The sequence below is a fragment of the Lactococcus sp. LG606 genome (assembly GCF_017309645.1).
GTDB classification, from domain to species: domain Bacteria; phylum Bacillota; class Bacilli; order Lactobacillales; family Streptococcaceae; genus Lactococcus; species Lactococcus petauri.
On record NZ_CP071301.1, the window covers coordinates 57,672 to 173,014 of the forward strand.

Consider the following 115,343-nt stretch of genomic DNA (forward strand, 5'->3'; position numbering starts at 1 on the left):
TGCCAGCATTTCTGAAATCTTTTCTGACGAAGAGCTTTACCAAGCTATGTCTGTAGCCAGTGAAAAAGCAGGAGTACCTGATGCTAGCGATCGACTATATCAACTTGTGAAAGAAATTAAAAAATAATGAGTGAAGAAAACCTTACGCCTTGGCAAAAGAAACATCTTGAATATCAGCGCCGCAAAGCAGCTGAAAATCAAGAGAAGTCTGAAGAACCCAAAAAACGGAAGTTTTTTAAGAAAAAAGAAGATGTTGAAGCAGATTCTCCTGAAGTTCAGGAAGAAATCGAGCAACAAGAATCTTTTGTAGAAGCAGAAGAGTCTGAGCAAGGATACTCAGATGATTTTGTTGAGGATTTTGAAGAACAAGAACCGGAACATTCTTTTTTTGAAGGAAGTTTCGAAGTGTTCAAAAAGATGTGGCCCGTCTTATTCTTGGCAATCTTATTGTTTTTAACTTCGATTTACGCGGTGTCCCCGATAAGCAAAATTGGGACGTTTACGGTTTCAGGTAATAAAAATGAGTCTTTTGAATCTATCGTACAGGCTTCACGTTTGAAGCCAACGGATAGGATTTATGGTGTGCTCAGAAATAAAAGAGCTATTGAAAACAGTATTGTTCAACAATTTCCACGTGTTAAATCTGTCAACTTACACGTAAGTTTTCCCAATAATATCGAGGCTAAAGTCACGGAGTTCGAAAAAGTTGCTTATGTAGAACAAAAGGGTAAAACTTACCAAGTGTTAGAAAGTGGTCATATCCTCAAGGATCAAGAAATAGCTAAGGATAAACTTTCGAAACTTCCGGTACTAAAAAACTTTTCCGATGAAGAAGTCGAAAAGTTTATTACAGCCTATATGAAATTGAAGCCTGAAATACGTGGTTTGATTACGACGGTTACGAAAACACCGACTAAAGCAACTAAAGACTTTATCGCTTTGGATATGTCAGATGGTAATCAAGTACGTGTTTCTCTCAGTCAAATTACCGAGAAGGTTCCTTACTATCCAAGTATTGCGAAGCAACTTCAAGCGCCACAAGTGATTGATATGGAAGCAGGAATTTATGCAAAGCCAAAAGAAGATTATCTGGCTGATCTAAAAAATCCTGAAGGAAATAAGAAGAACTCAGGAAATACAACTGAAATTACCGCAACCCAATAATAAAACTGAAAGGATAAACCCTTTCAGTTTTATTATTTTATCTTGCAGAAAAGAAAAACGTTTGTTTCTTTTAAAGAGACAAACGTTTTTGGCTTTACGCATTCAATACTTTAGATAAGAAGTCTTGTAGGCGTGGATGCTGAGGGTTTTCAAAGAGGTCTTCTGGTTTACCATCTTCAAGGATAACACCAGCATCTGTAAACATGACACGGTTAGCAACTTTACGTGCAAAGCCCATCTCGTGTGTTACGATAAGCATTGTCATGCCATCGTCTGCGATACGACGCATCAGATCAAGAACATCGCCAACCATCTCAGGGTCAAGTGCTGAAGTTGGCTCATCAAAGAGCATAACATCAGGGTCCATAGCCAAGGCACGGGCAATGGCTACACGTTGTTTTTGACCACCTGAAAGCATCTCAGGCATTGTATCTTTTTTCTCTTCTAGACCAACAGCTTCAAGCAAGCGCAGAGCTTTTTCTTTTGCTTCAGTTTTTGTAAGCTTTTTAAGCTCAACGGGCGCATACATAATATTTTCTAAAACGGTCATGTTAGGAAAAAGGTTGAAGTGTTGGAAAACCATTCCGACATGTTGGCGAACCAAGTTAATATCAGTGTTTTTATCTGTAAGGTTGTACCCATTGATAATAACATCGCCACTTGTTGCGTCTTCTAAACCATTTAGTGTACGAAGGAATGTTGATTTACCAGAACCTGAAGGACCAATAATACAAACAACATCTCCTTTGTTAAATTTTGCAGAGATTCCTTTGAGAACCTCGTTTTTACCATATGTTTTGTGAAGATCAGTAACTTCGATTTGTACAGACATATCTTTAATCTCCTTATTTCATTTTTTGTTCGATGCGACGTCCTGCCCACATTAAGAGAAGCAGCACAACCATGTAAATCAAACCAATCAAACCGTAGACACGGAAAGCTTGGAAGTTACGTGCAACGATAATTTGACCTGCTTGCAAGAGTTCAACCAATCCGATAACAGATACCAAGGTTGTATCTTTCAGCGTAATAATAAATTGGTTAATCAAGCTAGGAATGGTAATCTTAACAGCTTGTGGCAAGATTACTTTTCGCATTGTTTTCACATAAGGAATACCAAGAGAGCGGCTGGCCTCCATTTGGCCAGTTGGAACAGCAGCAATACCGCCTCGAACGATTTCAGCAATGTAGGCTGATTCGTTAAGAGTTAAGGCAATAACACCGGCTGTAAACTCATTCAAAGGACTTTGATGACCTGTGAGGAGTTGCAACATATTTGGGATACCATAGAAAATGAAAATTGTTAATACCAAAAGAGGAATTGAACGGTTAAGATCGACATAAATACGTGAAATTGTACGGAGAGCTGGTGATGGACTTGCGGAGAAAAGGCCGAAGATTACACCGACAATCATTGCTAAAACAAAGGAAACTAAAGCCAATTGGATAGTGATCCAGAGACCTTTACCTAACTGTTTCCAGTTGTTTTTCAAGATACCAAGCATTGTGCTTTCTGTCTCTGATTCCGTTGAGGATTCAGTTTTTGAAGCTAAATATTTATCAATAATTTCTTGATATTGACCGCTGGCACGTAGTGAAGAAAGGCCATTGTTGAACATTTCGATAAGCTCAGGATTAGTTCCTTTTTTCACTGCGAACCCGTATTGACCAGTTGGGATACCTTCAAAAGGTGTTTTAAATTCTTGTCCTTGTTTAATGGCATATTTTACTACAGGCTCATCGTCCATAAAGGCTTGAATTGAACCATTGTTCAATGAAGAATACATTGAAGTAGCATCAGTAAATGTTTTTAAAGTATAGCCGTATTTGCTTTCGTTTTTCGTTAAATAGTCATAAGAAGCTGTCCCGTTTTTGGCACCAACTTGTTTTCCTTTTAGATCTTCCCATTTCTTGATGTCTTCATTTGACTTAGAAACAGCAAGTGTCAAATTCGAATCATAATAGGCATCACCAAAGTCAAAGACTTTTTTACGTGCATCAGTGATTGACATACCCGCCATCATAGCATCAGCATGTCCTGCTTGAACTGCATCTACTGCAGGTTGGAAACCAACGTGGTTCCATTTGATTTTGAAGCCTTGTTGCTTAGCAATAGCATTAAGCAAGTCTACATCAATACCTGTGAATTTTTTATCTGTGTTTTGGAATTCAAATGGGGCGAAGCTATTATCTGAGGCAATAGTGTAAACATCTTTTTTAGGAGTTGCTTTCTTACCACCAGTATATTTTTGAACGATTTTGTCATACTCGCCATTGGCTTTCATTTGAGTCAAAGCTTTGTTGAAACCATCGATGAGTTTAGAGTTCTCACCTTTCATTACAGCAAAACCGTAACCCCCAGGAAGTGAGAAGGAAGGAAGATTGATTGCCAAGTCTTGCCCTTGATTAATGGCATAAGAGATGACAGGAGCTTCATCCATCGCACCTACGATGTTTCCTGCAGCCAGTGAGGCAAACATGTGAACACCGTCAGAGTAAGTTTTGATTGTATAGCCGTATTTATCTTGGTTTTTTTGCAACCAGTCATATGAAGCTGTTCCTTTTTTAGCACCAACAGCTTTGCCTTTAAGTTCATCATAGCTCTTAAGTGTAGAAGACTTTGTTGTAGCTAAAGTAATGGCTGAAGTATAATAAGGATCTGAAACATCAAAAACTTGTTTACGTTCATCTGTGATCGTCATCCCAGCGATGACCGCATCAGCTTTTCCAGCCTTTAAATTTTGAAGAGCGGCATCAAATCCAGGAAAAGACATCTCAAGCTTCCAGTCATTGATTTTAGCGACTTCCTTCATGATATCGACATCGATACCTACCCAATTTTTATCTGAATCTTGGAATTCAAAAGGGGCATAAGCATTATCACTCGCGATACGTACGGTTTCCTGAGCGCTAACATTATGAGCAGTTGCAAAGGACATTCCAGTAATCGTGGCGAATATTAAAGATAATGTAAGGAATAATTTCTTCATTTCATTATTTCTCCTAAGTTTCATTAATTATATAAACAATTATATACTTGTCAGTATACCATAAAACAAGGCTGAAAAAAATAAATTGTGTCATAAAATGTGACATGGAAAACAGTCCGAATAAATAAAAATAATAATTTTGTCTAAAAAAATAGACGAATGAGAATTTGATAAAGGCAAGCTTTTAGTGTAAAATAAAAAATGCAGTAACAGCATAACAAAAGGAAAATATAAAAATATGTTTACAACACTTTCGATGTTTGGCTTCTTCAATGACTGGATTTCTGGTTTTTTGAATGCACCAGGCGCACACGTTTGGGTCTATGTTCTTTTAGGAGCTATCATCTTTATTGAAACAGGGCTGGTTATTTTTCCGTTCTTACCGGGGGATTCAATTCTCTTTTTTGTAGGATCGATGGCCGCCATGTATCCAGATAAATTATCAATGCCTCTTCTGATTTTGATTATGGGGAGTTTAGCTTTTCTGGCCAATCTTCTGAATTATGAAATTGGGCGTAAATTTGGAGATGTAATTCCAAAACATAAAACACTATCTAAATTTTTAAAGCCAGAATACATTGAAGAAGCAGAGCAGTTCTTTGCTAAATGGGGTTCGTGGGCTATCTTCCTCGGGCGCTTTATGCCAATCATTCGTACGGTTGTTCCTTTTACAGCAGGAACAAGCCGCATGCCGCATAAAAAATTCGTGCTTTATAATTTTTTAGGTGGTTTTGCTTGGGTTATCGTCGCTTTAGGGGCAGGTTTCCTCTTTGGACAAGTACCTTTCATCAAGAAAAACTTTGAACTCGTCATGCTAGCAATCGTTGCTGTATCCTTACTTCCAGCAGTGATTGGCGTTGCCAAACGGTATTTCGCAGGGCGCAAAGCCGCTTAAAATAAGTTATAATAGTATTAGGAAACTAATACTATTTTTTTTATGTCAAAAACAAAGGGAATACAGGTGAACGATGGAAATAAATGGATACACTCGGATGGCTGCTGTGTTAGCACATCCCATTAAGCACAGTCTTTCTCCTTTTATTCATAATCGCGCTTTTGAGCTGACCAATGAAAATGCTGTCTATTTGGCTTGGGATTTGGAAGATGAAAAAATTCTCGAACAGACAATTAACAATGTCAGAACATTGGACATGTATGGTTTGAATATTTCGATGCCTTACAAGCAAAAAGCGGTGGAATTTATTGATGAATTATCCGAAGAAGCACAGTTGATTGGAGCAGTCAACACGATTGTCAATCAGAAGGGGAAATTAATAGGTTACAATACGGATGGTCAAGGTTTCTTCAGGGCGTTAAAGTTTAAACCGCGTCATAAAAAAATAACGCTAATTGGTGGTGGTGGTGCTGCGATTTCCATAATTGTTCAGGCTGCTTTGCTTGAAATGCACGAAATCACGGTTTTTGCTAGACATTCAGCCTCCTATGCACGTTTAGAACAGCGTTTGGAAAAATTGTCACATCAGACAAAAATTACCATAAAACTTTACGACCTAGCTGATCATTCACGATTGCAAAAAGAAATTATGACATCAGACTTACTCGTTAATGCAACACCAGTAGGGATGTCTGGCGAAGCAATGCCGCTCTCTACTTCAATTCTTTTGCCCCCAGGAATTCTGGTGGTAGACACGATTTACAAGGTCCGTGAAACACCAATGATGAAATGGGCGAAAAACCAAAGTAGAACAACGATGAATGGAGTTGGTATGCTCATTCATCAAGCTGCCGCTTCTTTTGAATTATGGACAGGAAAAAAAATGCCTGTTGAGCAGATTAGACAGGAATTGGAGGAAAAAGATGAGGTTAAATGTTAATCTTCCAGAGCACCCTTATGATATCATTATTAAGAAGGGAAGCTTGTCACAAGTGGGACTATGGGTTGCACAACTCTGGCAACAACAAAAAGTTGTACTTGTCACCGATGACAATGTTGAACCTCTCTATGGAAGAGAGGCAGTTTCCCAGTTAAGAACTGAAGGATTTGAAGTTTTTACTTTTACTTTTCCAGCAGGTGAAGCAAGTAAAAACTTGTCTACTGTAGAGAAACTATGGGAATTTTGTGCCTTACATGGTTTGACACGCTCCGATGGAGTGATTGCTTTAGGTGGAGGCGTTGTTGGGGATTTAGCAGCTTTTGCCGCCAGTACATATATGAGGGGCATTCACTTTCTCCAAATACCAACAAGTTTAACGGCTCAGGTCGACAGTTCCATCGGTGGAAAAACAGGAATCAATAGTGATTATGCTAAAAATATGATTGGAACTTTTGCTCAGCCAGATGGTGTTCTGATTGATCCTAAGGTATTGAAAACCTTAGAGAAACGTGATTTTCGTGAGGGGATTGGTGAAATCGTCAAGTGTGCCTTGATTGCCGATAAACAACTCTGGGTCCGCTTAAATGAGATACAGGATGCCGATGAACTTTTGCAAGAAGCAGAGTATTTTATTCGGGCAGCCTGCGATGTGAAACGGAAACTTGTTGTGGAAGATGAGTTTGATCAGGGAACGCGACTTTATTTGAACTTTGGACACACAATTGGTCATGCTGTCGAAGCTTTTGCTGGCTATGGGCAGGTCATGCATGGTGAGGCTGTAGCTATTGGAATGATTCAAATAAGTAAAGTGGCGGAAAGTAAGGGGCTGATGCCTAAAGGACTAACTGCTCAAATTAAAGTGGTACTCCAAAAGTTTCAACTTCCTCAAACTTATGAACCATGGGATGAGTCAGCTTTGTTTGAAATCCTAACCCATGATAAAAAAGCGCGAGGCAAGATGATTAAGGCCGTACTTGTTCCCGAAATTGGACAGGCCAAAATTCATGAGATAAGCCTTCAAGAAATGAAGGAATATTTGAAATGAGATACTGGGCATTTCTTCGTGGAATAAATGTGGGTGGTAGCAAACTCAAAATGACAGACTTAAAAAAAGAGTTTGACGCAGCTGGTTTTACAGATGTTTCACTGTTTTAGCTACAGGGAATAGCATTTTTAGCAGCGAAACCTTGCCTGATCTATCTTTTTTACCTGTGCATAGTTTTATAAAAACCGAACAAGAAATAAGAAAGCTTGTTAAAAATAAACCGTTTCTCAAATTGCTCAAAGCGAGTTTAATGCTCTGAAAACAAGTAGGGAAGAAGGGCTTGTCCAAGTGATACCAAGGGGCACAATCTTAACAACAGCTTTTGGTAAAGTCTTAGGTAAAACAGTCTATAAAGACCTTTTTACAAGTCGCAATATCAATACAATGGAGAGAATAATTAAAAAATTATAATGTTTGTCTATCTTGGAATAGCACTTTTTGCGGGTTTTTTACTAGCAAACCAAAACCCGATTAATGCCGATCTTCGCAAAAATGTTAATTCGCCTTTTTGGGCATCAACAATTTCTCAAATTATTGGGGTTGTTTTCTTAGGTACAATCTCATTACTTTTGACCGGTGATTTGTTCCCCTCTACTGAATTTGTCCAATCTCATCCCGCTTGGATATGGATTGGTGGATTACTCGGTCCAGTATATGTTACATCGAATGTCTTTCTTTTTCCACGACTAGGTGCTGTGCAGACTGTTATCTTGCCTATTTTGGGACAAATTTTAACTGGAGTTGTTATTGACAGCTTTGGTTGGTTTTACGCGGTCCAAATTCCGATGAGTCCTATTCGTATATTGGGGATTATTGTTACTATACTTGGACTTTTCATTGCCGTTGTTTTACCTAGCTTACGTGAAAAAGCAGGACAAGTTGAAGCCGAGCCCAATTTGATGCTTTGGCGCCTTTGGGCGATAATATCAGGTTCATTCACTGCGGTTCAACAGGCTATTAATGGACATTTGGGCACCTTATTGCATCGGCCGTTTCAAGCTTCATTTATGTCTTTCTTCATTGGACTGATTGCCATTGTCTGTGTGACTTTAGTGATTGAACGTCGCTTAATTACAAAAGTTGAATTAGGTAAGATAAAAAAATGGAATATATTGGGAGGTATCTGGGGAGCCTTCTTTGTTCTTGGCGCCGTTTTAGCAGTGCCAAAAATAGGGGCTGGCTTAAATATAATGATGGCATTACTTGGACAAATCATTGGTTCAATGTTGGTGCAACAGTTTGGTTGGTGGCGTTCAGATCGCTATCCGATACGTCTTATCCAAGTTGCAGGTGTTGCAGTAATGTTGGTAGGGATTATTTGTATAAAATTTTTGTGAGGAAATATGTTTAGAAAAGAATCATTTGAAGTCTTTGATATAGAAGGATTGGAAATACGTATGCAGGGAGTGCGTGCTGAAATTCAACCGATTTTTATGGAAATAGGAGAGCAGCTAAAAGAAAGAATAAAGCAGTCGTTCCCTGAACAGGAGTTTTACCTGCATATTGCACAGCATCGTCGGCGGACAAGCAATGCACCTGAAAACACGTGGTCTGCTATTGGCACACAAAAACGTGGTTATAAAATGGAGCCGCATTTCCAATTAGGGATTTGGCAAGATTACGTGTTCATCTACCTTTCAATTATTGATCAGCCTAAAGGACAAGCAGATTACGCTCAGAAGTTGAGTTCGGATCTCTCATTACCCAAGGATTTTGTTCTATCTAAAGATCATACCAAGTCTGATTTTTATGGAAGTAGCCATCTTGAAGAATTTGTTACCCGATTAAAAAATGTAAAAAAATCAGAGTTAGAGATGGGTAGAGTTTGGAAAGCTGAGCGTTTTGATGGTCAACAAGATGATATGATATTACAGGAAATGCTCGAAACTATCGATGATTTACTACCAATTTACCAAAAAATAATGGAGGATTAAGATGCGCTTTTTTACAGCAGGTGAATCACATGGGCCACGTTTGACAGCAATCATTGAAGGTTTGCCAGCAGGACTCCCCCTTCAAGCTTCTGACATCAATGTTGAATTGAAACGCCGTCAAGGAGGATACGGACGAGGTGGTCGCATGAAGATAGAATCTGATCAGGTCGAAATCACCAGTGGTTTGCGTCATGGTAAAACTTTGGGAAGTCCACTTACTCTTAATGTAACCAATCGTGACTTCTCACATTGGACGGAAATTATGGCTGCGGAAGAAGTTGATGATGCCGTCAAGAGACAACGTAAATTGACAAAACCTCGACCAGGACATGCTGACTTGGTAGGGGGGATGAAGTATGAATTTGAGGATTTGCGAAATACACTTGAGCGCTCCTCTGCTCGTGAAACAACGATGAGAGTAGCTGTAGGAGCAGTTGCCAAGGCTTTGCTCAAACAGCTTGATATGGAGCTGGCTTATCATGTGGTTAATTTTGGAGGCAAAGATGTTGTTGCTCAACTTCCAGAACTCACTGTCAGGGAAATCAAAGCCAAAGCTGGTACAAATGATTTGTCTATTGTGGATATTTCACGAGCTGAGGAAATTCGTTCATATATTGATAAAATAAAGAAAGCTGGAGATACGATAGGCGGAATTGTAGAGGTACGTGCTACAAATGTTCCGGCTGGTTTAGGATCTTACGTACATTTTGATCGTAAATTAGATGCAAAAATCGCAGCAGCTGTCGTTTCTATCAATGCCTTTAAGGGTGTGGAATTTGGTCTTGGTTTTGAGGCCGGGCGACTTCAAGGAAGTCAAGTTATGGATGAAATCCTTTGGGAAAAGCAAACAGGCTACAGCCGAAAAAGTAATAATCTTGGCGGTTTTGAAGGTGGCATGACTAATGGTGAGGACCTTATTATTCGCGGTGTCATGAAACCGATACCGACCCTATATAAGCCTCTCATGTCTGTCAATACTGAAACGCATGAACCTTATAAAGCGAGCGTTGAACGTTCTGATCCAACCGCTCTTCCAGCGGCTGGAGTAGTAATGGAAAATGTTGTTGCTACAGTCCTAGCCCAAGAAATCTGTGATAAGTTTTCAAGCGATAGTTTTAGAGAGCTACAAGAGGCTTTTCAAAACTATAAGGAACGCTTAAAAAACTTCTGATGAAATAAAAACTAGTCTCAAAAATAAGGCTAGTTTTTTTATTACAAAAGTGTAAGTTTGCAGAAAATATAATTTGTTAGAATAAAAGTGTAGGGTTAAGAAAAACAAAACCTAGTAGGAAAGAGGCAACAATATGAAAAAAGTATTATTTGGCTTACTTGCTCTAGCAGTAGTGATTGGTGGTCTAGGATATGGCTGGTACAAATCAAGCTACGGGGGTACAGAACGTTACGTAAAAATTACACAAGATGGTTCGGAAAAAGTTGGAAAAAGCGATTCAGGCGAACGCATGGTGTCTTATGAGTACAAGCTACCTTCTTATGATAAAAATGGCGAAGGAAAAGATATTTCCTTTACAGCTACACACAATTTACGTAAAGATGCTTATCTTAAAGTGACAGATAATAAAGCAAAAGGTGTAACAAACTGGGAAGAAGTTCAAAAAAATGACTTGCCAAGTAAAGCAAAAGATAAATTAAATTAATCAGTTAAAGGTGACAAGGGAGAAAAAATGCTATTAGAAGTTAAACATATCAAAAAAGTTTTCAAAACACGCTTTTCAAAAGAAGAAACAACGGCTCTTGCTGACATTGATTTTTCTGTCGAAGAAGGTGAATACATTGCTATTATGGGTGAGTCAGGTTCAGGTAAAACAACACTCTTGAATATCTTATCAACTTTGGAAAAACCCACAGCTGGTCAAGTTTTACTTTCAGGACGTGATATTACAGCCATTAAAGACAAGGATATCTCAGCATTCCGCCGTGAACATCTCGGTTTTGTCTTCCAAGATTTCAACCTCTTGGATACTTTATCAGTAAGGGATAATATTTATCTTCCCATGGTACTTTCTAAAGCACCAGTAAAGAAAATGAAAGCACGTCTGGAAAACTTAGCACCTAAGTTGAATATCGACACACTTTTAGAAAAGCAACCTTTTGAATTATCAGGGGGGCAAAAGCAACGTGTGGCTGTTGCGCGTGCTCTGATTTCTCAACCGGATCTTGTTTTGGCAGATGAGCCAACAGCAGCTTTGGACTATAAAAACTCAGAGAGTCTGCTTGAACTTTTCGAAAATATCAATGATGCTGGTCAAACAATCATCATGGTTACTCACTCAAGCTTAGCTGCAAGTCACGCAAAACGTGTCCTCTTCATTAAAGACGGAATGCTCTATCATCAACTTTATCGTGGCGATAAGTCATCAACAGAGTTTGCAAAAGAAATTACCTTGTCAATGACTTCATTCTTGGGAGCTTCAGCTGACTCAAGCGAAACGGAGGTAGCCGATAATGCTTAGTTTTAAACTGGCAGCACAAAATCTGAAAAAAGGGTTGAAATCATTTGCGCCTTTCATCGTAGCGAGTGTAACAATGTTTATCTTGCTTTTTGTTACTGCTGCAATTGCACAATCTCCATCCCTTGAAAAAATGAAGGGTGGCGCATCAGTTGGGCAAATGATGTCCTTTGCGATGTGGATTTTGGCTATCTTTGGTGGGATTATTCTCATTTATAGTTATCGTTTCCTACAGTTGCAACGCTCACGTGAATTTGGGCTTTATGACATTCTCGGACTAGGGAAAAAGAAAATCGCCCTTGTTTCTTTCTTTGAACTCGTAATGAGTTATATTGCGACTGTCATCATCGGTACAATTGTTGGGATTGCTTTTTCTAAGTTTCTTTTCCTGATTTTTATCAATATGATTGGTGAAAGTAACTTTAACTTAGCGATTACACCAGCTTCTATTCTAACAGTCGCAGCAATATTCTTGCTCTTCTTTGCTTTGCTTCTTATTATTGGAACATTTATCATTTGGAAATCTTCAAGTCTCGATTTGTTAAGAGAAGCATCTAAAGGTGAAAAAGAGCCTAAGTCAAACATTTTCATGGCCTTGATTGGTATTGTTTTACTGATAGTTGGCTATGGTTTAGCACTAAATGTTGATAATCCCGTTAAAGCACTCTCAACTTTCTTCCTTGCAGTTCTAGCAGTTATTTTGGGAACTTACTTTTTCTATATCAGTTTTACCGTTTGGTATTTGAAATGGCGTAAAAAACGTAATTCTTACTATAAACCGCAAAACTTTATTACGATCAGCTCAATGCTTTACCGAATGAAAGCAAATGCGGTTGGCTTGGCCAATATTACCATTCTCTTGTCAATGACGTTAGTGACTATGGTAGTTACAATCGGTATTTTCTTAGGCTCAACCCAAACTGTTGAACGTGCCTTTCCAAAAGAAGGACAATACACTGTTTATTCGCAAGAAAAAACAGGTGATCAGCTGGCCAAGACCTTACAAGAAAAAGCAGATCAAGCTGGTGTAGAAGTATCAAACATATCAACAGCTTTAAGTGCAGACTACTTAATGGGTAACGGTCAAAAAGAAGGAGAAAAAACACTAAACATTACTCCGACAGGGGACCAAAAAACAGCCATTCAATTTTCAATGACAACTTTACAAACGTTGAAAAATTTAGATGAAAATGTTCCTGATATTTCTGGTAACCAAATTAATATCCTGGATTACTTTGGTGCTTATCCAAAAATTAAGGAGTTTAATTGGTTTGGCACAAAATATGAAGTGAAAGACATCATGGCCACTCAGGATTTGACCAAGTATCCTATCATGATGAATATAACTACGCCAATACTTCTTATCTTCCCAAATGATGCAGCATTACATCAAGCTCTTGAGGTTTATAATAAAGTGAACAGCAATGGTGAGCAGGCCTATCAAGTAAGTCCATCTGTGACAGTTAACTTTGAGATTGCAGAAAAAGATCAAGAAAGCTTAACAAATGCGTTAGGTAATAATGATGGAGATCATATGCTCAGCTTCCGTTCAGCTGAGATGAAAGAAGTTAGAACTGGAATCGGTGCCTTTGTCTTTATCGGTTTGGTTCTTGGCATTAGCTTCATTTTAGGTGCTGCTTTGATTATCTATTACAAACAGTTGTCAGAAGGTGTGCAAGACAAGCGATCATTCAAGATTCTACAAGAAGTAGGTTTATCAAAAGAGCAAGTGTCTAAGACCATCAAGTCACAAGTGAGCATGATTTTCTTATTGCCAATCGCAATGACGATTGTACATTTCAGCTTTGCTTACATTATGATTAGTAAACTTATTGGTATCTTTGGAATCATGGATAGCCAGTTAATTCTTTGGATTAGCTTAGGAACTATTGCTGCTTTAGCCTTTATTTATTGGTTAATCTATAAAGGAACAAGCCTTGTGTATTACAATATTGTGGAGAAAAAATAAATGGAAAAAATACCCTATTACTTACTGGTCCTTGGTGGCTCACTTACTGTTCTTACTTTCTGTGCCTGGTATGTTTGGGGCATCATTCAATTTGTTCAAAGAAAGATTAAGAACTGCAAGGATATCAAACTTTTACAGTCTTTAACGCTTAGTTTGCATATCCTTTCACTTCTCATTATTGTTGGTTTAGGCTATTATGGCTTTACAACATTTTTCTAAAAATCAGATGGAATCATCTGATTTTTTTATATGTTATAATAGGAGAAAGAAAAAATTGATAGTGAAAAAAGAACAAGTGATAACAGATCCGCAAGTTCGGGAGGAAAAAATGCCCAAAATTTTTATTGTTGAAGACGATAAAACGATTGTTAAAATGTTGACTAATGCCTTGAAAAGTGACTTTCAGGTCTATTCTGTTTTAAATTTTCGGGCAGTTAAGCAGGAAATATTGGAAGCAGATCCGGACTTAGTCTTAATGGATATTGGTTTACCCTTTTATAATGGTTTTTACTGGACAACAGAATTACGCAAAGTCTCACAAATTCCGATTATTTTTATCTCGTCGATGAGTGATGATATGAACCAAGTCACAGCCATGAATCAAGGAGCTGATGATTTTGTTACAAAACCTTTCTCCTTGGATATCTTGCAGGCCAAAATAAAGGCATTGCTTCGTCGTTCTTACAACTTTTCTGGCCCTGAGAAATTAGAATTTTCCGGCTTTATTTTATCAGACAATATGGTAAAATCAGGGGAAAGTCAGATTGATCTCACACCTTCCGAAAACAAGATCTTGAGTGTTCTTTTTAGAGCTAACGGAACTGTTGTAAGCAAAGAAGCTATTCTTCAAGAACTGTGGCAAACAGATGAATTTATCGACAGTAATACTTTAAATGTAAAAATGACACGTTTACGTAAAAAACTAGCTGAAATTGGATTTGCACATTTGGTAACGAAACGAGGTGTAGGCTATGCCTTGGAGTAAAATAAAGCGGTTTTTGCAGACAAAAATTGCACAAATCGGCGTGTTTCTGGTGATGCTCTTTATCTTTGTGAGCAACTTTTTACTCTGGCATCTTCCGATTGAATCCCTTATCAATGCAACTATTCTTGCTTTGATTGTATTTGTGATTTACTTGGTTTCCTCATATTTTCGATGGGCGAATAGAGAAGCACTCTTATGTGACTTGAAACATGAGCTTTTGGATTTGGAAGAAAACCTGCGTGCAAAAGAAAAACACATTAAAGAAACAGAAGATATTATCAAAGTTTGGTCCCATCAAATGAAAATCCCTTTGGCCGCAATCGATTTAATGGCACAAACAGAAATTAATCCAATCGAATTAAAAAACCAAACTTTCGCTTTGGATAATTACTTAAAAATGTTATTGGAATACCAACGTATAGCCAATATTTCAACAGATTTTCATTTTGAGAAATTTTCTGTCGCTGCCCTTTTGCGAGAACTGCTCAAAAAATACAGCAGTTTTTTCATCCAGAAAAATTTATCCGTCACTATTTCAGGTGACTGGGAAATTACTACAGATCGCAAATGGTTCAGCTTGGCAATAGAGCAGTTACTCAATAATGCTATAAAATATACAAATGAAGGCAGTTTAACAATTAGTATCGAAGAAAATAAAATTATTTTAAGTGATACAGGAATAGGGATTTTACCCGAAGATTTGCCACGCATATTTGAGCATGGTTTCACAGGCTATAACGGTCGCAGCTATTATAAAGCATCGGGTTTAGGCTTGTACTTAACAAAACTCATTTTGGATCGACTTGACTTTTGTATTAAGATAAGCTCAGAGCTAGGCGAAGGAACAACCGTTGAGGTGAAAAAAAATGAACAATAAACAAGTAATACTTGCACAACATCAAAATTTTGAAACAGAACGTTTAATTTTTAGAAAAGTAGAACTTGCGGACAAAGAAGACCTTTTTGAATATGCAAGTGATCCAGAAGTTGTACGTTATGTTTCATTTCCCGCACATAAAGATTTAGCTATGACCGAAGAAAGTATTGTGGAGTATTTTATACCACATCGCTTATTTTGCTGGGCAATTGTGGATAAGCAGAGCGAAAAAATGATTGGAACCATTGATTTAAGGCTCGACGGAGATCAAGCTGTATTTGGTTGGGTGCTTAATCGTAACTTTTGGGGGAGAGGGCTAATGCCAGAGGCTGCCGCTTCCCTTAGAGATTTGGCTTTTAACCAGCTTGATGTAAAAATTATTGTAGCAGAACATGATGCAGAAAATCCAAAGTCAGGACGTGTAATGGAAAAGATTGGCATGCGAAAAACGGGTCAAGTCTATACATATATGGCAAAAGAGGGACGTTCTGTCCTGTGTGACTATTGGATCTTGACGAAAGAAGAATATTTAAAAACAAAAAACTAAAAAACCACTTGCGCGTAGTGGTTTTTTTGATATAAGGTCAAGAAAAACAATACAATATTACAGCTCTTGACTTGTGCTATAATAGAAGATAAATCGTAGAGAAGAAAGTTTGAAACGCAATGAAACTCGAAATAAAGGCAAAATCACTCACAGGCAAACTTACTGTTCCTGGGGATAAATCAATTTCTCACCGCTCCATAATGTTTGGGGCGATTTCACATGGTCAAACAAGGGTAAAGCGTATTTTGCGAGCTGAAGATGTCACAGCTACAATGCAAGCTTTCCAAGACTTGGGTGTCAAAATTGAAGATAAAGAGGGGATAATCTATATTCAAGGACAGGGCTTTGAGGGCTTACAGCCAGCGGATAAGCCCTTGGATATGGGAAATTCAGGAACATCGATGCGATTAATGTCAGGGATTCTCGCTGGTTTAGACTTTGAAACAAAATTAATTGGTGATGCTTCACTCTCGCGTCGCCCAATGGATCGTATTGCTCACCCATTAAAATTAATGGGAGCAAAAATCTCTGGTCAAGGAGAAGCTTGTCTGCCACCTTTAGAAATTCAAGGGAGACAACTGCAGTCTATTAACTATCAACTGCCTGTAGCCTCTGCACAAGTAAAATCAGCTTTGATTTTTGCCGCACTACAAACAAAGAGTAATCAAATATCAGAAATTGTGGAAAAAGCGGTAACACGAAATCATACCGAAGAAATGCTTCAACAGTTTGGTGGAGAACTTACAGTATCGGGAAAGCGTATCCGAATAAGAGGTGGACAAAAGTTAGAAGGTCAAGAAATTACAGTGCCTGGAGATATTTCCTCAGCAGCTTTTTGGATTGTTGCTGCTTTAATTATTCCAGGAAGCAATATTGAACTGCAAAATGTTGGTATCAATGCCACACGAACAGGAATAATTGATGTTGTTACTGCTATGGGAGGAAAAGTTGAAATCACCAACCAAACTGCGATAGCCGCTACACTCAAAATTCGTTATAGCACATTGACTGCAACCCAGATATCGGGCGATTTGATTCCAAGGTTGATTGATGAGCTGCCGATTATTGCTCTTTTAGCTACACAAGCTGAGGGTGAAACGGTTATTGCAGATGCGGAAGAGCTTCGTGTCAAAGAAACGGATCGTATCTCAGTTGTATCGGAAATCTTAAAAGCGATGGGAGCTGATGTTACACCCACAGCGGATGGGATGAAGATTAGAGGGAAGACAAACCTTCATGCGCCTCATAAAGACATCAATACGCACGGTGATCATCGTATCGGTATGATGACAGCAATTGCGGCGCTTCTTGTACAAGAAGGAGAAGTTGTTTTAGAAGGAAGTCAAGCCATTAAAACAAGTTATCCAACTTTCTTTGACGATCTGAAAGGTTTACTTGGGACAAGCAAGGAGGAACGAGAATGGCAGTAGTGTTGATTGGGTTTATGGGCGCGGGGAAATCAACGATTGCAAGGGCTCTAAATAAGGAAAACTTTATTGACCTTGATCAAGCCATTGAACAAGAGATTGGAATGCCCATTATGCAATTTTTTCAGGAATATGGCGAAGCTAAATTTCGACAAATTGAAAGAGAAACACTTGAGGCAGCGGTGCTCTCAGGATTTAATGTTGCCACAGGTGGCGGCATTGTTCAACTTGTAGAAAATCGGGACTGTCTGAAAAAGCTGAAAAATGTCGTTTATCTCAAGGCAGATTTTGAAACGCTCTATGAACGTATTCTTACTGATCAAAAGAATAAAAGACCGTTGGCTACACAACCCGTACAAGACGTAGAACAATTGTTTATGCAGCGTGAAAAATTCTACGAAGAAGTAGCGGATATTATTATTGAAACCAAGGACAAAAAACCAGAAGAAATAATTAAAGAAATTCAGGAATTAAAATGAAAATCTATTTTGTAAGACACGGTAAAACGCAATGGAACCTCGAAAAAAGGCTCCAAGGTCAAAAAGGGGACTCGCCTCTTTTGCCGGAATCCTATAAGGCGATAGCCCGAGTAAATGAAAGACTGGGACAAATTGTCCAATTTGATAAAGTGATTTCTAGCCCGCAGCCACGTGCTGTGACAACCGCAAAATTGTTAACTGCTTTGCCAGTAAATACAGATATTCGCCTTTCCGAATGGAATTTTGGTCAGCTGGAAGGCCAGTTGGTCGCAAATGCACTCTTGAAGTATCCAGATGAAATGTTTGCTTCTCGGAATGAATTGCAAAATTTTGATGGGCGCCATTTTGGAGCGGAAACAGTAGCTAATGTTTTAGCACGTTTTGATAGTTTAGCAAATGACCTCAAAAAGCAAGAGGCTGAAAATATATTATTGGTCGGTCATGGTGCTTCAGGGACAGCGGGAATGCGACATTTAGCGGGCTTTCCGCTACAAGAGTTACGTACAGCTGGTGGCTTAGCCAATAATAGTGTAACTGTTTTAGAAACGAAAGGTCAACGTTTTGAGCTGTTGCACTGGAATAAAGTGTTATGACAGAAAAAATATATTTTACCGGAACAATTGAAGCGATTTTCTTTAGTAATCCTAGTAATTTTTATAAAGTACTTTTAGTAGAAGTGGATGATACCAATAGCGATTATGAAGATTACGAAATTGTTGTAACCGGAACAATTGGGGAGTTGATCGAAGGGGACAGTTATACCTTCTATGGTAAACTTACGACACATCCAAAATATGGGGAGCAGCTTCAAGTTGAAACTTATGAAAAAGCTGTACCGACCAGTGCTGCAGGACTAATTAAATACTTTTCTTCTGATAAATTTCCTGGGATTGGTAAAAAGACGGCAGAAAGAATCGTGGCTCTTTTTCCTGATGATACAGTTGACAGTATCTTAAGTAAGCCGGAAGAATTAGACGATATCCTTCCTTTAGTAAAGAAAAATTCCTTTATTAAAAGACTTCGTGACAATCATGGTGTGGAAAAGATTTTATCAAAGCTTGCAGAATATGGTATCCCCAGTAAGCTCCAATTTCAAATTCATGAGCTTTACAAAGATCAAACCTTGGATATTATCGCCAAGAATCCTTACCAGTTGGTTGAAGATATCAAAGGAATTGGCTTTAAAACAGCGGACCAAATTGCTCAAGAATTGGGAATTGCAGCAGATAGTAGTGACCGCTTTAGAGCGGGATTGATGCATGTGGTTAAAACACACCCTTTAATTACGGGCGATACTTATATTGAAGCGCGTGATCTTTTGCAACAAACGATCCAAGTTTTGGAAGAAGCACGCCAGATAGAAGTTAGCCCAGAGACTGTGGCTGAAGAAATCAACCATCTGCTTGAAGACGGTAAAATGCAACAAGAAGAAACTAAAATATTTGAAAATTCCCTTTATTTTGCTGAGCAAGGCATTAGTGAATACCTCAAAAAACTTATTGGACGTAGTACTCAGACCTTCTCAGATGAAAAAATCTTGAAAAATATTGAGCAAGTGGAAACTAAGCTCGGTATTCGCTACGATAAACTGCAGAAAGAAGCCATTTTTCAAGCTTTAAATAGTCAGTTCTTCATTTTAACCGGTGGACCAGGAACAGGTAAAACAACGATTATCAATGGTTTTATCGAAACTTATGCACAGCTTCATGACATTGATTTAGATCCTGGGCATTATCATGATGATGTTTTCCCTATTCTCCTGGCAGCACCAACAGGAAGAGCGAGTCGCCGAATGAATGAACTTACTGGCTTACCAGCAGCAACGCTTCATCGCCATTTAGGTTTAAACACTGATGAAGCAATGGGTATGGAAAGTAATGATCTTGCGGGTTCACTTTTAATTGTAGATGAATTTTCAATGGTAGATACCTGGTTAGCAAATAAACTTTTACAAGCCATTCCTCCTTCCATGAAAGTACTCTTTGTAGGCGATGCAGATCAGCTGCCGTCAGTTGGTCCTGGGCAAGTCTTTGCAGACTTGCTGAAGCTTCCAGAGATTCCTTCAGTTCGCTTGGATAAAATCTTCCGTCAAGGAGCTGAATCGACGATTATTGACCTTGCTCATGAGATTAAGGAAGGCCGTTTGCCACAAGATTTTACTAGCCGTCATCCCGATCGTTCTTATTTTGAAGCTGGAACAGGACAAGTTGCTCATCTTGTGAAACAAGTGGCGACTGCGTGGAAAAAAAGAGGAAATAATCCTTTTGAATTGCAGATTTTAGCACCGATGTATAAAGGTGTAGCTGGTATAAACACCTTAAATGGTTTGTTGCAAGAATTGTTTAACCCTCTTGATGAGCGACAAGAGTTTAATTATCAGGATATTCATTTTCGAGAGGATGATAAAGTTCTCCATTTAGTCAATGATGCAGAAAACAATGTTTTTAATGGAGATTTAGGGAGGATTGTTGAGCTTATTCCAGCAAAACATACAGAAAGCAAGCAAGACGAAATCGTGATGGATTTTGATGGTCAGGAAGTGAGCTATCCTCGCGCAGAGTGGTATAAAATTACCTTAGCTTACGCAATGTCTATTCATAAGTCGCAAGGGAGTGAGTTTTCAACAGTTGTTGTTCCAATGGTTTCGTCCTATTCAAGGATGCTGGAACGTAATCTCTTGTATACAGCAATTACGCGAGCCAAACAAAGTCTAATTCTTATTGGAGAACAAAAAGCCTTTGCCCAAGCTGTTCAAAAAGAAAGTGCCAATCGAAAAACTTTCTTAAAGGAGCGATTTACTGGCAAAGCAGAGCCTGTAGAAGAAATAAAGCAAACTTTGGATGATGACAAGAGTGAAACAACTGTGAAAGTTAGTCAATCTCAAACAGAGGAAATTTCGCTTTTTCCTGAAGAAAATTTTACTTCTGCATCATATTCGACTGAACCTTTTTTAACAGCGGATTTGGTTAATTCTGGTGATTTTGATCCATTGATTGGGCTTACGGAAGCTGATTTTGCAATTTTTAAATAAAAAAAGACGGTTTAAAACCAGTCTTTTTTTATTTGTATTTTTGGCCTCAAAAAGTTAAATCATCAAAATCAGTGAGTTCATCTTGGAGCTTTTGTGTTAGTACTGTATAAGCTACAGCATATTTTTTAGGGTAAGCATCGCTGACGGATAGTTCATTTGCTTTTTCTAAAGCAGAGAACAAACCTTCAGTCATATTGACATTATTTAGTATGCACAAGGCCAAATCATGCACGCGTTGTTCTTTTGAAAGACTCATAATATTAAGCCCCTTTCCATAAAGTTGAGTAAAAAATTACGAACGATAAGCTTATCAATATTATAACATGGTAGCGGTTAAGAAAAGTTAAAATTGCTCTGATTTTTAAGGATTTAATAGCTTTCCCTTGTGATATTGAAGTCATTAATTTTTGAACAAGGAAAAAAATAGTACAAAGTGGTACATTCATCATTTTTTTTACTTCTGAAAATTTTAGAAAGTATAAATATGAAGTAGAATTTATACCTTCTTTTAGTCTACAATGATAAAATAACATTATAAATTTTATATAGTACGCTTTATAATTTCACATTTCTGCCAACTTGGGGTTAAAAAGCTGTTAGAACTCTTGTACATCTAAAAAACTAAAAAAAGAAGCATCTAACCATTGGTTAGATGTTTCTCATGAACTATTGTTATGCTAATAGTTCAAATTGGAAGGTGACGTTTAAAGTATTTGCGCGTTTTCCATTTGAAACGTGCAGTTTCTACGCCTTCAGTCATTGCGACATAATCGTCTGCTAAGGTAACAACCCAGCTTTCTTTATAACGTGGCGGTGCTATTGTAGCTCCCCACATATGTTTGACGATGCAGTCGTACTCAAGATCAGAAAGGGTAGTAATTTTTGCTGCATTACGGGCAGCGATACGAGGATGAACATAGGCATGACTTTTGTTAAATTTAGTGTCGCGCCAATCGTAGTAGAAAAGGTCATGTAAGAGACCTGCACGGGCAGCAGATTTTGCATTCCAGCCCATCTTTTTACAAACTAAATAGCTCACGTAACTTACCTTGATTGAATGAATCAAACGTGTTGAAGTATAGTGATGTGTGATTTCATCAAGCTGTTTCAGTTCCGGCATTTCAAGAAAGTGACCAACATAACTCATAAACTCGGCATCTGTCAACCATGGATTTTCATCTAATTTCATATTCATATTATAGCACCATTCTCTAAAATGTAAATAGCGATATGCAATTTGACACAAGAAAAAAGAAAAATATTTCAATTTTCTTTTGACAAACAGTTGCTAAAAAGCTAAAAATCCTGTATAATTTATAGGTATTACAAAAATTTGGAGGAAATAATGGCTAATATCAAATCTGCAATCAAACGCGCTGAATTGAACGTTGTTGCTAACGAACGCAACTCACAACAAAAATCTGCAATGCGTACTGCAATCAAAAAATTTGAAACTGCACCAAGCGAAGACACATTCAAAGCTGCAAGCTCTGCAATCGACAAAGCTGCATCAAAAGGTCTTATCCACGCTAACAAAGCTTCACGTGACAAATCACGTTTGGCAGCTAAATTGGGCTAATTCTTAATTGCAAAAAAATATTCCTGTCTGCTGATAGGATTTTTTTTTACTCTAAAAATGGGAGAACTTTGGATGAAGCTGACGATAGAAATAAAACATGTAAGATAAATGTTATAATAATGTTATTAACAACGTTGAATTTATAGGTGGCATGGGCAGGGAGTCGCCAGCGACAAAGAAAGGAGAGGAAAGTAGAAAAAAGAAATAATTTTCTGCTTATTTCCGATACCAAACAATGACAGATTCTATAAAAGTAGATTTTAAAAAGACTGAAAAAGAGTTTTATTTTCCTAAAAAAATTGAAGTAATTACTGTACCTGAGATGTCTTATTTGACTGTTTCTGGTCAAGGTGCACCAGCTGGTACAGCTTTCCAAGAAGCGATTGCTTCACTTTATCCTATAGCATATGCTATTTCAATGTCCTACAAAAGAGAAGATGTGGTGATTCCACAGTTTTACCGTTTTGTTGTGCCGCCCTTGGAGGGTTTGTGGACAAGCCGGACGGCTCCAAAGGCTAATGAGCCTCTACGTAAAGAAGAACTGATTTGGAAAGTTATGATTCGGATGCCAGAATTTGTAACTGAAGAAATTGTTGAGTGGGCGAAAAAAGACACAGCTTCAAAGAAAAAACAAGATTTTTCTCAAGTAAAATATGAAAAGATTACAGACGGACTTTGTATTCAAGCCATGCATAAGGGGAGTTTTGACGATGAAGCTGAAACTTTTACTTTGATGGAGGAATTTGCCGCTGCAGAGGGCTATGAACTTATCCACAAAGAATTCCATCATCGTGAGATTTATCTTAGCGATTTCCGGAAAACTGCCCCAGAAAAGTTAAAAACCGTATTGCGCCAATATGCACAAATTAAAACGAAGGAGAAGGAAGGACAATGAAAAAAACGGATTGGAGTGAACCTTTAAGAGAACGATTGCCTCAGGAATACTTTTCAACCCTTGTTGATTTTATCAATGACGTTTATTCACAAGGTAATGTTTACCCGCCTGAGGATAAGATATTTCGAGCGATTGAATTGACTGCTTTAGCTGATGTCAAAGTTGTACTAGTTGGACAGGATCCTTATCCACAGCCGGGTAAAGCTCAGGGACTAAGTTTTTCCTATCCAGCTTCCTTCGTGGTGAATCGACCAGACTCTATTGTCAATATTCGGAAAGAACTTAAAAGCGAGGGCTTTGATAAAGAGGATTCAGATTTAACACATTGGGCTGAGCAAGGGGTTTTATTGCTCAATGCTGTACTTACCGTCCCTGAGATGAAGTCTAATGCTCATAAAGGAAAAATTTGGGAACCTTTGACAGATGAGATAATAAAAATTGCTTCGGATGATGATCGTCCAAAAGTCTTTCTCTTATGGGGTGGTGATGCACGTAAGAAAGCGAAGCTGATTGATTCTTCTAAGCATTTAATACTTGAATCTGCACATCCTTCACCTCTTTCTGCTTCTCGTGGCTTCTTTGGCTCACAGCCATTTTCGAAAGCTAATACCTTTTTAGAAAAAACAGGACAAAAAGGGATAGATTGGTCAAAATAAGAAAATTATGAAGAAAGAACGCCAAACTAGGACTCAAGTCTGATGACAGCCTTGTAAATTTTTGGTAAAATAGTCTTAAAGGTATATTAGAAAAGGAGATACTATGGAAAATCCATTTATAAATAATAATAGAAGTCAAGTATCGCTGAATCAATTTTTTGCTCGCATTTATGGGATTGTCGGAATTGGAGTTGCTGTTTCAGCACTCACATCTTTTTTAACAATAAATATTTTCTGGGATGCAGCTCAGAACTTGGTGAATCGTGCCGGTTTTGCAATGCTTATCATTTGGTTCTTACCACTGATTCTCATCTTCCCAATGCAAAATGCAGCCATGAAAAATAAACCCACGGCTTTGCCTATGTTTATTGGTTTCTCAGTCTTGATGGGCTTCATGATGAGCTTCACAATTGCAGCTTATACAGCTTCTGATGTCACTTTAGCCTTTGTATCAACTGCTGGAATGTTCTTTGGTCTTTCAGTCTATGGACGTACAACTAAACGTGATTTGTCAGGTATGGGGCGTGCCATGATGGGTATGCTGATTGGTTTAATCATCGCAGGGGTTATTAACATCTTCTTAAGAAGTCCAATGGTTGTCTTTGTATCTTCAATCATCAGTGTCCTCGTTTTCAGTGGGCTGATTGCTTGGGACAATCAAAAGATTGAGCATGTTTACCGCCAAAATAACGGTAATGTAAGTAACGGCTGGGCGATTAGCATGGCGTTATCACTCTATCTTGACTTTATCAACCTTTTCCTCTCACTCTTGAGAATCTTTGGATTTATGGGAAACAGTCGTGATTAATAAAAAACTTCATCAATTGATGAAGTTTTTTTATTTTTTGGGGGTTAGATAAGCAACTACTTCAAAAAGAGTTCTTCTAATTTATGGGCAACCCCGTCCTCATCATTTGTCCACGGAAGAATTTCAGTGGCATGTGGTGTGAGGCGAGTGGAGGCATTTTTCATAGCATAGGCTTCCTCAGCAAATTTAAACATTTCGATGTCGTTATGCTCGTCACCAAATGCTATAAGGTTTTCTTTTGGAATTTCGAGAACACGGAGAAGATGCTTGAGACCAGAAGCTTTGCTGACACCTTTGGGGACAATTTCTAAAACGCCATTAGGACCGCCCCAGCCACTTACACTGATTTTTCCGTTATAATGATCTTGGATTTGCTTGGCCAGACGAAATTTATCTTTTACTCGTGTAGAAAGGAGTACTGCATGCGGATTGTCATCGAGACGATCTGCGCGCAAACGATTGTAGGGATGGAACTGTTCGACACCAAAAAGTTTAGGGGTTACGTTCCTGAAGTTATTAAGGAAAAATTTACGGCGATATTCAACCGCAAAAAATTCTAAATCAAAGTTTTGTTGATGGCGTAAAAAGTCAAAGACGAATGAACGATCAATATAATGACCTTTGGTGTACTCCCAATTACGATTGTCTGGCTTGGAAATCAAAGCACCATTGAAGTTGATCATCGGACTTTTAAGTTCGAGTTCGCGATAAATATCAACAGCCATACGGAAAGGACGACCCGTGGAGATGCAGATGATGTGGCCTTGCTCCTCAATACGTTTAAAAATATATTTTGTATAGCGACTGATTGTACGCCCGTCGCTATGAAGCGTTGTGCCGTCAAGATCAATGGCAATCAATTTTCTATCTTTGTTTTCCATACTTAATCCTTTAAAATATTTCTTATTTTTTATTATACCAGAAAAGCAGTAAAGCTGCTTTTGGTCTAGGTTACTTTTTAAAAAATAAGATGTGGAGTGTTCATTATTAAGTAATCTACAAGACACTATGAAAAATAAAATTTATGTTTTTGACAACAATTATTAAAATGGACGAACTTTTATAAATATTTATAAGTCTTTAGTTCGGTATTTACGAACATATACGGACTTATTTTTTTAAATGACTCGAAATTCCTTGTTTCAAACTTAAAATTTATTTATACTGAACATGTATCATTTTATGACGTGTGTCACGAAAAACGAATGTGGCATGCAACTTTTTATTAAAAGGAGAATTTATTCGTGAACAAGTTCTTTAAACTTGAAGAAAACGGCACTACTGTGGGCCGTGAAATTATGGCAGGTATTACTACCTTCTTTGCTATGAGCTACATTTTGTTTGTCAATCCTGATGTTTTAGGATCAACAGGGATGCCCGTTCAGGCAGTTTTCTTAGCTACTATCTTAGCTTCAATTGTGGGTTCGGTAGCTATTGGTTTAATAGCCAATGTTCCTTATGCCCTTGCACCAGGTATGGGAATTAACGCCTTCTTTGCTTATACTGTTGTTCTTTCATTAGGCTACACTTGGCAAGAAGCTTTAGCAATGGTCTTCATTTGTGGTATTGTCAATATTATTATTACATTTACTTCAATTCGTAAAGCAATTGTTTTAGGAATTCCTGAGAGCTTACAACACGCTATTGGTGGTGGTATCGGTATTTTCATCGCTTATATCGGTATTAAAAACGCTGGTATTCTTGAATTTATTGCATCACCAGGTACTTATACGGATAACCACGGCACTATCACTGCAGATTCAACAATTGTACCTGGCTTAGTTAAATTTGACGATCCTGGCGTTCTTGTTGCTTTAGTTGGTATTTTAGTAACAATGTTCTTTGTTCTCCGTAAATGGAAAGCAGGGATTCTCTTGTCAATCGCAGTAACGACTGTACTTGCACTTTTAACAGGTGTTACAAAAGTTGATATGTCTACACTTTTTGCAGACAACAATCTCGGGACAGCAATCAACGAGATGGGAACAACTTTTGGTGCTGCTTTCGGTCCTAAAGGTTTTGGTAGTTTATTTTCTGATTCATCTCGAATTATTGAAGTTTTGATGACAATTTTGGCCTTCTCGTTAACCTCAATCTTTGATCCGATTGGTACGTTCATTGGTACAGGTCGTAGCACAGGAATCTTTACAGATCAAGATTTTGTGGATATGGCAAATAGCAAAGGTTTCTCATCTAAAATGGACAAAGCACTCTTTGCTGACATGATTGCTACACCAATCGGTGCGATTTTCGGAACTTCAAATACAACTGTTTATGTAGAATCAGCAGCTGGTATTGGAGCAGGCGGACGTACAGGCTTGACTTCGATTGTCGTTGCTGTGATGTTTGCGATCTCAAGTCTTTTCTTACCATTACTTGCCATTGTTCCAACGCAAGCAACGGCTCCAATTTTGATTATTGTAGGTATGATGATGTTGTCATCATTCAAGGAAATCAACTGGTCTGAATTGAGTGAAGCTATTCCAGCCTTCTTTGCTTCAGTATTTATGGGTCTTGGCTACTCCATCTCATATGGTATTGCTGCTGGCTTTATCACTTATATCTTCTCAAAACTCTTTACAGGTAAGATTAAAGAAGTAAAACCAATTATTTGGGTTGTCGCAATTGCATTTGCCTTAAATTTTGCAGTACTTGCTATTCTCTAAAAATAACTCTATAATTTGTACACTATCATGAGAGAAATCCGCTTTTATCAGCGGATTTTTATGTTAAAATAAAGACATGGAGACACCACTTATTATTGCATTTTCGGTGATTAGTTTTTTAGCTTTAATCCCGACCGTCATTTTTTACACAAAGTCGCATCGTTTGAAGGATATGAGAACTTTACGTTTAGGACGACTTACTATTGGTTTTTTAGCCAGTCTTTTTGTACTGTTTAACGGTATTATGGGGATTCTTTTTTCGGCTAATTATAATTTACATTCCAATATCATTTTAGCCATAATTATTATTGAGCTTGCCCTCTTTTTGATTCCTACTTTTATGATTAGTTTTGTCGTACCTGTGGGGATTGTGGTTTTAACGATTAAAATGTGGCGGCGTGAATCACATAGTTTAGCGAATTTGATTTTGCCGGCCATTATGTTTGTCTTTTTTCTAGTCGATTGGCTCTATATTCGAGTTTCTACTTTATCTGAAGGTTGGCTTTGGCTACAGCTCTTGAGCTACGTTTATCCTGTGTTGGCCTTTTATCTTGTCTGGCAATTCACGGTTTTCTTTTTTGCTAGCTGGACATATGGACGTCGTTTCCGTAAAAAGTCTTCAAAATATCACGTGGTTCTAGGCTCTGGACTGATTAATGGCCAGTTTGTTAGCCCCCTTTTAGCTAACCGTATCCGTGCAGGAATAAAGGCTGCAAATGATAAAACTATAATGGTTTTCTCTGGGGGACAAGGTAGTGATGAACAACTTGCGGAAGCACTAGCGATGCAAAAATACGCTGTCGAAGAACTGGGCTTTCCCAAAGAACGAACCTTGGTTGAAGATCAATCAAAAACAACTTTTGAAAATTTAAAATTTTCATCTCAGTTGATTGAAAAAATTGAACAGAAAGCCGATGAAGAATTTCTCTTTTTCTCTTCGGACTATCACGTTTTCCGAGCGGCTCTCTTTGCTGCTCAACAAGGATTAAATGCGCAAGGAGGGATTGGAGGAAAAACACCTTTGTACTTCCGTCTTCCAGCATTTATTCGTGAGTTTATCGCAGTGATGAACAGTCAAAGACGTAAACATATTTTTTGGGTTGGCTTAATCACAGGTGTATTCATAGCATTTGCTCTTTTTATTCTTTTTATGGATCACTTTGTACTTAACCGTTAAGATATAAAGACTCGGATTTTCCGAGTTTTTTTGTTTGCCTTGTGACTTTTAGAGCTATTCTTCGTACTATTTGATATGTTAATAGCTTTGGATAAAGACGGAAAAACAATTAATCTCCTTGACAATTCTTCAATTAGTGGCCCTTTTTATTGCCCAGCCTGTAAGTCGCCCCTTCGTTTAAAAAAAGGGAAGATAAAAATTCCTCACTTTGCTCACATATCCGTAAAAAATTGTGACTCTTGGAGCGAAAATGAATCTGCACAACACTTGGGCTTAAAACTCAGTTTGTATCAATGGTTTAAGAAAAAAGAGAAAGTTGAGTTGGAAAAGTATGTGCCAGAAATGAAGCAAACGGCTGATTTGTTAGTAAATGATAAACTTGCTATTGAAATACAGTGTTCGCCGCTTTCTTTGCAACGTTTAGAAGAGAGAACGGTAAGTTACAAAGAAAAAGGATATTATGTCCTTTGGCTTCAAGGAAGGGACTTATGGCTTAAGAATAACCTATCATCTTTGCAGAAAAATTTGCTCTATTATTCAGCAGTGAGAGGTTTTTATTTTTGGGAATTAGACTGGAACAGAAAAAAACTACGGTTGAAATCATTGGTTTATCAAGATTTGAAAGGACGACCGATTTATCTTACTGAAGAGTTTGACTTCTTTCAAGAGAATCTCTTAGAGCTCTTACGCCAACCCTTTCGAGAAGGAGAAGATCTTAGTTTAGATGCTCCAAAACAGGAAGAGTTACAGTTGTTTGTTCAGAAACAACTGTATTATCAAGTGCCAAAATGGCTTAAAATGCAAGAAAAATATTATGAACAAGGAAAAAATTTGCTAGACCTCAATTGGAATAAGAGCTACTGGAGTCCTCCAGGCTTAAACTTATTGACCTTTGACTTTTCCGATGATACGCCAGAAAGCTTTTTTCAAGTAGATACTCCCTTGGAAAAATATTATCACAGCTTCTATGAAAGTTTTCAGTTACAAGAACACGAAAAACTGCATACACCAAGCTTCTATGCTATAATTAAAGATAAAAATAAAGTGAAAAACGGAGAATGGAATGGCAAAAAAACGTGATGAAATAGCTGAAAACTTAACTTGGGATTTGTCAACTGTGTTTGAAAACGATGCCGCCTGGGAACTAGAACTTAAAAGAGTTTCGGAAAGATTAGGGACGGTAAAGCACTACGAAGGACATCTTCTAGATAGCGCTCAAAGCTTATTAGAAATCACGGAAATTGAGCTGGAAATCTCGCGTGCTGTGGAGAAGGTTTATGTCTATGCCTCAATGAAACATGACCAAGATACGCAAGTGAGTCGTTACCAAGAATACGAAGCCAAAGCCACAAATTTATATGCCAAGCTTGGAGAAACCTTTGCTTTTTACGAGCCGGAATTCTTAGCTTTAACGCCAGAACGTTATGCAAGCTTTAGAAGAGAAGAACCCAAACTGGAGCAATATTCTCATATGTTTGACCGCCTTTTTGCTAAAAAGGAGCATATCTTAAGTCCAAAAGAGGAAAAACTCTTAGCCAGTGCTAGTGAGATTTTTGGTGCAGCCGCCGAAACTTTCGAAATTTTTGACAATGCTGATATTGAGCTTCCGATGATTAAAGATGAAAAAGGGCAGGAAGTACAGCTGACACATGGTAATTATATCTCGCTCATGGAAAGTAAGGAACGTCAGGTGCGAAAGGCAGCTTATCAAGCCCTTTATAGCAACTATGAACAGTATCAGCACACTTATGCGAAAACGCTACAAACAAATGTAAAAGTCCATAATTTTAAGGCGAAGATGCGTGGCTACCATTCAGCCCGTCAAGCAGCTTTATCAAGTAATTTTATTCCGGAAGAAGTTTACGATAAGCTTTTGGAGTCGGTTAATAAATATTTGCCTCTTTTACATCGTTATATTAAATTGCGTGAGCAAATTTTAGGGTTAGAGAACGATTTAAAGATGTATGATGTCTATACACCCTTATCGGACTTGGATTATAAGTTTAACTACTCCGAGGCAGTGGAGAAAGCAGAAGAAGTTCTTCAAATTTTTGGACCTGAATATGCGAACCATGTTAAAAAAGCCTTTGAAGAGCGGTGGATTGATGTAGCTGAAAATAGCGGTAAACGTTCGGGTGCTTATTCAGGGGGATGCTATGATACAAATGCTTTCATGCTGTTAAACTGGCAAGAAACTTTGGATGATTTGTTCACCTTAGTACATGAAATGGGCCACAGTATGCATTCCACATTTACACGAGAAAATCAACCTTATGTTTATGGGGACTATCCAATCTTTCTTGCAGAAATTGCTTCAACAACCAATGAGAATATCTTGACTGAAAGTTTACTTGCGGAGTCGACAGATGAAAAAGTGCGATTTGCTATTTTAAACCACTGGCTTGATGGTTTCCGTGGCACTGTTTTCCGTCAAAGCCAATTTGCTGAATTTGAACATGAGATTCATAAAGCTGATCAAGAAGGAAAAGTTCTGACTAGCGAATTCATGAACCAGCTTTATGCGGGGCTGAATGAAAAATACTACGGTTTAGCTGCTCAGGAAAATCCTGAAATTCAATATGAGTGGGCTCGCATTCCGCACTTCTATTATAATTTTTATGTCTTCCAATACGCAACAGGATTTGCCGCAGCAACTTATCTTGCTGAGGCTATCGTTAATGGTGGCCCAGACGCGCGTGAAAAATACCTCACTTATCTCAAAGTAGGATCAAGTGATTATCCGCTGGCTGTGATTGCTCAAGCAGGTGTGGATATGGAAGAAACAACATATTTAGAATCAGCATTTGCTGTTTTTGAAAAACGTTTAATTGAGCTAGAAAAATTAGTCGAAAAAGGAGCCCATTTATAATGGTTTTAACATACAAGAGAACAAGTAATCCGATGATGAATCGTCCCGTAGTCAAGGAGGAAATTGTTGACTTCATGCGCGAGCGTCAAACGCAAATTACTGGTCCACTAAAGAATGTTGAGACCTTTGCTCATGAGAACAATATCCCGATTATACCTCATGAAACAGTAGTGTATTTCCAAATACTTTTGGATTTAATGAAGCCCCAAAGAGTTTTGGAGATAGGAACTGCTATTGGTTTTTCTGCACTTATGATGGCAGAAGCAGCACCAGATGCTGAAATAATTACTATCGATCGTAACCCAGAAATGATTGCCTTGGCTAAGGAAAATCTAGCTACCTATGATTCAAGAAAACAGATCACTCTCTTAGAAGGTGATGCTGCCGATCTTTTGGCAGATTTGCAAGGGGAATTTGATTTTATCTTCATGGATTCAGCGAAATCAAAATATGTAGAATTTCTGCCTCGTGCCATGGAGTTGCTTTCGGAAAATGGTGTGATTATCATGGATGATATTTTCCAAGGCGGAGAAATACTTATTCCAATTATGGAAATTAAACGGACGCAGCGTGCACTTGAACGTGGGCTTCGTCGTCTCTTTGATGAAGTTTTAGACAACCCTAAATACCGCGCAAGTATGGTTCCTTTAGGAGATGGAATATTAATGATTAAGAAAGTTTGACATTGTAAATCAGTTTAGGTTTATTTAATGTTTTGTGTTATAATATTGTTACAAGAAACAAATGTATCAAGGGAATATACCCAACAAGGAGAAAACTTTGAAATTTAAAAAATTGAACATCTTACTCGCAACAGCTGTTGCGGCTTTAGGACTTGTCACACTTTCAGCTTGTGGAAATAATAACTCTACTGGAGCTAATATTATCACAATGAAGGGTGACACAATCAATGTAGAAGATTTCTACAGTGAAGCTAAAACTTTTCCAAATTTGCCTGCCACATCTCTTTTACAAAATTTGACAATGTCAAAAATGTTTGAAAAAGATTTTGGCGATAAGGTTTCAGATAAAGATGTTCAAGCGAAGTTTGACGATACTAAAAAACAAATGGGCGAACAGTTTGCTGCAGCTTTGCAACAACAAGGATTTACTGAAAAAAGTTATAAATCTTACGTTCGTCTTCAACTCTTGCAAGAATATGCCATTGAGAAAAAAATCTCAGATACACAATTTACAGATGCTAACTTGAAGGCAGCTTGGGCAGATTTCCATCCAGAAGTTGAAGCGATTGTTGTTCCAGAAACAACTAAAGATGCAGCAACTAAGGCAGTAAAATCTGCGAAATCAGATGCAGCTAAGTTTGAGAAAGACAATGCAAGCAACAAGCAAAAATTTGATTCAACAAGTACTACAATTCCAAAAGAAGTTCAAACTGCAGCCTTCAAATTGAAAAATGGTGAAGTTTCTGATGTTATCGAATCAGCAAATGCCTCAACTGGTGCAACAAGCTACTATGTTGTGAAAATGATTAAAACTTCAGATAAAGGTTCAGACATGAACAAGTATAAAGATAAACTTAAAGATGTAATCAAGGCAGAAAAAATGGCAGATACAACTTATGTTGCTGGTGTGATTGGTGAATACCTTAAAGCACATAATGTCACTGTGAAAGAAGAAGCCTTCTCAACAATCTTCTCACAATTTACATCAAGTTCATCATCTAAATAAATGAATGAAATGACTTTACAGAGAGTCGACATGTGGTGAAAGTCGATAAGTCAACGTGCTGAAAACCTCAAGGTTTTCAAATAGCAGGGAAACTGCTTTACCAAGCAAAAAGAGACGATGGATTCATCGTGAATGAGGGTGGTACCGCGTGAGTGACGCCCCTCGTTTACGATGAATTTTTTGTTTTTATATTGTGTTTTTATTCACAAATCGAAAGTAAATGAAAATTATTTTATTAGGAGAATAGCTATGAAAAAAATGACTTCAACAGAAGTACGTCAAATGTTCCTTGATTTCTTCAAATCAAAAGGGCATTCTATCGAACCTTCACAATCTTTAGTACCAGTGAACGACCCAACTTTACTCTGGATCAACTCTGGTGTTGCGACATTGAAACAATATTTTGACGGTTCAGTTGTGCCAGAAAATCCACGTATTACAAATGCGCAAAAATCGATTCGTACAAATGATATCGAGAACGTAGGTAAAACAGCGCGTCACCATACAATGTTTGAAATGCTTGGAAATTTCTCAATTGGTGATTATTTCCGTGAAGAAGCTCTAGCTTATGCGTGGGAGATGCTTACAAGTAGTGAATATTTTGATTTTCCAGCAGAAAAACTTTACATTACTTACTACCCTGATGATAAAGATACATTTAACCGTTGGGTGGAGCTCGGTGTTGATGCAAGTCATTTAGTTCCAATCGAAGACAACTTCTGGGAAATTGGTGCAGGACCTTCAGGACCAGATACAGAAATTTTCTTCGATCGTGGTGAAGCTTACGATCCTGAAAACATTGGCTTGAAACTCTTGGCTGAAGATATCGAGAACGACCGTTACATCGAAATCTACAATATCGTTTTGTCACAATTTAATGCTGATCCAGCTATTCCACGTAGCGAATATAAAGAGTTGCCACAGAAAAATATTGATACGGGAATGGGACTTGAACGTATGGTTTGTATCATCCAAGGTGGTAAAACAAACTTTGATACGGATCTTTTCCTCCCTATCATTCGTGAAATTGAACGTATTTCTGGTAAAACTTACAATCCAGATGGCGACAACATGAGTTTTAAAGTTATTGCGGATCATATCCGTGCACTTAGCTTTGCTATCGGTGACGGTGCTTTGCCAGGAAATGAAGGACGTGGCTATGTTCTTCGCCGTCTCCTTCGTCGTGCTGTTATGCACGGTAAAAAATTAGGTATTGAAGGTAAATTCTTGGCTCAATTTGTTCCCGTTGTAGGTAAAATTATGGAGTCATACTACCCAGAAGTCCTTGAAAAACAAGATTTTATCATGCAAATTATTGACCGTGAAGAAGAAGCTTTTGGCCGTACAATTGATGGTGGAAGCAAACTCTTAGATGAATTGCTTGCCAAACTTAAAGAAGAAGGCAAGACAATGCTTGAAGGACAAGATATCTTCCGTCTTTATGATACTTATGGTTTCCCAGTAGAGTTGACTGAAGAATTAGCTGAAGATGCAGGCTTCAAGATTGACCATGAAGGTTTCAAAGCAGCGATGAAAGAACAACAAGATCGTGCACGTGCTGCTGTCATTAAAGGTGGTTCAATGGGCGCACAAAACGAAACTCTTCAATCCATCAAAGAAGAATCTGAATTCCTTTATGATGTTGAAAAATATGATGGCAAACTTCTTGTGGCAGTTAAAGATGATGAAAAAGTGGATACCGTCAGCGGTGAAGCGCAACTTATTTTCGATAAAACACCATTCTACGCAGAAATGGGTGGACAAGTTTCTGACCACGGTGTAATCAAAAATGCTGCAGGCAAAGTTGTTGCAGAAGTTAAGGATGTTCAACATGCACCAAATGGTCAAAACCTTCATATGGTTGACATTCTCTCTACTCTTGTAGTTGGTGAAACATACACACTTGAAATTGATGCGGAACGCCGTCATGGTATCGTTAAAAACCACACAGCGACTCACTTGCTCCATGCCGCGTTGCACAACATTGTAGGTGAGCATGCACTTCAAGCAGGATCACTTAACGAGGTAGAATTCCTTCGCTTTGACTTTACACACTTTGCTCCTGTAAGCAAGGAAGAGCTGGCTGATATTGAACGTCAAGTTAACGAAGTAATTTGGCAATCATTGGCTGTTGAAACGGTAGAAACTGATATTGATACAGCTAAAGAAATGGGTGCAATGGCTCTCTTTGGCGAAAAATATGGTAAAAATGTCCGTGTCGTTAAAATTGGTGATTACTCTGTCGAACTTTGTGGTGGTACACATACAGCAACAACAAGTGAAATTGGTCTCTTCAAGATTATCAAAGAAGAAGGTATCGGATCAGGCGTTCGCCGTATTGTTGCCGTAACAGGCCAAAAAGCTTATGAAGCATTTAAAGATGCTGAAAATACGCTCAATGAAGTCGCAGCAGTTGTGAAAGCACCACAAGCTGCTCAAGTTGTGTCGAAAGTAACAGCTATGCAAGAAGAGCTTAAAGCGGCTCAAAAAGAAAATGATGCATTAGCAGGTAAATTAGCTGCAAGTCAATCTGATGAAGTCTTTAAAAATGTTCTTAAAGCAGCAGGTACAAGTTATATTGCTAGTGAAGTTGCAGTACCAGATGTAAATGGTCTACGTAATCTTGCAGACATCTGGAAACAAAAAGAGTTGTCCGATGTTCTTGTCCTTGTTGCGAAGATTGGTGAAAAAGTGAGCCTGTTAGTGGCAAGTAAAACAGCTGATGTTAAAGCTGGAAACTTGATTAAAGAGCTTGCACCTTACATTGACGGCCGTGGAGGTGGTAAACCAGATATGGCCATGGCCGGTGGATCGAAAGCCGCTGGAATTCCAGAACTTATCGAAAATGTAGGTTCAAAACTTTCTTAATAATAAAATAAAAAAACTTTTAGTAGCTGATTAAGTCTAACTGGAAGTTTTTTTATATAGAGGTACATCTCAATATTACTATTTCGAAGAAATAAAAAAATGTAATGTGAAAAAGTGATCTGTATAGGAACTTTTTGATAAATTTAGTTTCCATTTTTCATTATCATCATGTTCTATTACATGAATGAGATGTTTTAAACATCCCGTCTAAATGCCTGATTATAAGGAGAAACGAGCTGTATTTATAGTTGATAGTTTTTATTTGCTCCTGTATTTTGTAATAAAAAATGTGCTATACTGGATGCAAGAGTAAGGAATACGGTAGAGGGAGAGAAAAAGATGCTTGAAGATAATAAGCTTAATGCGCTCAATGATTTGGAAAGTAAAATTTTTGAGGAAGTTGTTAAAGCACCAGAAATTATCATGAATATGACCATTCGTGAATTTGCTTCGACTGTCCATGCTTCGCCTACGACAATTGTACGTATGACACATAAGTTAGGTTTTTCAGGCTGGAATGAACTCAAGACTTATTTGCAAAAACAAAAACACCAAATTTCGCTGAAAGCAGAAGATCCAAAGTATGATAATCTTCTTGCCTTCGAGCTCTTTACTAAACGTTTATTGAGTCCTGAATATACTGCCCTTATTGATGAGGCTGCAAAGCTCCTAGAAGAAACCGAGTATACGGTTTTTATGGGTGTTGGAACTTCAGGTGCTTTAGCGGATTATGGTACAAAATATTTTAATAATGCCGGATTACCTGCTTTTGAAGTCATTGATCCTTATCAACCACTAATGACAAATAATGCCAAAACAATGACAGTTGTAGCACTCTCTATTTCTGGGAAGACCAACTTTATTATTGCTCAGATTGTTGCCTATAAAAGAGATGGCGTTAAGGTTATTGTAATCACTAATGAAGTAAATAACACAATGGCTAATATGGCCGATATTTCTATCCCCTATAATGTGGCACATGAGGGTTCAAAGGTACACGCATTGGGGAATTTAACGACACAACTTCCTGTGATGGCTATTTTAGAACAATTAGCGCATAAGACACAGGAAATACGCCAAAATAAGAAAAATAAACTGATTGATGACACATTTAAAAGCAACTTTGTTTAAAGTTGCTTTTTATTTGTTTAATAAATCAGTTGCTTGAATAATAAAGCGGCCAGAACAGCGCCAACAAGAGGTGCAATTGCCGGAATCCAAGCATATGCCCAATCAGAAGTCCCCTTATGTTTAAGTGGTAAGAGTGTATGCACAAGACGAGGACCCAAATCTCGTGCAGGATTAACGGCAAAGCCTGTTGTTGAACCTAAAGATAAGCCTAAAGACATGATAATAACGGCGATAAAACCAGTACTTACTCCTGAAGGAAGTTCGCTTTGTCCCACAGCTAATACAGCCAGAACAAGAAGTGCTGTCCCCTATCATTTTTATATCCTTAAAATTTTCTAGAAAGTTCAAAAGGCATCGGCTATGCTCGATGAGAAAGATGCCTTTTTATAACAGTGAGATTGATTCGATAAAGGTAAAGATTCCTTCATCATAAGTAAAATGAAGACAAGCCAAGTTACCGAGTGGCACAGGAGGTTGACTCTCAAAGTTAAAAACCTTCTCCTGAGTAAAAAAATGCATTGCTGCACCGTGAGAAAGGGCGAAAACCTTATCGTGCTTGTTTAAACATTCTGATAAACTTTGGTACATCCGCTCAGAGACCTGATGACTGCTTTCACCACCAAAATTTTTGAAGTATGTCGTTTTATCTATAGGTTCCAAGTAATCACTATGCCCCTCATAGGCTCCAAAATTCATTTCTTTAAGACCTTTCAGGCGGCTATATTCTTGATTGGGAAATAACAATTCTAGAGTGTCAGAAGCCCGCTCTTGTGTGGAAGAGTAGAAGGCATCAAAGCAAAGTCGTTTTGCTCGAAGTCGTTCTCCTGCCTTAAGCGTATCATCGATTCCTTTTGGTGTCAGTGGCGAATCACTCCAACCTTGCGTGCGCCCTTGCACATTAAATAGAGTTTGAGCGTGGCGCATTAAATACAATTCTTTCATTAAGAGCTCTCCAGTTTTTTATTTGTGCATTTATTATACCTTTTTCAAAAAATGGAAGCAAACGCTCTCAGGTACTCTTTCGTATTATTAAGGAATTGGTTGGAACAGCGTGATATGTATATTTAAGAGAAGTTAACAAAATAATATGGGTTGTTTTTTAGCCTTTTGTTTCGAGAAATAGGAACAGACTTTCCATATTTCCGACAGATTGCTCTGATAATTTTTGCTATAATGAAAATATTGATAACGCATACATTCCGATGATGTATCTACAATAATCTAAATTATACAAAGGAGCATATAATGCCATTATCTAAAGATTTTCTCTGGGGCGGTGCAACAGCTGCCAACCAATATGAAGGCGGCTGGGATCAAGGTGGTCGCGGACTTGCCAATGTGGATTTGGCCCCACATGGCTCACGCCGTGAAGCTATTATTTTAGGACTTGAAAAGCATTTGCAGCCAGAAGAAGGACTTTTCTATCCTGGACATGAAGCTATTGATTTTTACAATCACTGGCAAGAAGATATTGCCTTGTTTGCTCAAATGGGATTTAAAACTTTCCGTATGTCTATTGCTTGGTCGCGGATTTTCCCAAAAGGTGATGAAACTCAACCTAACGAAGAAGGCTTAATGTTTTATGAAAAGGTCTTTAAAGAGCTACGTAAGTATGATATCGAGCCTTTAGTGACCATTACGCACTTTGACATTCCAATGCACTTGGTAACAGAATATGGGGGCTGGCGTAATCGTAAGTTGGTTGGTTTTTATGAAAACTTAGTCACTGTCCTCTTTACACGCTACAAAGGTCTGGTCAAATATTGGCTTACCTTTAATGAAATCAATGTGCTCTTGCACGCTCCGTTTATGGGTGCAGGTGTTTATATTGAAGAAGGAGAGAATCGTGACCAAGTCCTCTTTACTGCAGCACACCATGAACTTGTTGCCTCAGCCTTGGCGACAAAAATTGGCCACCAAATAGATCCGGAAAATAAGATTGGCTGTATGGTAGCTGCTGGAGATTACTATCCTTGGGATTCTAAACCAGAAAATGTTCGTGAAGCGCTCGATAAAAACCGTGAAAACCTATTCTTGATTGATGTACAAGCACGTGGCAAATATCCAAATTATTTCTTGAAACAGCTGGAACGTGAGGGCCTTACTTTGCCTATACTGGAAGGTGATGAGGAACTTCTTGCTCAGAATACTGTTGATTTTGTATCCTTCTCTTACTATTCAAGCCGCGTTGCGAAAGTTCAGGAAGAAGGGGATGAAGAAACATCAGGTAATATCTTCGCCTCAGTTAAAAACCCTTATCTCAAAGCATCTGAATGGGGCTGGCAGATTGATCCTGTGGGGCTACGCACAACCATGAATACACTTTACGATCGCTACCAAAAACCACTTTTCATTGTTGAAAATGGTTTAGGAGCTATAGATAAACCAGATGAAACAGGTTATGTAGCAGATGATTATCGTATCGCTTATATGGCTGAACACATTTCAGAAATGATTAAAGCAGTCGAGTTGGACGGAATCGAGCTTCTGGGCTATACTTCATGGGGCTGTATTGACTTGGTATCTGCTGGAACAGGCGAGATGTCTAAACGTTATGGTTTTATCTATGTTGATCGTGATGACCAGGGAAATGGAACCCTAAAACGTACACCGAAGAAATCATTTGACTGGTATAAAAAAGTTATTGCTTCAAATGGGCAAGATTTAAGCAATAACTAATCGAAAAATTTGAAGCTAAACTTTTGAAAGAAAAGCAACATCCCTACTTTTTTGCTATAATAAAATTATGGTAAAAAATACAGTAGATAAGCCCCTGGCCCAAAATAAAAAGGCCCGGCATGATTATGAAATTTTTGAAACGTTTGAGGCAGGGATTGTTCTAACAGGAACAGAAATCAAATCGGTTCGTCAAGCAAAAATTCAACTTAAAGATGGTTTTGCTCGGGTACGAGATGGTGAAGTTTGGCTTTCAAATGTTCATATTGCACCTTTCGAGCAAGGAAACATCTTTAATGTGGATGAACTTCGCACGCGTAAACTTTTACTTAAGAAAAAAGAAATCGTGAAGATTGAGAAGGAGTTGACAGGAACCGGAATTACTTTTATTCCTTTAAAAGTTTATCTGAAGAATGGTTTTGCCAAGGTTTTAATGGGACTCGCACGAGGAAAAAAACAGTACGACAAACGTGAAACACTCAAACGTAAAGAGCAAAATCGTGATATTGCTCGTCAAATCAAGGCCTACAATCGCTAAAAAGTAAGAGACAATTGTTTCTTGCTTTTTTTGTAGCAATAATAAAAAACAAAACCATTTACTTAACGTTTACCTAGTATTTACTAAGCATTTACAATTAGAGGTTGCCAACAGTGTTAAGATAGTATTGTAAGCGAAAGAGCTTACGGAGAACATAGAAAATTATTGGAGAAAATCTCATGAATAAAAAGTTACTTTCTGGAATTATCGCTGGTGCAGCTCTGTTGACGCTTGCAGCTTGTGGAAATGGCAATTCATCGTCTAATAGCAGCTCAGGAAGCTCAACGCCAGCTTCAGGTAAAATCATCGCTGGAGGTTCAACAGCCTTGCAACCTATGGCACAACAAGCTTCAACTGAGTACACAGCTAAAAAACCAGAAGTTCAAATCACTGTACAAGGTGGTGGATCCGGTGTAGGTTTGACTCAGGTCTCAACAGGAACCTTCCAAATCGGCAACTCTGACATCTTTGCAGAAGAAAAATCAGGAATTGATGCTTCTAAATTGAACGACCATAAAGTAGCTGTCGTTGGTTTTGCTCCAATTGTAAATAAAGATATTAACATTGATAATCTCTCAACACAACAACTTAAAGATGTCTTCACAGGTAAAGTGAAGAACTGGAAGGAAGTTGGAGGTCCAGATGAAAAAATCACTGTAATTGGGCGTGCAGCAGGTTCAGGTACACGTGTGAACTTTGATAATTTAGCTCTTGGTGGCGAAAAAGAAGTAGAAGGTCCAACGCAAGATGCCTCAGGTACGGCGGTAACTATGGTCTCTCAAACACCAGGTGCAATCTCCTACGTTGCTTTTTCTTACCTTGATAAGAGTAAAGATATCAAAGCAGTCAGTATTGATAATGTAAAACCAACAGATGAAAATGTTGCAGATAATAGCTACAAAGTTTGGTCATACGAACACATGTATACTAATAAAGAAAAAGAAACAGCAGCCGAAACAGATTTTATCAAATACGTGACTGAAGATACAAAAACAATCAAGGAACTTGGCTATATCCCGGTTTCTGATATGAAAGTTGAACGTGACGCTCAAGGAAAAATCACAAATAAATAAGAAATAAGAAATAAGAAATAAGAGTGAGCAGAGTAAAGCATTAAAATTTTCTTTTCATACCTTTGGTTTTACTTTACAAAACCTTATTCTTTTAGAAAATCCTTGTTCTTAATGATGATGCAAAGAGCAAGAGTACTTGGGCCGTGTCTCAGGTGCTCTCTTTGCCGTTCCATTTACAAACTGTTTACATTGTAAGCGGTAAGCTTTTGCTTATTTATGGTTGATTTATGCTAAAATAAGGATATGAAAAAGAAAATTTTAATGGCTTTATTTGCAGCAATGAGTCTTGTGACTTTAGCGGCATGTGCGCCCAACTCAAATCAAGTCACAGTAGGTGGCTCAACGGCAATGAAACCACTGGTTGAACAAGTTTCCTTGGACTATATGAAGAAATATCCAGAAGATATTATTATGGTTCAAGGTGGAGGCTCAGGTGTTGGACTTGCACAAGTGGTCGCAGGTTCTTTCCAAATTGGTAACTCAGATATCTTTGCGGAAGAAAAATCAGGAATTGATGCTTCTAAAATCACAGGAAATAAGGTTGCAGTTGTCGGTTTTGCACCAATCGTGAATCGAAATTTGGATTTATCCAATGTTACTCAAGATCAACTTATTGATATTTTCACCGGAAAAGTAAAAAACTGGAAAGAAGTTGGCGGTCCAGATCAAGAAATTACGGTTATCGGACGGACGGCAGGTTCAGGAACACGTGTCAATTTTGATAACCTTGCCTTGAATGGAGCACGGGAAATTGATGGCCCTACACAAGATGCTTCAGGTTCGGTTGTACAATTGGTTGGTCAAACACCAGGTGCAATCTCTTACGTTTCGTTCCCTTATATCCATAAACCAGGGATTAAACCATTGAACTTAGACGGGGTTGAACCTACAGATAAAAATGTAACAACCAACAAGTGGAAAATTTGGTCTTACGAACATATGTATACCAACAATAAAAATGAGAACTTTGTAGAAAATCGCTTTATCAGCTATGTCAAAAATGACAAGGTAACGCTGAGAAAACTCGGCTATATCCCAGTAACGGAGATGAAAGTCGATCGTGATTATAAAGGTAAAGTTACACCAATTAAATAATTAGTAAGGTAGTTATGGAAAACTCAAAAATTAAAGAAAAATTACTTTCAAGCTCAAAAGATTCGCGCTTGGAAAAATTTGGTAGGACATTGACATTCTTGTGTATCGCAATTATCGTTTTTGTCGTTGGACTTATTCTGGTCTTTGTCGCTCAAAAAGGTCTTTCAACTTTCTTTGTGGATGGTGTGAATCCGTTCCGTTTCCTCTTTGGAACACATTGGGAGCCTGGAGCAATCGGCCCTGACGGGAAACCTGCAGTTGGTGCATTACCAATGTTTGCGGGCTCTTTAATCGTTACTGTGCTTTCAGCTTTGGTGGCAACTCCTTTTGCCATCGGAGCAGGAATCTATATGACAGAAATTTCGCCAAAATATGGTGCGAAAATTTTGCAACCGGTTATTGAACTTTTGGTAGGTATCCCTTCAGTTGTTTATGGATTTATCGGTTTGACTGTTGTTGTACCTATTATCCGTAATACATTTGGTGGAACAGGCCTTGGCTTGCTTGCGGGTGTGTTCGTACTCTTTGTTATGATTTTACCAACAGTTACTTCAATGACTGTCGATGCGCTTAAAGCCATCCCACCTCATTATCGTGAAGCTTCCCTTGGTTTAGGGGCAACACGTTGGCAAACCATTTGGCGTGTCTTACTGCGTGCCGCAGCACCTGGGATTTTAACTGCAGTAATCTTTGGTATGGCGCGTGCCTTTGGTGAAGCCTTGGCCATCCAAATGGTTGTTGGTAATGCCGTAACAATGCCACAAGATTTGGTTTCTCCGGCTTCAACTCTAACTTCAATTTTGACATCAGGTATTCCAAATGCGACACCAGGTATTCAATTGAATGCCCTTTGGTCACTTGGCCTCCTCCTTCTCCTTATGTCATTGGTATTTAATATTGCGATGCGTGCTATCGCTAAGAAAGGGAGCCTTAAATAATGAATGCAAAACGCACAGATAAAATTGCCACTGGCGTGCTCTATGCACTTTCAGGTATCATTGTTGCAATACTCGCTTTTCTCTTGATTTATATTTTAGTTAAAGGTTTACCTTTTGTATCTTGGGAATTCTTAACAACACCTTCAAATCCATTGACTGGCGGCGGTATCGCTATTCAACTTTTTAACTCAGTTTACTTATTAGTTGTGACTTTAATTATCTCAATTCCACTTTCATTGGGTGCGGGAATTTACCTTTCAGAATACGCCAATCAAAAACATTGGTTGACTGGTGCAGTTCGCTCAGCAATTGAGGTATTGTCATCACTTCCTTCAATCGTTGTGGGTCTCTTCGGTATGTTGCTCTTCGTTATTCAGTTTGGCCTTGGTTTCTCTGTCTTATCCGGTGCCCTTGCTCTTACAGTCTTCAACCTACCTTTGATGACACGTAATGTTGAGGAATCACTTCGTGCCATTCCGACAATGCAACGTGAAGGTGGCTTGGCTCTCGGTTTATCAAAATGGGAAACAGCCACTAAAGTCATTTTACCAGCAGCAGTACCGGGGATTTTAACAGGGGTTATCTTATCTTCAGGACGTGTATTCGGTGAAGCGGCAGCTTTGATTTATACTGCGGGTCAAACCAACTTGCCAATCAACTGGGCCAACTGGAATCCTATGTCATTGACAAGCCCATTGTCACTCTTCCGTCCTGCTGAAACATTGGCCGTACATATTTGGGCTTTGAACACTGAAGGAACAATCGCAACAGCAACTCAGATTTCTGCAGGAGCTTCTGCAGTACTGATTATCTTTGTATTGCTGTTCAACCTTGGGGCACGCTTCCTCGGAAATCGCCTCCACAAGAAACTCACATCTGGAAATTAGTAAGGAATATAGAAAAATATGGCAACTTATGATTGGAACGAACGTCACATTTTGACTTTCGACAAAAATATCGCTCTTTCAACAAACGATTTGCGGGTTTTCTATAATGGCACAAAAGAAGCAATTCATGGTGTCTCTATGCAATTTCCTAAAAATCAAGTGACGGCTTTAATTGGCCCTTCAGGTTCTGGTAAATCAACTTATCTCCGCGCGCTTAACCGTATGAATGATACGATTGATGGTGCACGAGTTACAGGTGAAATCATGTATGAAGGTGTCAATATCAGTGACCCTAAAGTCAATGTTTACGAAGTCCGTAAGCAAATCGGTATGGTTTTCCAAAGACCAAATCCTTTCCCAAAATCAATCTATGAAAATATCGCTTTTATCCATCGTCGTGAAGGCATAAAAGATAAGAAAAAATTAGATGAAATCGTGGAAACATCGCTTAAGCAAGCAGCTTTATGGGAGCAAGTCAAGGACAACTTGAACAAGTCAGCCTTGGCCCTTTCTGGTGGTCAAGCACAGCGTTTATGTATTGCACGTGCCCTTTCGGTTAAACCGGAAATTATCTTAATGGATGAGCCAGCTTCAGCTTTGGATCCTATCTCTACAATGCAAATTGAAGAAACAATGACCGAACTTAAGAAAGACTATACGATCATTATCGTTACGCACAACATGCAACAAGCCAGTCGTGTTTCTGACTATACAGCATTCTTCTATTCAGGCGACTTAATTGAATACGATGAGACAAGCAAAATCTTCACACAGCCAAATCTTAAAGCGACAGAAGATTATGTTTCAGGACACTTTGGATAATCGAGAGGACAATATGACAAAAGAAGCAATTTTAACAGTCAGCGACCTTTCGCTGTATTATAGTAAGAAAAAAGCGCTCAATCAAATCAATATGGAATTCTATCCTAATGAGATTACAGCACTTATTGGCCCTTCTGGATGTGGAAAATCAACGCTTTTGCGTTCAATTAACCGCATGAACGATTTAATTCCAACAGTAACAATTACGGGCGCAATTATGTATAAAGGACATAACATCTACAGTCCAAAAGTGGATACCGTAGATCTTCGTAAAGAAATCGGCATGGTTTTTCAACAACCAAATCCTTTTCCATTTTCGATTTATGAAAATGTTGTTTATGGTTTGCGTCTCAAAGGTGTAAAAGACAAAGCTTTGCTCGATGAGGTCGTTGAAAATTCACTTAAGGCTGCAAATATTTGGGATGAAGTAAAAGATATTCTTCATACTTCAGCGCTTGGGTTATCTGGCGGACAACAACAACGTGTGTGTATCGCCCGTGTGCTTGCTGTCAATCCTAAAATTATCTTGCTTGATGAACCAACGTCAGCTCTAGATCCAATTTCGGCAGGGCATGTAGAAGAGACACTTTTAGAACTTAAAGAAGATTATACTTTGGCTATTGTTACGCACAGCATGCAACAGGCTTCACGTATCTCTGATCGTACTGCCTTCATGCTTAATGGTGACTTGGTTGAAATGGACAATACGAAAAAAATCTTCCTTAACCCTGAAAAACAGGAAACAGAAGATTATATTGCTGGTAAGTTTGGATAATATGGTATGATGTAAGGAGCACCTATTGCTCTGAGCTTAGTTAAGAGGAGAAAAAATGTTACGTACACAATTCGAAGAAGAACTCAATAAACTTCACAACCAATTTTATTCAATGGGAACACAAGTATCTGCACAATTGAATAAAGCAGTTCGTGCCTTTGTGAGTCATGATCGTGAGTTGGCAGAAGATGTCATTACAAGTGATGAAATGATTAACCAATTGGAAACAAAATTAGAAACAAAATCACTGGAAATGATTGCTTTACAACAACCAGTGTCAGGAGACTTACGTACGATTATCACAGTGCTTAAAGCCTCAAGTGACTTGGAACGTATGGGCGATCATGTAACTTCAATCGCTAAGGCGGCAATCAACCTTAAAGGTGAAGAGCGTATCCATGAAGTCGAAGAAGACATTTCCCTGTTAGGTGAAAAAGTGAAATCAGTCGTTGATGCTTCCTTGAATGCTTATATTCAAGGCAATGATAAACGTGCGCGTGAAATCGCAGATCAATACCAAACAGTTAAAAATATGAGCGGTGAAATCCAAGAAAAAATCTTGGAAGCGATGAAAGAAAATACAGAAACAATCACGACAGGTAAAGATTACTTGATGACTCTTGTTTTCTTAGAACGTATCACTGGCTATGCGGTCAATCTTTGTGAATGGATTGTTTACTTGAAATCTGGGAATATCGTTGAGTTGTAAAATAAAAAAACTTGCTTTTGCAAGTTTTTTTTATTTAATAACTTCTAAACCACCCATGTATGGACGAAGGACTTCAGGGACAGTTACTGAGCCGTCTTCGTTTTGATAGTTTTCAAGGATTGCAGCAACTGTACGACCAACAGCAAGTCCAGAACCATTTAAAGTGTGAAGCAGGTTAACTTTGCCGTCTTCATCACGATAGCGGATTTGGGCGCGACGTGCTTGGAAATCTTCACAGTTTGAACAACTTGAAATTTCACGGTAAGTATTTTGGGCAGGAATCCAAACTTCCAAGTCATAAGTTTTAGCGGCAGAGAAGCCCATATCGCCTGTAGAAAGTGCGATTACACGATAAGCTAAACCAAGTTTTTGGAGAATGTTTTCGGCATTGACAACCATTTTTTCTAGTTCATCGTAAGATTCCTCAGGGCGAGCAAATTTGACCATTTCAACTTTATGGAATTGATGCAAACGAATCAAGCCACGTGTATCACGGCCAGCTGAACCAGCTTCAGAACGGAATGAAGGAGACATTGCTGTGAAGTAGATTGGGAGTTCAGCATTATCCAAGATTTCACCACGGTAGTAGTTGGTCAAAGGTACTTCAGCAGTAGGAATGAGCACAAAACCACGGTCATCATTTACTTCAAAAGTATCTTCTTTGAATTTTGGATATTGACCTGTACCGAACATAGAATCTTGATTGACCATATAAGGCGTAATCATTTCAGTATAACCTTCTTTAGCATGTTCGTCCAACATAAAGTTATACAAGGCGCGCTCTAAACGCGCACCAGCGCCTTTATAAAAGAGGAAACGAGAACCGGTAACTTTACCGCCACGTTCCCAATCAAGGATACCAAGAGACTCTCCTAAGTCCCAATGAGGTTTAGGTTCAAAGCTGAATTCAGGCGTTTGACCATGACGACGAATTTCAACATTATCATCTTCATCAGCACCTACAGGCACATCATCATGTGGCAAGTTGGGAAGCGTTGTTGTGTAAGTGGTCAACTTTTCTTCAATATCAGCAAGTTCAGCATCAATAACTTTAATATCAGCAGAAACTTGTTTCATGGCAGTGATTTTTTCAGATGCATCGCCTTTTTCACGTTTAACCAACGCGATTTCATCAGATACGGCATTACGTTCTTTTTTTAAGTTCTCAGATTGTACGATCAGTTCACGACGGCGTACATCAAGTTCATGGAGTTCTTGCAGTGTTTCTTTTTTAACACCACGTGTTTCCAATTTTGCGGCTACTCCGTCAAAGTCTGCACGGATTTTTTTGATATCAAGCATAAAATCTCCTTTTAATATAAAATAAAAAGCCCTAACTCTCCATAAAGAAGAATTAGGGCGCTATAAGCACGGTTCCACCTAAATTTCCTATCATAATGATAGGACTTTAGTTCCCTTATCGCGAGAAACACGTTCCTATTTTCATAGGATAAAATCAAACAAGAAGCAGAATGTTTAAAGAATCTTTACTTGTTTTCACCACCCACAAGCTCTCTTGAAAAAGATAGTCTCAAAACTGACTTCTAATGTCATTCTATCAGAAAATTTAAAACTTTGCAAGTGCCTCATAAATCATTAGTTCTTTAAATTCCTAAATGGTATTATAGAATAAAGGGGGTCCTATGTCGATCATTGGAGTAAAGATAGATAAGCAGTTTATAAAAGATTTAATTGTTCTTATTGTAGGAGTGGGTTTTTATATTTTATCGGTAAGACTTTTTGTTATTCCTAATTACTTAGCAAGTAATGGGATTGCAGGTTTTTCAGTATTTGTTGATTTTGTTTTTGGAATCAACCCAGCACTGACTTTCTTTGTAGTAAATATTCCCTTGTTTCTCTTTGGGTGGAAATTGTTGAGCCGAAGAGAACTCTTGCTGAGTGTTCCTGGTGCAGCTGCGATGAGTTTATGGATGCTGGCTTATGAGGCGATGGGAATTAACGGTTTTCAATTTAATCAAATTATTTTCGCTGGTATTTCTGACGGTATTTTATCAGGAATAGGGGCAGGACTTGTTGTAGTATCCAACGGGACTTTTGGCGGTTCAATCCTCTTGAGTCGAATTATGGAAGATCGCTGGCAATTTACGATTGACCGTGTCTTGTTTGGTATTGATATCGTCGTTATGGCACTATCTTTAGCGACTTATCTGGCCTTTCCAAACTTTGCTGTCACTCTCTTGTCATGTTATATTTTCAGTAAAGTCACACGCTTTATTGGACGAAAGGACTACCGTGACAAGATTTTAGATCGTCTATATTTTAATTTATTTAGACGTGAACGAAATGGAACAGATACTTAATCTAGAAAATCATGGTGCATGTGCAGTATGTTTTTTTTTATAAAAAATAGCCCCCGATGGAGGCTATTTCTTATTTCTTTTTACGGCGGAAGAGGCTAAAGAATTTATCAAAGAATCCTTTTTGACGGACGACTTTTTCATTTCCAATATATTGTCGGATGTATTTTAAGACAGTTCCAGACTCTTTGGCAGCAAAACGAACTTTTTGCTCATTACGAAAGACGATGATAAACTGACGTCCAATTTTTACTTTTCCGTTTTTGGAAACAGAAACATCACCTTCCACACGTTTAATAGAGGCCCAAGGGAATTGCATGTTCTTTTCAACATTAGTATCATTGAAAAACTCGAAAGCTCGGTCTCCAATCATAATTTTACCATATTCAGCAAAGCCAAGATAAGCAATACCAGCAGTGGTAAAGTCGACTTTAGTATTCAGTGATTGTGCCAATTTAGTGCTCCTAACGATATTATAATATATTTATTATAGCAAAAATAATCTTAATAAAAAATCGCCGCGAGTACACGACGATTTTGTTCTTGTTTTAAAATCTTATTAAGCAAGACCTGCAACGTGAAGTACGATACCAAGAACGAACATACCAATGATGATGAACAATGGTGCGTTTTTGTTTTTCCATTTGCGCAAGATCCAAAGCACAAGGAAAGTCAAGAGCAATGCGATAAATCCAGGAATTAATGAATTGAACACGTCTTGAAGTGATTGTGTTTGTTCTGGGCTCAAGCCAAGACCAGATGATACTTGACCTAAGATGTTGTGCAATGTAGAACCGTCAACTGTGTTAAGTTGATCAACAGTTACGTAATGTGCGAAACCGTCTTGACCAGCAACACCGTTACCAACAACGTTACCTGCTTGGTCTAACCAATCAAACTTAGCAACACCGTCGCCTGTAGTACCTGTTTGGGCACCTTGAACAACGACTTTACCTGCTTTGTCGATCCATTCACCAACGTAAGCACCATCTGCCAAAGGTTTAGATGGGAGCATAGCGTTAGGACCAGTGAAGCTGATGTTAACCCAACGTTGGATCAATACACCAAGGATGAACATACCAAGGATAGATGCACCTTTAGTAATTTGTTGAAGCATTCCTCCACCGAGGTCGCTTGTAATTGCAGTACCTTGTTTGTAACCAAACTCTTGTGTATACCACAAGAAAGCGATACGGATTGCATTCCAAACAACGAAGAAGAAGATTGGAGCGATAATAGAACCACCAGTTGCAAGTGAGGCAGCGATGGCACCAACGATAGGACGTACTGTGAACCAGAAGACTGGGTCACCGATACCAGCGAGAGGTCCCATCATACCGACTTTCACACCTTGGATAGCTGCTTCATCGATTTCAACACCGTTAGCGATTTCTTCTTCAAGGGCCAATGTAACACCGACGATAGGTGCGGCTACATATGGGTGAGTATTGAAGAACTCCATGTGGCGTTTCAAAGCTTCTTTAGCTTCTTCAGAACCTGGTTTGTAGAACTGTTTCAATGCAGGGATGATTGAATAGAGGAAACCAAGGTTTTGCATACGTTCGTAGTTCCAAGAACCTTGAAGGAACATTGAACGGAACATAACGCTCAAGCGTGTGTTTTTAGAAAGGCTAAACTTTTTATTTGTATTTTCCATTTTTATAAAATCTCCTTCCTAATTAATAATCGTTGAGAATATCGCCGATTGGGTCACCACTTGAAGAAGCAGTTCCACCGTTACCAGCAGTATTAGAAAGATTGAGGTAGATAAGAGCGATAACAACACCAAGGATACCCATACCAATCAAAGTGATTGAAGAAAGTGGTGCGAGTACAAATCCGAGGAAGAAGAATGGCCATAGCTCTTTAGTTGCCATGAGGTTGATAACCATTGCGTAACCAACAACAACAACCATACCACCACCAACAGCAAGACCTTTAGAAACCCAATCAGGAATTGAGTTCAAGGCAGCAGTTACTGTTTCAGCAGGGATAGCAAGGATGATTGCAGCAGGGATAGCAATACGCAAACCTTGAAGAAGGAGTGCGAACATGTGCCAACCAGCAACACCTGAGTAAGAACCTTTTTCAGCAGCAGCATCAGCTAAGTGAACGATACCAACTGAAAGGAAACGAACCAATGTAGTAAGTACGAGACCAGCAGTTGCCAACAAGATAGCGGCAGGTACGATAACACCAGTGATGTGTGTCAAGTCAAAGTTACCACCTTGAACCATCAAGATAGCAGAAGCGACAGAAGCAAGTGCAGCGTCAGGTGCGACAGCGGCACCAACGTTAGCCCAACCAAGGGCGATCATTTGCAATGAACCACCCAAGATAATCCCTGCAGCCATGTGACCAGTAGCGATACCGATCAATGAGCAGGCGATAATTGGTTGGTGAAATTGCCATTGGTCCAAGATACCTTCAAGTCCAGCTAAGAACGCGAAGATAAGAACTAAAATGATTGAAATAATACTCATTTTATAAATTTCTCCTAATAATATTTAATTTTACTTAACGTCTGCTTTGTTAATCAAAGCAAACAAGTCAGATTTAGAATCGTTAGGGACTTTACGAACGTCAAATTTAACGCCGAGATCACGTAACTTTTCAAAAGCGGCAACATCATCTTTGTTTACAGACAATACTGAGTTAAGCATTGTTTTACCTGTACTGTGTGCCATAGAACCCACGTTAAGTGTTTCTACAGGTACGCCACCTTCAATAGCAGCAAGTGCGTCTTGAGGAGTTTCAAACAAGAGAAGGGCTTTAGTTTCACCAAAACGTGGATCTTTAGCAACTTCAATCATTTTCTTGATAGGGACAACGTTGGCTTTAACACCTGGAGGTGCAGCTTGTGTGATAAGTGTTTTACGCATCTCATCTTTGGCAACAGCGTCAGAAACAACGATGATACGGTTTGCTTTTGAATCTGGAGTCCAAGCAGTAGCAACTTGACCGTGGAGAAGACGTGAGTCGATACGTGCAAGATTAATTTTAATCTTACCATCACCAACAACAGTACCTTCTGGGATAGCGGCAGCGTTTACGCCAGCTTCAGCTGGTGTAGCGCTTTCTTCAGCAGGATTAAGCTCTTCTGGCAATGCTTTGATACCAGCTTTAGCTTCCTTAATAATGTTTGCAGCAACTTGTTCAACACCAGCAGAAGCATCCATCATACGTTCTGTGTAGGCTTGAATAAGCATTGGCAAGTTGAGGCCTGTGATGATAGCTACCTTGCGTTCTGGATTGGCACCCATAACAGCACTTGCTTGGTTAAATGGAGAACCGCTCCACAAGTCAGCAAGGACAAGGACTTCATCTTCAGCATCAAATGTTGCGATAGCGGCTTCGATTTTGGCGCGTAAGTCGTCTGGTCCTTCGTTAGGCATGAAAGTAACAGCTTGTACTTTCTCTTGCTCACCGAAGATCATTGAACCAGATTGCTTGATGCCCGCAGCGAATTCACCGTGGCTCGCAATAACAATTCCGATACTCAATTGAGTAACCTCCTTATAAATTTTTATATAATATAATTATTACTGTCCTAGTATACTACAAATTGAAAACATTTGCAAAAATTTGTGAAACTGGTTTCATAAATCTGATTTTTTAATTTAACTGACGAAAATAAAAACAACTTGTCAATCAAAAACAAGCTGTATATATAATGAAAATACCTAATTAAAAATCACGAAATAGTTAGATAAAGAAGTAATTTTATGGTAAAATAAATATCAGAGTTTAAGGTTTTAAGATTTGGTAATCTTTATCGCAGCTGTTGGGCAAGCCTTGGCTGCACTTATTATTTTATCATCAGAAAAATATTCTTTTTCCAGTTTATCGGAATTATTAAATTTAACGATACCGTTATCATGGTAATCGAAGACATCTGGAGCATGTAAATAACAAAGGCCACATGCAATACAATTTTCTGGTATTATGTTTACTTTCATACAATGATGATAATATAAAAAAATAAAAAAGGAAAGGAAAAAGATGTGGCAGAAAAAGAACCGTGGGATAAAGAAATCTATAAGGCCATGAAAGCAGATTCCGAAAAAAGTCGTTCGGGCAGCAAGCCAAGAAAAAAACACAATAACAAGTCATTAACTTCACGTGCTTTAACCTTTACTGTCGTGACGATGTTTTTACTGGTTGGTTTCATGATTGCCTTTATTCTTTGGAATAATCAAACGCAACATAGCGGTGGATTTGCTCAGGAAAATCCAGAAAAAACTGTAGAGCAAACCACGGAGCAACAAACAGAACAGACTACTGAAGAAGTGAAACCAGAAGAAAGTACTGTAGCTCCACCGCCAACCACTGAAGAATCTTCCACTGAAGAGGGTGGAACTTATGTTATTGTAGCTGGAGACGATCCAAGTAAGATATCAGCGAAGACAGGCGTTGCATGGTCTGTAATTGCCAGCCTTAATAATATCTCAGCAACAGGATACAATGCCGATGGTTCACCAATATCACCTGGGCAAGTATTAAAATTAAAATAATAAAAAGTATTCATATATAGGAAAGAAACATGATAAAGTTACAAATTGCTGTTGATGGTCCCGCCTCAAGCGGAAAATCAACTGTCGCTAAAATCGTTGCACAAAATCTTGGGATTATCTATTTAGATACAGGTGCGATGTACCGTGCTGCAACTTTGGTTGCCCTCCAAAACAAAACGGAGGATCCTCAAAAAATTATTGATGTGATCAAGAAAAAACCAATTTTCTTTAAAAATACGGCTGATGGACAACTTGTATTTTTAGGAACAGAGGATATTACTAAGATTATTCGTACAAACGAAGTAACACAGAATGTTTCAAAAATCTCTGCTTTAGCTCCAGTACGGGAATTTTTAGTTGCTGAGCAACAGCGCATTGCTGACGAAGGTGGCATTATCATGGATGGACGTGATATTGGTACGGTTGTCCTACCTCATGCAGATTTGAAGATTTTCCTCGTGGCTTCTGTGGATGAACGAGCAGAGCGACGTTATAAAGAAAATTTACAAAAAAATATTCCTACTGATTTGGAAAAACTCAAAGTGGAAATCGCCGAACGAGATCGTAAGGATAGTACACGAGCAGTTTCCCCTCTAAAACAAGCAGAGGATGCTATTTTACTAGATAGTACAGGAAAAACGATTGATCAAGTGGCAGGTTTCATCGAAGAAAAAGCACGAGAACTCTTGTAATCAATCAATTTTTAAAGGAACAAACGGAGTAAAGGTATTCCGTTTGTTTTTCTATAAATGAAGGAGGGCAACTTTGGAAATAAGAAGTATTGGGCGAAAAGACTATAGAGAAGTTGAGCAGTTAATTCGTCAATCATTTAGCAGGTCCGAACATGGTTATGGTAATGAAGCAGAGCTCGTGGAAAAGATTCGGACAGATTCTAGCTATGTCGATGGTTTAGAAGTTGTCGCCGCTGAAGGAGCAAAAATTATTGGTTATGGTTTACTAAGTGAAGTCAAGATTATCAACGATAAAGAAAGTTTTACAGGGCTGGTTCTTGCGCCATTAGCTGTTTTACCTTCTTGGCAAGGTAAAAAAGTGGGAGAAAATTTGCTGAAAGAGTTGGAAAAGCGTGCCGTTCAACAAGATTTCCCTTTTATAAGTATTCTGGGGCATCCCCAATATTATTCTCGTTTTGGCTATGTATCTGCTGAAAAATATAAGGTTACGGCACCATTTGACGTTCCAGCAGAAGCTTTTATGATTCGTCCTTTACAACCCAATGCACTAAAAAATATTTCGGGGTGTATCAAATATGCGCAAGCCTTTGATGTATAAACAGGGTGTGAGCAGCAGTAATAATATCAACTTCCACTTGATTTAAGCTATTTCTTTAAACTGGCTCACAATCTCCATTTATAAATTTTGTTATAATAAAGATAAAATTTTAAAAAAGGATTTCTATGCTTACTTATCTCCATGCTATTCAAATAGGTGTATTGCTCTTCTTTGTTTTTTTCTTGCTGAGCCTTATTCCTTATATGATTGTTCAATATCGTAAATATGGACGTGTTAACCCTTGGCGGTTTATTGTCAATTTTTCTTTTGTCCTTTATATAGTTTGTGCTTATGCGATGACTATTTTTCCTTTGCCTGATGTGGCACAGGTTGCACAGATGACAGGTCCTAAGCAAAATCTTGTTCCCTTTGAATTTGTACGTCAGTTCATCGCTTACAACCCGCTGGTACTTAACGAGCCTTCTACATGGCTAATGGCCTTGAAAGCACCAAGTTTCATCCAACCTTTTTTTAATCTTCTTTTGACGTTGCCATTTGGGATATATTTGCGTTACCTCTTTAAGCGTAATTTTTCGCAAACCTTAATGTGGAGTTTCATGCTCACCTTATCGTTTGAACTTTTACAGCGTTCGGCTCTTTTTGGTCTTTATCCTCGTCCTTATCGTCTTTTTGATGTTGATGATTTAATGATTAATACGCTAGGAAGTTTGCTTGGTTTTGGGATTGCTTGCCTACTTGTTAAGGTTTTACCAGATTTGGATGCCAAACAAGCCATTCCTGCTCAGATTGGGATGATACGTCGTAGTATTGCCTTTGGCGTAGATTTTGTTTTAGCAAATATTATTGCAAACATTGTACCTCATTTCTATATAGCAATGCTTATTACATTTGTGGGGATTCCAGTCATTTTTGGTGTCACTTTTGGCCAAAAACTTCTTAAGATAAGGATAGAAGGAAGTCGTTGGAAGATTTTAAGTCGACAACTCTTATCTTTCGTTAATTTTGGGATGATTGGTCTCTTGTCTTATTTCTTACAACGTTCAGCCTATATTCCACAAAAAGAACTGGGACAAAATTTCTTAATGGTAGTCCTTTCTTTCATTCTTCTTCTGTTACCTCTATTAGATATTCTCTTTGCCACACTTTCCCGTACACGAAAGTTGTGGTATGAACGCTTGAGTCAAACAGAGTTAAGTGCAAAAGAAATTTGAAATAAAAAAACGTTAGTAGGTCTAACGTTTTTTTTACTAAAAAGATGATTATTTATAAACGATGCCCGACACCGCGGCCAAATAAACCCGAAGTGGATATTTTGTTATAAAATTCGGTTGTCATAGGCGTTAAATTATAGCGAAGAGCTAGTGGACGTAATTGAGCCTCTAATTGGGTTAAGGCTTCTTCAAGATTACCCTGACTTTCAATGCGATTTTTAGCTTCTAATATTAAAGCACGTTCCCACTCACGAATATGTTTACTCAAGATTAAATTATACATTTCGTTCAATATTTCAGTCTGATTTAACGGTTTTTTCATAGTTAAATTATAGCATGCAAGCCTTTTCATTGTGCTATAATGTGCTTGGAGGAAGAGCTATGAGTAAAGAAATTGCAATTTTTGCGGGTGGATGTTTTTGGTGTATGGTTGAACCTTTTGAAACTCGTCCAGGTATACTGTCTGTTACCAGCGGTTATACCGGGGGGCATGTCGATGACCCGACATATGATGAGGTATCGGGTAAATATACGGGACACGCTGAAGCTGTGGAGATAATTTTTGAAAATACCGTTATTTCTTACGAGACCTTGCTGGGAATTTACTGGAGTCTTATTGATCCGACGGATGGAGAAGGTCAATTTTACGATCGAGGCAGTAATTATAGACCAGTTATCTACGTTGAGAATGATGAGCAACGTCAAACTGCTGAGAAAAGCAAGCAGGAATTATCGGAGTCGGGGCTTTGGGATAAACCAATCATAGTCCCTATAGAAAATGCGCAAACATTTTGGCCAGCTGAGGATTATCACCAAGATTTTTATAAAAAGAACCCTAAAAGATATAAACAGATGCACAAGGCACGTGAACAGTTTCTGAAAGTTAAACGCTTCAGAAATAAATTTTTTGGCAAAAAAGCTTAAGAAAAGGATTTGTATTTTGCTGAGAATTATGAAAGGCTTTTATCAAAAATAAAAATTCATGATATAATAGACAGATAATGAAAGATAATAAACAAAAACGTTTTGAATACTTAAGAGCAAATAAAGCTTACTTAAGTGAACGCGAAAAGCAAGAATATTATGAACTAGTAGAAGAAATAGAAGGGTGGCAGGCCCTTGAAGAAGAATATGCGGCTGACATAGAAGAAGAGCGCGCACAGTCTGAAAGTTCTTCTTCTGAGAGACGGAGTAGATCCAGCCGTTCTTTGGATTCAGCACCAGCGCCCTTTTTATCCAAACGTGGGAAAAAGAAAGATAACCGTCGTGCGGAAGAGAGCATTGATGATGAAAGGTCTGAGGAAGCAGCAAGTAAAAAGCCAAGGAAAAAGAAAAGTTGGATAAAACGGATTTTCTTTATCTTAATCGCCTTGATTTTGATTATGATTGGTTTCTTCATTTATGGTTATCAGCGTGGGATTAGTCGAGAAGGTGGCGCGATCAAAGCCGAACAATTCAATGGTGCTGCCAATGCGGATGGCTCAGTCAATATCCTTCTCTTAGGTGCTGATCAACGACCAGGACAAAGCTCAGGAGTGGCCCATTCAGACAGTATTATGGTTTTGAATATTGGCAAAAGCGGCAAAATGCAATTGGTGAGCTTTATGCGTGATACTTTGGTCAACATTCCAGGAGTTGGTGATGCAAGCCAAGGACCTAACATGAAGCTTAATGCAGCCTTCACGATTGGTGAGCAAAATGAGAATCAAGGTGTTGAACTTGTGCGTCAAACTTTGCAACAAAATTTTGGTATAAATGCCAAATATTACGCTGTGGTTGATTTCTCAAGTTTTGCAACAGTGATTGACTCAATGTTCCCTGGTGGAGTAAAGATTGATGCCAAATTCGCCACAATTAATGGTCAAAAGTTTGATGAAGTCCCTGTACCGGATGATTTAGCAGAAACTGAAGGGATGGCTAAAAACGATAAGGAACTGAGTGCAGAAGAAGCCGCGGCCTTGGGCTATCCTGATGGTGGTGGAATCTTTATGATGATTAAGCAAGGCCCACAACGAATGGATGGACGTACACTTTTGAACTATGCACGTTTCCGCCACGATGATCAAGGAGACTTTGGACGTGTGCAACGTCAACAACAAGTGATGCAAACTCTCACATCGAAAGTTAAAAATCCGTTGACACTCTTTACTGGTGCAAGTGCCTTGGGTACAGCTCGAGCTGTTACAATGACTAATCTTTCTAACACATTCCTGATCACAAAAGCTTTACCAGCAATGTTTGGCGGTATAGAAAACACAACCATCCCATCCGACAATGATTGGCAATCTGCCTATGATATGTACGGAGGTTCAGGTATCCTCATTGATATGGACAAGTATAGTGCAAAAGCACAAGAACTTTTAGGACAATAAAAAAAGCATTCAACTATAGGTTGAGTGCTTTTTTAGTTTGTTATCCTTTATCTGCACCAGCAGTGATTCCTTTAACATAGAATTTTTGCATAACAATGAAGAGAATAGTGATAGGAATGGCGATAATCACACATCCTGCAACAAATTGGGTAAAGTTTGTTGCAGAGGAACCTCTGGAGTTGGTCATCATGTTTTGCAAGCCATAGGCAATGGTCCGTGATTTAGGATCGCCACCACCTAAGATGACACTCGCAAAGAGGAAATCAAGCCAAGGTGCAATAAAAGCAGTTAGGGATGTGTAAACAATCATTGGTTTTGACAAAGGCAAGGTAATTTTGGTGAAAATTTGCCATTTGGTTGCACCGTCAATCACAGCGGCTTCATCAATTGAAGCAGGGATTGTATCAAGGAAACCTTTAAAGATATAGAATCCTAGACCAGAGCCACCTATATAAATCAAAGTCAGTCCCACTAAGTTGGTCATATTGAATGATTTGAGGATGTAATAGAGAGCAATCATCGCCATGATACCTGGGAACATTCCAATGATAAGTGCTAACTGTAGGAAAGGTTTGCGTAATTTGAAGCGTAAACGTGACAATACATAAGACATAACAGTAGTAATCAGCGTGTTAATAACTGCACAGATAACAGCGATGACAAAAGTATTAAGGAGCCAATGTCCGTAAGGATAAACCGGGTTATTGAAAATACCAGTAAAATTATCCAGAGTCCACTGCTGAGGAATGAATGTCGAAACAAAACCAGTGTTATTTTTAGAAAAGCTGGTAAGGATAATCCATACAATTGGGAAAATCCAGATGATTGCAAGTAAGGTCAAGAGCAAGTATCTGAGTACTAATGAAGCTTGACGTTGGCGTTTATATGATTTCATTTTAGCCCTCCTTAAAAGCATTTGTACGGCGGTAAGCAAACAATGAAGCTGTAGCTGAGATGATAAAGATAACGATACCAATAGCTGAAGCGATGTTATAACTTGGAATCGACTTCATGGTTAAGCTATAAAGCCAGGTAATCAATAAGTCAGTGGAACCCGCTTGGAAGTATTCGGCGTTCAGTGGTCCACCACCAGTCAAGAGGAAAATAACATTGAAATTGTTAATATTCCCGATAAATTGTTGAATCAAGGCAGGGGTCATAACGAACAAAATTTGAGGGAAGGTAATAGAGCGGAAAATATCAAAACTGTTGGCACCATCAATTTTAGCTGCTTCAATCTGATCTGATGGCAAGTTTTGGATAATCGCTGTTGAAATTAACATAGAGACAGGAATACCAATCCACATATTAACGCCGATAACAGAAAACTTCGCTAACAAAGGATCCATTAAAAATGGAATAGGGTGATCAATAAGACCGATACTTTGGAGCCAACTGTTGAGCGGCCCATTGTTGTCTAGGAACATATTCATCATTAAGAGTGAAACAAAAGAAGGAACAGCCATAACGATAACAAAGAGTGTCCGCCAGAAAGCTTTAAATTTAATTCCAGATGATTCAATCAAAAGAGCAAGTAAGACACCAAAGAAGAAAGTTGTCGCTGTTGCAGCCACAGCCCAAACGAGAGTCCAGCCTAAGACAGGGAAGAAAGTTCCAGCGATGTTACCGGTCAGAATCTCACCAAATGAAGCGAACCCCGTCCAAGAAAATCCAATAGGATGATCTTGATTAAAATTGGTAAAAGCAATGGTGATCATGAAAAGCAAAGGAGCAATCGTGAAAACTAAAATGCCGAGTAAGGGAATCGCCATCAGTGTGTAATGGAGGCGACTGTCTAAGAGTGTAGCCAAATCCTCCATAGTCGTAGGGATATGTTCTCCGTCACGATTCAAGACATAGAGATGACGTGTGGAACGAAGGCTTGTGATATAGATGACTGCAACCATTGCAATGAGCACTAAGGACATGACACCAAAAAGGAGGATGAGCATGGAGTTGTCAGGTTGTTGAGTGACATAAATTTGTCGTGCTTCATCAAAAACGACTTGCTTAGTCTTGACATGTCCAAGGCTACTCAGAAGACTGATTGAGCTAATGCCATTGAAGATGAGCCAGAAAAGGAAGACAATTTCGATGATGAGGAAGCTAAAGCCCTTGAGCCATTGTTTATTTTTTAGTTGCGCTAAACCCATGATAAAGAAGCTGAGTTTTGTGAAAATATCACCTTCATGCCACACCTCTTTGTATGTTGCTTCAGGAGATGGTTTAATTTTCTTTTTAAACATATATTTTACCCTTTTGTATATAAAAAATAAGAGGATTAGGATGAGCCCAATCCCCTTAAGTTAATCAAAAATTATTCAGTAGCTGATGAGATTGATTTTACGAAATTATCAAGTTGTGCTTGGTATTGTGTAGCCGGAGTCTTACCTGTGTAGGCATTCTCGATAAGTGGGGCAGCCAAGTTCCAGAATGTAGCCATTTGTGGCATCTTAGGCATCAATGTATCGTTTTCTACTTGTTTGATAACTGCAAGAGCCACAGGGTCTTTTGCAACTTCAGAATCTTTTTGGGCTTCTTTTGAAACTGGAATTGAATTATTAGCTTTATAGAGTGCTAATTGTGATTCAGTATTTGATAGATACTGAGCTAAAGCAGAAGCAGCAACAGGATCTTCTGATTGCGAATTCACAGCCAGTGTACCGACACCGGAGAAGGCTTGCATTTGTTTAGATCCTGATCCAAAATCAGCAGTTGGTAAGGTTGTTGCACCAAAGTTGTCGCCAAGGATTTCCTTCACTGTGCTACCGTCCCATGGGCCATCGAGGATTGCTTGTGTTTTACCAGATTTGAGGTCGGCCAGAAGGGCTGTACCTGACTGTTTAACACCAGGATTTGCTTTTTGTTGCGCAAACCAAGTCATAGCTTGAACGCCAGCTTTAGTATTTGCATCTGTACCATCAACCGTTTCACCATCTTTACCGAAGAGCTGTGTTCCATTAGCTAGGAATACAGGATACCAGTTGTAGGAGTTGGTAAAATCTGTTCCAATTGGTGTTTCTGCTGTAAAGTCAGCCCAATCTTTTGGAGCTTCACTAAATTTTGCCCTGTTGTAGTAAACAATATTTGACTGTTCATCTTGTGGATAAGCGTAGAGTTTACCTTTCCAAGAGACAGCATCAACAGCGATAGAAATATCATTTGATTTGACCCAATCTGTTGCTGATGGTGAAAGAGGATTGATGTAGCCCGCTTCAGCCATGGCTCCCAACTGGTCGTTGGGTACTTTAAAGACATCTGCGGCTTGTCCGGGGTCTTTACTCACATCTTGTTTTGCATTTGCAGAACCATTTGGAGACTGTGTGACTGTAACTTTAATGTTTGGATATTCTTTGTTGAAGTTTTTAATTAAATCTTTATAAGAAGCAACATTTGCTGGATCGACCCAGAGAGTAACGGCTCCTTTATGGTCTTTAGCATCTGAAGATGAAGAAGTTGTGCTTTCACTACCCTTACTATTCCCACAAGCAGCGAGGCTAGCAAGAGCAATCAGAGAAACGCTACTCAGAGCGATTTTTTTCCATGTGTTCATAAAATATTTCCTCCTAATGAAAATAATTATTCTAATTTGTAATTCTATTTTATGCAAACGCTTCCGTTTTGTCAAGTGCAAACTTATTACAATTTGATTACTGTATATGTTGGTATATACATGTTATGGCTGCATATAATAGAAAGTTTTACAATAGTTTTTATTTTCGATAAAAAAATATACTGCAAACGGTTGCGCAAAAGATGAGCTTATGCTAAAATGAAAAAAACAAGAAAAAAAGAGGTATTTATTCATGAATAAAGCAGCCATTTATCACCGTCCAGAATCAGAATTTGCTTATCTCTATACAGAGGAAACAATTCATATCCGTTTACGTGTTGCACGTGACGACATTCAAAGTGTTGCATTGATCTATGGTGACCCTTATATGTTTGTAAAACGCGATGATGAATCAGAAATGGTTTGGGATTATCAAGAAGTAGAAATGAAACATGGTTTATCCACAGCAGAAAGTGATTTCTATGTGACAGAGGTCGGCGTTCCGCATAAGCGTATGGACTACTTGTTCGTGATTACGGATTACGATGGGGAAAAGGTTGTCTATAGCGACTCTGGTATTCTTCCTTACCAAGTAAAATTACTCACAAAAAAATATGCAGCATTTCGTATGCCATTCTTCCATGAGGTTGATCGTTTTAAGGCTCCTGAATGGGTTAAAAATACAGTTTGGTATCAAATATTCCCAGAACGCTTTGCTAATGGAAATCCAGCCATTAATCCAGTTGGAGTGAAAGAATGGGATCCAACTGAATCTCCCAATCGTCAAGACTTGTATGGCGGCGATCTCCAAGGAGTAATTGATCATTTGGATCATCTGACAGACTTAGGCGTAAATGGCATTTACTTTACTCCTGTTTTCCAAGCCTATTCTAACCATAAGTATGATACGGAAGATTATTTGAAAATTGATCAGTATTTTGGTGATTTAGAAGTTTTCAAAACATTAGTGAAAGAGGCACACCAACGAGGGATTAAAGTAATGCTTGATGCTGTCTTTAATCATATCGGTGATACTAGCCCGCAGTGGCAAGACGTTCTCAAGCATCAAGAAAATTCAAAATATGCAGATTGGTTCCATGTTAACGAATGGCCAGCAACCTACACACCAACCGAGGATTTTGAAGTTTCTGAAACAGCAACTTACGATACATTTGCTTTTACACCACATATGCCGAAACTAAATACTGCCAATCCAGAAGTTCAAGAGTATTTGCTCAATATTGCAGAATACTGGATTAAGGAATGTGATATTGATGCGTGGCGTTTAGATGTAGCAGACGAGGTCGATCATGCCTTCTGGAAGAAATTCCGTACAACATGTGATGCAGCGAAAGAAGATTTCTATATCTTAGGAGAAGTTTGGCACTCAGCACAACCTTGGCTCGTTGGCGATGAATTTTCAGCAGTTATGAACTATGCTTATACCAATGCAATCATTGACACTTTTGTGAAAGAAGATCTAAGTTTAGAACAAATGGTTTCGGCAATTAATGCGCAGCTTATGCTTTATCGTCAACAGACGAATCAAGTTATGTTTAACATCTTGGATTCACATGATACACCACGTCTTTTAACACAAGCCAAAGGAAGTAAAGACTTAGTCAAACAAGTTCAAGCCTTTATGTACCTCCAACCCGGTGTTCCATGTATCTATTACGGTGACGAATATGGGCTAGATGGTGGCGCTGATCCAGATTGTCGCAAATGCATGCCTTGGACTGAAGAACATCAGGACTTAGAAATGTTTGCTTTCTTCAAAGCCTTGGTAGCTTTCCGTAGAGACTACGCAGAGACACTTAGTCAATCTGATTTAGAATGGCAGAGTGTTGATGACACTCAAGGAGTGGTGAAACTGGAACGTGGCGCACTTAAGGCAGTCTTTAACAAAGGTGAACAGCCAGTTAGTGTTGAAGAGGGAGAAATAGTCTTGGCCCACTTGGCTGAAGACAATCATGTTCAGAAAAACGGATTTATAATCTATAAATAGTAGAAATTAAACAAGAGATAGAGATGAAACGTTAGCTCATTCTTCTAAAAGATAACTTTGCCCAAATATTGCTTCTTATATGGAAAAATTTTGACATAATAGAGAAAAAGCCCCTCGGTTTCGAGTGAGTGGTTGCAGAGACACCTAGAGTAAAATATTTAAGCAGAATTATAGACAAATGTCTTTCTGACTCTATTTATTGTTTGCGAAGGACTGGCTTTAATTTCAAGAGAGATAATCAAAATGAAAAAAATGAAAAAAGACGATTTTGCGAATTGGACAGGTTACCAGATTTATCCCAAGTCTTTTAAAGACAGTAATGGTGATGGTATGGGGGATTTACAGGGAATTGTCGAAAAGCTGCCTTACTTGAAAGATTTGGGGATAGATTTTATTTGGCTTAACCCCATTTACACAAGTCCACAAGTGGATGGCGGCTACGATATAGCTGATTTTTATAGTATTGATGCTCGATTTGGTAGCTTGGAAGATTTAAAAGAACTTCTGCAAAAAGCGCATGATAACGGCTTGAAAGTGATTATGGATTTGGTTGTGAATCATACTTCCGATCAGCATCCTTGGTTTATTGAAAGTCAAAAATCAAAGGATAATCCCTATCGAGATTACTATCACTGGGCAGATGCAACACCCGAAAAAATGCCGAATGAGTGGCAATCTTTCTTTGGTGGCTCTACTTGGACTTATGATGAGCAGACGCAACAAGCTTATTTTCATGTCTTTGCGAAAGAACAACCTGACTTGAACTGGAAGAATCCCCAAGTGCGTCAGGAAATCTATACGATGATTAAATGGTGGTTGGAATTAGGTATAGATGGTTTTCGTTTGGATGCGATTTCTCATATTCAAAAGGAAGACTGGTCTTTTAATATCAAGTCTCTAAGAGGGAATGACCCTTGGCAGCCTTTTATGAATGTGTCAGGTATTGAAAATTATATGGCTGATTTAAAAGAAATATTTGACCAATATGATGCTTTAACAGTTGGGGAAGCTTCAGGTGTGACTTCAACTGAGGCGCCTGATTGGACGGATGCAAGGTCTGGCTACCTTAAGATGATTTTTGAATTGGAACACAATGTACGTCAGAAAAATTACGCAGGACGTGGCTGGATGTATGGTTACAAAAAGACAATTATACGTTGGCAAAAGGATATGCTTGCACGAGGTTGGAATGCACTTTATTTAGAAAATCATGACCAACCACGAGCAATCAGTTGTTTTGGTGATGGCAGTATCGCGTCGGCTAAAGCTTTAGCCGTATCTTATATGCTTCTTCGAGGGACTCCATTTATCTATCAGGGACAAGAAATTGGAATGAGTAATTTTCCTTTTACAGATATCACCCAGACAGATGCAACTGAAATCAAGCAGGCTTATGAAGCGTTAATTTTTCAGGGGATGACTAAAAGTGAAGCTTTGGATACAGTGATGGCAAACAGCAGAGATCACTCTCGTACACCGATGCAATGGGACGCGAGCCCAAACGCAGGATTTACCAGTGGCAAACCTTGGATGCCTATTCATCCAGATTATAAGGAAGTAAACACAGAAAAATCACAGGAGCTTATCGAGCTTTATAAAGTCTTAATTCATCTTCGCCATGAGGAAGAAGACATTGCGCGTGGGTCAATAAAGTTTTGGTTTGAGCAACATCTGACAGCCTTTGTTTACGAACGTGACTCATTTTTGATTATTACGAATTTAGGTACTAAAAAAGCACATCTGGACTTTAACCAAGTAGAAATAGAAGGTTACCAGCATATTTTAGGAAGCCGCCCAAGAAAGTTGGAAAAAAAGATGACTTTCCTTCCATGGGAATATCAAGTGTTTAAGAAAAAGTAAGAAAAGAAAAAGATAGGAAAAAAGATGAAAAAAATCAGCAGAATTATGGAAATTGATCCTTGGCATATCCAATCCAGTAAATTAGAAAAGGAAGAACGACGTCTTCAGGAATCTTTAACCTCAATCGGGAATGGTTACATGGGAATGCGCGGTAATTTTTCAGAAAAATACTCAGGCGATCACCATCAAGGTACATATATTGCAGGTGTCTGGTTTCCAGATAAAACGCGTGTGGGGTGGTGGAAAAATGGTTACCCAGAATATTTTGGTAAGGCAATCAATGCTTTGAACTTCTCGGGAGTTTCACTTTTTATCGATGATGAAGAAGTTGACCTTTATACTGATAGTATCACTAATTTCCACCTTTCCTTAGATATGCAAAAAGCAGTTCTCTCTTATTCTTATGAAAAAGCTGGCGTTGCTGTTTCCGTTGAGCGTTTTATGTCGATCGTTCATCCAGAATTAGCTGTCTTCTCCTTCAAATTCTCTAGTGTGGATGGTCAATCGCACAAAGTACGTACTGCTTCATTTATTGATGCTGATGTGCACAATGAAGATTCCAATTATGAAGAAAAATTCTGGACTGTTTTAGATAAAGGAGGCGACAAAGAAGGAACTTACATTGCCAATCAAACGATTGCTAACCCCTTTGGCGTAGAGCAATTTACCGTACTGGCAGGGCAAAGTTTTAAGGGAGATTTTCAAGCTCAAGGGCAAGAAACTCAAGAAGAAAAAGTTATTAATTACCATGAAGCAACTGTGGAACAGGAAACACTACATTTTGAAAAACGTGTGCTTGTTCTGACGAGTCGTGATTATAGTAATTTAGCTGCAATGCATGAAGCCTTAGCAAGCCTAGAAGAAGTAATTCAAGTGAAATCTTATACACAACTTTTACAAGAGCATGCAGAAGCTTGGGGCGAACGTTGGGAACTTGCGGATGTGGAAATTAAAGGTTCTGATCAAGCACAACAAGGTATTCGTTTCAATCTCTTCCAACTTTTTGCAACTTATTATGGTGAAGACGAGCGCCTCAATATTGGTCCTAAAGGCTTTACAGGGGAGAAATATGGCGGAGCAACTTATTGGGATACTGAAGCCTATGCAGTTCCGCTTTATCTTTCTTTAGCAGATCAGCAAGTGACGCAAAACTTATTACGCTACCGTCATAAACAATTGCCCCAAGCACAACACAATGCAAGACAGCAAGGTTTGGCTGGAGCACTTTATCCAATGGTGACTTTTACAGGTATTGAGTGCCATAATGAATGGGAAATCACTTTTGAGGAAATTCATCGTAACGGTGCTATAGCTTATGCTATTTATAATTACAGCAATTATACTGGCGATGGAACCTATTTGGCTCAGGAGGGTCTTGAAGTACTTGTAGAAATTTCACGCTTCTGGGCAGACCGTGTTCACTATTCGGAGAGACAAAAAGCTTACATGATTCATGGGGTTACAGGACCAAATGAATATGAAAATAATATCAATAATAACTGGTATACCAACACATTGGCAACTTGGGTTTTGAATTATACAATGGAAAGTTTAAAGAAATACCCTCGACCAGATTTACAGGTTTCGACAGAAGAATTATCGCAGTGGACTGATATCACTGCCCATATGTATTATCCGACAGATGAAGAGTTAGGGATTTTTGTCCAGCATGATGGCTTTTTAGACAAGGATTTGACACCAGTTGCGGATTTAGATCTCAAGCACTTGCCTTTGAATCAAAACTGGTCATGGGATCGTATTTTGCGCTCACCATATATTAAACAGGCAGATGTTTTGCAAGGGATTTATTTCTTTGGCAACCAATATAGCTTGGAAGAAAAACGTCGTAACTTTAACTTTTATGAGCCATTAACTGTTCATGAAAGTTCACTTTCTCCATCCATTCACGCAATTTTAGCTGCCGAACTTGGAATGGAAGATAAAGCAGTTGAAATGTATGAACGGACTGCACGTTTGGACCTTGACAACTACAATAATGATACAGAAGACGGTTTGCATATTACCTCAATGACAGGTTCTTGGTTGGCTATTGTGCAAGGTTTTGCTCAAATGAAAACGTGGAACGGTCAGTTAAGTTTTGCGCCTTTCATTCCAAATGCTTGGGATGCTTATAGCTTCCGTATTAATTATCGTGGGCGTCTGCTCAAAGTCAGTGTAGGAGAAAAGCTTCAGATAAAATTGCTCAAGGGTGAACCGATTGCCTTAGAAGTTTATGGTGAAGCGGTCCAATTGGAAGGTACTTATGAAGCAGAGGTGAAGCATGTTTAAAGCAGTATTATTTGATCTTGACGGAGTAATTACCGATACCGCAGAGTATCATTTTCAAGCCTGGAAAGCTTTGGCTGAAGAATTAGGAATAGCTGGAGTAGATAGAACTTTTAATGAACAGCTCAAAGGTGTATCCCGCGAAGATTCTTTGAAAAAAATATTGGAGCTTGGTGGAAAGAGTGAAACATATGATGCCGAAAGTTTTGCTCAGCTTGCTAAGCAAAAAAATGATAACTATGTCCAAATGATTCAAAAGGTAGGACCAGAGGATATTTATCCTGGCATATTAGATTTGCTGAAAGATTTACGCGCCCAAAATATCAAGATTGCTTTGGCTTCTGCCTCAAAAAATGGTCCATTCCTTCTTGAAGCGATGGAGTTGAGCACGTATTTTGATGCCATTGCTGATCCGGCAAAAGTTGCAGCTTCAAAACCTGCACCAGATATCTTTTTGGCTGCTGCAGCCGGTGTTGATGTTCCTATTACTTCATGTATAGGAATTGAAGATGCCCAGGCTGGTATTGCAGCGATAAAAGCAGCAGGCGCATTACCTTTAGGTGTGGGTTCTGCTGAAGACTTAGGAACGGATATTGCTTTAGTTTCAAATACAAACAGTCTGTCTCTTGAATTATTAACAAAAGTTTGGGAAAATAAGTAGAAGAGAGTAGAATCAGGAGATAGTATATGGCCGTTACGATAAAAGATGTAGCAAAAAAAGCGGGTGTGAATGCTTCAACAGTTAGCCGTGTTCTCAAAGATAGTTCGGAAATCAGTGAGAAGACAAAAGTTAAAGTAAGAAAAGCAATGCAAGAACTCGGCTACACGCGAAATGTGGCGGCTCAGATTCTAGCATCAGGGAAATCTAATACGATTGGAGTCGTCTTTCCTCCTGTCGAAGACAAATCAAACCAACCTTTTTATATGAAAGTTTTGACTTCGATTAATGAAACAGCACGCAAATACGATGTTTCAATTGCTGTTGTGACTGGTTATCAAGAGAGTGAGCTGAAACAACAAGTTGAGTTGATGTATTCCGAGAAGCGCGTGGATGGTTTTATTGTCCTTTATGCGGGGAAAGCAGATAGTGTTCGCAATTATCTTTTCGATAACAAGATTCCTTTCGTTCTTTTAGGCACGCCAACAGAAAAGCAAAATGAAATTACACATGTGGATAACGACAATGTTTTGATGGGGCATGAGGCGACCAGATATTTGATGGATTTGGGGCATTCGGAGATTTCTTTTGTGACCGATACGAAAGATGGTGAAGTCTTTGAGGAACGCTATCAAGGCTATCAAGATGAAATGCTGAAAAAACAAGGTAAGCCGAATTTACTCGTTTTTGAAGAAAATATGACCTTGAAAGATGAAACGGGCCTTGTTGTTATGGATGAAGTCTTAGCTTTGAAAGTAATCTCTCGCTTGTCAGAGCAAGGTGTGAAAGTACCGGAAGATGTCAGTGTGATTACTTACAACAACTCTGCCTTCTCAACACTTGTTCACCCTTATCTGACAACCTTTGACATCAATATCGTACGTCTTGGAGCAGCAACCGTAGAGAAGTTTCTTGGGCTGACGCAAAATAAGGAAGCCTTCCATGATAAAACAATTATTCCTTTTGAGCTTATCTTAAGAGAAACGACAGCGCCTAAAGAAAAAGAGTAAAGAAAAACAGTGAAGAAACCCCTTCACTGTTTTGTAATGAGTAAATTTCAAAAAAGATTGGCTTTCACCTTCTTTTAGCTTTAAATAAGAAAAAAAGGTCATAATAGTGTAAAATAAAGGGAAGGATGGGTAAATTTCTCGTGTAAATTTTCCCGTTAGTGTAAGAAAGATGGATGCGATGATTAAAATATTATTAGTTGAAGATGACCTCTCTTTGTCAAAATCAGTTTACGATTTCTTGAAATCTTTTGCTGAGGTAAAGCAAGTTTTTGATGGCGAAGAAGGGCTTTATGAAGCAGAAATGGGGATTTATGATTTAATCCTCTTAGACTTAATGTTGCCTGAGAAAAACGGATTCGAAGTACTCAAAGAATTACGTGATCAGAATATTGATACACCAGTTTTAATTATGACTGCAAAAGAGTCTTTAGATGATAAGATGCACGGTTTTGATGTTGGAGCAGATGATTATTTGACGAAACCTTTCTATCTTGATGAGTTGAAAGCGCGTATTCAGGCGCTCTTAAAACGTACAGGAAAACTGGAAGATGCTAACGGTCTTTCTTATGGCAATGTGCGCTTGAATTTGACCAATAAGTCAGCATTTGTGAATGACACACCAGTGGAATTAATCGGTAAAGAGTTTGATCTTGTAGTTTATTTGATGCAAAACCAAAATGTCATCTTGCCTAAAGAACAAATCTTTGACCGCATTTGGGGCTTTGACAGTGACACGACGGTAACTGTAGTTGAAGTTTATATGAGTAAAATCCGTAAAAAACTTAAAGATACAGACTTTGCCCAAAATCTAGCTACATTGCGTAATGTCGGCTATATTTTACGGTAAGTTTTATGAAAAAGATAATTGAAAAAATAAAATCGATGCCAATTGTGAAAAATGATGGGAAAAATTTCCTTCATTTTTTTCTAGATTTCACGATCATCTTCTTTGCACTCACAGTAATTATTTTGCAAGTGCTCACAAGCGGGGTCTATAAGTCTACTGACCAAAATTTACGAGATTTAGCAGCTAATCCAGATATTTTAAGAGCGCTGGCACTTGATCAGGCGGGAGTCAATCAAGGGACATTTGAAATTAATCAAGGCAATTACAGTCCAACAAACAGTATCGTCATGTACGATGAAAAGGGCAATGTCTTAGGACCAACAGGCAGTGTTGATGCAACAACGAAACCAGGAAGCAGCAGTCAGCAACAAATCATACGTGTCGACCTCGTACGTTATCAACTTGAGAAGACAGCCAAGTTAGACAAGGACGCCCTTGGACAAATCAAGTCGATTTCTATTCGGAATCCTTATGGTCCTGATTGGCATTATCGATATGTTACCTTGGCGATGCCACAATCAAACCTGGACACAACCTATGGTGCAAGTAACATTGCTTATATTCAAGTTTTTAGTAACGTGGATCAACTTCAAGATAGCTTGAGCCGGAGTAATTTTATTATCATTACAACAATGGTTATGTTCTGGTTTATTTCCGTGATTATTAGCTTGTATCTTGCCAACTGGACGCTGCGTCCTGTTATGGTTGCCTATGAAAAGCAGAAAGCTTTTGTTGAAAATGCAAGCCATGAGTTAAGAACGCCTCTCGCTATTTTACAAAATCGCTTAGAATTACTTTTCCAAAATCCGAATGCAACAATAATTGAAGAATCTGAAAATATCTCGGAGAGTCTTTCGGAAGTACGTAATATGCGACTTTTGACGACTAATCTGTTGAACATGGCACGACAGGACAATAACATTAAAACAAATCCTGAGCCAACAGATAAGGAATTCTTTGAAGCCATCTTTAGCAATTACCAGCTCTTGGCAGAAAGTTCTGATAAGTCTTTAAAAACTACCATAAAATTTGAAGGAGCTTTAAGTTTAGATCAAAGCTTAGTGAAGCAACTTTTAACGATTTTGTTTGATAATGCCATGAAATATACAGGCGAAGATGGTGAAATTCAAGTTGATGTTCAAAAAAATGGAGCAACCCTTCTACTGAGTGTGTCTGATAATGGAGAAGGAATTACAGCAGCTGATAAGAAAAAAATATTTGACCGATTTTACCGTGTGGATAAAGCAAGAACACGACAAAAAGGTGGCTTAGGTCTTGGCTTATCCCTTGCACAGCAAATAGCTGAGGCACATAATGGCCGAATCACGGTTGAAGATAATCAACCGCGTGGTACAAAATTTACTGTCCGTTTACGGACAAGTCCATCTCCCAAATCAGCAAAAGTGAACAAAAAGTAATAGAATAGATTGTAAACTTATGCACTATGAATAAAAGTGAAAAATGAGTGGAAAGAGGCAAAGATGACTATTTTAGATAAAGTAAATGCGCCAGCAGATTTAAAAAAGCTAAGCGCTGCTGAATTAACCGAACTTGCTCAAGATGTTCGAGGAGCAGTGCTCAATAAAGTCAGTCAGATTGGGGGACATACAGGACCAAATCTGGGTGTCGTAGAATTAACCATTGCCTTGCACAAAGTCTTTCAATCGCCTGTGGATAAATTCGTTTGGGATGTTAGCCACCAAACTTATCCACATAAAATTCTAACAGGACGTAAACACGGTTTTCAAGATGGACATTTTCATGACATCACGGGTTATACAAGTCAACATGAATCAGAACATGATTTTTTCACTGTTGGACACACCTCAACGTCTGTTGCAAATGCGATGGGACTGGCTAAAGCACGTGATTTAACAGCGCAAAAAGGTAATATTATTGCTATTTTAGGTGATGGTTCACTTTCTGGTGGCTTAGCATTGGAGGCAATCAGCAATGCTGGTGCTTATGATAAAAATTTCATCCTGATTCTCAATGATAACCAAATGTCAATCGCTGAAAATCATGGTGGGATTTATAAAGGATTAGCTGAATTACGCGCAACAGATGGTCAATCACCAAATAATCTGTTTAAAGCATTTGGATTAGATTATAAGTATTTAGCAGATGGTAATAATCTCGAGGCGCTCATTTCTTTTTTTGAAGAAGTAAAGGATATTGACCATCCGATTGTTTTACATGTCAATACCGAAAAAGGACATGGTTATCAACCTGCTGTTGACATGAAGGAAGCCTTCCACTGGCGCTCTCCCTTCAATTTAGCAGACGGTTCTTTGAAAAATATAAGTTCAGCGAAAAATTATACCCGTATTATTCTTGATTATATGGAAGAAAAAGTTGCTGAGGGTATGCCTTTAGTCGCAGTCAATGGTGGAATTCCAATGGTGAATAACCTAAAGGAATTTGCTGAAAAGCACCCAGAAAACTATGTTGATGCTGGGATTGCTGAACAATATGTGACGACCTTTGGCGGAGCGGTTGCAGCAGGTGGGGCACGTGCAATGATTTTTCACAATTCGACCTTCATGCAACGTGCTTATGATCAATTTTTACATGACTTGGCAATCAACAAGGAACCAGCGGTCGTTATTGTAAAATCAGCCTCCATCTCTGGTTCGGATAAAACTCACCAAGGGAGCTTTGCAATAGGTATGCTCTCTAACATTCCTGATTTGGTCTACTTGGCGCCAACGAGTGAAGAAGAGCTTGTAGCGATGTTGGATTGGGCACTGACACAAAAAGACCATCCAGTGGTGCTACAAATTCCTGAGCATGGTGTTGAAAATCGTTCAACCGTGTTGACTGATTTCAGTAAAGCACAGTATGGAATTGTGCGTAAAGGTGAAGAAGTTGCCATTCTGGCCTTGGGCGGTCTTTTTAGTCACGGTCAAAAAGTAGCAGAAGAACTGGAGAAATTACAGATCAATGCTACGCTAGTTAATCCAATGTTCGTTGCAGAACTTGATAAGAAAACCTTGAAAGAATTGACTGGGGACCATAAAGTCTTTGTGACCATCGAGGATGGTATTCTTGATGGCGGTTTTGGTCAAAAAGTTGCTGGTTATATTGGACAATTTGGTGTGAAAACATTGAATTATGGTGCAGATAAAGAGTTTAATGACTCTGTGGCTGTGGATGAGCTTTATGATCGTTATCATTTGACGCCAGAACTGATGATTGCAGATATTCTAGAAGCCCTAAAATAAAAGGAAAAAATGAAAAAAGTTTTAGTCAAAACTGTACATGGTTATCAGAGATTTATTTCCCCTCTGTTACCGCCGGCTTGTCGTTATTATCCAACTTGTTCGAATTATATGATTCAAGCTATTGAGAAGCACGGAGCGGCCAAGGGAATTGCAATGGGAACCTCAAGGCTTTTACGATGTCATCCATTTTGTAAACCAGGTTATGACTTGGTACCTGATAAGTTTTCCTTGCGAAGAAATTACGAGACACCTGAGGACAAAAAGAAGAAATCTTGAAAAATTTGTTATAATCATAGGTGAGGATGAATTTCCAAGACAGATTTAAATAAATCCATAATTAAAATAAGTAAACAGGACAACCTTCAAGTCATTGGGCTTGGGGGTTTTACTCTTGTAATTCTTACATTATAAGTAAAACGATAAAAGATCAAGATAGGGAAAATATCTGACTTAAAATAATTTAGAAAGTACTTGTTAACTTTTATAAAGTATGCTTTAATTAAATATGTAAAAAGTATTTGACATTATTGGCATCTTCGAGTGACTAGAGCTAAAAAGGAAGAACTCATGTATTTTGGGGCAAAAAATTTAAATGTATATTACGGTAAAAAGCAGGTTCTAAGAGACGTATCTTTGGAAATTGAGCAGGGAAAAACGACAGCGATTATCGGAATAAATGGCTCAGGGAAGTCGACATTACTCAAAGCCCTGGGACGTTTAATCAAGTATGAAGGGGAAGTTATCTATAAAGATGAACGTCTTTCTAATCGTAAAAATCTAGAAATCGCTAAAATATTGACCTTGCTCCCACAAGACATGCAAGCCCCGAGTGATATAACTGTGTATGAGCTGGTCAGTCTTGGCCGCTTTCCACATCAAAAGCTCACTCAACAGAACTTATCTGAAGCAGACAAGCACTTTGTGGAGCAAGTCATGAAGGAAACTGAGATTTGGGAGTTACGTAACCAAAAAGTTTCCCAACTTTCTGGTGGACAGCGTCAGCGTGCTTTTATCACGATGATTTTAGCGCAAGACAGTGAAATTATTCTTTTGGATGAGCCGACAACGTATCTCGATCTTTTGCACCAACTTGATATTTTAAAACTGTTAAAAACTTTTGCGAAAAAGATGAACAAAACAGTAGTTTATGTCATCCACGATTTAAACCACGCTGCGCGTTTTGCGGATAATTTAGTTATTGTAAAAGAGGGTGAAATCTTTACTTCAGGCCCGGTGGAAGAATTATTTACAGAGGAAATTATTCATGAGAGCTTTGGATTACATGTTCGATTAGGTCGTGATCTTTTCTGCCAAACTCTTATGATTACAGGGGTTAAAAATGAAGATTAGGAAGTTTTCTTATCAAGTTGCACTGGCTTTGGTGACGATTATGGTCTTGTCTTTCCTATATCTCATGCTCGGTGATCAAAACTATAGTTTCAGCCAGATTTGGCACGAGAGTGTCGTCTTGCACTTGCGTTTACCGCGCTTATTGGCCTTAATGTTTGTAGGAATTCTCCTCTCCAGTAGCGGACTTCTGGTTCAAAGTATGACAGGTAATCCTATTGCCGAGATATCCACATTGGGGATATCAGGTGGTGCAAGTTTTGCACTTGCTTTGCTTTTAGTGTTCAATCTTTCCACAGGTGGTTGGTTGGGCACTGCTGTAGCAAGCTTAGGAGCATTTATTGCTCTTGTTACTGTAGCTGTCCTTACCGTGAAAAGTAAATTTCAACCGATGAAAGTTGTTCTTGTGGGAACTTCTGTTGGCCTTTTTGCGACAAGTCTTGCAAGTATTTTGACCTTTTATAGTAAAAATATGCAGTCTTATTTTTTATGGATTGTGGGTTCCTTTTCTGGAATCACTCCACTAAAATTGGAAATTTTAATGGTTGTGACTGTACTGTTTGTATCAATGGTTCTCTTATTTGCAAATCAGATAAAAGTGTTATCCTTTGGTGAAGAGATGGCAACCAGTCTAGGTATTTCTGTAAATCGTCTCAGATTGTTGATTATGGCTATGGTGGCTCTGGCAAGTGGGGTGACAGTTTCGAGTGTCGGTGTGATTAGTTTTGTCGGACTCATGGCGCCACATTTGGCAAGGCGACTGGTAGGAGGACATTTTTTAAAAAGGTTCTTTATGAGCAATTTATTAGGCGTGATGCTATTACTTGTAGCAGATGTGTTGGCCCGTAATTTGTTCAAGCCTTATGAATTCCCAGCAGGCAGCTTAACTCTTTTATTTGGCGCAATTTTCTTCATTTATATGATGAGTAAGGAGGAAAAATGAAAAAGAAATTTTTATTTTTAATATTCCTCTTGGTTGCCTTTATTATTATCGACTTGACGCACTTTTCGACAGATTGGGATTTACTATCCATATTGATTCCTCAGTTTAGAATGCCAAGGACACTTGTGGTACTTATTGCAGGAACTGCTTTGGCTATGGCTGGCTATATTATTCAGACAGTAGTGGATAATCCTTTAGCAGATGCAAGTACACTTGGAATTACAAGTGGGGCCAGTGCAGGTGCAGTACTGTTCCTTTTTCTTAGTCAGTGGTTGAAACTTTCGGGCTCTTGGATCTTTATGTATCCTTTATTTGCCTTGTTGGGAGGACTTTTTTCCTTTACCTTGCTCTATCATCTTGCGCTAAAGAAAAATGTAAGTAATATCCAAGTCCTTCTGATTGGGTTAGGAATTACCGCTCTATTTCAGGCCTTGATTACCTTAGCTCAACTTTCCATTAATCGGTTTGATTTTCAGCAAGTAGCAGTTTGGTTATCCGGAGACATCTGGCAAACAGATAAAATCTTTATTAGTGTGAATCTTGTCCTGTTGATAATTGGTCTGGTTATTTTCATTTTTTTCCGAAAAGAGCTAGACTTACTAAGTTTGGGTCAAGAAATGGCAACAAGCCTTGGCTTAAATGTGAAACAGAGTAAAATGCAATTTTATATATTGGCACTACTTTTTGCATCAATTGGCGTTTTATTAGTTGGCGGTCTTGCCTTTATTGGCTTGATTGCACCACACATAGCCCGCGAACTGGTGGGATTTGAAAGTAAAAAGCGTGCTTTGATGACAGCTTTGGTCTCAATGATTATTTTACTTTTAGCAGATAGTTTATCGCAAATTATTATTGCACCGTCAAGCTTACCGCTTGGTTTTGTGGTTGCTCTTATAGGTGCGCCCTACTATATATACTTAATACAAAAAATTTGAAAGAGGATTTCATGAAACACCTTAAATTATATTCTATAGCTTTAGCAGCAGTTGGCCTTTTGGGCCTTTCTGCATGTTCAAACTCAGATGTATCACAATCCCAAAAAGAGGAAAAAGTAACCTTCACTGCCTTGAATGGTGAAGTAGAAGTTCCTGCGCATCCGGAACGTATTGCAGTACAGAATTATCCGGATGATGTTGCAACCTTAGGTGGAAATGTAATTGGGACGGATTCTTGGGCTTTTCCTAATCCTTATTTGTCAGATAAACAAAAGGAAAATATGGTTGATCTTGGTTCGCCAAGCTTTAATATTGAAAAACTTATTGGTCAAAAGCCTGATTTGATTGTGACAGTGGATAAAACTCAAGTTTCTGATTATGAAAAAGTAGCACCTACTGTACTTGTTAACTATCAAGATTTGAATGATATGGATAAATCTTTGGATTTCTTTGCCAAATTGTTGAACCGTGAAGATGAAAAGAAAGAGTTTCTCAAAACTTTTGACAAAAAAGCTGAAGAGCAAAAAACAAAGCTAAAAGCTCAAGGCATAGATACTGCACAATCAAGCATTTCCTTGCTAGAGCTCCAAGGCGATAAAATTTACGCTTATGGCGATAACTTTGCGCGTGGTGGTCAAGCACTTACGCGTGGTCTCGGATTCCAAGAATCGCCAAAAATGTCGGAATTATCCGAAGGAACAGGATATGCAGAAGTCAACGCTGAAAGCCTCAAAGATTTTGATGCAGACTATATTTTTATCGATTTTAAAAATGCAGATAAAGCACAATATGAGGCACTTCAAAAAAATCCCGTGTGGAAAAATCTCAAGGCAGTTAAAGAAGGGCATGTCATCACAATGGATTATGAGAAGGTCTATTTCTTTGGCGGTCCCACAGCTTCAATGGCGCAGTTGACTGATTATACAGATGCACTATTAAAACAAACGAAATAAAAATTTGGATACATAAACTCTTGGAAGCTTTTTCGAGAGTTTTTTTAGACAAAAAGGGGGATAGTGTTATTTAAAACTCCTTTTTTGAGCCAAATTCACAAGAAAACAAGAAAAACAGAAAATTTTAGACTTTTATTTTGCTATAATGAAAATAAGCATATAGTAGATGTGTTAAAGTCTCAAATGTTAAAAATAAAAAGGATTTTGCGATCCTTTTTAAAAAGGAATTTTTTCATAAAAAAAAAGATGAAATACCATGATTTCATCTTTTTGCTGTCGACTACATTTGGAAATTTTCTTTATGAAGCAGGATAAAGAGGTTATCCAAGCCATCAGAGGCATTTTTCAAATCTACTTAGCACTTGCAAATTATTTTTATTATGGTACAATTTTGTATTGTAAATGGTTTGTATCATCAAAATATCAGGAAGTACAAATGAAAACAGATTTTGACAAAATTAATGAATGGTTGATTCAACTTTTCCACGACTGCATGAACTTAGAAGAACAGTTCTTGAAGGATTCTGATTACCCAGATGTAACTGTGAAAGAACTGCAACAAATGACACTTATCCATACTTTGGGAACTTGCCGCGCTACAGACATTGCAAGGAATCAAAAATTAGCCCTTTCAACAATCACCATTACACTCAATCGCTTGGAAACTAAGGGATATATCAAGCGCGAACGATCAGATCGTGACCGTCGTGTGGCTTATATCGTATTGACTGAAAAAGGTATGGCTCTCTGTGCATCGCACAGCGAATTTTTCCGTAGCATTTCAGAAAAACTTATGTTAAGTGTTTACGGGACTACCGAAAACAAACTTGCAGGCGAACTTGAAGAATTACATAAGTCATTGGAGAATATGAAATAATGCCTTTCGCTAAAATTACCCAGGTGGCACACTATGTGCCCGAAAATATTGTGTCAAACGATGATTTGGCAAAAATCATGGACACGAGTGACGAGTGGATTTATTCACGGACGGGTATTAAGCAGCGACACATTACAGTTGACGAAAATACCAGTGATCTGGCTGCTAAGGTTGGTGAACAACTCTTAGCTCAAGCTGATTTGTCAGCAGACCAGATTGATTTTATTATCGTGGCGACTATCTCACCTGATAGCAGTATGCCAAGTACGGCAGCCTTGGTCCAAGCAAAAATTGGCGCACATCGTGCCTTTGCTTATGATTTAACAGCTGCTTGTTCTGGTTTTGTTTTCGCTTTATCAACGGCTGAGAAGCTGATTGCCGGTGGCTACAAACGTGGTATGGTTATTGGTGCAGAAGTTTTGTCTAAATCTTTGGATTGGTCGGATCGTTCTACCGCTGTTCTTTTTGGAGATGGTGCAGGTGGTGTTCTTTTGGAAGACACAGGTATACAACCTTTGATTATCGCAGAAAATCTAAGAACAGATGGCTCTCGAGGCGATTCCCTTACCTCAAATTATTTGGCACTTAATCCTGAACTTAGTGGTCAAGTTAACCATGTTACAGAGTTCATAAAAATGGACGGACGGGCGGTCTTTGACTTTGCGACACGTGACGTTCCAAAAAATATCCAAGAAACCTTGGAAAAAGCAAATCTGAAACCTGAAGATATTGACTATTTTTTATTGCATCAAGCAAATTCTCGAATACTTGATAAAATGGCCAAGAAATTAGGTGCTGTACGCAGTAAATTCCTGCAAAATATGCAAGAATATGGCAATACAAGTGCAGCTTCGATACCTATTCTCTTGTCAGAATCGATAAAAAATGGTAAACTTTCTTTGGACGAAAATTATAAAATTGTCCAGACAGGTTTCGGTGGCGGCCTCACATGGGGTACGCTCATTATTAATCTTTGATAAGATTGATAACATTTAAATTTGGTTATATGAGTGATTTATCACGCTATAATATATATACTTTCTACACATTAAAGGAGAAATAACATGGCAGTATTTGAAAAAGTACAAGACATCATCGCTGACGAACTCGGCAAAGAAAAAGAAGAAGTAACACTCGAAACTTCATTTGAAGAACTCGATGCTGACTCACTTGACCTTTTCCAAATCATTAACGATATCGAAGACGAATTCGATGTTGAAGTAGATACAGAAGCGGACATGAAAACTGTTTCTGATCTCGTTAAATATGTTGAAGCTCAACAATAAGAGAATTAATGGGGTGAAAGCCCCGTTTTTCACTTATAATAAATTTTGAAAATTAGGAAAGTGTCACAAAAATCTAAATTTTGTGAAATCTTAAAAATATGAAAACAGCATTTCTTTTTTCTGGTCAAGGCGCTCAAAAATTGGGTATGGCTAAAGACCTTTATGATGAATTTGACATTGTCAGAGAAACTTTTGATCAAGCAAGTCAAGTCTTGGGTTATAATCTTCGGGAGTTAATCGATAATGATGAAACAAAACTCAACGAGACACAATATACACAACCAGCTATTTTAACAACATCTGTAGCAATCCTTCGTTTGCTTTCAGAACAAGGTATTAAGCCAGATCTTGTGGCTGGACTTTCTTTAGGCGAGTACTCTGCATTGGTAGCCAGTGGTGCACTTGATTTTGCGGAAGCTGTTGCTTTAGTAGCAAAACGTGGTCAATATATGACTGAAGCTGCACCAACAGGATCAGGTAAAATGGTTGCTGTGATGAATACTGAATCTGCTTTGATCGAAGAAATTTGTGAACAAGCAGCGGAACGTGGAATTGTAAGCCCAGCAAACTACAATACTCCGGCTCAAATTGTTATTGGTGGTCAAGCTGAAGCCGTTGATTACGCCGTTGAACTTCTAAAAGAAGCTGGCGTAAAACGTCTGATTGAGCTGAAAGTATCTGGTCCTTTCCATACAGCCATCTTAAAACCCGCGAGCGAAAAGTTAGCCAAAGAACTTGAACAGGTTAATTTTAATAGCTTTAAGTTGGAGCTGATTTCAAATACGACAGCGAAAGTTATGAAAGACTCAGAAGTAAAAGAACTCCTCACGCGTCAAGTTATGGAGCCAGTACGTTTCTACGAATCCATTGAAACAATGAAAGCACTTGGTGTACAGCGCTTTATTGAAGTTGGACCTGGTAAAGTTCTTTCTGGTTTTATAAAAAAAATCGACAAAGAAGCAAGCTTTACGAATGTTGAAGATCTTACTTCATTCAAGGCTTTGGTGACAGAAGAAGCTTAAACTTATTCAATGAGTAAAAGTTGTCACTGTAGAACTTGGTTTGAGAGCAATTAAAAATCATAAGAACAGGAAAAAATAATGGAAATTAAAAATAAAAATGTCTTTGTGACGGGCTCAACACGTGGTATTGGTAAGGCGATTGCTTTACAGTTTGCTCAAGCTGGGGCAAACGTAGTTATCAATGGACGTTCTACCATTTCTGAAGAACTTTTGTCAGAGTTCACTTCTTTTGGTGTTAAGGCTGTTGGCGTATCTGGTGATATTTCCCAGTCGGAAGATGCTAAACGTATGGTTGCTGAGGCAGTAGATGCTTTGGGGTCGGTTGATGTTTTGGTTAATAATGCGGGAATAACTCGTGATGGTTTATCATTGAAAATGAGTGAAGAAGATTTCGAAGCTGTTTTAAAAATAAATCTCACAGGTGCCTTCAATATGACACAGGCAGTTCTAAAACCAATGACGCGTGCGAGAGAAGGGGCAATTATTAATATTACTTCTGTTGTCGGTTTAATTGGGAATGCCGGCCAAGCTAATTATGCAGCTTCCAAAGCGGGATTGATTGGTTTGACAAAATCAATTGCACGTGAAGTTGCTGGGCGCAATGTCCGCGTCAACGCTGTTGCTCCAGGATTTATTGATTCTGACATGACTGAAGTCCTTTCGGATAAAGTCAAGGATACAATGAAGGCTCAAATCCCAATGAAACGATTTGGTCAACCAGAAGAAGTTGCTACAGTTGTGAAATTCCTTGCAGAGCAAGAATACATGACAGGGCAAGTATTGTCTATTGACGGTGGTATGGCAATGTAGCCTTATATCAGATTAGACTAAAAAGAAGTTTGTAACAAACTCCAAAGGAGAAAAAAATATGAATCGTGTAGTCATTACAGGTTACGGTGTAACCAGTGCTATCGGTAATACACCAGAAGAATTTTGGAATGGCCTAAAATCTGGTCAAACAGGTATCGGTCCAATTACGCGCTTTGATGCTGAAGCGACAGGAATCAGTGTAGCAGCTGAAGTTAAAGATTTTCCATTTGAGAAGCATTTTGAGAAAAAAGATGCCCGTCGTATGGATACTTTCTCACTTTATGCTGTCTATGCGGCTCTTGAAGCTATGGAAATGTCAGGCATAACTCCAGAGAACACAAATTACGATCGTTTGGGCTGTATCATGGCCTCAGGCATCGGTGGCTTGGAGCAGACACAAAAGAACTCACAAGCACTTCTTAAAGGTCCGCGTAAAGTAACACCACTTTATGTACCATTGGCAATTGCCAACATGGCGACAGGTAATGTTGCCTTGCGCACAGGTGCTCGTGGTGTGTCGCGTGCTGAAGTAACAGCATGTGCAGCAGGTGCAAACTCTATTGGTTCAGCTTTCCGTGAAATCAAACACGGTTATGCAGATGCTATTATCGCTGGTGGTGCTGAAGCTGCAATTTGTGAGCTTGGTATTGCTGGCTTTGCCAACTTGACTGCTTTGACAAAAGAGGCAGATCCTTCAATTGCTTGCCGTCCATTTGACAAAAACCGTTCGGGCTTTGTTATGGGTGAAGGTGCAGGTGTCCTGATTTTGGAAAGTCTTGAACATGCTCAAGCACGTGGTGCAAATATCTTAGCTGAAATTGTTGGTTATGGTAACACAAACGATGCTTACCATATGACAACTCCATCAGGTGTTGGTGCTGAAAATGCGATGAAGCTTGCTTTAGAAGAAGCAGGGATTTCTGGAGCAGATGTTGATTATATCAATGCACATGGTACATCAACACATGCTAATGAAGAGACGGAAGCAAAAGCTATCCACAATGTTATTGGGGATAAAGCTCTGGTTTCATCAACAAAAGCTTTGCACGGGCATGCTCTCGGAGCGACAGGAGCTATCGAAGCAGTAGCAACTGTACAAGCCATTTTAAATCAGTTTGCACCAGTTAACGCTGGAACAAAAGAATTGGACGAAGGCATGACAATTAATGTCGTTCTTGGCCAAGGTCAAGATGCTGAAATCAATTATGCATTGTCACAAGACTTTGGGTTTGGTGGACACAATGCCGTATTGGCCTTTAAAAAATTCACAGATTAGTTTAAAAGAAAGATAAGCACTCTGCTTTCTTTCTCAGAGTCTAAGTGCACTTTAACTTAGATTGTGGAAAAGAAAGCGAGCGGGATATAAAAATGAATATTAATGAAGTAAAAGATTTGATGACACAGTTTGACGGTTCGAGCTTGCGTGAATTTTCTTGGCGCACAGCAGAAGGAGAACTGTCTTTCTCAAAAAACGAAAATAAAATTCTTGCAGCGCCTACAGGAACAGCACTTCCAGAAACAAAAGTAAGTGCACCAATGCCTGTAAGCGAAAGCTCTACAGAACTTGCAGTAGAAACAGAACTTGTAGAAGACGTTGCTACAGTAGAAGGTGAAGCAGTAACAAGTCCTTTAGTTGGTGTAGCTTACTTGCAACCAGCTCCAGGTAAACCTGAGTTCGTTAGTGTAGGAGATTCAGTTAAAAAAGGTCAAACCTTACTCATCATTGAAGCAATGAAAGTTATGAACGAAATTCCAGCACCTAAAGACGGTGTTATCACTGAAATCATGGTTAATGCTGAAGATGTAGTTGAATTCGGTCAAGAATTAGTACGCATTAAATAAAGGAGCGGTAAAAATGGCAGAAGTAAATATTGACGTCACAAAAATTATGGAGGCATTGCCTCACCGTTATCCTTTCCTTTTAGTGGATCGTGTTATTGATATCGCGGATGATGAAATTACCGCCATTAAGAATGTAACGATTAACGAGGAATTTTTCCAAGGGCATTTTCCCCAATATCCAGTAATGCCGGGTGTTTTGATTATGGAAGCCTTGGCACAAGCTGCAGGTGTTTTGGAACTTTCAAAACCTGAAAACAAAGGAAAACTCGTATTTTATGCAGGAATGGACAATGTAAAGTATAAAAAACAAGTTGTACCTGGCGATCAATTGATATTGCATGCAAAGTTTATCAAGCGTCGTGGTCCAATTGCTGTTGTTGAAGCGGAAGCTAAGGTTGATGGTAAATTAGCTGCAAAAGGCACACTAACTTTTGCTTTAGGAAAATAAAAAAATAATCAATGCCACAGTTAGTCTGTGGCAACTTTTAAAAGTAAGTATACTTTGAAGTTTAAAAGCTTTGAGTTTACTGATCGTGGCTTTTGCCACTATAATCCCAAATAATGCACCGAGCTCAAGGCCTGGTGACACTCTTTTATACCAGAAACAGAGGATAAAAGAGAAATTGGTAGGAGTTATCAATCTATGTTTAATAAAATTTTAATCGCCAATCGTGGTGAAATTGCTGTACGTATTATTCGTGCGGCACGCGAACTCGGTGTCGCTACTGTTGCCGTATATTCAGAAGCTGACCGTGATGCATTACATGTAGCACTGGCAGATGAAGCTATTTGTATTGGCCCAGCCCGTGCAACAGAGTCTTATCTGAATATGAATAATATTCTAGAAGCCGCTGTTGCTACTGGAGCCCAAGCTATTCATCCAGGTTTTGGTTTTTTGAGTGAAAATTCAAAGTTTGCACGTCTTTGTGAAGAAATGAATATCAAATTTATCGGTCCCTCAGCTCAGGTCATGGATATGATGGGAGATAAAATTAACGCGCGTGCAGAAATGGTCAAAGCAGGCGTTCCTGTTACGCCAGGTTCTGAAGGTGAAGTGTATACGAGTGAAGAAGCACTGGATTTAGCCAATAAGATCGGTTATCCTGTCATGCTGAAAGCCTCAGCCGGTGGTGGCGGAAAAGGTATCCGTAAAGTCAGCAATGCTGAAGAACTCGTCCCCGCTTTCGAAGCAGCTACCGCTGAAGCCAAAGCAGCTTTTGGCAATGGTGCAATGTTTATCGAACGAATGATTTTCCCTGCACGTCATATTGAGGTCCAAATCTTAGCAGACCAACATGGTAATGTTATTCACTTAGGAGAACGTGATTGTTCCCTCCAACGTAATAACCAGAAAGTTCTTGAAGAAAGCCCATCTGTCGCGATTGGACATACTTTACGCGAACGTATCTGCCAAGCAGCTGTCAAAGCAGCAGCGCATGTGAACTATGAAAACGCAGGAACAATTGAGTTTCTCTTGGACGAAGCTTCAGGCGATTTCTTCTTCATGGAAATGAATACACGTGTACAAGTTGAACATCCCGTAACCGAGTTTGTTTCAGGTGTGGATATTGTTAAGGAACAAATTCGAATTGCAGATGGTCAAGAACTGTCTGTGAAACAAGAAGATATTGAGTTCAAAGGACATGCTATTGAGTGCCGTATCAATGCAGAAAATCCAAAATTTAACTTTGCTCCAAGCCCAGGTAAAATCACCAACCTGTTTCTACCAAGTGGTGGTGTAGGCTTACGTGTGGATTCCGCTATGTATACGGGATATACTATTCCACCTTATTATGATTCAATGATTGCAAAAGTCATCGTTCATGGCGAAAATCGTTTTGAAGCGTTGATGAAAATGCAGCGTGCCTTGATGGAATTCGATGTGGAAGGTTTAACAACCAATATTGACTTCCAACTGGAATTAATTTCAGATGATAATGTTATTGCCGGGGATTATGATACTAGCTTTTTAGCCAATACATTTTTGCCGGAGTATTTGGAAAAATAAAAGCATGAAGTAACTTGATGAGTAAATCATCAAGTTTTTCTATCCTTGTAAGGTTATGTTGACTGCTAGGGAATACATATCTCGCAGTTTTAAGGCTCTTGCTATTACCTTGGTGCGATGTTATAATAAGAGTAAATAAAAAGGACTTGCGCTAACAAGTCCCAAGTAGCCGTATTAAGAACGGTAGCCGATTTTTTGTTATAAATAACGTTAACGGGCTAAAGTTGGACGTTATTTTTTATTGTCTTTATCATAAACTTTGAGCACTAATAATGCAAATGCAATCATGAGTGTCAAGGTTTCATAAGTTGACAAGAAAAATTGTCGCCTTTCTGCATTGTGAGGTTATCGCCTACAATTTTTCATAAGCATCACCTCCCAGTTGGGCTACCGTCCATAAACTTCTACTTTCATTATTATATCACACGAAAACCAACTAAAATAGGCCATAATTGGCTTACAGTACTAACAAACACAATCAATCCTATCGTCAAACGATGGGATTGATTTTATTACAATGTTACTTACGGTAACTAAAATGAAATCATTTTATCTAAAAAGACACAAATGGTATAATGGAATTAGGTATAACCATAAAATATAAAAGTACTTGGTGAGGTAAAGATGATGTTCTATAATCTTTCAGCACAGCACAGCAGGCGGTAATTTTCTGTTCTTTACCACATATATCAAAACGTCCTATAAAAAAAGGATGCTTTTGTCTTTCTTCGCAGTGGTGAATAAAAATCAAAGAAAGCGAGGAAAAGCGAGATGAAACAAGAACAAAAGCGCCAACTCCGATTTATAATCATTTTATCCATACTTCTGCTTATAGGTGGCACTTTTGCCTTCACAGCCTTTAACCAACAAGCCATCAATGACCGTGATATTGAGACCAGAACCAATGTTCCCGGCCGTATCCATGACTATTATAATCGTGACACGGAAAACAAGGATGTCTTTGCGGAAAACTATGGACACGATATAGAGGATAATCCTATCATGGTGCGTATTCGCTTATCGGAGTTTATGGAAATTCAAAGACGAGGAGAAGATAATCCTACATCTTTGGTCGATACTGCAGAGCGTGAAGATATCAGTACTTGGACACCTTACCTTCCAGAGCCCAACAATCTGAATGTACGACGAGGGGCAGATTCTTCCCGCTTTAACCAGTATTACGACCTGACTTTTGGTTGGCAACGTGACGGACAAGAGGCTCCTTTCTATATGCCTACCTTTAACCATGATTTAGCAGATTTAAGAACAGCAGCCGCAGGTCATGCTCGTGACTATATCGAGGTCCATGGTGCCACAGATGTCGAAACAGATGGAACGACACACCCAGGAGACGGTACAGATGCTTACTGGTCTTCTGGCGCTAATTTTGACAACAGCCCAGGTATTTGGCCGGGCGAAACTATCACCCAAACTGCAGCCCAACACCTACAGCAGGACCGGCCACCCATGACCATCCAACAATGGAGCGAGCTGACCGTCAGAAATAGGGTAGGCAACTACTGGGTCATCGACCACAATACAGGCTGGGCTTACTGGGCAAATCGATTGGAACAAGGGCAAGCAACCTCTTACCTGCTTGATGCAGCAGAAATGAGAGAGGAAGGAGTAACGCAAAGTATTGTCAATGGATCACACTATTATGCTATCCATGTGGACAGTCAGCTTATCTCACCTTTAGATGTGGAGAGATTTTTAACACCAGAACCAGAGGGTGAGCAACATGACCCCCGATTAGCGGATTTCCTTGAAGGGATTAGAAATGGCTTCTATGGCGAAGATGGCAACCCACCCGCAACTGAGAATAATTCTCCGAGTGAGTTCCAATTCTCCCTCATGAGTCCGGGACGTATCTTCACCATGTCTGGTCAACAGTATCGTTACCTTGAAAATATGGGCGGTGGTAATCATATGATTATTCGCAATGCTGCACTTGTAAATCTTTCTTTCAATCAACAGGAGGGGGCACTTATAGAGTGGTATAAAGCCCTTTCTGAAGAGGTTCAGAGCATTGTAGCACCTGTGGCTTCCACCTTCACGACTGGAAATGTTCATGATGCTACTGTCAGTTGGGATCCAGCCTACGGTACACGATTCATGCCTTCTAACCTAGCAGCCTTGTCAAACCAAGCTGTTCATCAAGATGTGACGGAAGTTGTTCCAAGTGGTGTCAAACGTGCCTTTGCCCTTTCTCTAGCCGACGTGACCCGTTTATCAGGTCCTGGTCGTGGTTTTTCTGATGGAGCGCAACGTGTAGGGGCTGGTAATCAGTGGTGGAATCTCCGTACTCCTGGAGCTCCAGGAAACGCTTGGCATGTGACCTATGCTACGTGGATAGGCCACATGCATGCTAATCATCTTGTCGACTCTCGCAGTCCTTCGGGCGGTGTTCGTCCAGCCCTCATCATACATCAGCAACCCTAAATCCATTTTTCATCGAGAAAGTACAAAAAACAGAAAGTGGGAACTTTCTGTTTTTTTTATTTATCAATATTATCCTCTTTCACAAAGTAATTTGGACGTTGTTTGGTTTCGAGGAAGACCTTAGAAAGATATTTTCCAATGATACCGAGAGATAAAAGTTGTAATCCACCAAGCATAAGAATAAGAATAATCAGAGTAGGAAAACCTTGTACAATTTCGCCCCAGATGATGGTTTTCAACGCATAAAAAAGGCTCATACAAAGCGAGATAAGGAAGCTAATAAAACCGATAAAGGTAGCTAGGCTAAGTGGGGCATCTGAAAAGTTAATGATACCGTCAATCGAGTAGTGTAACAAGCCCCAAAAGCTCCAAGAGGTTTTGCCAGCTACCCGCTCGACATTATTGTATTCCAAATAGAAAACATCGTAACCCACCCAAGAAAAGAGACCCTTAGAAAAACGATTGTGTTCAGGGAGCTCGAGGATACTATCAACGACTTGCCGTGTCATCAAGCGATAGTCTCGCGCTCCATCCACCATTTGAGTGCTTGAGATTGTGTTCATAATCTTATAAAAAGCTCGAGCAAAAATTGAACGAATAAAGGGCTCATCTTTCCGTGAAACTCTTCGTGTTCCCACAATATCGTAACCTTCTTGAAGCTTATCATACATCTCGTTGAGCATACTTGGTGGATCTTGAAGGTCAGCGTCCATAACAGTTACAAAATCACCTGAAGCGGCACGAAGACCAGCCAAAAGTGCTGCCTCTTTACCGAAATTTCTCGAAAAGCTAATATATTTAACATTGGAATGCTTTTGACTCAGCGTTTTTATCACATCAAGTGTACGATCAGAAGAACCATCATTAATAAAATAAAAGGTTTTATCAAGTGGTAAGTCTAAAGTTTGGGCATTAACTTCATCAAAAAAGAGTTCAATCGTTTCTTCCTCGTTATAAGCAGGAACAATAATCGATAAAGTTTTATTTTTCATGAAAAACTCCCTTCTTCTTGATGAGAAATATATACATAAACCTTGTATTTTAATAGAATTAAACTCTTCATATTATAACATAGTTTGAAAGAGGTAAAGGAAGTTATGACGAAGTTTTGGCGAAATTAATACGTGTGTGTTCTTATATAATTCCGCCATTTTTGGACACTTATCTAGTTCTTGACGAATTTAATTTTTGCGTGTATAATTATATAATTAGACAATTAAAATAAAAAGAATGTAAGCAGATAGAAATCTGCTTAAAGACGTTCGTTATCAAGATGTAAAAATTTTTGATACAAAGGAGAAATAATTGGCTCTCTTTCAAAAGAAAAAATATATTAAAATTAACCCTAATCGTTCAACTGTTCAGGGAGAAATGACGAAGCCTGAAGTGCCTGACGAGCTTTTTGCTAAATGCCCGGCCTGCAAACACAGTATTTACAGCCAAGACCTTGGTGTAAGTAAAATCTGTCCACATTGTAGCTATAACTTCAGAATTACTGCGCCAGAACGTTTGAAGCTTTTAGTTGATTCAGACTCATTTACAGAAATGTTCACTGGAATTGAAAGCAAAAATCCGTTAAACTTTCCGAACTATGCTGAAAAGCTTACGGCGACTAAGGAGAAGACTGGGCTGGATGAAGCTGTAATGACTGGCACAGCGATGATTAAAGGCCAAAAAGTGGCTTTAGCAATCATGGATTCAACTTTTATTATGGCTTCTATGGGGACTGTGGTCGGTGAAAAAATCACACGACTTTTTGAAATGGCAACTGCTGAAAAACTTCCAGTGGTTATTTTTACGGCTTCTGGTGGTGCACGGATGCAAGAAGGAATTATGTCTTTGATGCAGATGGCGAAAATCTCAGCAGCTGTCAAGAAACATTCTAATGCAGGTTTGCTCTACATTACAGTCTTAACAGATCCGACAACAGGCGGGGTAACAGCTTCTTTTGCCATGCTTGGCGATATTATCTTGGCTGAGCCACAATCTTTGATTGGTTTTGCGGGACGTCGTGTGATTGAACAGACAGTGCGTCAAACGCTACCTGATGACTTCCAAAAAGCAGAATTTCTGTTGAAACATGGCTTTGTCGATGCGATTGTTAAACGTCAAGAAATGCGTGAGAAATTAGCCTTACTCTTGAAATTTCACGGAGGTGTAAAAAATGTCTGATATAGCAGAAATTATTAACAAAGCACGTGCTAACGATCGCGTTTCAGTACGGGAAATTATTTCAGAAATTTTTACGGACTTTTTTGAACTTCATGGCGATCGTCAGTTTACAGATGACGAAGCCATTGTTGGAGGGATTGCAACTTTTCAAGACAGAGCTGTCACCGTCATTGGTATTCAAAAAGGAAAAAATCTCGAAGAAAATTTAGCAACAAATTTTGGTCAACCTAGTCCTAATGGTTATCGAAAAGCCTTGCGATTAATGAAGCAAGCAGAGAAGTTTAAGCGTCCAATCATTACTTTTGTCAACACTGCCGGGGCCTATCCAGGGATTGAAGCAGAAGAACGGGGGCAGGGTGAAGCGATTGCGCGCAACCTTTTTGAGATGTCCGATTTGAAAGTCCCTGTTTTAACTTTTATCACTGGTGAGGGTGGTTCTGGTGGAGCCTTAGCTTTAGCAGTCGCAAACAAGGTTTATATGTTGGAAAATGCCATGTATTCGGTTCTTTCTCCAGAAGGTTTTGCAACAATCTTGTGGAAAGATGGCTCACGTCGTGATGAAGCAGCCGATTTGATGAAAATAAAAGCTGAAGATCAGCTTGAAATGGGGATCGTTGAGGGTGTTGTTCAAGAAGAAAACCTTATGGAAAACTTGAAAACGATTATTGAAAAAGATCTCAACAGCTTGGTACAACTTTCAGAAGAAGAACTTCAAGAAAGCCGCTACCAACGTTTTAGAAAATATTAATTTTATACAAGCAAGAGATAATTGCTTGTTTTTTTGTTAAAAAAAAACGCTCTATGAACGTTTTAATTATCCTTTTTACCGAATAAAGCGGAAGCTACAAGTACGACAATAATTGCACCAACGATTGAAGGGATGAGTGACATTCCAGCCAATTGTGGTCCCCAGTTTCCTAAAAGCTTTTGTCCAACAAATGAGCCTAAAAGACCCGCCACAATATTTGCAATACAGCCCATGCTTGAGCCTTTTGATGTGATTGCTCCAGCAGCCATACCAATGAGAGCACCAACTATAAGTGACCAAATCATAAAATAATCTCCTTAATTTATATTCTTATCTTATTTTAACATAATCTTTATTTTCTTTAAAATTGCATCCCCCTGTAAAAGTAATAAAAACGAGCAGCTTTGCCCTAGTTTTTGTTAAAATAGAGAACAAGGGAGGATGACAAATGTACGACTTTTACGAATATCCTAAATGTTCAACTTGCCGTAAGGCAAAGGCGACTTTGGATAATCTAGATATTGATTATAATGCTATCGATATTAAGCTAACCCCACCAACAGCTGAGCAATTTGAAAAATGGTTTGCAGAGGTTCCTGTTAAAAAGTTTTTCAACACCAGTGGCTTGGTTTATCGTGAGATGGGCTTAAAAGACAAGTTAGCAGACTTGAGCGAGCACGAAGCAGCGAAACTCTTAGCTTCCAATGGGATGTTGGTTAAGCGCCCACTGATTGTTAAAGATGATAAAATTATTTTGATAGGTTTTAAAGAAGAAGCGTATCAAGAGCTTGCACAATAAGAAAGAAAAGCACGACTTTTGTCGTGCTTTTTAGATATTGATTTCTAAAACGATGGGAACATGATCTTGACGAGCACCTGAATCTAAAGGTTCTGCGCGTGTAATCTGCTCGGCAATGCGGTCAGAAACCAGCCAATAATCGATTCTCCAGCCAGAATTATTGATTTTAGCTGTACGAGAGCGTTGAGCAAACCATGTGTAGATACTACGTTCTGGCGCATAGTAACTTTCTACATTGCCATGAATTTTACGGAAGCTGTCTGTAAATCCAGCAGCTAATAAAAGTCCAAACTTTTCACGTTCTTGATCAGTAAATCCGGCAGAATTACGGTTTCCTTTAGGATTGGCAAGGTCGATTTCTGTGTAAGCAGCATTAAAATCACCACATGCTAAGACAGGTTTTTGGAGGTCAAGCATTTGTAAGTAGGCGCGATATTGATCATCCCATTGTCCACGTAAGTCCAAACGGTTAAGACCATCACCCGCATTTGGTGTGTAAACTGTTGTGATGAAAAACTCGGGGAATTCTAAGGTGATGATACGACCTTCGCTATCCATGGGCTCTGGCGCTCCAATCTCAGGCATGGTGATGATTGGTTCAGGCAAACTTTTCTTATAAAGAAACATCGTTCCCGAGTAACCTTTACGTGCAGGTGGTGTACTGATACGGTGAACAATTTCATATTCTGGGAAATGGCTGGCTAAAACATCAAATACTTTGTTTGTTTTTTTGAGGTCACCATTGAGCTTTGTTTCTTGAATAGCGATAACATCGGCTTCAGATGTGGCAAGTTGGTCAACCACAGCCATTGATAGAGCTGCACGATCACTCGTACCGGTCAATGCTGCGTTCAACGAATCAATATTCCATGAGATAAATTTGTAAGTCATAATAAAATCCTTTTGTCTTTATTAGGTTAATTATAACATACCTTATCGGTTGGCAAATAACACGGGAAACTGAGAGTAAATTTATTTTAGCGAAAAATCAGTAAAACTTATTTAGAATAAGATTTACTTGAAAAGGATATGCTATAATAGAAACAAGGCTTTTTTCAATCTACAATTGGAAAAATACTAATCAAGTGGCTTTCATTAGGGCACGAATTAGGAGAAAAAAATGACTGAAAACAAAAACTTTTATATCACAACGCCGATTTACTATCCCTCAGGGAAATTACATCTCGGTTCAAGCTACACAACGATTGCTTGTGATGTTCTCGCACGTTACAAACGTTTGATGGGCTTTGATACGTTTTATTTAACAGGCCTTGATGAACACGGCATGAAAATTCAACGTAAGGCTGAAGAGTTGGGAATGACACCTAAAGAATATTTGGACCCAATGGCGGAAGATGTTAAAGAACTGTGGAAAATGTTGGATATTTCTTATGACAAATTTATCCGTACTACAGATAAATATCATGAAGAAGCCGTTCAAAAGGCATTTGAACAACTTCTAGCACAAGACGATATCTACTTGGATAAATATGCGGGTTGGTATTCTGTTTCTGATGAAGAGTTCTTTACGGAGACACAGTTGGAAGAAGTTTACCATGATGCAGATGGTAAAGTCATTGGTGGTAAAGCACCATCAGGGCACGAAGTAGAATGGGTCGAAGAAGAGTCATATTTCTTCCGTATGAGCAAGTATGCGGACTGGCTCTTAAGTTATTATGAATCACATCCAGATTTTATCCAACCTGAGATTCGCAAAAATGAGATGATCAACAATTTCATCAAACCGGGCTTGGAAGACTTGGCTGTGAGTCGTACGACCTTCACTTGGGGGATCCCTGTAAAGTCTAATCCGAAACACGTGGTTTATGTTTGGCTTGATGCCTTGCTTAACTATGTAACTGCTTTAGGTTATGGTTCAGATGATACCAGCAAACTGGATAAATTCTGGCCCGGTGTGAATATGGTCGGAAAAGAAATCGTACGTTTCCACACTATTTACTGGCCAATCATGCTCCATGCTTTAGGTATGCAACCACCAAAACAAGTCTTTGGTCATGGATGGTTGGTGATGAAAGACGGTAAAATGTCAAAATCTAAAGGAAATGTCGTTTATCCTGATATGTTGGTGAATCGCTATGGTTTAGACCCAGTGCGTTATTATCTCATGCGCGCATTACCTTTTGGTTCTGATGGTGTTTTCTCACCAGAAGACTTTATTGACCGTATCAACTATGATTTGGCAAATGATCTTGGAAACTTACTCAATCGTACAGTTGCAATGGTCAACAAATATAATGGTGGTGTTTTGGTTAAGAATGATGCAACAACAGAATTTGATGCTGCCTTGGAAACAGTCCTTGATGAAACTTTGGAAAAATTCCACACAGCTATGGATAAGTTTGAATTCAATGTTGCTTTAAATGAAGTTTGGGTTCTTATCTCACGTACAAACAAATATATCGATGAAACAGCGCCTTGGGTCCTTGCGAAATCTGAAGATGACAAAGATAAACTTAATAATGTGCTTTATCATTTAGCAGAAAATCTTCGTGTTGTTGCGGCACTCTTGCAACCTTTCATGCGTGCAACAAGCAAGAAGATTTTTGGTCAATTAGGTTTAACTGAAGAAGAGTTTTCTTTAGAAGATTTAGCTTTTGGTTACGAATTTACGCATAAAGTTGTAGAAAAAGGTGAACCTGTCTTCCCTCGTTTGGATAAGGAAGAAGAAGTAGAATACATCAAGTTACAAATGGCTGGTGGAAAACTTCCTGAAAAAGAATGGGTGCCAGAGGATGTTAAACTCAATCTTACTTTACCAGAAATTAAGTTTGATGATTTTGAAAAGATTGAGTTGAAAGTCGCTGAAGTTCTGGAAGTCAGCCGTGTTGAAGGTTCAGATCGTTTGCTTCGCTTTAAGTTAGATGCAGGTGATGAAGAACCACGTCAAATCTTGTCAGGAATTGCCGAATTTTATCCTAACGAACAAGACTTTGTCGGTAAAAAATTACAAATCGTGGCGAATTTAAAACCACGTAAAATGATGAAGAAATATGTCAGTCAAGGGATGATTCTCTCTGCTGAATTTGATGGTAAGTTGCGTGTGCTTGAAGCGCCTGCTGACGTACCTGCCGGATCATTAATCGGGTAATAAAAATAGAGAGCAAGAAGTGCTCTCTATTTTTGTTTTTTACGCTTGCCCATTTGTTTCAATCCGAGATTAAAAAATTTAATATAAAGTTTAGGATGTGCACGCGATGTATGTACCATCATACGGTCCAAAAAGGAGTTGTAATAACGAGCTTGAGCTTTCTTATCTGTTGCTGCTTTATAAAAAACTTGTGCCAAATCCGCAGAAGTCGCTGAACTCCCAAAGTTACCACTGAGTGCTGCGCGTACAGTTTGAACTAAGGGCTGGTAAGGGCTATCGGGATGAAGATTTTTTTCGGCATTTTCCATAGCGATGGTACTCCAGTTGGAAGCAGTACCGCCTGGTTGTACAACGATTGATCGAATGCCAAAAGCTTTAACTTCCGTATCAAGAACATCAGACCATTGTTGCATTGCAGCTTTTGTCGCATGATAAAAAGCTCCTAGCGGCATGTAGACATCACCACCGATACTTGAAATGTTAACGATTCGTCCAAAGTGTTGTTGACGCATGATGGGAAGAACCAGTTGTGTCAATTCTACAGCTCCAAAGAAATTTGTCTCAAATTGTTTGCGAACATTTTCCATGGGAATTTCTTCAGCGGGACCATACTCACCGTAGCCGGCATTATTGATTAACACATCAATTCGTCCTGCATGATTAATGATATGTTGGATAAAGTTTTGGTTACTTTTGCTGTCTGTAACATCAAGTTTTAGTGGGATAATTCCCTCATCAGTGGGGATTTTTTCAACACGACGTGCGCCAGCATAAACCTGCCAACCGCGTTGAGCAAAAGTTTTGGCAGCTTCATAACCCATGCCGTTTGATGCACCGGTGATGATAACAATTTTTTGATTATTTTCTGTATTTTTCATAGCTTCATTCTAGTTGAAGCAAATCATCTTGTCAAGCTGAAACAAAAAATGACAAAATAAAGCACAAAATGTTAAAATTAAAACACTAATTAAAACACTACTAATATAAGAAGAGTGATGCAGTTTCAGAAAGGAATTAAAGATGACATTTGAAGAAATTCTTCCAGAACTTAAAGCAGGGAAAAAAATAGTACGCACAGGCTGGGGAGGCGCAGAAAACTATGTTGCCTTATATGACAGTATTACACTTGATAACGGTGAAAAACTGCAAGTTACACCTTACTTTCTGATTAATGTCACAGGAGAAGGTGAAGGTTTTAGCATGTGGGCGCCTACACCTTGTGACGTATTGGCGACAGACTGGATTTTAGTGAATGACTAATCAAAAATTTAAAGGGAAAAAGGTTCTAGTAACAGGAGCAGCCAGCGGAATTGGTCAAGCCCAAGCGCAGGCTTTTATACAAGCAGGTGCAGAAGTTATTGGCGTGGACTTACAAGAATTCTCTGCAGATTTTAGGACTATCGTCTGTGATGTTTCCTCTCCTGAAAAGGTAGCACAATTAGCCGCACAGGTAGGTGAAATTGATATCTTGCTTAATACAGCAGGTCGGCTCGATGACTATCGGACGATGGAAGACACGGACTTTTCACTTTGGAAAAAAATCCTAGCAACTAATCTTGACAGTATGTTTCTCGTGACCTCTGCCTTTTTGCCTCAAATGAAAAAGCAAAAGTCTGGTGCAATCATCAATATGGCTTCAGTTGCCGGTCTAGTTGCCGGTGGTGGAGGTATTGCCTATACTGCAAGCAAGCATGCTATTGTTGGTTTTACAAAGCAACTTGCCTTAGATGAAGCGCAGCATGGTATCCAAGTTGCCGGTATTGCTCCTGGCGCCATCGATACACCGATGAATGCTAAGGACTTTACTGAAAATAATGGAGAAATGGCAAAATGGGTAGCAAAAGAAACTCCAGCAAAACGCTGGGCAAAACCTCAAGAAGTTGCAGATTTGACCCTATTTCTAGCCAGTCCAGAAAGTTCCTATTTGACGGGGGCAGTGGTTCCTATCGATGGCGGCTGGACAATCAAATAAAAACTCAGTCTTTAAGGCTGAGTTTTTTATACCCCAGAGAAGTCTTTTCATTTTTCAAGAAAATTGATATAATATAAAAGTTGCAAATTATCAGCAATCCTCAGGACTTTTAACCTTTGCCTGAGCATATTACAGGCGGTATTCAGCCGCTAAAGGAGAAAAAATTGAAAAAATCTACTGTTTACGACATGGTGACGATTGCCATTGTTGCTGCTCTTTACGTTGTCCTTACGATGACACCACCACTCAATGCTATTTCTTATGGTCCTATGCAATTTAGGATTTCAGAAATGCTCAACTTTACAGCTTTCTTTAATAAAAAATATATTATTGCTGTGACTATTGGATGTATGATTTCAAACTTCCTCAGCTTTACTTGGGTTGATGTTATCGTGGGTGGCCTGTCAACGCTTATTTTCTTGACTTTAGGAGTGCTACTTTTTGAACGCTATATGAAACAGTACTTTTTCAATGGTCAGCTCAATAAAGCCTTTTTCTACTTTGCAATATTTTTCTCAATCAGTATGGTAACTATCGCTTTGGAAATGCATTTTCTTTTCGGAATGCCTTTCTTCTGGACCTGGTTTACATTAGCTGTGGGTGAATTTGCAAGTTTGCTTATTGGTGCAATTATTATGGATAAACTGGGCAAGCGGATTGATTTGACCAGATAAAATAAGAAAATAAAAAAAAGCAGTGTGTCTAGAGGACGCTCTGCTTTTTTGGTGTCTAAATAAAGTTCCAATGTTTAAAGGCATTCACAATACCTTTTTCTGTATTTTTACTGCTGATAAAATCAGCGATTTCTTTGAGTTCAGGAACCGCGTTACCCATAGCTGTACCATGGTCTGCAGCAGCTAAAAGATGGAGGTCATTTCGTCCATCACCGAAAGCATAGGTTTCCCCCTTAAAGTTGAGGACGTCCTTCACATGTGTAATCCCAGTACCTTTATTGGTCGAGATGTTTGTAATATCGATAGAAGTAGGAGCATTCATAAAGAAATTAAGTTCGGGCATCTGTGCTTTGTAATAATCCACTTGTGACAGTTTATCAGTCAATAACAAGAGCATATTGACTTCTTCTGATTTGTAACCTTCGGGGTCAATCTCGGGAAGTGGCATATGTGTATAAGCATAAGCTTGACGGACAAAATCCGTATGACGATCTACCCAATAGCCCTCTTTGCCATAAAAGGCAAGTGCTTCGTCTTGCTCGATAGCTAACGTGTGTAATTTTTCGATGTTTTCAATTGAAATAGGATCTTTATATATCGTTTGGCCATCTAAAACGATATATTGTCCATTCATAGCAACAGCACCGGTGATGCCAGTGGCTGCCATAATATTGTCAAGCTCAAAATGTCCACGTCCTGTGGCAATAAAGGGAAGGACACCATTACGGCGAATTTCATGGATAGCATCGATGACATCAGGGTCTAGCTGACTCTGTCCGTTAAGTAAAGTTCCGTCAAGGTCAAAAAAGGCTAAAGCCTTGTAAGCGTTTATATTTTTCATAAGTTCATTGTATCACAATAGTTTATTTTATTATTAATAATCTTCTTTTAGTATTATCTATCCTGGATTATTTCAAAACCACTCTAAAAGTTATAAGTCAGAATTTTTTAAATAATATACGATAAATGTTAAGATGAACTTATAGCATAGAATGAAACGAGAGGATGTGGTTGTTTTGAGGAAATATTTGATTCTCTCTGGACTAGCCTTTGTTCTTTTAGTAGGCTGTTCCAAACAAGATAATCAAAGTTCTCATGAAGGCGAAGTTAAACAAAGCACTACGATTTCGACTTCACAAAAGGCAGCATCCACCAACGAAAAGGCAACTTCGAAAAAAGAGGAGGTCAAACCGATGAAAGTTTTAGAGGCTGTAACAGAAAAGAAGAGCTTATCTGAAATTGAAAAAAGTATCAAAGCTAATCAGTCAGATATTAATGAGAGAAATGCACAAGGAGAATCACCTTTACTTATCGCGACTCATGAAAATAATATTGCCCTAGCTCAGCTATTGATAGATAATGGGGCAGATGTTAATTCACAAGATCACATTCAAGATTCGCCTTACCTTTACGCAGCGGCTCAAGGTAAAACCGAAATCCTGCGATATATTTTGCAACACAGTAAACCTAACCAAAAAGTCTATAACCGCTTTGGAGGAAATGCTTTGATTCCAGCAGCTGAAAAAGGACATTTGGAAAATGTAAAAATGTTACTGGAAGACGGTCAAGTGGATATTGATCATCAAAATAATTATGGATATACAGCATTGATTGAAGCAGTGGCATTGAGAGATGGTTCAGCACACTATCAAGAAATCGTGAAGACCCTCTTGCAATATAAAGCAAACACTGAATTACGTGATAACAATAATTTAACGGCCTTAGATTATGCCAAACACCTCGGATATTCAGGTATGATTAACTTATTAAGTTAAATAACATGGATATAAACCAATTCAATGAGAAAAAAGTGATAAAAAACAAAAATTTTAAACTTTTTATTGGACTTTGATATGAAAATATCTTATAATAAAGAAAAAGGAGGCGTTTACAATGAGAGAAAATTACAAAAATATTTTAGTCGCAGTAGATGGATCTGACCAAGCAAATCAAGCTATCCAAGAAGCTATTGAGATTTCTAAAAGAAACCAAGCATCTTTATTTGTAGTACATGCTAAAGATGTTGCGCAGCTTTATGGCACAGCTTACATCATGCCAGCTGTTTTGGAAGAAGCGGAAAAACAATCAACAGAAATTCTTGATGAAGCAGGAAAACTTATTGGTGACAAAGTTGAGTACAAAGCTTTTCAAGTGAGTGGTTCTCCTAAAAAAGAAATCGTTGATTTTGCTGAGGAAAATGATATTGACTTGATTGTTATGGGTTCAACAGGTAAAGGCGCTATTGACCGTGTACTTGTGGGATCAACTGCAAGTTATGTTGTTAACCATGCACCATGTAATGTTATGGTTGTAAAATAATGAAGCAAGATAAAAGTCGAAAGTACAAGCTTTCGGCTTTTTAATGTCTTAAAAGCCAGTATTGAAAGATAAGCCTGTAAAATGTTACAATAAAGAGTAATATTAAGTTTTAGAACAGAGAAATAATATGCCCGCAAAAAGAACAACAAAAAGTAAATCAAAACCAAAAGCGAAGCGTTCAACAGCAAAGAAACCATCGACTAAAAAGTCAAATACTAAATTTTGGACGGCTAATAAAAAAATGGCGGCTTTTTTTGGGAGCTTTATTATCATTTTATTTGCTTTAGCACGTTTGGGCTTATTTGGTGTCTTTTTATATAATGTCACCCGACTGGCTGTAGGATCATTAGCAATCACATTCTTATTAATCGTTTTATTCGTCATGTTTATGACGGTTTTCAAAAAGGATTTCTTTCGTGAAAACAAACGCTTTTTACCAGGGTTAGCTCTCTTTTTCTTTGGACTTCTTCTTGTTTTTCATGCGAGATATGATGTCCTGTCTCCCAATAAAAATGCTTTAGTTTTAGCAATGTCTGATCTGAAAAAAGGACAGGTGACGCATTTTCTTGGCGGTGGTTTTTTAGGAGACTTGTTTTTTGGTCCAGCTAAAGCCCTCTTTTCCGTAATAGGTGTTTATATTATTGTGGGAATTCTGTGGCTTGTCGCATTGTATCTTATGGCACCCGCTTTGATTGCACGGCTACGTATTTTTCTAAAAAAAAATATAAGCGAAACACGTACGCGTATGGCAGATCGTGCTGAAGCAAAACGTGCAGCAGCACTCTTAGAAGAAAAAGCCAAAGCTCAAGAAGAAGCTGAAAGAAACTTACGGGCGATGGAAGCAGAAGAACTTCCTCTCCCAAGTGAACCCCTGTTTGAAGAAAGTACAGCTTCCGACTTTTCCGAAATTCCTATAGCTATTCCTGATACGCCAGTATCACCTACAAAAGAAATGGGGGCTATACAACCGCAAGAGGAAGTAGAGGATGACCAAGAGCCAATCAGTTTTGAACGTTCTGTTGACAACGAGTTTTATCAACTTCCGACGATTGATTTATTGGAAGAAATTCCAACAAAAAATCAAGCGGGAGAACGAGAAAATGTCCGCAAAAATATTCAAATCCTAGAGCGAACATTAGAATCCTTCAAGATTTCGGCATCAGTTGAATCTGCTGTTGTAGGCCCATCCGTTACCAAGTACGAAATTAAATTAGCTACCGGGGTGAAAGTTTCGCGTGTTGTCAACTTATCAGATGATCTAGCTTTAGCGCTGGCAGCAAAGGATGTACGGATTGAGGCACCAATACCTGGGAAATCCCTTATCGGTATCGAAATTCCTAACAGTGAAGTTGCAACCGTTGGTTTCCGAGAACTTTGGGAAAATGCTCAACCCAAAACGAACAGTTTGCTCGAGTTGCCTTTAGGAAAAGCTTTAGACGGTACGATTCGCACCTTTGATATGACACGGATGCCTCACTTACTTGTAGCAGGTTCTACAGGTTCAGGTAAGTCTGTTGCTGTGAACGGTATTATCACGTCTATCCTGATGAAAGCCTTGCCTAGTGAGGTGAAATTCTTGATGGTCGATCCTAAAATGGTTGAACTTTCTGTTTATAACGATATTCCTCATCTTCTTATTCCTGTGGTAACGAATCCTCGTAAAGCATCACGTGCCTTACAAAAGGTGGTAGATGAAATGGAAAACCGCTATGAACTCTTTAGTCAAGCAGGGGTACGTAATATTGCAGGTTATAATGAAAAAATAGAAAAATACAATGCACAGTCGAATGAAAAATATCAAACCTTACCATTAATCGTCGTTATTGTCGATGAGCTCTCTGACTTGATGATGGTAGCTAGTAAGGAAGTTGAAGATGCGATTATCCGTCTTGGACAAAAAGCCCGTGCAGCTGGTATCCATATGATTTTAGCAACGCAACGTCCATCCGTTGATGTCATCTCTGGCTTGATTAAGGCAAATGTTCCTTCACGTGTCGCTTTTGCTGTATCCAGCGGGACGGATTCTCGCACAATCATTGATACAAATGGTGCAGAGAAACTTTTAGGACGGGGGGATATGCTTTTTAAACCCATTGATGAAAATCATCCTGTACGTTTACAAGGCGCCTTCTTATCAGATTCTGATGTTGAGTCAGTCGTGAACTTTATTAAAAATCAATCCCAAGCTGACTATGATGAAAGCTTTGATCCTGGTGAAGCTGAAGAAGACAGCAGCCGTGGCACAGCAGCACCATCAAATTCAGCTGATCCCTTGTTTGAAGAAGCGCGCAATATGGTTATTTCTGCTCAAAAAGCCTCGACGGCCCAGTTGCAACGTGCGCTTAAAGTCGGTTTCAACCGCGCTTCCGATCTGATGAATGAACTGGAGGCAGCAGGTATTGTCGGCCCAGCCAAAGGTACAACACCACGAAAAGTTCTCGTTACAAAAGATGGAGAGTTTTTAGAAGGACAGGAGTTTGACGAAGCATGAGCGCTTTTGAAGAATTAGAAAAAATAAAAAAAGCAGGTCTTCCTCAAATATTGGTACTTTACGGAGAGGAAGAAGATCTTGTTCAAGAACTAAAAAGTCGACTTTTAGAGTATGTCCATTTTGACAGTACAGACTTAGGGCAAGCCTATTTTGACCTGAATAATGCCAATGCAAATCTTGCCTTAGAAGAGCTAGAGAGTTTGCCTTTCTTTGTTGAGCAAAAGCTGGTTATTTTAGAAAATCTCACAAATCTTACAACAGTGAAAAAAGCTGTTTTTGATGAAAAACAGACAGTGCGTTTTGAAAATTTTTTGAATGATCCAGTCGAAACTACACAGCTGATTCTTATTTTACATGGTAAGTTAGACAGTCGACTGAAACTCACGAAAAAGCTAAAAACACAAGCCACTCTGCTCGAAGCACAAGAACTAAAACCTCAAGAGTTAAGTCGAGTTTTTGCCGATACAGGCCTTTCTGGAACTATTCTCCAAAGGATATTTGAAAAATCAAATTTTTCTTTTCCAGTAATCAAACAAAACATCTCCTTGTTAAAAACATATGTGGGAGAACGAACAATTACTCTGGCGGATGTCGAAAAAGTTGTTCCTAAATCTCTCCAAGATAATATTTTTTTGTTGACCGACTTGATTTTGAAGGGTGATGTGAATCAAGCACGTGATTTAGTTCATGATTTGACTTTGCAAGGTGAGGAGTTAATCAAAATATTGGTTATTTTGACAAATTCCTTCCGGCTTTATTATCAGGTAAAACTGATGCAAAATAAAGGTTGGAATGAACAGAAACAAACTTCTTATCTTAAAATTCACCCCTATCGTGTCAAGTTAGCAAATCAGCAAGTACGTAATATGCAGGAAAACTTTCTGGCACAAGCTACATTGTCCCTCATTGAACTTGATTATAAAATAAAAAGCTCAGGAGTAGATGCAAATTATTTGTTTGATTTAGCCTTGATTAAGTTAGCTTTGAAAGACTTATAACAAGCCATTTATCCGGATATTTGCCAGTGGATAATTGACTTGAAAAATTAAAAAATTTCTGCTATGATTAAAGATGATAAAACTTTGATATGAAATGATAAAAGAGGACGATATGGCAACATTTAAATTTACACCTAAAGATATCTATGAAGCTGACTTTGGAACAAAAATGCGTGGTTATGATAAAGAAGAAGTTGACGAGCTCCTCGATGACGTCATTCAAGATTACGAAGCTTTTCAAGCAGAAGTATTGCGCTTGCAAGAAGAAAACGAGTTTTTGAAGAAAAAAATCGTAGAACTTGAATCTCAAGCAAGTCGTCCTAACCAAGCAAATTTGGAAGAAACACAACGTTTGGATAACATGAGCCGCGTGGTTTCAAGCCGAATCAATAAACCAAAAACAGAAATTGGTCAACCAAGTAACTTTGAGCTTCTTAAACGTATTAACCGTTTGGAACAAGCTGTTTTTGGTCCAGGAAGTGCTTCAAGTGAAGAAGCATAAAGCTGACTTCATAATTTAATGAAAAAGAAAAAACAGTTTTTGGATAACTGCGTGATACCTTTGGTATCATGAGGAAAGTCCATGCTCGCACGGGCTGCGATGCCCGTAGTGTTTGTGCTTGGTGAAACAATAAACCAAGGTAGGAGTGTCATGCCTAACGGCTGAAGAAAGTGCTAAGTCTTTTGATATGCATGAGTATTCTGTAAAAGTGCCAAAGAGACGAGGCTTGCTGGAAACGGTAAGATTGGAACGTGGTAAACCCCTCAAGCGAGCAACCCAAACTTATGGTCGGGGCACTTGACTAGCCGAATTGAAGGCGTGGTCGAGGGGGAAGACTATCTTCCCCAGACAGATGGTTATCGACGGTCGCAAGACCTGAACAAAACATGGCTTATAGAAAACTGTATGACACGCTGGGCTAGTCCCAGCTTTTTTTAGAAAGAAACAAAGGAACAAATGAAAAATAATTTTAAGCTGATAGCGACTGCTGCAGCAGGTCTTGAGAGTTTAGTGGCTCGTGAATTACGCAATATGGAAGTCGAAAATGTTACGATTGACGATCGTTCTCGTGTTTTTTTTACAGGAGATACAAGAACAATTGCTCAAGCAAATACTTGGCTTCGTACAGCAGATCGTGTAAAGATTGTTGTGGGTGAATTTAAGGCACGTACTTTTGATGAACTCTTTGAAAATGTATATGCGCTTGATTGGGAAGATTATATTCCTTTTGGTTCAGCCTTTCCTGTAAGTAAAGCAAAGTCTGTGAAATCAACTTTACATAATGAGCCAAGTGTTCAAGGGATTACTAAAAAAGCTATTGTGAAGAAATTGCAAAAAGCCTATCATCGTCCAGAGGGCGTACCTATCCCAGAAAATGGTGCGGGCTTTTCCATCGAGATTGCGATTCATAAAGATAATGCGACGGTAATGATTGATACCACCGGCGATTCACTCTTCAAACGTGGCTATCGTGTTGAAAAAGGTGATGCTCCATTAAAGGAAAACATGGCAGCAGCGATTATTATGTTGACAAACTGGCTGGCAAATCCAAAACGTATGTTTGTTGACCCGACATGTGGTTCAGGAACATTTACGATTGAAGCTGCGATGTTGGCACTTAATATGGCACCCGGTCTTAATCGCAAGTTTGCCTGTGAAGCATGGTCATGGATGAAGCCAGATGTTTTTGAAGAAGTACGCCAAGCCGCAAAACAAGCTATACGTAAAGATTTAGAGCTTGATATTCAAGGCTTCGATATCGATGGTCGAATGATTGAAATTGCAAAAGGAAATGCACTTGCAGCTGGACTTGACCATGTGATAAAATATAAACAGATGCGTCTGCAAGATTTTCATACAGATGCCCTTGATGGGGTTATTGTATCGAACCCGCCATACGGAGAACGTTTGGGAGATGAAGATTCAGTTGCAGGGCTCTATAAAGAGATGGGTGCAACTTTTGCGCCCCTCGAAACTTGGAGCAAATATATTCTGACAAGTGATATTGCTTTTGAAACACATTACGGAGCTAAAGCAACGAAAAAGCGTAAGCTCTATAACGGAACATTGCGTACAGACTTGTATCAATATTTTGGAAAAAGAATAAAAAAATAAGCAAATGCTATGGAGATCTAAATGACAGAAGAAAAAGATAAAGATATCAAAAATTCTGGCGAAAAAGTCTTAAAACTGGGCGATGTCTCAGATTTCACTGTAGGCGAAATTGTAAAAAAAGCGCAAAGGGTAGATAAAGAAAATAGTGAAAGCGAAAGCGTACTTGACAAATACATTCGCCAACATCGTGGAGAGATTGAAGCTGTTAAAAATCAAGCCTTAGAAAAATATATCCAAACTGAGCGTAAGAAAATGGATCAAGAAGAAACTGTTGATCCTAATGAAGAAGTGATTGTGGCTAAAGAAGAAGCTGAAGAAAAGTTAGCTGAGGCGTCAGAGACACAAGATTCAGAAACTGGCACTCAAGAAGCAGAAACAGTTACTCCATCTAAGGAACCAAACTTCAAAGAAAAAAATAAGTCAGAGTTTGATGAAGTAGAAATTGCTGATGATGTACCTCCTGTTGTTCCTGTACCGGTAGAACTTGTCGATAAGGAAAGTGCAGCTGAACAAGCGGAAGAAACAGAAAGTACAGCACAAGATTTCCCAGAGCTTTCCAATCAAGTTCCTGACTCAAAAGAAGAAGTTGCGGAAACAAGCCCTACAGAAGAGCCAGTTTCGACTGTAGACGAGGAGCTGGAAAACTCAATAGAAGCAAATGAAAATGTACAAGATGAGGAAAAAGAAAGTGCACCTATCGAAGAGGCACAGCTTCCACAAGAAGAAGTTGTTGTGCCTCTAGAAAAAGCACCGGTTGCCGGTGAAACTGTGCCAACACCCTTACCTGTTACACCCGTAGTTGAGTCGGAAGCTTCTGCGCAAGAAGAGCAATCAGAGAAAAAGAAAAATAAGAAACCTTTGATTATTGGACTTTGTGCATTGGTCCTTTTGGCTGCAGGAGGCGCTGGTTATGCACTCTATAATCATAATAATAATGAAAAAGTAGTCAATCAAGCAGCTGTGGAAAACAAAGCTAACTTAAATGCTTTTAATAAAGCTTACGACGAATTTTTTACTGACTCAGATCATCAAGTACTGAAGAATTCTAATTTTGATCAATTGTCAGCTTTGAAAAATAAGCTCAAAACTTTAAAAGGAAGCGATTTTGATACCGCAGAAACAAAGGTAAATGCGCTTGAAGCACAAATAAAAGCAGTTGAAAAAGTTAACGCTCTCTTTAATAAATCAGCTATTGTAGATGGTGAACTTAATAAGGAAGCTCAAGTAAAAGCGGCAGTAAGTATACCAGCGGTTCCAAAGACTGAAAATGAGAAACTGAATAAAGTATTGGCTCAAGCAATTAACTTAGCAAAAACACAGCAATCAGAGGCTAAAGCTAAAGAAGAGCAAGCAGCGACGGCTACGCAAAATAATGCAGCTACTCAACCTGGAAATCAAACCTCAGATCAAACTGCAGGAACATCAGCTTCTACTGATACATCAAATGGAACAACAGGAGCCCCAACACATCCGCAAACAGATAAAAATACAGCACAAGGTGGAGCTTCATCTGCCACAGCTGTAGCGGCTGATGGTGCCCAAAATCCGACAGGTGCTACGCCAGATAATTCCAATGCGCGTGTTCAACCCCAAGCTAATCTTAATCCACAAGATCCAGCTTTCACTTGGAATCCTGGAATCAGAGATAAAGTATTGAATATTGCGCGTCAGCGTGGTTATATCTCAGGTAATGATTTTATTCTTTTACCAGTCGCTATTCATACAATGACTTCCGGTTTCATGGCTGGTCAAGTTGCAGGTTATTTCAACTTGTATCGTCCAGACGGCAGTTACCTATTAACAATAAATAATAAAACGGGATATTTCTTCGGAAATGGTAAAGGTTTACCTACCGACTTTGGATAAAATAAAAACTTCTTTGTGGATAACAAAGAAGTTTTTTTATGTCTAAAATTATATCTATTGCTTTTCAAGATTTTGCACAATTCTGGATAGAATTAAATCAATAACTGCGACCTGAAAAGTTCGAGGGGTAACATCATAGTTGTGGTAGCTAGCAGTCGAAGTATTAGTAGAGATATTTATTTTGCTTAAACGCCCTAGGGGACTACTTTTAGCATTTGTTAGAGAAAGAACTGTGGCACCAGTATGATTGGCTTTTTGCGCAGAATTCGTCAGCCGTTTCGTCTGTCCTGATATGGAGACGTAAATAACCAGACTATGGCGATTAAGAATATTAGGCAATAAATCTAGGAGGGTATCATCCGAAACATGAACGGCAGCATAGTCAAATTGATTTAACTTATGGCTGAAGTAAGCAGCAAGAGATTTAGAAGCTTCAACCCCGGCGATATAAATGGTTTTCGATTTAGATATTTCTTGCGCAAATAACCGCACTTTGTCTGTGGTAATATCTGTGGATAAAAAATTGCAAAAGTTTGTAAGCTCCTCTAAAAAGGAAATCTCATGTTTATTACTTGTCAAACTGAGCAGTTTCTTTGTTTCAAATTTAAACTCCGAAAATCCTGAAAATCCTAATTTTTGGCAAAGTCGTATGATTGAAGTTCCTGAAGAATGGAGCTCTACTGCAAGTTGTGTTAGATTATTATCTAAAAGCTCTGGCTGGCTATCCAGCTTTAACAATATGGATTGTTCTGTGTTGGAGAGCTGTGTACTCTGATAATTGTCAATAAATATTCCCATAAAATTATTATAACATGATTGTGGAGAATTCTCCTTTTTTTGGAGAAAGCGTTTACTTTTTCCGTGTTATAATATTTAAGAAGTAAGGAAGATAAATATAATGTTTTTCTTATAATAGCCATATCAAATAGGAGAGAATATGAATTTTGGACTTATCGGGCTTGGTAAAATGGGACTTAACCTTGTAAAAAATGCAGTTGATAAGGGTATGAAAGTGACTGTCTTAGACAACGACGAAGCACAAATCAGAAAAGCAGAACTATATTCTGAGCAAGTGATAAGCTGCTCTACTTTAGAAGAATTCATTGAAGTCATACCACAGCCACGGATTGTTTGGCTGATGTTGCCTGCAGGAAGTATAACAAATAGTATCGTTGAGGAGTTGACTCAAAAGTTATCCGCTGGAGACATCCTTATTGATGGAGGAAATTCATATTATAAAGATAATCTCCAACAAAATGAAAAGCTAAAAGCTAAGAAAATTGATTTCTTTGATGTTGGTACTTCAGGGGGAATGGCTGGTGCACGTTCGGGGGGGAACTTTATGATTGGTGGTGATAGCAAAAAATCTTGGGAAAAATTGGAACCTCTCTTTCAAAAATTGGCCCAAAAAGATGGCTATCTTTATACAGGTCCGCTTGGAAGTGGCCATTATCTTAAAATGATTCATAATGGCATTGAGTATGGCATGATGCAAGCTATTGCAGAAGGCTTTGAGATTTTAGAAGCTTCTGCCTTTGAATACGACTATGAAGCAGTAGCCAAATTATGGAATCATGGGTCAGTTATCCGTTCGTGGCTTATGGAGCTTGCGGAAGAACAATTTGCAAAGGATGCAAAATTAGATCAAATTATAGGGCGAGTCCAAGCCTCGGGAGAAGGAAAGTGGACAGTCGAAGAGAGTCTAGACTTAGAAGTTCCTGCACCTGTAATTGCCATGTCTTTAATGATGCGTAATCGTTCCTTACAGGAAGATAGCATGAGTGGAAAAGTAGTCGCAGCCCTCAGAAATGGTTTTGGTGGACATGCTGTGGAAAATAAAACTAAGGAGTAAGAGAAAATGGCGCAAGATTTTAATATAATGGCGGAGACTATTCTGCAAGCAATAGGTGGAGTCGAAAATGTTGAAAATTTAACACATTGTATGACACGACTACGTTTTATCTTAAAAGACGAAAGCAAAGCAGATGATGATAAAGTAAAAAACATCAATGGGGTAATGGGGCTTGTCAAGCAAGGCGGGCAATACCAAATTATTGTTGGCAACAATGTAGCCGCAGCTTACGCAGCTATCTTAAAAAAAGGTGTTGCTGGCGGTGCTGTGACGAACGAGTCAGGTAAACCGAAAGAAAAATTAACCTTGAAAAAAATAGGAACAAACATCCTTGATGCCATTATTGGAACTATGTCTCCTTTGATACCAGCTATTATTGGCGGTTCAATGATTAAGTTGCTCGCGATGCTTTTGGAAATGACGGGGCTTCTAAGTATTGATGGTTCAACCTATAACATCTTGAATACCATTGGGGATGCTTCATTTTTCTTTTTACCACTATTAGTCGCTGTTTCTGCTTCTAAAAAATTTGGCTCAAACACTTACTTAGCGATGGCTATCGCTGGTCTAATGGTACATCCGGTCTTTATGGAATGGATGGCAAAGGCTGCTGAGGGTACTACTGTAACTTTTGCGATGATCCCGATGACATCTGTAAAGTATACTTATACTATTATTCCCGCTATCGTGATGACATGGCTCCTTAAATATATTGAAAATTATGTTGATAAAATCACGCCTGTGGTAACGAAAAACTTTTTGAAGCCAATGCTTATCCTACTTGTAGCAGCACCAATCGCTATACTTTTAGTAGGTCCAGCAGGAGTTTGGTTAGGGACAGCTATTTCTAATGGTGTGTTCTTTATTCATGATAAACTAGGGTGGTTAGCAGTAGCAATTGTTGGCGCACTGTGGCCGTTGCTTGTCATGACAGGAATGCACCGCGTCTTCACTCCGACAATTGTACAGACTATTGCGGATACAGGTGTTGAGGGAATGGTTATGCCATCAGAAATTGGTGCCAACCTCTCATTAGGCGGTGTTTCTCTAGCAGTTGCTTTGAAAACAAAAAATAGAGAATTACGGCAAACAGCTTTAGCCGCAGCATCTTCAGCTATCATTGCAGGGATTACTGAGCCCGCACTTTATGGTGTAGCTGTACGTTTGAAACGACCGATGATTGCCTCAGTGATTACAGGTTTTGTTGCCGGAGCTGTAGCTGGAATGGCAGGACTTGCCAGCCACTCAATGGCCGCTCCTGGTTTGTTTACGAGTGTTCAATTTATTGACCGTGATAATCCAATGACAATCGCTTGGGTAGCTATCGTGATGATTCTCTCCATTGTATTGTCATTTGTCTTAACCTTGGTTATTGGGTTTGAAGATTTGCCTGTGGAAGAAGAAAACTTAGAAGAAATCCATCTGGATCAAGTTGCTCAGACTGTAAGTATTAAATCTCCAGTAACTGGAAAAGTTAAAAAACTTTCAGAAGTTGCAGATGAGGTCTTTTCAAAAGAAGTATTGGGTAAAGGCTTTGCGGTTGTACCAAGTAATGGACAAATTGTTTCACCAATCACAGGGACGGTTACAGCTGTTTTTCCAACAAAACATGCCATTGGAATTACCAGTGATAAAGGATTAGAAGTTTTGGTCCATATTGGTATCGATACAGTAACTTTAGAAGGCAAAGGTTTTACTTCAAACATCAAAATGGGTGATAAAATTTACCAAGGAACTCCAATAGTAGAAGTTGATTTAGCACTGATTGAAGCAGCAGGACTTGCCACAGATACGATAGTTGTTGTGACAAATTCTGCTGAATATGCGAATTTTACGCTTTTAGAAAAGGATGAAGTCAGTGAGGGAGAGGTAATTTTAGACGTTGAAAAATAAAAAAGAAGCAGGAAAATTTCCTAAAGATTTTCTTTGGGGTGGAGCTATTGCGGCAAACCAAGCTGAAGGAGCATGGTTAGAAGGGGGGAGAGGAGCCAGTAATATTGATATGCTGCCTTTAGGTGAAAAACGCTTGCCCGTTAAATTAGGTGAAATTTCTCATCCAATCTTAGAGGAATCAGAATTTTACCCCAGTCATCAAGGCATTGATTTTTATCACCGCTATAAACAAGATATAGCACTGCTCGCAGAAATGGGATTAAAAATATTCCGCACATCAATCTCTTGGTCTCGTCTTTTTCCCAAGGGTGATGAAAGTGAGCCTAACAAAGAGGGGATAGCCTACTATCGTCAAATGTTTGCAGAGTGTAAAAAGTATGACATGGAACTTTTGGTAACCTTAGGACATTTTGACGTTCCGATGGGATTAGTTGAAAAATATGGCTCTTGGCGCGACCGTAAAATGATTACCTTTTTCGAAAGATACGCTCGGACATGTTTTGATGAGTTTGGAGATGATGTAAAGTACTGGATTACTTTTAATGAAATAAATATCATTCTACATAGCCCCTTTTCAGGAGCAGGATTGGCCTTCCAAACAGGTGAAAATAAAGCGCAAGTAATCTATCAGGCTGCCCATCATATGCTCCTTGCAAGTAGTTTGGCTGTGAAAGCTGCACATAAATTGGATAAGGATTTACAAATCGGCTGTATGATTGCTGGAGGTGCATTTTATCCCTATTCCTGTAAACCTGAGGATGTCTGGCAAGCCTTGCAAGATGAACAGATGAATACATTTTTTACGGATATTCAAGCTCGAGGGTATTATCCTTCTTACACACAGAGGATTTTCCGCGAAAAAAATATCGAGTTAAAGATGGAAGTTGGTGACGAAGACATCTTGAAGCACACTGTGGACTTCGTTTCTTTTAGTTACTACGCTTCGCGTTGTTCAGTTGCAAGTTTTGATGATTTAGAAGTTAATGCAGGAAATGTGGTCAAGTCGGTGAAAAATCCATATCTAAAAACAAGTCAGTGGGGGTGGGCTGTTGATCCACTTGGGTTAAGGATTACCATGAATCAAATTTATGATCGCTATCAAAAACCTATTTTTATAGTTGAAAATGGATTGGGAGCGTCGGATAAGATTGTTGATGGAAAAATCAATGATGATTACCGTATTGCGTATTTAAAAGAGCATATCAAAGCGATGGCAGACGGTATTTCCGATGGAATACCCTTGATGGGTTATATCGTTTGGGGAGTCATTGACTTAGTTGCAGCTTCCACAGGCGAGATGAGTAAAAGATATGGTATGATTTATGTGGATAGAAAAAATGATGGATCAGGCTCGCTTGCCCGGATGAAGAAAAAGTCGTTTGATTGGTATAAGTCTGTTATTGCATCAAATGGAAATGATTTATAAAATAAAAAGGCAATGGAGACTTGCCTTTTTTTGAAAGGAAACACATGGATTATTTAATAGGTATAGATTTAGGTACCACTGCGACAAAAGCAGTTCTCTTTGATCAATCAGGGATTCAGATCGCCACAAGTTCTCAGTCTTACCCACTTTATCGTGATGCCCAAGGAATGGCAGAAGAAGATTTAGAGGAGATATTTACTGCGATGATAAGTGTTGTTGAAAAAATAACACGCCAAATAAAAACAGGAGATTCTATTTTAGCATGTTCTTTCAGCACCCAAATGCATGCCTTGATTGCCTTTGATCAGGAATGGCAGCCTTTAACGCGTGTCTTAACTTGGGCAGATACTAGAGCTGAAAAATACAGTAACGATTTAAAAAGTGAAGATACTTCAAATGCTATATATCATAAAACAGGAACACCTTTACATCCGATGTCGCCTCTTGCTAAACTATTATGGCTCAAGAATGAAAGAAAAGAGATTTTCAAAAATGCAGCGCATTTTATGGATCTCAAAGGCGCAATCTTTCAACGCATTTTCCAAAGTAATACGATAGATCTATCAATTGCTACAGGTACAGGTTTTTTTAACAATCAGAAAATGACCTGGGACGATGATATTTTAGATCTGTTAGGTATTTCAAAAACACAACTTCCTAAAATCGTATCACCTTATGCAATAGAGAAAGGTTTACCAGAAAAATGGATACGAAAGATGGGGCTTTCACCAGATACCGTTTTTGTATATGGCGCTGGCGATGGTCCTATGTCAAACTTAGGTGTTGGGGCAATTAAAAAAGGTGAATTGGCAATTACAGTAGGTACTTCAGGCGCCCTTCGCATGGTAAGTGATGTACCTCAGCTAGATGAAGCAGCGAGAACTTTTAGTTACGCACTTGATGAAGACCATTGGGTAAATGGTGGAGCGGTAAATTCTGGAGGCGATGTTTTTCGGTGGTTAAAAGACAACGTACTTGAGAAGTCTTATGACTTTGCAGCGATTACTGACTTAGCAAGAGGTGTGTCTCCAGGTTCGGATGGATTAATCTTTCATCCTTATCTAGGTGGAGAACGAGCACCATTGTGGAATGCAGCAGCTAGGGCTTCTTTTTTTGGACTTAGCTATCGTCATACAACAAGTCACATGGCGCGTGCAGTTCTTGAGGGCATTTCCTTTAACTTGCGTATGTTAGAAGAGACACTCACAGAAAATTCAGCATGTCCTAAAATAATAAAAGTTACGGGAGGTTTTTCTCAGTCGGAGCTTTGGTTGAAAATTCTTGCGGACATTTTTGAGTTACCAATAACGGTTCAAAAAGACCATGAGGCGGGATGCTTTGCAGCACAGATCATGGCTCAAAAAGCTTTGGGGAGGATTGATAGTATTGAAGATGTTGCTAGTGGAACGATGGAAATAGTTTATAAGCCTCAGCCAGAAAATTTTAAATACTACCGCGCTTTATACCCTCTCTTCAAAAATTTAACACAAGAGTTTGCGAAAAGCTATGCCGAAATAGCTAAATACCAGCAAGAATTTTCATAAGCTCCGTACAGTTTGAGCGAGTACCGGGGGAAAATAGTGTATAATATGTAAAAATAGTTGAGGAGAGTTACTATGCTCAAAATCGCATTTATCTGTGTGCATAATTCTTGCCGTTCACAAATTGCAGAAGCTTTGGGGAAAAAATTAGCTGGGGATAAGTTTGAGTTTTACTCTGCGGGTACTGAGATAAAGCCACAAATTAATCAAGATGCTGTCCGTTTGATGAAAGAAATCTATGACATAGACATGAAAAAAACACAAAGTTCAAAGCTCTTACAAGATATTCCACCTGTGGATATTGTGATTACGATGGGATGTAACGTTGGCTGTCCTTATCTTCCTTGTCAATATAGGGAAGACTGGGGCTTAGAAGATCCAACAGGTCAAAGTGATGCAGTCTTTAAGGATATCATCCAGCAAATTGAAACGAAAGTACTTGCTTTAAGAAAACGAGACTTTGGTTAATAAAAAAAGCACTGATTCAGTGCTTTTTCATTTCTGATGATTTTAGAAAATCATCAATTCTTTATTTGTTTTAGTTAAAGGCTCACATCCTGTTTCAGTAACATAGAGACAGTCCTCGATACGTACGCCAACTTTACCTGGGATATAAATTCCTGGTTCATCAGAGAAGCACATGCCTTCTTCGATGATGATGTCCTCAGAACCACCAATAGATGGGAATTCATGGACATCCATACCGATACCGTGTCCAAGGCGGTGGACAAAGTATTCGCCATAACCAGCTTTAGTAATCACATCGCGGGCTACTTTATCAATTTCAAGTGCAGATACACCAGGTTTTACGAAGTCCATAGCAGCCATTTGTGCTTCAAGTACGATTTTGTGGATATCGGCATCAAAATCAGAAGGTTTACCGATTGAGATAGTACGTGTAGCATCAGAAGCGTAGCCATTTTTCATCACACCGAGGTCAAAGAGCAAGAGTTTATTATCTTGAATTTTGACATCTTCTGGCATACCGTGAGGATTAGCTGCACGAGCGCCTGAGAGTACGATTGTTTCAAAACTCATTTGAGGTACGCCCATACGCTTCATTTCGTATTCGATTTTTGCAACAACATCTGTTTCTGTACGATCTGAATTTGCATATTCAAAACCAATTTCGAAACATTTATCTGCGTAATCCCCAGAAATTTTCATTTTTTCGATTTCATCGGCAGA

General features: G+C 38.8%; 114 protein-coding genes, 1 other RNA gene and 1 riboswitch (2 of these 116 cut by a window edge). Of the genes, 91 read left to right on the forward strand and 24 right to left on the reverse strand.

The features are described 5' to 3' along the window. Together murG and J0J35_RS00320 are read left to right on the forward strand one after the other, a co-directional pair. Positions 1-127 carry the 3' end of an undecaprenyldiphospho-muramoylpentapeptide beta-N-acetylglucosaminyltransferase gene (gene murG, locus J0J35_RS00315; RefSeq protein WP_206917027.1) on the forward strand. The gene continues 968 nt to the left of window position 1, outside the view, so 127 of the gene's 1,095 nt are visible here — the last part of the coding sequence; the start codon falls outside the window, past its left edge; it ends in the stop codon at positions 125-127. After that, positions 127-1,164, forward strand: a complete 1,038-nt coding sequence (locus tag J0J35_RS00320) for a cell division protein FtsQ/DivIB (protein ID WP_206917030.1) — start codon at positions 127-129, stop codon at positions 1,162-1,164. Before murG ends, J0J35_RS00320 begins: the two co-directional genes overlap by 1 nt. Positions 1,165-1,258: 94 nt before the next feature. Here the strand turns inward: J0J35_RS00320 and J0J35_RS00325 are convergent, their stop codons facing one another. Next, on the reverse strand, positions 1,259-1,996 hold the full coding sequence (locus J0J35_RS00325) for an amino acid ABC transporter ATP-binding protein (RefSeq protein WP_014024357.1): 738 nt from the start codon (positions 1,994-1,996) through the stop codon (positions 1,259-1,261). Between the two features lie 13 nt (positions 1,997-2,009). Beyond that, positions 2,010-4,154, reverse strand: coding sequence for an amino acid ABC transporter substrate-binding protein/permease (locus J0J35_RS00330; protein WP_019292070.1), 2,145 nt, complete (start codon positions 4,152-4,154; stop codon positions 2,010-2,012). A 238-nt stretch (positions 4,155-4,392) separates the two neighbouring features. Between J0J35_RS00330 and J0J35_RS00335 the strand changes: the two genes are divergently transcribed. The 18 genes from J0J35_RS00335 to J0J35_RS00420 all read left to right on the forward strand — a co-directional run bounded on the left by J0J35_RS00335 (position 4,393) and on the right by J0J35_RS00420 (position 20,751). Next, the gene (locus J0J35_RS00335) at positions 4,393-5,049 is read left to right on the forward strand and encodes a VTT domain-containing protein (protein ID WP_014024359.1); all 657 of its coding nucleotides are present in this window, start codon (positions 4,393-4,395) and stop codon (positions 5,047-5,049) included. Between the two features lie 73 nt (positions 5,050-5,122). After that, a complete protein-coding gene (locus tag J0J35_RS00340; RefSeq protein WP_206917033.1) occupies positions 5,123-5,989 on the forward strand; it encodes a shikimate dehydrogenase in 867 nt (288 codons plus the stop codon). Then, positions 5,973-7,034: a 3-dehydroquinate synthase gene (gene aroB / locus J0J35_RS00345; protein WP_206917034.1), complete on the forward strand. Its 1,062-nt coding sequence runs from the start codon at positions 5,973-5,975 to the stop codon at positions 7,032-7,034. The genes J0J35_RS00340 and aroB overlap by 17 nt, the downstream gene beginning before the upstream one ends. Further along, entirely contained in the window at positions 7,031-7,144 is a 114-nt protein-coding gene (locus J0J35_RS11520; RefSeq protein WP_232624603.1) for a DUF1697 domain-containing protein, read from the forward strand. The genes aroB and J0J35_RS11520 overlap by 4 nt, the downstream gene beginning before the upstream one ends. Before the next feature lie 300 nt (positions 7,145-7,444). Beyond that, positions 7,445-8,371 carry a DMT family transporter gene (locus J0J35_RS00355; RefSeq protein WP_019292066.1) on the forward strand — a complete coding sequence of 309 codons (927 nt, stop codon included), beginning with the start codon at positions 7,445-7,447 and terminating at the stop codon, positions 8,369-8,371. Positions 8,372-8,377: 6 nt separating this feature from the next. After that, positions 8,378-8,968: a DUF1054 domain-containing protein gene (locus tag J0J35_RS00360; protein ID WP_206917037.1), complete on the forward strand. Its 591-nt coding sequence runs from the start codon at positions 8,378-8,380 to the stop codon at positions 8,966-8,968. 1 nt (position 8,969) lies between these two features. Continuing rightward, positions 8,970-10,139, forward strand: coding sequence for a chorismate synthase (aroC, locus tag J0J35_RS00365; RefSeq protein WP_206917039.1), 1,170 nt, complete (start codon positions 8,970-8,972; stop codon positions 10,137-10,139). A gap of 133 nt (positions 10,140-10,272) precedes the next feature. Beyond that, the gene (locus J0J35_RS00370) at positions 10,273-10,623 is read left to right on the forward strand and encodes a YxeA family protein (protein WP_019335704.1); all 351 of its coding nucleotides are present in this window, start codon (positions 10,273-10,275) and stop codon (positions 10,621-10,623) included. 27 nt (positions 10,624-10,650) lie between these two features. Then, complete coding sequence (locus J0J35_RS00375) at positions 10,651-11,439, forward strand: ABC transporter ATP-binding protein (protein ID WP_019292062.1); 789 nt, start codon at positions 10,651-10,653, stop codon at positions 11,437-11,439. Further along, complete coding sequence (locus tag J0J35_RS00380) at positions 11,432-13,405, forward strand: FtsX-like permease family protein (RefSeq protein WP_206917040.1); 1,974 nt, start codon at positions 11,432-11,434, stop codon at positions 13,403-13,405. The genes J0J35_RS00375 and J0J35_RS00380 overlap by 8 nt, the downstream gene beginning before the upstream one ends. Then, positions 13,406-13,624 (forward strand): hypothetical protein, encoded by a 219-nt coding sequence (locus tag J0J35_RS00385; RefSeq protein WP_019292060.1) that lies wholly within the window; start codon positions 13,406-13,408, stop codon positions 13,622-13,624. Between the two features lie 109 nt (positions 13,625-13,733). Then, complete coding sequence (locus J0J35_RS00390; RefSeq protein WP_206917042.1) at positions 13,734-14,390, forward strand: response regulator transcription factor; 657 nt, start codon at positions 13,734-13,736, stop codon at positions 14,388-14,390. Then, a complete protein-coding gene (locus J0J35_RS00395) occupies positions 14,377-15,267 on the forward strand; it encodes a HAMP domain-containing sensor histidine kinase (protein ID WP_040086577.1) in 891 nt (296 codons plus the stop codon). Before J0J35_RS00390 ends, J0J35_RS00395 begins: the two co-directional genes overlap by 14 nt. Next, on the forward strand, positions 15,257-15,814 hold the full coding sequence (locus J0J35_RS00400; RefSeq protein WP_019292057.1) for a GNAT family N-acetyltransferase: 558 nt from the start codon (positions 15,257-15,259) through the stop codon (positions 15,812-15,814). Before J0J35_RS00395 ends, J0J35_RS00400 begins: the two co-directional genes overlap by 11 nt. A gap of 119 nt (positions 15,815-15,933) precedes the next feature. Then, positions 15,934-17,244 (forward strand): 3-phosphoshikimate 1-carboxyvinyltransferase, encoded by a 1,311-nt coding sequence (gene aroA / locus J0J35_RS00405; protein WP_206917044.1) that lies wholly within the window; start codon positions 15,934-15,936, stop codon positions 17,242-17,244. After that, a complete protein-coding gene (locus J0J35_RS00410) occupies positions 17,235-17,720 on the forward strand; it encodes a shikimate kinase (RefSeq protein WP_117517173.1) in 486 nt (161 codons plus the stop codon). The genes aroA and J0J35_RS00410 overlap by 10 nt, the downstream gene beginning before the upstream one ends. After that, positions 17,717-18,313, forward strand: coding sequence for a histidine phosphatase family protein (locus tag J0J35_RS00415; RefSeq protein ID WP_019292054.1), 597 nt, complete (start codon positions 17,717-17,719; stop codon positions 18,311-18,313). Before J0J35_RS00410 ends, J0J35_RS00415 begins: the two co-directional genes overlap by 4 nt. Beyond that, the gene (locus tag J0J35_RS00420; protein ID WP_206917046.1) at positions 18,310-20,751 is read left to right on the forward strand and encodes an ATP-dependent RecD-like DNA helicase; all 2,442 of its coding nucleotides are present in this window, start codon (positions 18,310-18,312) and stop codon (positions 20,749-20,751) included. The genes J0J35_RS00415 and J0J35_RS00420 overlap by 4 nt, the downstream gene beginning before the upstream one ends. 46 nt (positions 20,752-20,797) lie before the next feature. On the opposite strand, the gene J0J35_RS00425 is transcribed toward J0J35_RS00420, so the two are convergent. Next, positions 20,798-21,007 carry a hypothetical protein gene (locus tag J0J35_RS00425; protein ID WP_019292052.1) on the reverse strand — a complete coding sequence of 70 codons (210 nt, stop codon included), beginning with the start codon at positions 21,005-21,007 and terminating at the stop codon, positions 20,798-20,800. A 429-nt stretch (positions 21,008-21,436) separates the two neighbouring features. Then, on the reverse strand, positions 21,437-21,946 hold the full coding sequence (locus J0J35_RS00430; RefSeq protein ID WP_017368896.1) for an HD domain-containing protein: 510 nt from the start codon (positions 21,944-21,946) through the stop codon (positions 21,437-21,439). Between the two features lie 150 nt (positions 21,947-22,096). Here J0J35_RS00430 and rpsT point away from each other — a divergent pair, with 150 nt between their 5' ends. The 4 genes from rpsT to J0J35_RS00450 all read left to right on the forward strand — a co-directional run bounded on the left by rpsT (position 22,097) and on the right by J0J35_RS00450 (position 24,689). Next, entirely contained in the window at positions 22,097-22,330 is a 234-nt protein-coding gene (gene rpsT / locus J0J35_RS00435) for a 30S ribosomal protein S20 (RefSeq protein ID WP_004259004.1), read from the forward strand. A gap of 235 nt (positions 22,331-22,565) precedes the next feature. Then, positions 22,566-23,225, forward strand: a complete 660-nt coding sequence (locus tag J0J35_RS00440) for a GyrI-like domain-containing protein (protein ID WP_019293092.1) — start codon at positions 22,566-22,568, stop codon at positions 23,223-23,225. Continuing rightward, entirely contained in the window at positions 23,222-23,881 is a 660-nt protein-coding gene (locus J0J35_RS00445) for a uracil-DNA glycosylase (RefSeq protein WP_019292050.1), read from the forward strand. The genes J0J35_RS00440 and J0J35_RS00445 overlap by 4 nt, the downstream gene beginning before the upstream one ends. A 103-nt stretch (positions 23,882-23,984) precedes the next feature. After that, positions 23,985-24,689 (forward strand): Bax inhibitor-1/YccA family protein, encoded by a 705-nt coding sequence (locus J0J35_RS00450; RefSeq protein ID WP_004258993.1) that lies wholly within the window; start codon positions 23,985-23,987, stop codon positions 24,687-24,689. Positions 24,690-24,745: 56 nt separating this feature from the next. Here the strand turns inward: J0J35_RS00450 and J0J35_RS00455 are convergent, their stop codons facing one another. Further along, positions 24,746-25,570 (reverse strand): Cof-type HAD-IIB family hydrolase, encoded by an 825-nt coding sequence (locus tag J0J35_RS00455; RefSeq protein WP_019293090.1) that lies wholly within the window; start codon positions 25,568-25,570, stop codon positions 24,746-24,748. 363 nt (positions 25,571-25,933) lie between these two features. Here J0J35_RS00455 and J0J35_RS00460 point away from each other — a divergent pair, with 363 nt between their 5' ends. The 8 genes from J0J35_RS00460 to J0J35_RS00495 all read left to right on the forward strand — a co-directional run bounded on the left by J0J35_RS00460 (position 25,934) and on the right by J0J35_RS00495 (position 37,089). Beyond that, positions 25,934-27,355, forward strand: coding sequence for an NCS2 family permease (locus J0J35_RS00460; protein ID WP_019292048.1), 1,422 nt, complete (start codon positions 25,934-25,936; stop codon positions 27,353-27,355). Between the two features lie 76 nt (positions 27,356-27,431). Beyond that, positions 27,432-28,532 (forward strand): YdcF family protein, encoded by a 1,101-nt coding sequence (locus tag J0J35_RS00465; protein WP_206917048.1) that lies wholly within the window; start codon positions 27,432-27,434, stop codon positions 28,530-28,532. A 75-nt stretch (positions 28,533-28,607) separates the two neighbouring features. Further along, entirely contained in the window at positions 28,608-29,612 is a 1,005-nt protein-coding gene (locus tag J0J35_RS00470) for a competence protein CoiA (RefSeq protein ID WP_206917051.1), read from the forward strand. Beyond that, the gene (pepF, locus tag J0J35_RS00475) at positions 29,596-31,401 is read left to right on the forward strand and encodes an oligoendopeptidase F (protein ID WP_206917068.1); all 1,806 of its coding nucleotides are present in this window, start codon (positions 29,596-29,598) and stop codon (positions 31,399-31,401) included. Before J0J35_RS00470 ends, pepF begins: the two co-directional genes overlap by 17 nt. Continuing rightward, positions 31,401-32,084, forward strand: coding sequence for an O-methyltransferase (locus J0J35_RS00480; RefSeq protein ID WP_198494871.1), 684 nt, complete (start codon positions 31,401-31,403; stop codon positions 32,082-32,084). The genes pepF and J0J35_RS00480 overlap by 1 nt, the downstream gene beginning before the upstream one ends. Positions 32,085-32,181: 97 nt before the next feature. After that, a complete protein-coding gene (locus J0J35_RS00485; protein WP_206917071.1) occupies positions 32,182-33,090 on the forward strand; it encodes a peptidyl-prolyl cis-trans isomerase in 909 nt (302 codons plus the stop codon). A gap of 249 nt (positions 33,091-33,339) precedes the next feature. Beyond that, entirely contained in the window at positions 33,340-35,958 is a 2,619-nt protein-coding gene (gene alaS / locus J0J35_RS00490; RefSeq protein ID WP_206917072.1) for an alanine--tRNA ligase, read from the forward strand. A 339-nt stretch (positions 35,959-36,297) separates the two neighbouring features. After that, on the forward strand, positions 36,298-37,089 hold the full coding sequence (locus J0J35_RS00495; RefSeq protein ID WP_206917073.1) for a MurR/RpiR family transcriptional regulator: 792 nt from the start codon (positions 36,298-36,300) through the stop codon (positions 37,087-37,089). 17 nt (positions 37,090-37,106) lie between these two features. On the opposite strand, the gene J0J35_RS00500 is transcribed toward J0J35_RS00495, so the two are convergent. Next, positions 37,107-37,364, reverse strand: a complete 258-nt coding sequence (locus J0J35_RS00500) for an aquaporin (RefSeq protein WP_019293082.1) — start codon at positions 37,362-37,364, stop codon at positions 37,107-37,109. 109 nt (positions 37,365-37,473) lie between these two features. After that, on the reverse strand, positions 37,474-38,031 hold the full coding sequence (locus J0J35_RS00505) for a histidine phosphatase family protein (protein ID WP_061413523.1): 558 nt from the start codon (positions 38,029-38,031) through the stop codon (positions 37,474-37,476). A gap of 303 nt (positions 38,032-38,334) precedes the next feature. On the opposite strand from J0J35_RS00505, the gene J0J35_RS00510 reads away from it, so the two are divergent. The 9 genes from J0J35_RS00510 (at position 38,335) to phoU (ending at position 46,602) form a co-directional block, all read left to right on the forward strand. Further along, positions 38,335-39,768 carry a 6-phospho-beta-glucosidase gene (locus tag J0J35_RS00510; protein WP_019292038.1) on the forward strand — a complete coding sequence of 478 codons (1,434 nt, stop codon included), beginning with the start codon at positions 38,335-38,337 and terminating at the stop codon, positions 39,766-39,768. 67 nt (positions 39,769-39,835) lie between these two features. Further along, on the forward strand, positions 39,836-40,303 hold the full coding sequence (gene smpB / locus J0J35_RS00515) for an SsrA-binding protein SmpB (protein WP_019292037.1): 468 nt from the start codon (positions 39,836-39,838) through the stop codon (positions 40,301-40,303). A gap of 179 nt (positions 40,304-40,482) precedes the next feature. After that, positions 40,483-41,376 (forward strand): PstS family phosphate ABC transporter substrate-binding protein, encoded by an 894-nt coding sequence (locus J0J35_RS00520; RefSeq protein ID WP_019292036.1) that lies wholly within the window; start codon positions 40,483-40,485, stop codon positions 41,374-41,376. Between the two features lie 243 nt (positions 41,377-41,619). Further along, positions 41,620-42,471, forward strand: a complete 852-nt coding sequence (locus J0J35_RS00525) for a phosphate ABC transporter substrate-binding protein (protein WP_061413517.1) — start codon at positions 41,620-41,622, stop codon at positions 42,469-42,471. Between the two features lie 14 nt (positions 42,472-42,485). Continuing rightward, positions 42,486-43,409, forward strand: a complete 924-nt coding sequence (pstC, locus tag J0J35_RS00530) for a phosphate ABC transporter permease subunit PstC (protein WP_004258934.1) — start codon at positions 42,486-42,488, stop codon at positions 43,407-43,409. Next, on the forward strand, positions 43,409-44,296 hold the full coding sequence (pstA, locus tag J0J35_RS00535; protein WP_014024391.1) for a phosphate ABC transporter permease PstA: 888 nt from the start codon (positions 43,409-43,411) through the stop codon (positions 44,294-44,296). The genes pstC and pstA overlap by 1 nt, the downstream gene beginning before the upstream one ends. Before the next feature lie 18 nt (positions 44,297-44,314). After that, positions 44,315-45,118 (forward strand): phosphate ABC transporter ATP-binding protein PstB, encoded by an 804-nt coding sequence (gene pstB, locus J0J35_RS00540; protein WP_014024392.1) that lies wholly within the window; start codon positions 44,315-44,317, stop codon positions 45,116-45,118. A 13-nt stretch (positions 45,119-45,131) separates the two neighbouring features. Beyond that, positions 45,132-45,893 (forward strand): phosphate ABC transporter ATP-binding protein PstB, encoded by a 762-nt coding sequence (pstB, locus tag J0J35_RS00545; protein WP_004258923.1) that lies wholly within the window; start codon positions 45,132-45,134, stop codon positions 45,891-45,893. Positions 45,894-45,948: 55 nt separating this feature from the next. Then, a complete protein-coding gene (gene phoU / locus J0J35_RS00550) occupies positions 45,949-46,602 on the forward strand; it encodes a phosphate signaling complex protein PhoU (protein ID WP_003134981.1) in 654 nt (217 codons plus the stop codon). A gap of 30 nt (positions 46,603-46,632) precedes the next feature. On the opposite strand, the gene serS is transcribed toward phoU, so the two are convergent. Further along, positions 46,633-47,904, reverse strand: coding sequence for a serine--tRNA ligase (serS, locus tag J0J35_RS00555; RefSeq protein ID WP_019293079.1), 1,272 nt, complete (start codon positions 47,902-47,904; stop codon positions 46,633-46,635). Between the two features lie 341 nt (positions 47,905-48,245). Here serS and J0J35_RS00560 point away from each other — a divergent pair, with 341 nt between their 5' ends. Next, positions 48,246-48,923: a YitT family protein gene (locus J0J35_RS00560; RefSeq protein WP_061413514.1), complete on the forward strand. Its 678-nt coding sequence runs from the start codon at positions 48,246-48,248 to the stop codon at positions 48,921-48,923. Positions 48,924-48,993: 70 nt separating this feature from the next. Here J0J35_RS00560 and J0J35_RS00565 read toward each other — a convergent pair whose 3' ends face one another. From J0J35_RS00565 to J0J35_RS00585, 5 genes are all read right to left on the reverse strand, one after another. After that, the gene (locus J0J35_RS00565; RefSeq protein ID WP_004258908.1) at positions 48,994-49,374 is read right to left on the reverse strand and encodes a DUF956 family protein; all 381 of its coding nucleotides are present in this window, start codon (positions 49,372-49,374) and stop codon (positions 48,994-48,996) included. A gap of 105 nt (positions 49,375-49,479) precedes the next feature. Then, positions 49,480-50,577 (reverse strand): PTS system mannose/fructose/sorbose family transporter subunit IID, encoded by a 1,098-nt coding sequence (locus tag J0J35_RS00570; RefSeq protein WP_017368922.1) that lies wholly within the window; start codon positions 50,575-50,577, stop codon positions 49,480-49,482. 22 nt (positions 50,578-50,599) lie between these two features. Beyond that, the gene (locus J0J35_RS00575; protein ID WP_003134975.1) at positions 50,600-51,403 is read right to left on the reverse strand and encodes a mannose/fructose/sorbose family PTS transporter subunit IIC; all 804 of its coding nucleotides are present in this window, start codon (positions 51,401-51,403) and stop codon (positions 50,600-50,602) included. Between the two features lie 30 nt (positions 51,404-51,433). Next, a complete protein-coding gene (locus J0J35_RS00580) occupies positions 51,434-52,423 on the reverse strand; it encodes a mannose/fructose/sorbose PTS transporter subunit IIB (RefSeq protein WP_017368923.1) in 990 nt (329 codons plus the stop codon). Between the two features lie 252 nt (positions 52,424-52,675). Beyond that, the gene (locus J0J35_RS00585) at positions 52,676-52,879 is read right to left on the reverse strand and encodes a ferredoxin (protein ID WP_019293077.1); all 204 of its coding nucleotides are present in this window, start codon (positions 52,877-52,879) and stop codon (positions 52,676-52,678) included. A 45-nt stretch (positions 52,880-52,924) separates the two neighbouring features. Here J0J35_RS00585 and J0J35_RS00590 point away from each other — a divergent pair, with 45 nt between their 5' ends. The 4 genes from J0J35_RS00590 (at position 52,925) to J0J35_RS00605 (ending at position 55,896) form a co-directional block, all read left to right on the forward strand. Next, positions 52,925-53,434, forward strand: a complete 510-nt coding sequence (locus J0J35_RS00590; RefSeq protein WP_004258888.1) for an SAG1386/EF1546 family surface-associated protein — start codon at positions 52,925-52,927, stop codon at positions 53,432-53,434. Between the two features lie 29 nt (positions 53,435-53,463). Then, positions 53,464-54,126: a (d)CMP kinase gene (cmk, locus tag J0J35_RS00595; RefSeq protein ID WP_019293076.1), complete on the forward strand. Its 663-nt coding sequence runs from the start codon at positions 53,464-53,466 to the stop codon at positions 54,124-54,126. A 73-nt stretch (positions 54,127-54,199) separates the two neighbouring features. Next, positions 54,200-54,724 (forward strand): GNAT family N-acetyltransferase, encoded by a 525-nt coding sequence (locus J0J35_RS00600; protein WP_061413507.1) that lies wholly within the window; start codon positions 54,200-54,202, stop codon positions 54,722-54,724. Positions 54,725-54,849: 125 nt separating this feature from the next. Further along, positions 54,850-55,896, forward strand: coding sequence for a VanZ family protein (locus tag J0J35_RS00605; protein ID WP_019293074.1), 1,047 nt, complete (start codon positions 54,850-54,852; stop codon positions 55,894-55,896). Positions 55,897-55,948: 52 nt separating this feature from the next. Here J0J35_RS00605 and J0J35_RS00610 read toward each other — a convergent pair whose 3' ends face one another. Then, positions 55,949-56,218, reverse strand: coding sequence for a bacteriocin immunity protein (locus tag J0J35_RS00610; protein ID WP_019293073.1), 270 nt, complete (start codon positions 56,216-56,218; stop codon positions 55,949-55,951). 59 nt (positions 56,219-56,277) lie between these two features. Here J0J35_RS00610 and msrA point away from each other — a divergent pair, with 59 nt between their 5' ends. Together msrA and J0J35_RS00620 are read left to right on the forward strand one after the other, a co-directional pair. Beyond that, positions 56,278-56,820 carry a peptide-methionine (S)-S-oxide reductase MsrA gene (gene msrA / locus J0J35_RS00615; RefSeq protein WP_206917075.1) on the forward strand — a complete coding sequence of 181 codons (543 nt, stop codon included), beginning with the start codon at positions 56,278-56,280 and terminating at the stop codon, positions 56,818-56,820. A gap of 77 nt (positions 56,821-56,897) precedes the next feature. Further along, positions 56,898-58,268, forward strand: coding sequence for an LCP family protein (locus tag J0J35_RS00620; protein ID WP_206917078.1), 1,371 nt, complete (start codon positions 56,898-56,900; stop codon positions 58,266-58,268). Positions 58,269-58,308: 40 nt separating this feature from the next. Here the strand turns inward: J0J35_RS00620 and J0J35_RS00625 are convergent, their stop codons facing one another. The 3 genes from J0J35_RS00625 to J0J35_RS00635 all read right to left on the reverse strand — a co-directional run bounded on the left by J0J35_RS00625 (position 58,309) and on the right by J0J35_RS00635 (position 61,821). Then, entirely contained in the window at positions 58,309-59,163 is an 855-nt protein-coding gene (locus tag J0J35_RS00625; protein WP_074750608.1) for a sugar ABC transporter permease, read from the reverse strand. A 1-nt stretch (position 59,164) separates the two neighbouring features. After that, positions 59,165-60,514, reverse strand: coding sequence for a carbohydrate ABC transporter permease (locus tag J0J35_RS00630; protein WP_019335691.1), 1,350 nt, complete (start codon positions 60,512-60,514; stop codon positions 59,165-59,167). A 71-nt stretch (positions 60,515-60,585) separates the two neighbouring features. After that, entirely contained in the window at positions 60,586-61,821 is a 1,236-nt protein-coding gene (locus J0J35_RS00635; protein ID WP_206917081.1) for an extracellular solute-binding protein, read from the reverse strand. A 253-nt stretch (positions 61,822-62,074) separates the two neighbouring features. Between J0J35_RS00635 and J0J35_RS00640 the strand changes: the two genes are divergently transcribed. The 23 genes from J0J35_RS00640 (at position 62,075) to J0J35_RS00750 (ending at position 88,179) form a co-directional block, all read left to right on the forward strand. Continuing rightward, positions 62,075-63,829 (forward strand): glycoside hydrolase family 13 protein, encoded by a 1,755-nt coding sequence (locus J0J35_RS00640; RefSeq protein WP_206917084.1) that lies wholly within the window; start codon positions 62,075-62,077, stop codon positions 63,827-63,829. A gap of 252 nt (positions 63,830-64,081) precedes the next feature. Further along, on the forward strand, positions 64,082-65,689 hold the full coding sequence (locus J0J35_RS00645; RefSeq protein ID WP_206918122.1) for an alpha-glucosidase: 1,608 nt from the start codon (positions 64,082-64,084) through the stop codon (positions 65,687-65,689). 24 nt (positions 65,690-65,713) lie between these two features. Beyond that, positions 65,714-67,978 carry a glycoside hydrolase family 65 protein gene (locus tag J0J35_RS00650; protein WP_206917087.1) on the forward strand — a complete coding sequence of 755 codons (2,265 nt, stop codon included), beginning with the start codon at positions 65,714-65,716 and terminating at the stop codon, positions 67,976-67,978. Continuing rightward, a complete protein-coding gene (gene pgmB, locus J0J35_RS00655) occupies positions 67,971-68,636 on the forward strand; it encodes a beta-phosphoglucomutase (RefSeq protein WP_086582229.1) in 666 nt (221 codons plus the stop codon). Before J0J35_RS00650 ends, pgmB begins: the two co-directional genes overlap by 8 nt. A gap of 26 nt (positions 68,637-68,662) precedes the next feature. Next, the gene (locus tag J0J35_RS00660; RefSeq protein ID WP_019293805.1) at positions 68,663-69,643 is read left to right on the forward strand and encodes a LacI family DNA-binding transcriptional regulator; all 981 of its coding nucleotides are present in this window, start codon (positions 68,663-68,665) and stop codon (positions 69,641-69,643) included. Positions 69,644-69,821: 178 nt separating this feature from the next. Then, entirely contained in the window at positions 69,822-70,490 is a 669-nt protein-coding gene (locus tag J0J35_RS00665; protein WP_213438991.1) for a response regulator transcription factor, read from the forward strand. Positions 70,491-70,495: 5 nt separating this feature from the next. Next, positions 70,496-71,908, forward strand: coding sequence for a cell wall metabolism sensor histidine kinase WalK (locus tag J0J35_RS00670; RefSeq protein WP_206917090.1), 1,413 nt, complete (start codon positions 70,496-70,498; stop codon positions 71,906-71,908). Between the two features lie 63 nt (positions 71,909-71,971). Next, entirely contained in the window at positions 71,972-73,714 is a 1,743-nt protein-coding gene (locus J0J35_RS00675; RefSeq protein WP_206917093.1) for a 1-deoxy-D-xylulose-5-phosphate synthase, read from the forward strand. A 9-nt stretch (positions 73,715-73,723) separates the two neighbouring features. Then, complete coding sequence (yidD, locus tag J0J35_RS00680) at positions 73,724-73,990, forward strand: membrane protein insertion efficiency factor YidD (protein WP_195916761.1); 267 nt, start codon at positions 73,724-73,726, stop codon at positions 73,988-73,990. A gap of 291 nt (positions 73,991-74,281) precedes the next feature. Then, positions 74,282-75,064: an ABC transporter ATP-binding protein gene (locus tag J0J35_RS00685; protein ID WP_206918124.1), complete on the forward strand. Its 783-nt coding sequence runs from the start codon at positions 74,282-74,284 to the stop codon at positions 75,062-75,064. Further along, positions 75,054-76,004 carry an iron ABC transporter permease gene (locus tag J0J35_RS00690; RefSeq protein ID WP_019293799.1) on the forward strand — a complete coding sequence of 317 codons (951 nt, stop codon included), beginning with the start codon at positions 75,054-75,056 and terminating at the stop codon, positions 76,002-76,004. The genes J0J35_RS00685 and J0J35_RS00690 overlap by 11 nt, the downstream gene beginning before the upstream one ends. Next, the gene (locus J0J35_RS00695) at positions 76,001-76,939 is read left to right on the forward strand and encodes an iron ABC transporter permease (protein ID WP_206917095.1); all 939 of its coding nucleotides are present in this window, start codon (positions 76,001-76,003) and stop codon (positions 76,937-76,939) included. Before J0J35_RS00690 ends, J0J35_RS00695 begins: the two co-directional genes overlap by 4 nt. 11 nt (positions 76,940-76,950) lie before the next feature. Beyond that, the gene (locus J0J35_RS00700) at positions 76,951-77,892 is read left to right on the forward strand and encodes an iron-hydroxamate ABC transporter substrate-binding protein (RefSeq protein WP_019293797.1); all 942 of its coding nucleotides are present in this window, start codon (positions 76,951-76,953) and stop codon (positions 77,890-77,892) included. Between the two features lie 436 nt (positions 77,893-78,328). Continuing rightward, the gene (locus J0J35_RS00705; protein WP_004258807.1) at positions 78,329-78,769 is read left to right on the forward strand and encodes a MarR family winged helix-turn-helix transcriptional regulator; all 441 of its coding nucleotides are present in this window, start codon (positions 78,329-78,331) and stop codon (positions 78,767-78,769) included. Continuing rightward, a complete protein-coding gene (locus J0J35_RS00710) occupies positions 78,769-79,746 on the forward strand; it encodes a beta-ketoacyl-ACP synthase III (RefSeq protein ID WP_206917098.1) in 978 nt (325 codons plus the stop codon). Before J0J35_RS00705 ends, J0J35_RS00710 begins: the two co-directional genes overlap by 1 nt. 87 nt (positions 79,747-79,833) lie before the next feature. Next, positions 79,834-80,055 (forward strand): acyl carrier protein, encoded by a 222-nt coding sequence (locus tag J0J35_RS00715; protein ID WP_003135454.1) that lies wholly within the window; start codon positions 79,834-79,836, stop codon positions 80,053-80,055. A gap of 98 nt (positions 80,056-80,153) precedes the next feature. Further along, positions 80,154-81,077: an ACP S-malonyltransferase gene (gene fabD / locus J0J35_RS00720; protein WP_206917099.1), complete on the forward strand. Its 924-nt coding sequence runs from the start codon at positions 80,154-80,156 to the stop codon at positions 81,075-81,077. Positions 81,078-81,155: 78 nt separating this feature from the next. Continuing rightward, a complete protein-coding gene (gene fabG, locus J0J35_RS00725) occupies positions 81,156-81,887 on the forward strand; it encodes a 3-oxoacyl-[acyl-carrier-protein] reductase (protein WP_165706492.1) in 732 nt (243 codons plus the stop codon). Between the two features lie 58 nt (positions 81,888-81,945). After that, on the forward strand, positions 81,946-83,163 hold the full coding sequence (gene fabF, locus J0J35_RS00730) for a beta-ketoacyl-ACP synthase II (RefSeq protein ID WP_117517124.1): 1,218 nt from the start codon (positions 81,946-81,948) through the stop codon (positions 83,161-83,163). A gap of 92 nt (positions 83,164-83,255) precedes the next feature. Beyond that, positions 83,256-83,729 carry an acetyl-CoA carboxylase biotin carboxyl carrier protein gene (gene accB, locus J0J35_RS00735; protein ID WP_206917101.1) on the forward strand — a complete coding sequence of 158 codons (474 nt, stop codon included), beginning with the start codon at positions 83,256-83,258 and terminating at the stop codon, positions 83,727-83,729. A gap of 13 nt (positions 83,730-83,742) precedes the next feature. After that, entirely contained in the window at positions 83,743-84,177 is a 435-nt protein-coding gene (fabZ, locus tag J0J35_RS00740; RefSeq protein ID WP_004258779.1) for a 3-hydroxyacyl-ACP dehydratase FabZ, read from the forward strand. 195 nt (positions 84,178-84,372) lie between these two features. After that, on the forward strand, positions 84,373-85,737 hold the full coding sequence (locus tag J0J35_RS00745; protein ID WP_019293790.1) for an acetyl-CoA carboxylase biotin carboxylase subunit: 1,365 nt from the start codon (positions 84,373-84,375) through the stop codon (positions 85,735-85,737). A 771-nt stretch (positions 85,738-86,508) separates the two neighbouring features. Then, positions 86,509-88,179: a hypothetical protein gene (locus J0J35_RS00750; protein ID WP_206917102.1), complete on the forward strand. Its 1,671-nt coding sequence runs from the start codon at positions 86,509-86,511 to the stop codon at positions 88,177-88,179. A 56-nt stretch (positions 88,180-88,235) separates the two neighbouring features. Here J0J35_RS00750 and J0J35_RS00755 read toward each other — a convergent pair whose 3' ends face one another. Then, entirely contained in the window at positions 88,236-89,171 is a 936-nt protein-coding gene (locus J0J35_RS00755; protein WP_019335676.1) for a glycosyltransferase family 2 protein, read from the reverse strand. A 313-nt stretch (positions 89,172-89,484) separates the two neighbouring features. Between J0J35_RS00755 and accD the strand changes: the two genes are divergently transcribed. Beyond that, positions 89,485-90,351: an acetyl-CoA carboxylase, carboxyltransferase subunit beta gene (gene accD, locus J0J35_RS00760; RefSeq protein WP_206917104.1), complete on the forward strand. Its 867-nt coding sequence runs from the start codon at positions 89,485-89,487 to the stop codon at positions 90,349-90,351. Further along, positions 90,344-91,099: an acetyl-CoA carboxylase carboxyl transferase subunit alpha gene (gene accA, locus J0J35_RS00765; protein WP_019293787.1), complete on the forward strand. Its 756-nt coding sequence runs from the start codon at positions 90,344-90,346 to the stop codon at positions 91,097-91,099. The genes accD and accA overlap by 8 nt, the downstream gene beginning before the upstream one ends. A 62-nt stretch (positions 91,100-91,161) precedes the next feature. On the opposite strand, the gene J0J35_RS00770 is transcribed toward accA, so the two are convergent. Beyond that, positions 91,162-91,404: a GlsB/YeaQ/YmgE family stress response membrane protein gene (locus J0J35_RS00770; RefSeq protein ID WP_017368954.1), complete on the reverse strand. Its 243-nt coding sequence runs from the start codon at positions 91,402-91,404 to the stop codon at positions 91,162-91,164. Positions 91,405-91,547: 143 nt separating this feature from the next. On the opposite strand from J0J35_RS00770, the gene J0J35_RS00775 reads away from it, so the two are divergent. Next, a complete protein-coding gene (locus J0J35_RS00775) occupies positions 91,548-91,898 on the forward strand; it encodes an arsenate reductase family protein (protein WP_019293786.1) in 351 nt (116 codons plus the stop codon). Positions 91,899-91,928: 30 nt separating this feature from the next. Here the strand turns inward: J0J35_RS00775 and J0J35_RS00780 are convergent, their stop codons facing one another. After that, a complete protein-coding gene (locus J0J35_RS00780) occupies positions 91,929-92,789 on the reverse strand; it encodes an exodeoxyribonuclease III (RefSeq protein ID WP_019293785.1) in 861 nt (286 codons plus the stop codon). 229 nt (positions 92,790-93,018) lie between these two features. Between J0J35_RS00780 and metG the strand changes: the two genes are divergently transcribed. Next, positions 93,019-95,007, forward strand: coding sequence for a methionine--tRNA ligase (metG, locus tag J0J35_RS00785; protein ID WP_206917105.1), 1,989 nt, complete (start codon positions 93,019-93,021; stop codon positions 95,005-95,007). A 26-nt stretch (positions 95,008-95,033) separates the two neighbouring features. Here the strand turns inward: metG and J0J35_RS00790 are convergent, their stop codons facing one another. Then, complete coding sequence (locus J0J35_RS00790; protein WP_206917107.1) at positions 95,034-95,885, reverse strand: SDR family NAD(P)-dependent oxidoreductase; 852 nt, start codon at positions 95,883-95,885, stop codon at positions 95,034-95,036. A 142-nt stretch (positions 95,886-96,027) separates the two neighbouring features. Between J0J35_RS00790 and J0J35_RS00795 the strand changes: the two genes are divergently transcribed. From J0J35_RS00795 to J0J35_RS00805, 3 genes are all read left to right on the forward strand, one after another. Next, a complete protein-coding gene (locus J0J35_RS00795; protein WP_004258747.1) occupies positions 96,028-96,267 on the forward strand; it encodes a DUF2829 domain-containing protein in 240 nt (79 codons plus the stop codon). Then, positions 96,260-96,979, forward strand: coding sequence for a 3-oxoacyl-ACP reductase (locus J0J35_RS00800; RefSeq protein WP_019335670.1), 720 nt, complete (start codon positions 96,260-96,262; stop codon positions 96,977-96,979). The genes J0J35_RS00795 and J0J35_RS00800 overlap by 8 nt, the downstream gene beginning before the upstream one ends. A 62-nt stretch (positions 96,980-97,041) precedes the next feature. Then, positions 97,042-97,145: riboswitch (PreQ1 riboswitch) on the forward strand. Further along, complete coding sequence (locus J0J35_RS00805) at positions 97,144-97,653, forward strand: QueT transporter family protein (protein WP_019293781.1); 510 nt, start codon at positions 97,144-97,146, stop codon at positions 97,651-97,653. It overlaps the preceding riboswitch by 2 nt. A 55-nt stretch (positions 97,654-97,708) precedes the next feature. Here J0J35_RS00805 and J0J35_RS00810 read toward each other — a convergent pair whose 3' ends face one another. Beyond that, positions 97,709-98,494 (reverse strand): Cof-type HAD-IIB family hydrolase, encoded by a 786-nt coding sequence (locus J0J35_RS00810; protein WP_117517108.1) that lies wholly within the window; start codon positions 98,492-98,494, stop codon positions 97,709-97,711. Between the two features lie 151 nt (positions 98,495-98,645). Between J0J35_RS00810 and J0J35_RS00815 the strand changes: the two genes are divergently transcribed. From J0J35_RS00815 to J0J35_RS00850, 8 genes are all read left to right on the forward strand, one after another. After that, the gene (locus J0J35_RS00815; protein ID WP_206917108.1) at positions 98,646-99,428 is read left to right on the forward strand and encodes an ankyrin repeat domain-containing protein; all 783 of its coding nucleotides are present in this window, start codon (positions 98,646-98,648) and stop codon (positions 99,426-99,428) included. A 118-nt stretch (positions 99,429-99,546) separates the two neighbouring features. After that, positions 99,547-99,972, forward strand: coding sequence for a universal stress protein (locus tag J0J35_RS00820; RefSeq protein WP_019293778.1), 426 nt, complete (start codon positions 99,547-99,549; stop codon positions 99,970-99,972). A gap of 127 nt (positions 99,973-100,099) precedes the next feature. After that, entirely contained in the window at positions 100,100-102,463 is a 2,364-nt protein-coding gene (locus J0J35_RS00825) for a DNA translocase FtsK (protein ID WP_206917110.1), read from the forward strand. Further along, positions 102,460-103,461: a DNA polymerase III subunit delta gene (gene holA / locus J0J35_RS00830; RefSeq protein ID WP_206888376.1), complete on the forward strand. Its 1,002-nt coding sequence runs from the start codon at positions 102,460-102,462 to the stop codon at positions 103,459-103,461. Before J0J35_RS00825 ends, holA begins: the two co-directional genes overlap by 4 nt. Before the next feature lie 112 nt (positions 103,462-103,573). Continuing rightward, positions 103,574-103,963 carry a DivIVA domain-containing protein gene (locus J0J35_RS00835; RefSeq protein ID WP_004258719.1) on the forward strand — a complete coding sequence of 130 codons (390 nt, stop codon included), beginning with the start codon at positions 103,574-103,576 and terminating at the stop codon, positions 103,961-103,963. Positions 103,964-103,998: 35 nt separating this feature from the next. After that, an RNA gene (rnpB, locus tag J0J35_RS00840) (RNase P RNA component class B) lies at positions 103,999-104,362 on the forward strand. 57 nt (positions 104,363-104,419) lie between these two features. Continuing rightward, on the forward strand, positions 104,420-105,577 hold the full coding sequence (locus J0J35_RS00845; protein WP_019293774.1) for a class I SAM-dependent RNA methyltransferase: 1,158 nt from the start codon (positions 104,420-104,422) through the stop codon (positions 105,575-105,577). 21 nt (positions 105,578-105,598) lie between these two features. Next, on the forward strand, positions 105,599-107,443 hold the full coding sequence (locus J0J35_RS00850; RefSeq protein ID WP_206917113.1) for a cell division site-positioning protein MapZ family protein: 1,845 nt from the start codon (positions 105,599-105,601) through the stop codon (positions 107,441-107,443). Between the two features lie 54 nt (positions 107,444-107,497). Here the strand turns inward: J0J35_RS00850 and J0J35_RS00855 are convergent, their stop codons facing one another. Further along, on the reverse strand, positions 107,498-108,241 hold the full coding sequence (locus J0J35_RS00855) for a MurR/RpiR family transcriptional regulator (protein ID WP_117517096.1): 744 nt from the start codon (positions 108,239-108,241) through the stop codon (positions 107,498-107,500). Between the two features lie 139 nt (positions 108,242-108,380). Between J0J35_RS00855 and gnd the strand changes: the two genes are divergently transcribed. The 5 genes from gnd (at position 108,381) to J0J35_RS00880 (ending at position 114,623) form a co-directional block, all read left to right on the forward strand. After that, a complete protein-coding gene (gnd, locus tag J0J35_RS00860; protein ID WP_019293771.1) occupies positions 108,381-109,295 on the forward strand; it encodes a phosphogluconate dehydrogenase (NAD(+)-dependent, decarboxylating) in 915 nt (304 codons plus the stop codon). 6 nt (positions 109,296-109,301) lie between these two features. After that, positions 109,302-111,188 carry a PTS cellobiose/arbutin/salicin transporter subunit IIBC gene (gene ascF, locus J0J35_RS00865; RefSeq protein ID WP_206917115.1) on the forward strand — a complete coding sequence of 629 codons (1,887 nt, stop codon included), beginning with the start codon at positions 109,302-109,304 and terminating at the stop codon, positions 111,186-111,188. Continuing rightward, positions 111,178-112,614: a 6-phospho-beta-glucosidase gene (ascB, locus tag J0J35_RS00870; RefSeq protein ID WP_019335661.1), complete on the forward strand. Its 1,437-nt coding sequence runs from the start codon at positions 111,178-111,180 to the stop codon at positions 112,612-112,614. The genes ascF and ascB overlap by 11 nt, the downstream gene beginning before the upstream one ends. A 44-nt stretch (positions 112,615-112,658) precedes the next feature. Further along, a complete protein-coding gene (gene gntK / locus J0J35_RS00875; RefSeq protein ID WP_206917118.1) occupies positions 112,659-114,158 on the forward strand; it encodes a gluconokinase in 1,500 nt (499 codons plus the stop codon). A gap of 72 nt (positions 114,159-114,230) precedes the next feature. Next, positions 114,231-114,623, forward strand: a complete 393-nt coding sequence (locus J0J35_RS00880; RefSeq protein WP_206917120.1) for an arsenate reductase ArsC — start codon at positions 114,231-114,233, stop codon at positions 114,621-114,623. 42 nt (positions 114,624-114,665) lie between these two features. Here the strand turns inward: J0J35_RS00880 and J0J35_RS00885 are convergent, their stop codons facing one another. Beyond that, positions 114,666-115,343: the 3' portion of a Xaa-Pro peptidase family protein gene (locus J0J35_RS00885; protein ID WP_017368973.1), read on the reverse strand. Its footprint extends 408 nt past the window's final position; only the last 678 of its 1,086 coding nucleotides appear in the window; its start codon lies off the right edge, out of view — the gene reads right to left on this strand; its stop codon occupies positions 114,666-114,668.

Coding starts and splice junctions, on each gene's coding strand:
- J0J35_RS00835 (WP_004258719.1), top strand. CDS start 103,574: ATGGCAACATTTAAATTTACACCTAAAGATATCTATGAAGCTGACTTT.
- pstB (WP_004258923.1), top strand. CDS start 45,132: ATGACAAAAGAAGCAATTTTAACAGTCAGCGACCTTTCGCTGTATTAT.
- J0J35_RS00450 (WP_004258993.1), top strand. CDS start 23,985: ATGGAAAATCCATTTATAAATAATAATAGAAGTCAAGTATCGCTGAAT.
- J0J35_RS00800 (WP_019335670.1), top strand. CDS start 96,260: ATGACTAATCAAAAATTTAAAGGGAAAAAGGTTCTAGTAACAGGAGCA.
- aroC (WP_206917039.1), top strand. CDS start 8,970: ATGCGCTTTTTTACAGCAGGTGAATCACATGGGCCACGTTTGACAGCA.
- J0J35_RS00455 (WP_019293090.1), bottom strand. CDS start 25,570: ATGGAAAACAAAGATAGAAAATTGATTGCCATTGATCTTGACGGCACA.
- J0J35_RS00495 (WP_206917073.1), top strand. CDS start 36,298: ATGCTTGAAGATAATAAGCTTAATGCGCTCAATGATTTGGAAAGTAAA.
- J0J35_RS00755 (WP_019335676.1), bottom strand. CDS start 89,171: ATGAAAAATAAAACTTTATCGATTATTGTTCCTGCTTATAACGAGGAA.
- J0J35_RS00570 (WP_017368922.1), bottom strand. CDS start 50,577: ATGGAAAATACAAATAAAAAGTTTAGCCTTTCTAAAAACACACGCTTG.
- J0J35_RS00675 (WP_206917093.1), top strand. CDS start 71,972: ATGACTATTTTAGATAAAGTAAATGCGCCAGCAGATTTAAAAAAGCTA.
- J0J35_RS00610 (WP_019293073.1), bottom strand. CDS start 56,218: ATGAAAAAACCGTTAAATCAGACTGAAATATTGAACGAAATGTATAAT.
- J0J35_RS00780 (WP_019293785.1), bottom strand. CDS start 92,789: ATGACTTACAAATTTATCTCATGGAATATTGATTCGTTGAACGCAGCA.
- J0J35_RS00790 (WP_206917107.1), bottom strand. CDS start 95,885: ATGAAAAATACAGAAAATAATCAAAAAATTGTTATCATCACCGGTGCA.
- pgmB (WP_086582229.1), top strand. CDS start 67,971: ATGTTTAAAGCAGTATTATTTGATCTTGACGGAGTAATTACCGATACC.
- pepF (WP_206917068.1), top strand. CDS start 29,596: ATGGCAAAAAAACGTGATGAAATAGCTGAAAACTTAACTTGGGATTTG.
- J0J35_RS00685 (WP_206918124.1), top strand. CDS start 74,282: ATGTATTTTGGGGCAAAAAATTTAAATGTATATTACGGTAAAAAGCAG.
- serS (WP_019293079.1), bottom strand. CDS start 47,904: ATGCTTGATATCAAAAAAATCCGTGCAGACTTTGACGGAGTAGCCGCA.
- J0J35_RS00825 (WP_206917110.1), top strand. CDS start 100,100: ATGCCCGCAAAAAGAACAACAAAAAGTAAATCAAAACCAAAAGCGAAG.
- J0J35_RS00370 (WP_019335704.1), top strand. CDS start 10,273: ATGAAAAAAGTATTATTTGGCTTACTTGCTCTAGCAGTAGTGATTGGT.
- J0J35_RS00705 (WP_004258807.1), top strand. CDS start 78,329: ATGAAAACAGATTTTGACAAAATTAATGAATGGTTGATTCAACTTTTC.
- fabF (WP_117517124.1), top strand. CDS start 81,946: ATGAATCGTGTAGTCATTACAGGTTACGGTGTAACCAGTGCTATCGGT.
- J0J35_RS00375 (WP_019292062.1), top strand. CDS start 10,651: ATGCTATTAGAAGTTAAACATATCAAAAAAGTTTTCAAAACACGCTTT.
- smpB (WP_019292037.1), top strand. CDS start 39,836: ATGGTAAAAAATACAGTAGATAAGCCCCTGGCCCAAAATAAAAAGGCC.
- fabD (WP_206917099.1), top strand. CDS start 80,154: ATGAAAACAGCATTTCTTTTTTCTGGTCAAGGCGCTCAAAAATTGGGT.
- J0J35_RS00845 (WP_019293774.1), top strand. CDS start 104,420: ATGAAAAATAATTTTAAGCTGATAGCGACTGCTGCAGCAGGTCTTGAG.
- ascF (WP_206917115.1), top strand. CDS start 109,302: ATGGCGCAAGATTTTAATATAATGGCGGAGACTATTCTGCAAGCAATA.
- J0J35_RS00810 (WP_117517108.1), bottom strand. CDS start 98,494: ATGAAAAATATAAACGCTTACAAGGCTTTAGCCTTTTTTGACCTTGAC.
- J0J35_RS00665 (WP_213438991.1), top strand. CDS start 69,822: ATGATTAAAATATTATTAGTTGAAGATGACCTCTCTTTGTCAAAATCA.
- J0J35_RS00335 (WP_014024359.1), top strand. CDS start 4,393: ATGTTTACAACACTTTCGATGTTTGGCTTCTTCAATGACTGGATTTCT.
- J0J35_RS00320 (WP_206917030.1), top strand. CDS start 127: ATGAGTGAAGAAAACCTTACGCCTTGGCAAAAGAAACATCTTGAATAT.
- J0J35_RS00445 (WP_019292050.1), top strand. CDS start 23,222: ATGAAAAAAACGGATTGGAGTGAACCTTTAAGAGAACGATTGCCTCAG.
- alaS (WP_206917072.1), top strand. CDS start 33,340: ATGAAAAAAATGACTTCAACAGAAGTACGTCAAATGTTCCTTGATTTC.
- J0J35_RS11520 (WP_232624603.1), top strand. CDS start 7,031: ATGAGATACTGGGCATTTCTTCGTGGAATAAATGTGGGTGGTAGCAAA.
- J0J35_RS00505 (WP_061413523.1), bottom strand. CDS start 38,031: ATGAAAGAATTGTATTTAATGCGCCACGCTCAAACTCTATTTAATGTG.
- J0J35_RS00625 (WP_074750608.1), bottom strand. CDS start 59,163: ATGAAATCATATAAACGCCAACGTCAAGCTTCATTAGTACTCAGATAC.
- accB (WP_206917101.1), top strand. CDS start 83,256: ATGAATATTAATGAAGTAAAAGATTTGATGACACAGTTTGACGGTTCG.
- gnd (WP_019293771.1), top strand. CDS start 108,381: ATGAATTTTGGACTTATCGGGCTTGGTAAAATGGGACTTAACCTTGTA.
- pstA (WP_014024391.1), top strand. CDS start 43,409: ATGAATGCAAAACGCACAGATAAAATTGCCACTGGCGTGCTCTATGCA.
- J0J35_RS00430 (WP_017368896.1), bottom strand. CDS start 21,946: ATGAATATGAAATTAGATGAAAATCCATGGTTGACAGATGCCGAGTTT.
- J0J35_RS00410 (WP_117517173.1), top strand. CDS start 17,235: ATGGCAGTAGTGTTGATTGGGTTTATGGGCGCGGGGAAATCAACGATT.
- J0J35_RS00520 (WP_019292036.1), top strand. CDS start 40,483: ATGAATAAAAAGTTACTTTCTGGAATTATCGCTGGTGCAGCTCTGTTG.
- J0J35_RS00420 (WP_206917046.1), top strand. CDS start 18,310: ATGACAGAAAAAATATATTTTACCGGAACAATTGAAGCGATTTTCTTT.
- J0J35_RS00480 (WP_198494871.1), top strand. CDS start 31,401: ATGGTTTTAACATACAAGAGAACAAGTAATCCGATGATGAATCGTCCC.
- J0J35_RS00770 (WP_017368954.1), bottom strand. CDS start 91,404: ATGATTTGGTCACTTATAGTTGGTGCTCTCATTGGTATGGCTGCTGGA.
- J0J35_RS00425 (WP_019292052.1), bottom strand. CDS start 21,007: ATGAGTCTTTCAAAAGAACAACGCGTGCATGATTTGGCCTTGTGCATA.
- yidD (WP_195916761.1), top strand. CDS start 73,724: ATGAAAAAAGTTTTAGTCAAAACTGTACATGGTTATCAGAGATTTATT.
- gntK (WP_206917118.1), top strand. CDS start 112,659: ATGGATTATTTAATAGGTATAGATTTAGGTACCACTGCGACAAAAGCA.
- aroA (WP_206917044.1), top strand. CDS start 15,934: ATGAAACTCGAAATAAAGGCAAAATCACTCACAGGCAAACTTACTGTT.
- J0J35_RS00750 (WP_206917102.1), top strand. CDS start 86,509: ATGAAACAAGAACAAAAGCGCCAACTCCGATTTATAATCATTTTATCC.
- J0J35_RS00880 (WP_206917120.1), top strand. CDS start 114,231: ATGCTCAAAATCGCATTTATCTGTGTGCATAATTCTTGCCGTTCACAA.
- J0J35_RS00670 (WP_206917090.1), top strand. CDS start 70,496: ATGAAAAAGATAATTGAAAAAATAAAATCGATGCCAATTGTGAAAAAT.
- J0J35_RS00400 (WP_019292057.1), top strand. CDS start 15,257: ATGAACAATAAACAAGTAATACTTGCACAACATCAAAATTTTGAAACA.
- J0J35_RS00325 (WP_014024357.1), bottom strand. CDS start 1,996: ATGTCTGTACAAATCGAAGTTACTGATCTTCACAAAACATATGGTAAA.
- J0J35_RS00815 (WP_206917108.1), top strand. CDS start 98,646: ATGAAACGAGAGGATGTGGTTGTTTTGAGGAAATATTTGATTCTCTCT.
- J0J35_RS00630 (WP_019335691.1), bottom strand. CDS start 60,514: ATGTTTAAAAAGAAAATTAAACCATCTCCTGAAGCAACATACAAAGAG.
- J0J35_RS00470 (WP_206917051.1), top strand. CDS start 28,608: ATGTTAATAGCTTTGGATAAAGACGGAAAAACAATTAATCTCCTTGAC.
- J0J35_RS00585 (WP_019293077.1), bottom strand. CDS start 52,879: ATGAAAGTAAACATAATACCAGAAAATTGTATTGCATGTGGCCTTTGT.
- J0J35_RS00695 (WP_206917095.1), top strand. CDS start 76,001: ATGAAAAAGAAATTTTTATTTTTAATATTCCTCTTGGTTGCCTTTATT.
- holA (WP_206888376.1), top strand. CDS start 102,460: ATGAGCGCTTTTGAAGAATTAGAAAAAATAAAAAAAGCAGGTCTTCCT.
- pstB (WP_014024392.1), top strand. CDS start 44,315: ATGGCAACTTATGATTGGAACGAACGTCACATTTTGACTTTCGACAAA.
- J0J35_RS00620 (WP_206917078.1), top strand. CDS start 56,898: ATGAAAGATAATAAACAAAAACGTTTTGAATACTTAAGAGCAAATAAA.
- J0J35_RS00850 (WP_206917113.1), top strand. CDS start 105,599: ATGACAGAAGAAAAAGATAAAGATATCAAAAATTCTGGCGAAAAAGTC.
- pstC (WP_004258934.1), top strand. CDS start 42,486: ATGGAAAACTCAAAAATTAAAGAAAAATTACTTTCAAGCTCAAAAGAT.
- J0J35_RS00795 (WP_004258747.1), top strand. CDS start 96,028: ATGACATTTGAAGAAATTCTTCCAGAACTTAAAGCAGGGAAAAAAATA.
- cmk (WP_019293076.1), top strand. CDS start 53,464: ATGATAAAGTTACAAATTGCTGTTGATGGTCCCGCCTCAAGCGGAAAA.
- J0J35_RS00360 (WP_206917037.1), top strand. CDS start 8,378: ATGTTTAGAAAAGAATCATTTGAAGTCTTTGATATAGAAGGATTGGAA.
- J0J35_RS00640 (WP_206917084.1), top strand. CDS start 62,075: ATGAATAAAGCAGCCATTTATCACCGTCCAGAATCAGAATTTGCTTAT.
- J0J35_RS00380 (WP_206917040.1), top strand. CDS start 11,432: ATGCTTAGTTTTAAACTGGCAGCACAAAATCTGAAAAAAGGGTTGAAA.
- J0J35_RS00340 (WP_206917033.1), top strand. CDS start 5,123: ATGGAAATAAATGGATACACTCGGATGGCTGCTGTGTTAGCACATCCC.
- J0J35_RS00650 (WP_206917087.1), top strand. CDS start 65,714: ATGAAAAAAATCAGCAGAATTATGGAAATTGATCCTTGGCATATCCAA.
- J0J35_RS00635 (WP_206917081.1), bottom strand. CDS start 61,821: ATGAACACATGGAAAAAAATCGCTCTGAGTAGCGTTTCTCTGATTGCT.
- J0J35_RS00465 (WP_206917048.1), top strand. CDS start 27,432: ATGGAGACACCACTTATTATTGCATTTTCGGTGATTAGTTTTTTAGCT.
- J0J35_RS00560 (WP_061413514.1), top strand. CDS start 48,246: ATGTCGATCATTGGAGTAAAGATAGATAAGCAGTTTATAAAAGATTTA.
- rpsT (WP_004259004.1), top strand. CDS start 22,097: ATGGCTAATATCAAATCTGCAATCAAACGCGCTGAATTGAACGTTGTT.
- J0J35_RS00700 (WP_019293797.1), top strand. CDS start 76,951: ATGAAACACCTTAAATTATATTCTATAGCTTTAGCAGCAGTTGGCCTT.
- fabG (WP_165706492.1), top strand. CDS start 81,156: ATGGAAATTAAAAATAAAAATGTCTTTGTGACGGGCTCAACACGTGGT.
- J0J35_RS00775 (WP_019293786.1), top strand. CDS start 91,548: ATGTACGACTTTTACGAATATCCTAAATGTTCAACTTGCCGTAAGGCA.
- J0J35_RS00710 (WP_206917098.1), top strand. CDS start 78,769: ATGCCTTTCGCTAAAATTACCCAGGTGGCACACTATGTGCCCGAAAAT.
- J0J35_RS00415 (WP_019292054.1), top strand. CDS start 17,717: ATGAAAATCTATTTTGTAAGACACGGTAAAACGCAATGGAACCTCGAA.
- J0J35_RS00745 (WP_019293790.1), top strand. CDS start 84,373: ATGTTTAATAAAATTTTAATCGCCAATCGTGGTGAAATTGCTGTACGT.
- J0J35_RS00330 (WP_019292070.1), bottom strand. CDS start 4,154: ATGAAGAAATTATTCCTTACATTATCTTTAATATTCGCCACGATTACT.
- J0J35_RS00385 (WP_019292060.1), top strand. CDS start 13,406: ATGGAAAAAATACCCTATTACTTACTGGTCCTTGGTGGCTCACTTACT.
- J0J35_RS00440 (WP_019293092.1), top strand. CDS start 22,566: ATGACAGATTCTATAAAAGTAGATTTTAAAAAGACTGAAAAAGAGTTT.
- fabZ (WP_004258779.1), top strand. CDS start 83,743: ATGGCAGAAGTAAATATTGACGTCACAAAAATTATGGAGGCATTGCCT.
- metG (WP_206917105.1), top strand. CDS start 93,019: ATGACTGAAAACAAAAACTTTTATATCACAACGCCGATTTACTATCCC.
- J0J35_RS00525 (WP_061413517.1), top strand. CDS start 41,620: ATGAAAAAGAAAATTTTAATGGCTTTATTTGCAGCAATGAGTCTTGTG.
- J0J35_RS00715 (WP_003135454.1), top strand. CDS start 79,834: ATGGCAGTATTTGAAAAAGTACAAGACATCATCGCTGACGAACTCGGC.
- J0J35_RS00510 (WP_019292038.1), top strand. CDS start 38,335: ATGCCATTATCTAAAGATTTTCTCTGGGGCGGTGCAACAGCTGCCAAC.
- msrA (WP_206917075.1), top strand. CDS start 56,278: ATGAGTAAAGAAATTGCAATTTTTGCGGGTGGATGTTTTTGGTGTATG.
- accA (WP_019293787.1), top strand. CDS start 90,344: ATGTCTGATATAGCAGAAATTATTAACAAAGCACGTGCTAACGATCGC.
- J0J35_RS00575 (WP_003134975.1), bottom strand. CDS start 51,403: ATGAGTATTATTTCAATCATTTTAGTTCTTATCTTCGCGTTCTTAGCT.
- J0J35_RS00820 (WP_019293778.1), top strand. CDS start 99,547: ATGAGAGAAAATTACAAAAATATTTTAGTCGCAGTAGATGGATCTGAC.
- J0J35_RS00855 (WP_117517096.1), bottom strand. CDS start 108,241: ATGGGAATATTTATTGACAATTATCAGAGTACACAGCTCTCCAACACA.
- J0J35_RS00605 (WP_019293074.1), top strand. CDS start 54,850: ATGCTTACTTATCTCCATGCTATTCAAATAGGTGTATTGCTCTTCTTT.
- J0J35_RS00390 (WP_206917042.1), top strand. CDS start 13,734: ATGCCCAAAATTTTTATTGTTGAAGACGATAAAACGATTGTTAAAATG.
- J0J35_RS00395 (WP_040086577.1), top strand. CDS start 14,377: ATGCCTTGGAGTAAAATAAAGCGGTTTTTGCAGACAAAAATTGCACAA.
- phoU (WP_003134981.1), top strand. CDS start 45,949: ATGTTACGTACACAATTCGAAGAAGAACTCAATAAACTTCACAACCAA.
- aroB (WP_206917034.1), top strand. CDS start 5,973: ATGAGGTTAAATGTTAATCTTCCAGAGCACCCTTATGATATCATTATT.
- J0J35_RS00660 (WP_019293805.1), top strand. CDS start 68,663: ATGGCCGTTACGATAAAAGATGTAGCAAAAAAAGCGGGTGTGAATGCT.
- J0J35_RS00355 (WP_019292066.1), top strand. CDS start 7,445: ATGTTTGTCTATCTTGGAATAGCACTTTTTGCGGGTTTTTTACTAGCA.
- J0J35_RS00690 (WP_019293799.1), top strand. CDS start 75,054: ATGAAGATTAGGAAGTTTTCTTATCAAGTTGCACTGGCTTTGGTGACG.
- J0J35_RS00645 (WP_206918122.1), top strand. CDS start 64,082: ATGAAAAAAGACGATTTTGCGAATTGGACAGGTTACCAGATTTATCCC.